Consider the following 113633-nt stretch of genomic DNA (forward strand, 5'->3'; position numbering starts at 1 on the left):
TTGCCCACCGCCACAAGTCAGTGGGTATGGTTCGACGATGACGCCGGGCCGCGCAGCGCGAAAGCCACGGCACGTGCCGGAGATCAGGGCTGACGACGCCACGCGTGGGCGCCCGCGCGACATGGCGCGCCGCGCGGCGGTCATCGCCGCCACCCGCGAACTGCTGATCGCCAACGGCTACGACGAAATCACTTTGTCCGGCGTCGCGCGCCATGCCGGGGTGTCGCGGCCTTTCGTCTACGAACACTGGGGCAGCAAGTTCGCGCTGGTTGAGGACGCCATCTTTGCTGCACCCGGCGAACTACCCGCGATCGACGAACTCCCCTTCGCCGAGGCGCTGACCAGCCTGATCACCGGCATGGTGCGCGTGCAGTCGGATCCGGCGTACCTGGCGGGCATGCCGGGTGTGGCGACCGTGCTCTACAGCCGGCCCGACTTGGTCGAACAGGTCGAAGCGCGCTACATGGCACCGATCCGGGCGCGGTGGGTCCGCCTGATCGAACGTGGAAAGGCCGAGGGTCTGGTGCGGCCCGAGGTCGACGGGAGCGCGCTGATGGACACCGTGCGCGGCGCCGTCACGCTGCACACTTCGGTGAACAAGGCGCTCGGCGAGTCCGAACTGATCGCGCATTTGAGGTCATTGATCGTCGATGGGATCGCGGCCAAGGATTAGTTTCTTTACATTGTGTAAGGTAATGGCGCTGTAGGCGGGTGCGGAGGAGGCTTCGGAGACCTTGACCAAGAATTCGCTGCACGCGCTCTTCGACCTCACGGGCCGCAGCGCCATCGTCACCGGCGGCACGCGCGGCATCGGACTGGCCATCGCCGAGGGGTTGGTCGAGTGCGGGGCCAACGTGGCCGTCGCCAGCCGAAAGGCCGATGCGTGCGTCGCGGCGGCCGACAAGCTGCAGGCATTGGGCGGCGGACGGGCCGTCGGCGTCCCCACGCATCTGGGTGACCTGGAGGCGATCGACCGTCTCGTCGACGCCACCGTCGCGGAGTTCGGCGGCATCGACATGGTGGTCAACAACGCCGCCAACGCACTGTCGCTGCCGCTCGGCGAGTTCACTGCCGAAGCGTGGTCGAAGTCGTTCTCGGTCAACCTGCGCGGTCCGGTGTTCCTGATCCAGTCGGCCCTGCCGCACCTTCGTAACAGTGAGCACGCTTCGGTCCTCAACGTCGTCTCCGCCGGCGCCTTCATCTACTCGCCGGCGGTGTCGATGTATTCGGCGGCCAAGGCCGCGATGGTGTCGTTCACGCGCTCCATGGCCGCAGAGTTCGCATCGCAGGGCATCCGCGTCAATGCCCTGGCGCCCGGATCCGTCGATACCGACATGGCCAGGGCCAACCCGCCGGAGTTCCTCGAGGTGATGAAGGCCGCCGCGCTGCTGAAGAGGATCGCGGAACCCGCCGAGATGGTGCCTCCCGCACTGCTGTTGCTCTCCGACGCCGGAAGTTTCATCACCGGGCAGACCATCATCGCCGACGGCGGAATGGTAGCCCGGTAGGAAGGCAGTGATGACCGACTCCGACAGCGCGACGCGCGAAGCCAATAAGCGAACACTTCGTCGGGCGATGGACGGCATCAGTGCGCTCGACCTCGACGCGGTCGTCGGCGAGCTCCACGACGATGTCCGCTTCGAATTGCCTTACGAGGACGCTGTTCCGGATTCCGGCCAGGGCGGCATCCGTGACCTGCTGGGGTCGATGTTCGCGATGTTCGGAAAATTCACCATCACTCTGACCGACGTCTACGACCTGCTTGACCCGAACATTTTGGTGGCGCGATATCGGGGCGACGCGCTGGGGCGGGACAAGCCCGTCGTCTACCAGAACGACTACATCGGTGTGTTCGAGTTTCGCGACGGCAGGATCACGTTGTGGCGCGAGTTCGACAACCCCCTGGTGTCCGCCGCGATGGTCGCGGGATTCGCCGGCGACGCCGGGGCGAGCTCGTGAGCAACGACACGGCGATCACCGTCGAGCGCCTCGACGACGGTGCCATCGCGATCTTGACCATCAACCGTCCGCAGCGCCGAAATGCCTTGGACTCGCAGACTCTTGTCGACATGCATCGCCTGGTGGACGCCCTCAACGGCGATCCCACGCTGCGAGCGATCGTGGTGACGGGCACCGGTGTCTCGTTCTGCGCCGGCGCCGACTTGAAGTCGCAGCCCGGCGATCTCTCCGATAGCGCGGGTGTTCCGTACGCCGAGCTGCGATCCGCGGCGACCTCGACCGTCGCGGTCACGATGGCCGCGCAGGAACTCATGGCCTCGGCTTTCGAGAAGATCCACCGGCTCCGCGTCCCGGTTATCGCTGCGGTCAACGGATTTGCCCTCGGCGGTGGCTTTGCGCTGGCCTTGGCCTGCGACATTCGGTATGCGGCTGAATCGGCGACGTTCGGTGCGGTTTTCATCCGGCACGGCGTATCGGCCTGCGACATGGGCACCAGCTACTTCCTGCCACGCCTGGTCGGAGCCTCGCGGGCCGCCGAATTGATGCTCACCGGAAGGGTTTTCGACGCGGCCGAAGCGCTCGCCATCGGATTGATCCTCGAAGTGGTCGACCCGGCGAGCTTGCTCGATAGCGCTGTCGCCAAAGCCCGCGAGATAGCCCAGAACTCGCCCTTGGCCGTCTGGATGACCAAGGAAACCATGTGGCAGACCATTGACTCGCCGGGCCTGCGTCACGCGCTCGACATCGAGAACCGGACACAGGTGATGTGCACGGGCAACGGGGATCTGGCTAATTCGTTCGCCGCGTTCCGCGAGGACGGGACCGCTCGATGGAACCCGCTGTAAGCGATAGGACATTGACCATGGTGAATTCCCTATGTGAGCGACTCGGCATCGAGTTCCCGCTGTTCGCGTTCTCGCACTGCCGAGACGTGGTCGCAGAGGTCAGCAAGGCCGGTGGATACGGGGTGCTGGGCGCCCTCGCCTATAACGCAGAGCGCCTCGAGGTGGAGCTTTCCTGGATCGACGAACACGTCGGTGGCCGACCGTACGGCGTGGACTTCGCGATGCCGGAGAAGTTCGTCGGCAAGGGCGAGCCTTTCAGTCTCGACGCGCTGCGCGCCCAGATTCCGGCCGGTCACACCGAACACATGGAGCGAGTGCTGACCAGCCACGGCGTACCGCCGCTGCCGGACGACACCGAGCGCCGGGTGATCGCGGCCGGCCTCGGGGTCGAAGCAGAAGGGCCGGGCCAGGTAGCGGTCGCGCTTCGTCATCCGGTATCGATGATCGTCAATGCACTTGGTCCGCCACCGGCATACGCGATCGAGGCCGCGCACGAGAAGGGCGTTCTGGTGGGCGCATTGAGTGGTTCGCCGAGGCACGCCCGGCGCAATGTCGACGCGGGAGTGGATGTGATCATCGCCCAGGGTGGCGAGGCCGGGGGTCACACCGGCGAGATCTCGACCATGGTGCTGGTGCCCGCGGTCGTGGATGAGGTCGGGCCCGACGTTCCCGTGCTGGCCGCCGGGGGCATCGGTAACGGTCGGCAGATGGCGGCGGCGATGGCCCTTGGCGCACAAGGGGCCTGGACCGGGTCGTTGTGGCTGACGGTCGCCGAGGCGGCCACGGAACCCTGGGTCGTCGACAACCTGCTGAAGGCCGGGTACAGCGACACGGTGCGCTCCCGCGCGATGACCGGCAAGCCGGCCCGTCAGATCCGCACCGACTGGACCGACGCCTGGGACGGCCCCGGAAATCCCGCCCCGCTGCCAATGCCCTTGCAAGGCATCGTGTATGCCGATGCCTCGGCACGGTTCATGCGAGCGCGGTCTGCCGCGCTGGCGGGCTCTCCGGCGGGACAGATCATCGGGTCGATCAACAAGGTGCGGCGATCGCGGGAGGTGGTCCTCGACATCGTCGAGGAGTGGCTGGCCACCGTGCGGCGACTGGCGGAAGACAGCTGAGGAGGAATCGCTGTGGTCACAACCAACAACGACGTCCGGGACATCGACACCGGCGTACCCATGACGCGCTTTGCCCGCGGCTGGCATTGCATAGGCTTGGCCGAAAACTTCCGTGACGGAAGTCCGCACGCGATCAACGCATTTGGTTCTCGCCTCGTGGTGTTCGCCGACTCGCAGGGCGAGCTGCACATCCTTGACGCGTATTGCCGCCACATGGGTGGTGACCTGTCCCAAGGGACCATCAAGGGCGATTCGCTGGCGTGCCCGTTCCACGACTGGCGCTGGCAGGGCTCGACCGGTCGTTGTTCACTGGTGCCCTACGCCAAGCGCACGCCCCGATCGGCACGTACGCGGCGTTGGCCGACCGGGGAGGTCAATGGCCAACTGCTGGTCTGGCACGACCCCGAGGGGTCGACGCCCCCGGCCGAGCTCCTTCCGCCGACGATCGACGGATACGCCGAAGGACAGTGGTCGCCGTGGTCGTGGAACTCGATTGTCATCGAGGGATCGCACTGCCGGGAGATCGTCGACAACAACGTCGACATGGCCCACTTCTTCTACATCCACCACGCCTACCCGACGTTCTTCAAGAACATCATCGAGGGCCACACGGCGACCCAGCTCATGGAGTCGAAGGCTCGTCCCGATACCACGAAGAACTACGACAATCTCTGGGAGGGGACGAAACTTCGTTCCGAGGCAACGTATTTCGGTCCCGCCTACATGATCAACTGGCTGCACAACGACGTGGCGCCGGACTTCACGATCGAAGTGGCGCTGATCAACTGCCACTACCCGGTCACCCACGACTCGTTCGTGCTGCAGTGGGGCGTGGCGGTCCAGGAACTCCCCGGCCTACCGGCGGCCAAGGCGACCAAGCTCGCCGCCGCCATGAGCCGATCGTTCGGCGAGGGTTTCCTCGAAGACGTCGAGATCTGGAAGCACAAGACGCGCATCGAGAACCCGCTGCTCACCGAGGAGGACGGCGCGGTCTATCAGCACCGGCGCTGGTACGAGCAGTTCTACGTCGACGCCGGCGACGTCACCGCGGAGATGACGGACCGCTTCGAAATCGAGGTAGACACCAACCACGCCAACAAGTTCTGGCAGCACGAGGTCGCGCAGAACCTGGCGGCGACGGTGAATTCGGGCTAACCCAGCCCGCCGGTAAGCCCTCGAGCCGCCTGGGCTTCGCCTTCCCGGTAGGGCCTGCCATCGGGCATCAGAAGGTCGTGGAACCAAACTTTCGGCGGCGCCGTGTACGGGTGATTCCATGAGTCCCAAGGAAAGTAGGTCTGGGTCTTCCCGGCCACCAGACCCCAGTTGATGGCACCAACGTTGTGGCGCTTGGCAATTGGCAGGATCCCCTCGATGGTGCTGCCCTGGGACCGAGCCATGTATTCGGTGCAGATGATCGGCCGCCCCATCGGCGCCAGTTCACTGATCTTCGACTCGAACTCGGCCGGTTTGCCGTAGTTGTGGAAGGTGATCACGTCCGCATTGTCGAGCTGAATGGCGCTGATTGGGCTGCGACTTCCCGGGTCTCCCCAGGATCCTTGCCACACACCGCTCGTCAATGGCTGAGCGGGATCAACTGAGCGTGCCCACCGGAACACCTGGGGAAGCAGGTCGGCGACGCGCTGCAGTTTGTCTGAGCGCTCGACCTTGCGATATTCCTTTGCGGGATTGTCGGGTTCGTTCCACAGGTCCCAACCCAAAACCCGGTCGTCGTTGCGGAACTGGCTCAAGACTCCGGTGACGTAATCCTGCATGACCGGGACGTAGCGGGGGTCGCCGAGGCGTTCGGCACCCGGACTCTGCACCCAGCCGGAGTTGTGCACCCCCGGTACCGGCGCGTGCTGCGGGCCGGACTTGGGGAACGGATCCCAACAGGAGTCGAACAATACGAACAGCGGCTTGATGCCATGGCGCGACGCGATGCCGACGAACTGGGCGAGACGGCTTTGGAAGCCCTGACGATCGGCGGCCCACAACTGGTCATGGAGGAAGACTCGCATGGTGTTGAAGCCGAGTAACCGGGCCGCACCCAACTCGCCGTCGATGCGTTGGGGGTCATAGGTTCCCGGCTGAAACATCTCCAGCTGATTGATGGCGGTCGACGGGATGTAGTTCGCGCCGACAAGCCAGCCCTGCGCGCGATACCAGGCGTTGGCACGGTCGGACGACCACCGGCCAGCCTCGGCAGAGGCGCGCGGCGCTTGAGCCAGAGCCGCGCCCGCTGCCAGCATCAGTGGCAGCTTCATGGCCGTTCGGCGGTTCACGAAGTGACACTAATTTTCCCTTGTCCTACAGGAGGTTCGACGCGCCGATTGCAATCATCTGAGGTTGGGAATTGTGACCTGATCGTGATCCGGCGCTAGCGAAGCTTGCGGCCGTAATTGTCTTTCACGCTGCCGCTGAACATCATGACGGCGTCGACGATGGCCCAGACGATGCTGCCGAGTAGGACCGGCAACCCGACTAGGCAGAACACGCTGAAGACGAGTCCGAACAGGCCTAGCAATAGCTGCGCAATCGCGATCTGGGTCGAGTCGATGTAGAAGCGACCGACGCCGAACACCCCGAGGAATATCTGCAACAGACCCGCCGTGGTGGCGGACTTTTCGGACAGGGGCACACCCGTGGCGGGATCGCGGCCGAACGGCGCTTGGGGGTCACCCGGGATTCCGGGATAGCCGGCGTAACCGGGATACGGCGGCGGCGTTGGATAGCCGGGTTGCAGTGGTGGTGGATAGCCGGGCTGCGGCGGGTACCCCGGGTACCCCGACGGCGGTGGCATCGGGGGGCGTTGGGGCGGGAAGTAGCCGGGCGGCTGCCAACCCTCAGGCGGCGGGAATCCGGGCGGGTTCGGCGTCGACATAGGCATGACTTAACTCCTCCGTCGCGGGGGAGTCCATCCGGTCGGGACGTCGCGTGTCCGTCGCCAGCGAAATCTTCGCATAGTGCAACCTTTATAGACACAAACAATTGCATACTGCTACTATCGCACTCAACACAGATTCGCTGACGTCAGGAGTACGCCGATGCAGTCGATGTCCTTCGACCCGGCCGTGGCCGGCGTCGGCGTCGACGTCGTCGGCGGCGCGATGCAGGCCGTTGCGGCCGGTGCGGCGGCAACGCCGTCGGTGACCGCGCCAATTCCCGCCGGCGCCGATGAGGTCTCGGGTCAGGCGGCAACGGCGTTTGCGGCAGAGGCCACCCAGTTGCTTGGTTTCCTCGATGCGGCGCATGCGGAACTGGTGCGTACGGGCACCGCGCTTGTCGACATTGCCCGGGTGTATTCGGAGACCGACGCCGCCGCGGCCGGCAGGTTGCAGGGGATCCGTCCGCCGGTCGCATACCGGCTCGCCGGGTAGGCGCACGGCGGGGTAATTCGCGCGGCGCAAACCGCGATATGTCTTCTAACTTCCCGCCCGACGGCGCGATACTAACGAGATGTCCGATCGCAACGTGCTCGGCGGCTCGCTGCAGCCGTGCGGCAACGAGCCTCTCACCGGTTACTACCGCGACGGCTGTTGCTCGAGTGGGCCCGAGGATGTCGGCCGCCACACGATCTGTGCCGTGATGACCGCCGAGTTTCTCGAGCACCAGCGTTCGATCGGCAACGATTTGTTGACGCCGGTTCCCGAGTACCGGTTTCCTGGCCTGCTACCCGGCGACCGCTGGTGCGTCACCGCCCTGAATTGGCTTCGGGCTCATCGCGACGGTCGTGCCGCCCCGGTGGTGTTGGCCTCCACCCACGAACGCACCCTCGAGGTCGTGCCGCTCGAAGCGCTGCTGGAACACCAAGTCGACGTTCCCGACGACCTGGCTAACTTGTAGGCCTCGCGATCTGCGGTTCGATCCTTCGTGCCGCGGCGCAGACCTGCTCGCTCATTCGCAGGACGTCGCACGCGGGGAGGTCGGTGAACGGCGCGACGCTGATCGACATCGCGACAACCCCGTCCTCGTCGAAGATCGGGGCGGAAATGGTGGCGATATTGAGCTTGCCGTCCGCGGCGAGTTCGGCGTCCAAGACGTCGATCACGGTCAGATCGGCGAACGCTCGGGCGAGCCGCGCGGTGATCGCGTCGGGCTCTCCGTCTCCGCGTAGCGCGCGCAGCGCCGTGTACACCTGGAGGTATTCGCGGCTGAGTCGTTCGACGGTGTATCCGCGTACTCGAATCTCGCTGAGCACCGCGGTGATTCGCCGGGATAGCGCGGTCGACGGCTTGCCGATGCCGTCCAGCCAGGCACGCTGCGCGGCAGCGGGGCTCCCGGCAATGTAGTCGCGGCCGAACGGTGCGACCAATGGCATGCGCAATCCACGGTCGATCCGCATCCCGGACGTGGATTCACCGGCACTGTCCACCACGACGATGGCATTGCCCTCGCGACACGCCAGAAACGCTTGTGCCGCTGTGGATTCGGCGAGCTGCTGCAGAATGCCGTGGAAGACCCGGTCGTCGGCGGGCTTCGCCAGTGCCGCGATGCCAGGTCCCCAGGAGTAGGCGGCGGTGGCGATGTCCCGCACCACCCAGTGGTGAGTGGCCAGCGTCGTCAGGATTGCGTGGCCGGTGGCCCGGCTGATGCCGAGCTCGCGGGTGATCTCGGCGAGGGAGAACGCCCGCGTGGGTTGGGATCCGAGCAGCTGCATGACCGCGACCACCCGCTCGGTCGGTGGGGAAGTGGGTTGACGAGGCGTCTGCACCGCGTCTACCGTCCGTACCATATTTCGAATGATACGTCGAATATTCGACACCTGGTCGAGGAGGCGGTCGCATGGGCGCTGCGGGCCCCGACATCGCTGACATCGATTTCGACGATCTCACCTCGCCGCAGCTGACCGATGTCCAGCGTCAAATACTGGAATTCACCGAGGCCAAACAGGTCGACTTCGACATCGACCGGATGCTCGCGGAGGCCGTCGAGCAAGCGTGTGCCGACGACCTGGACGACGCGGACGGCTTCGGGGACCGCCTCACCGCGCACGTCGCCGCGATCGAAGCCGACAACGGCCTGCGGCAGCTCAGCCGCTCGACGTTGCGGCAGCGAGTGGTTCGCCTGCTGCGAAACCGGTTGTCGCTGACCGAGCTCGTCAAGCGCTACCCCGAGATCGAGTCGATCCCGATCGAGAAGCCCATCGTCGTTGTCGGAATGCCGCGATCCGGCACCACCCATCTGGTGAATCTTATTGCGGCCGACCCACGCCGCCGTGCGCTGCCGTATTGGGAGAGTCAGGAGCCGATCCCAGCGCGCGGTGATGGCCCCGACATCTTCGGGGTTGACCCTCGCTATGCGCGCGCCAAGTCCGAATACGACGCGCTGATGGCCAGCGCGCCGGTAGTCGCCGCCATGCACGACCGGTTCCCCGAGGCGATCGAGGAAGAGGTCGAACTCCTTGATCTCGATCTGGCCGGCTACGTCCTGGAATGGCATGCCCGCGTGCCGGATTGGCGCGACTATTACCTCGCCCTCGACCAAACGCGGCACTACGCGTATCTGAAGAAGGTCTTGCGGGCGCTGACCTTTCTGCGCGGCCCGCAGACCTGGATCCTCAAGAGTCCCCAGCATTGTGAGCAACTCGGCCCTTTGATGGCGACCTTTCCCGACGCGACGGTGGCCTTCACCCATCGCGATCCCGTCGCGGTGGTGCAGTCGGCGATCACGATGATGGCCTACTCCGATCGGCTACGCCGGACGAGCATCGATCCGCAGTGGCTGTTGGACTACTGGACCGATCGGGTGCACCGGTTGCTCAGCGCATGTGTCCGCGATCGTGAGCTGGTGCCCGCCGAACGGAGCATTGACATCAACTTCCACCAGCTCAACGGCAACGAAATACCGCTGCTCGAACAGCTTTACCGGCGCGGCGGGGTCGAATTGACACCGAAGGTGCGTAAGCGGTTCCAGCAGTACCTGGACGGCAATCCGCGCGGCAAGCATGGCCGCATCCGCTACGACCTGCAAAGGCATTTCGGCGTCTCGGCCGATGAACTGCGCGGGCGGTTCGACTTCTACTTCGACCGGTTCGACGTTCGCCCCGAATGAGGAGCATCGATGGGTAGCCAAGACTTTGAGCCGGTCTATCGCAGCAGGCCGGGCGCCGATGGTCTGCGGCCGGCGGCTGCCGAGCGGGCCGAGCAGATCGCGCCTGGACTGTGGTGCTCGCCAGGCCTGTCGAATGCGTACCTGCTGACCACCGACGACGGCCGGGTGATCGTCAATACCGGGATGGGCTTCGAGGGCCCGGTGCATCGCGCCAACTTCGACGCCGTTGACCCCTCGCCGGTGCGCTACATCATCTTCACCCAGGGACACGTGGACCATGTCGGCGGCCTGGACAGCGTCCGCGACCCTGACACAACCGTTGTGGCCCAGGCGAACTGGACGCTTTGGCGAGACGACAACGAACGGCTGATCCCGTACCGCGCCAGCCGCAGCGCCTTCGCCTTCAAGGCCACCCTGGCGACGGGAATCCAGGCCATTCAAGACCGTCTCGGCACCACGCGGCTGCCCGCCCAGAGCGTCCCGACCGTCGACCTCGACTTCGAAGACACGCTCACCCTCGACGTCGGCGGCCGACGACTGGAACTGATCTCAGTCCCGGGCGGTGAGACAACCGACTCGTTGGTGATATGGCTGCCCGACGAACGAATCTGCCTGTGTGGAAATACTTTTGGCCCGATATTCGGGCACATTCCCAACCTTGTCACGATGCGCGGCGACCGCTACCGTGACGCCCTGACCGCGATCTCATCGGTCGAACGGGTGCGCGACCTGCAGCCGGAACTCTTGGTGACGGGTCATTTCGAACCGATCGCGGGGCAGAAGCGCATCCATGCCGAGCTCACCCGGCTGCGCAACGCCGTCGAGTACATTCACGACCAGACCGTGGCCGGGATGAACGCCGGAAAAGATGTTCAGACCCTGATGAGTGAGATCGTCTTGCCCGCGGAATACGAAGTGGGCGAGGGCTATGGGAAGGTCTCCTGGGATGTGCGGGCGGTGTGGGAGAACTACTCGGGCTGGTTTCACCACCGGTCGACCACCGAGCTCTATCCCATCGGCTTCGACGCCGTCGGCACGGACGTGGTGGAACTGGCTGGAGCCGATGCGCTCGAGGGCAGGGCAAGAGCGCACCTCGCCGAGAACCGTCCACTGCACGCCATCCACCTTGCCGAGCTCGTCGCCGCCGCGCAGCCGGACCATCCGGGGGCACGCGAAGTGCTCAGGGAAGCGCACAAAAGCCTGCTGGACGGTACCACCAACTTTTGGGAAAGAGCTTGGCTCTCAAGACAAATTGCGACTAACTCGTGACGGCGCGGTAAGGACATCACTATGGCATTCGCACTGCAACCCAAGGACTTTTATCACACCGGCATCGTGGTGCCCGACCTCGACGCCGCGATGGCCCGGCTCAGCGCATTGGCCGGCTACCGGTGGATCACCCCGCTGAGCTACACGTTGCCCTTCCGCACCACCGAAGGGGTTCGCGACCTGACCTCGACGATCGTCTATTCCGTGCAGAGCCCGTACATCGAACTGGTCCAAGAGGTGCCGGGCACGCCCTGGACACCCGCACCGGGCAACTCCGTCCACCATGTCGGCTACTTCACCGACAACCTCGTCGACACCGCACGTGCGTTGGAGAACCACGGTTTCAGCTTCGAAATGACCGGAGCAATACCGGACTCGGAGTTTGGGATGTTCGCCTACTACGTCGACGCGTTCGGCACCCGCATCGAGATTGTCGACCGCGCGCTGTTCCCCGACTTCGCCGCGTTCGTTGAGTCCATGGCCGCGCCGGGCCCCGACGGAGCCTGACATGGCACTGACGGTGCTGCGCTTCAACTTCGCCTCGCCGCATGGCGAACCCCGCACGCAGAGCAAACTCTTGTCCGCCGCCCTCGAATTGGCGCAATGGGGTGAGTCCCATGGCATCACGTCGGTCAGCGTCGACGAGCACCACGCCACCGGCCACGGCTGGAGCTGCAACCCGATCATGGCCGCGGCGATGTTCCTGGCACGCACCTCCACCATGATCGCCAGCGTGGACTGCGCGCTGGGGCCGCTATGGAATCCGGTCCGGCTCGCCGAAGACATTGCGCTGGTGGACAACATGAGTCGCGGACGGCTGCACACCACGGTGGGTCTGGGCTACCGAACCGTCGAATACGATTCGCTCGGCCTGGATTTCGGCCGGCGTGGCACGCTGATGGACAGCCTGGTGGAGCGGATGCTGTCGGTTTGGTCCGGCGCCGAGGCGGACGCGGGAATTTGTACCGGTACCTGGAGCCGGCCGCATCCGCCGCTGTACGTCGGTGGCGGTGCGCGCGCCACCGCTCGCCGCGCGGCCCGGTTCCGGCTGCCGCTCAGCCTGGCCGACCATCTGCCCGACATCGCCGCCTACTACCGCGAACTGTGTTCTGCTGCGGCCATCAAGCCCCTGATCCTGATGCCCGGGCCAGTCAATCGCGGAATGATCTATCTGCACGAGGATCCCGACCGGGCCTGGGCCGAACTCGGGGAGTACATCCTTTGGGAAGCAGTCACCTACGGTGAATGGTCAACCGACCAACGATCCCTGATGCACTTGCCCGGCGTTCAAACGCTGGACGAGGTCAGAGCATCGGGGCGCTACCGGTTCCTGACTCCCGATGAGCTCATCGCCGAAATCCGGGACAGCGACGATTTCGGGCCGCTGGTGCTGCACCCACTGGTCGGCGGCATGCCCGTCGACGAAGCGTGGAAATCGGTCCAGCTGCTGACCGACACCGTGCTGCCCGCGCTCAGCTGAACTCAGGGCACGGCCGTCGAGTACAGCCACGTGTCCCACAACGGGCGCAGCGACTCGTCCGAGTAGTTGGCCGCCAGGCCGGTGAAGTCGTCGGTGACGGCGGTGCCGTGACGATACCGCGATGTCCAATCCTTCAGCAGCGCAAAGAAATTGTCACCGCCCAGCCGTCCGCGCAGCGCGTGCAGGGTCAACGCGCCACGTTTGTAGACGCGGTCGTCGAACATGTCGCGCGCGCCGGGATCGACCAGTAGCAGGTCTTGCGGCTCAGTACGTAGCTGCGCGTGGTGCAGCCGGGCGAGTTCGTCGGCGCTCGGCCCGCCGCTTCGCTCGGACCACAACCACTCCGCGTAACACGCGAATCCTTCGTGTAGCCAGATATCGCGCCACTGGCCCGCCGTCACCGAGTTGCCGAACCACTGATGCGCCAGTTCATGGGCGATCAGCCGCTCGCTGGACCGCGTGCCGTCGCAATGGTTAGCGCCGAAGATCGAAATCCCCTGGGCTTCAAGGGGTATTTCCAGCGGGTCGTCAGTGACAACGACCGTGTACCCGGTGGCCAGTGGATACGGTCCGAACAGCTCGATGAACAACTGCATCATCTCGGGCTGGCGGGCGAAGTCGTGGTCGAATGCCGGACGCAGCCGCTCGGGCAGCGCGGCTTGTATCGGCACCGGTGTGCGGGCCAGCCGTCGCAATTCGTAGCTGCCGATCTGCAGGGTGATGAGGTAGGTCGACGTCGGCTCGCGCTGCTCATAGGTCCACACCGTGCGCGAGGCGCGGGCCCGGCGCGACACCAGTTGTCCGTTGGCAACCACCCGGTACCGGCTTTCGGTACTGACCTGGATATGAAACGCGGCTTTGGCGCTGGGGTGATCGTTGCAGGGGAACCACGACGCGGCGCCGTTGGGCTGCCCGGCGACCAGTACACCGTCGGTCAGCTCCTCGAAACCGACGTCGCCCCATAGTGAACGAATCGGCCTCGGCGAACCGCCGTATCGCACCACGATCGACAACCCGGCCCCGGTCGGCAGCTTCGATCCCAGGCGTATACGTAATTTGCTGCCGCGACAGGAGAATTGGTCCACCCGTTTGCCGTTCACCGACACCTTCGACACCGTCAACGCAGTCGACAGATCGAGCGTGAGTTGTTGCAACTCGTTCAGCGTGACGGCGGTGATCGTGGCTGTGCCGGACAGCCGGTTCAACGCGACCCTGTAGTCCAGGTCCAGCTCATACCGCGACACCTGGTATCCGGAGTTGCCGTTTTTCGGCAGGTACTGGTCGATCACTTCCGGCAGCGCTTTCTTAGGGGAGGGCTTCATGCGGCGGTGCCCTCGACGCCACGCCCGGAGGCAGCCTTACGCGCCTTCTTGCGACCGGGATTCCACGGCCTGATCGGATTACCTTGCCAGCGCGTCGATCCCGGCACCTCTTCACCGCGGACCACCAGGGACGCGGGGCCTACCGTCGCGCCGGCGCCCAGCCGGGCCGCGGGCAGTGCGACGCAATGCGGCCCGAGCGTCGCACCGGGTTCCAGCACAACGCTGTCCATTCGCATGATCCGGTCGTGGAACAGGTGGGTCTGCACCACGCACCCCCGGTTGACGGTGGATCCGTCGTCCAGCGTGACAAGGTCCGCCTCAGGCAGCCAATAGCTTTCACACCAGACGCCGCGCCCGATACGGGCGCCCAGCGCGCGCAGCCACAGATTCAACGCCGGCGTGCCGCTGGCCGCCCGGGCGAACCAGGGTGCGGCGACGGTTTCGACGAACGTGTCGGCCACCTCGTTGCGCCAGACGAACGACGACCACAGCGGGTATTCGCTGGCTCTGATCCGGCCGACCAGAAGCCATTTCGCGACGATCGAGATGACACCGGCGATCGCGCCCGCCGCCAGCAGCACCAACCCGCCGCCAAGCGCCGCCCACCAGATGCCGAATATCCTTGCCAGCGCCTGTAATCCGCCAAGTACGGCGAGCCCGATCGCGACCGACGCGATCACCGGCAGCAGCCGGAGTGTTTCCACCAACGCCCGCATCGTCTTCAACCTTTGCGGCGGGTCGTACGTGGTCGCAGCATCGGCCTCCTCGGGGCGACGGCGCAGCCGCATCGGCGGGCTGCCCAGCCAGGACGAGCCGCGCTTAGCCTTCGACGGCGCGGCCGACAGCACGGCCACCAGTCCGTCGTCGGGAACACGGCGGCCCGGCTGGGTAATACCGGAATTGCCGAGGAATGCGCGCCTGCCGACGGTCGTCTTGGCCGCATAGATCCAGCCGCCGCCGAGCTCGTAGGACGCGACCATCGTGTCGTCGGCCAGGAACGCGCCGTCCTCGATGACGGCGAACTTCGGCGTCATCAACACCGTCGAAATCTCGGTGCCGCGGCCGACTTTGGCGCCCAGCAGTCGCAGCCACATCGGCGTCAGCAGGCTGGCATACAGCGGGAACAGATAGTTGCGCGCGGCGTCCATCAGCCGCTCGGTGGCCCACAGCTGCCAGCCGGCCCGGCTGCGTACCGGGTGATAGCCCTCGCGCAATCCCAGCGATAACAGCCGCACCCCGAGCACGGTCAGCAGTGCATACGCTGCGAGCGCGGCCAGCGTCGCGGCCGGTGTCCACAACAGCGCGGGGATCACGGCCTGCGACAGCCGGTGCGTGTGGTGGACGGCGACCACGATGACTGCCAGGCCGGCTGCCACCGCGAGCAGCGGCAGCGCCCCCAGCAGAACCGACGTCAGTCCGTACATCACGACCCAGCGCGTCCTGCGCGGCGGCCGCTCGTCCGGCCACGGGTGGTTGACCCGGCCGGACTTCACCGCCGGCGAGCCTTTCCAGTACCGGCCGTTCTTGATCTTGTCCAGCACGCCCGCGCCCGGTGCCACGTCGGCGTTCTTGCCGACGGCCGCGCCGGGCAGCAGCGTCGACCGCGCGCCAATGGTGGCGTCATCGCCGATCGCGATCTCACCGACATGGAACGCGTCTCCGTCGATCCAGTGACCGCACAGGTCGACCTCGGGTTCGACGGCACAGCGGTGTCCGAGGGTGAGCAACCCGGTGACCGGGGGCAGTGAATGCAGATCGACACCCTTGCCGATGTTCGCGCCGAGCGCGCGGGCGTAGTACACCAGCCACGGCGCCCCCGACAGGTTGTGCGCGCCGCTGGCCTCGGCGACCCGCTCGGTGAACCAGATCCGCAGGTGCACCGAGCCGCCGCGCGGGTAGGTGCCCGGCCGCACGCGCGACAGCAACGTCCGTGCGCACAGCACCGCGATGCCCATCCGGCCCAACGGCGTGACGAACAAGACGAACGCCGCCGCGACCAGCCACCAGTTCACCGCGACGGTCCACGGCACCACGTGCAGGGCGCGGGCGACGTTGTTGCCCAGCGCCAGCCACGTCAACCACGGCAGCGCCGCCAGCGTCGCCAACGGCAGGGCAAGCACTGTCTGCGCGAACCTTGTCAGCCACGGCGTCGGCCGGACCGTGCGCTCGGCGACCTGTGGCGGCGGCTCGAGTTCGTCGAGAAACCCGGCGAGCGAGCCCAGCCGGGGATGGTCGTACAGGTCGGCGACGGTGACTTGCGGGTACTGCTGCCGCAGCCCGGACACGAGTTGCGCGGCGGCCAGCGAGCCACCGCCGAGCGCGAAGAAATCCGCCTCGACAGTGTCCACCGCTGCCCCCAGTAGGTCCCGCCACAGCCCGGCGAGCCGGCCGGCCGTGCCGCCCAGATCGGCCGACTCGTCCGACTCCCCGCCCGGTGGCGGCCACGGCAGCGCGTCGCGGTCGACCTTGCCCGACGTGCGGGTGGGCAGCTCGTCGACCCGGATCAGCCGCGGCACCAGCGAGGCCGGCAGTTGCGCAGCGAGCCGGGCGCGCGCCTCGTTGAGGTCGAACGCCGGATCGGTGCTGACGAGATAGCCGACCAGCACCGGTGTGCCGGTGGCGGTGTGACGGACCGCGGCCGCTCCGCCGCTGACCCCCGGCAGGTGCACCAGCGCCGAGTCGACTTCGCCCAATTCGACACGCCGGCCCCCGAGCTTGACCTGGTCGTCGCTGCGGCCGCAGAAATACAGCCCGTCGCGTTCCAGCCGGACTAGATCGCCGCTGCGATAGGCGCGCTGCCAGCCCAGCGACGGCATCGCGGCGTACTTCTCGGCGTCCTTGTCCTTGTCCAGGTAGCGGGCCAGCCCGACGCCGCCGATCACCAGCTCGCCGACGTCGCCGAAGGCGACCGGCAGGCAGTCGGCATCGACCACGGCCAGGTCCCAGCCCGGCAACGGCAGCCCGATGCTGATCGGTCCCGAGCTGTCGAGCTTCGCCGCACACGCGACGACGGTGGCCTCGGTCGGGCCGTAGGTGTTCCACACTTCCCGGCCTTCTTGCATGCTTGGGGCGAGCCGCTCGACCAGCTCCGGCGGGCAGGCCTCACCGCCAAAGATCAACAACCGCACCGCTTCCAGCGCCTCGCTAGGCCACAGCGCGGCCAGCGCCGGCACCGTCGACACCACCGTCACGTCGCGGGTGACCAGCCAGGGACCTAGGTCCATCCCGCTGCGCACCAGCGAGCGCGGCGCGGGAACCAGGCAGGCGCCGTGTCGCCAGGCCAGCCACATCTCCTCGCACGACGCATCGAAAGCCACCGACAGCCCGGCCAGTACCCGGTCGCCCGGGCCAATCGGGTTGTCCTGCAAGAACATCTGCGCCTCGGCGTCGACAAACGCGGCGGCGCTGCGGTGCGTGACGGCCACGCCCTTCGGCAGGCCGGTCGAGCCGGACGTGAAGATGATCCAGGCGTCGTCGCGACCCAGCGGCGCGGTGGCCCGCCAGCCCCGGGATAAGCCGATGCCGCGGAGCAAGCCCGCCTCGGTGATGACGCCCACGACGCCGGCCTCACCGAACACCAATTCGGCGCGCTCGTCGGGGTCGTCGGCGTCGACGGGGACGTACGCCGCGCCGGTGGCCAGCGTCGCCAGGATCGCCACGTATAGCGCGTAGCTGCCCGACGGCATCCGGATGCCGATCCGGTCGCCGCGGCCGATGCCGCGGGCGGCCAGCCACTCCACGCTGGCCTCGATGTCGCTGATCAGTTCGCTGTAGGTGAGCTGGACGGTGCCGTCGTCGATGGCCGTCGCGTCCGGGTAGCGCGCGGCGGTCTCATAAAGGATGTCGATCAGCGTGCGCGGGCGGGGTGCGGCAGGCGACAGCGTGTACTGCGCCGGGACTTGTGCCGGGACGGGGGCTATCGCCACCCCACGAAAATACTCAAGTCCTGGCGCCACGCCGGCAAGCGCTGCGGCGTGTGACGGCCGGTTGGGACTCAGGCGGTGCGGCGCTGCTCGAGCCAGTCGGCCAGCGAGCGCCCGGCGTCGAGGACATGGCGTTCGGCGATCCTGCGGGCCCGTTCGACGTCCTTGTCGCCGAGTGCATCGAGTAACTCCCGGTGCTCGTCGAGCGAATGTTTCTCGTGGTCGGGAAACAGGATGAGGAAGTTGCTCGGAACCACCCGAGCGGCCTGCTTGATCTGGGTCATCAGCCGCGGCGAGTGGGCGGCGCGGTGGATCTTTTGGTGGAAGTGCCAGTTGGCCTCGCCGATGCTGTCGTCACCGGAGCGCGCGACGACGTCGGCCGCCAGTTCGCGCAGCATGTCGAGCTCTTCTGATTCGATACGTTCGGCCGCCCACGCGGCGGCCTGTCCGGTGAGGACTCCGAGGATGGTGAAGCTGTCCATCACGTCGGTGGGGCTGATGCCGATCACGGTGACACCGCTGCGCGGCGCGACCTGCACCAATCCCTCGAAGGAGAGCTCCAACAGCGCCTCGCGGACCGGGGTCCGGCTGGTCGCGAACTCCTCGGTGATGGCGTCGAGGTCGATCCGGGCGCCCGCGGGCAGGGCACCGGTCAGGATGCGGTCCCGGAGTTCGCGGGCGGCCCGTTCGCGCACCGTGCCGGAGATGTCGATCCCCGAAATCGAAGCCATCCGGGAATGCTATCAAACAATAAATCTAACATTTGATATCTGAAATATCAGCTGTTAGGTTTCGACCATGGCTGATCGACGACAAGACAAGATGGCCCTCGTCGCTTTCATGCAGGCGGGCAGCACCTCGGTGTACGCCGGATCGTGGCGGCACCCGGCGACCGAACACGGCTACCTCGACGCTGCGTACTACGCCAAGATCGCCCGCCAGCTCGAAGAAGGCTGCTTCGATCTGGTGTTCTTCGACGACCGGCTCGCGATGCCCGGGGTGTACGGGGGATCGGTGGCCGAGGCGGTGTCCTACGGCGCCCGCCCGGTCAAGCTGGACCTCAGCATTGTGCTCGGCGTGCTGGCCCAGGCCACCTCGCGCATCGGACTGGGCGCGACCTACTCGACCACCTACTACCAGCCGTTCCACGTCGCCAGGACCTTCGCCACGCTTGATCACCTGTCCGGCGGCCGGGCCGCTTGGAACGTGGTCACTTCCGTCAACGACAGCGAGGCGCAGAACTTCGGTGTCAACGCCCACCTCGGCCATGACGAGCGCTACGACCGCGCCGATGAGTTCATGGACGTGGTCGCCGGGCTCTGGGACACCTGGGAGGACGGTGCGATCCTGCATGACCGGGCGGCCGGGCACTACGGCGACCCGGACAAGGTGCACGAACTCGGGCACGTCGGCCAGTACTTCTCGTCGCGCGGGCCGCTGACCGTGCCGCGTACCCCGCAGGGCCGACCGGTGATCATCCAGGCCGGCTCTTCGGGCCGCGGACGCGAATTCGCCTCCCGCTGGGCGGAATTGATCTTCACCGGGGATCCGGGTATCGAGGTCGCACGCAGCCACTACGCCGACCAGAAAGAACGAATCGCCGATGCCGGGCGTGATCCTGCTGCAGTACGGATCTGCCCGATGGCCTACCCTGTGGTGGGCGAGTCCGAGGCCCACGCCAAGGAGCGCGAAGCTCTGTTCCTCAACGAACTGGTTCATCCCATGGCATCACTGACACTGTTGTCGGAGTTGATGAATTACGACTTCGCGCAACACGATCTGGACGACCCTGTCACCGACGAGCTGATCGCGTCGGTTTCCGGAATACGCGGACTGGTACAGAACCTGCGCACCCACATTTCTTTCCAAGGCGGCGGACACCCTGTGACCGTGCGCGATCTAGCCGGCTACCGCGCGACGCTACTGCAGGGACCCCGCTTCGTCGGCACCGGCGAACAGGTTGCCGATCAGATGGCGGACTGGTTCGAAAGTGGAGCTTGCGACGGATTCGTTCTGGCGGCAACGCATCTGCCCGGCGCATTCGAAGACGTTGTGCGGATGGTGGTTCCGGCACTGCAGCGACGCGGCCTGTTCCGCACCGAGTACGAGTCCTCGACGTTGCGGGGACACCTTGGGCTGCAACGACCTTCGAACACCCGAGTGGGTGCCGGTGCGAATGCTTGACGGCGTGCGAGTGCTCGACCTCGCCACTTTGGCCGCGGCTCCACTGGTCGCGACCTACCTGGGCGAGTTCGGCGCCGACGTGATCAAGGTCGAAGACCCGCGACACGGCGATCCGATCCGCGGTTGGGGCAATCAGCGCGAGGATGTCGGGCTGATGTGGAAGTCCTTGTCGCGCAACAAGCGAGCGATCACGCTGGATCTGCGCTGCGCCGAAGGCCAGGCGCTGGTGCGCCGCCTGGTCGAGCATGCCGACGTCGTCATCTTCAACACAAGGCCGCAGACGTTACACAAATGGGGCCTGGACTACGAGAACCTACGTGCGGTCAACGACCGGATCGTAATGCTGCACATCACCGGATACGGGTTGACCGGACCGAAGAGCGAACGCCCGGGCTTCGGCACGCTCGGTGAGGCGATGAGCGGATTCGCGCACATCACCGGACCGGCCGGCGGGCCACCCACGCTGCCGCCGTTCATGCTGGCAGACGGCGTCGCCTCGCTGAACGCCACCTACGCGGTCATGATGGCGCTCTACCACCGCGACGTGCACGGTGCACCGGGGCAGCTGATCGATGTCAACCTGATCGACCCGCTGGCCCGGCTGCTTGAGCAGACCTTGCTGGGCTACGACCAATTGGGTTTGGTGCCCGAGCGTGCCGGCAATCGCTGGGACATCTCGGCTCCACGCAACACCTACCAAACCGCCGATGGACGATGGCTTGCCATGTCCGGCAGTTCACCGGCATTGGCGCTGCGGGTGTTTCGCGCTATCGGCCGAGAAGACCTGCTGTCCGACCCTGACTTCTCCGACCCGCAGCGGCGGCTGGCCCGGGCCGGCGAGGTCGATGCCGTGGTCGCGGATTGGGTTGCCACCAAGACTCTTTCGGAGGCGATGGAGACTTTCGAAGCTCACGAGGTCGCCGCGGCACCGGTCTACGACATCCGCGATCTGGTCGCCGACGAGCAGCTGACGCATCGCGAGGTGTTCGTCTCGGTCGAGGACGAACAGCTCGGGCAGATGACGGTGCAGGCCCCGGTACCCCGTTTCTCGTCGGCGTCCGGAACGGTCGGCCATCTCGGGCCCAATCTCGGGGAACACAACGCCGAAGTCTACGGCGAGCTACTTGGCTTGACTACCAACGAGATTGACGAACTGCACGCCCGCGGCGTGTTGTGACAGAAGGAAATTCGCCCAAAGTGACTGGTCTACTCCGTCGTTCCGAACTCGCCGTACCCGCGAGCAACGACAACATGTTCGAGAAGGGTGCTCAGTGCGGCGCCGACCTGGTGTTCCTCGACCTCGAGGACGCGGTACCCCCGGCGTTCAAAGAAGAGTCGCGCGTCAAGGCGATCGCCGCGCTCAACGACATCGACTGGGGACGCACCGCACGCGCCATCCGGATCAATGGCCTGGACACCCAGTGGTGCCACGACGACGTCATTGACGTCGTTACCAAGGCCGGCGAGAACCTCGACACCATCATCATCCCGAAGGCCCGCACGGCACGCGATGTCTGGTGGGTCGACGTGCTGCTTACCCAGCTGGAGTCGAAACTCGGCCTGAGCAACCGGATTCGTCTCGAAGTTCTGATCGAAGAAGTGGAAGGCCTAGCGAACGCGGAGGAGATCGCAGTGGCCAGCCCGCGGCTGGACGCACTGATCTTCGGTGTGGGTGACTTCTCGCTGTCGCAGGGTGCACGGGTCGACACCAACTTCGTCCCGCTCGGCGAATACCCCGGTGAATTCTGGGCTTACGCGCGGAACAAGGTGATTGTGGCGGCGCGCATCGCCGGCATCGACGCGATCGACGCGCCCTATCCCGACTACCGGGACCTGTCGGGCTATGAGCGTGACGCGCGACGTGCATCGCTGCTGGGCTACACCGGCAAGTGGGCCATCCACCCCGACCAGGTGCCCGTCGCCAACGGGGTCTACGCGCCGACCGCCGATGAGATCGCCCGCGCCGAAGCCAATGTCGCCGCCTACCGGGAGGCCGAGGCCAAGGGTCGCGGCGCGGTAGGGGTCAACGGCGTGCTGGTCGACGCCGCCCACGTGAAGCAGGCGGAGCAGACGCTGGCCCGCGCCGCGTTGATCAAGGGGAACTAGCGATACCTGATTGAGGGCGTCCAGACCGGGGTAACCCGATTATTGATCAATTCTACGGACGCCCAATAGAAGGGAACACGACGTGATTGTCTTAGGCATCATTCTTGTTGTCATCGGTTATTTTGCCGCCATCCCGATTCTGGAAACGATCGGTGGCATCCTAGTGCTCATCGGTGTGATCTTGTGGATCCTCGGGGCGGTCGGGCGTCCGGTAGCCGGCCGCAAAGTCTGGTTTTGAGCGCGTTGTAGCTTTATTGCCATCAAGGCGCACAGTGTGCGTTGACGGCGTCGAGTGTGCGGCCTGGGCGCCCAGGCTGCACAAATCCGGCCATGGATGCACACTCGAAGCCGGGTGCTGATCTGCGTAACACCCTCTCGATCAAGGGGAGTGATCATTCGATGGCCAAGATACTGTTCGTCGTCACCGCAACGAGCTACTGGACATTGAACGACGGCACCCGGCACCCCACCGGTTATTGGGCCGAAGAATTCGCGGCCCCCTACGACGCGCTCAGCCAGGCCGGCCACGAGATCGTGGTGGCCACGCCCGGCGGCACGGTCCCCTACGTGGACGTGATGAGCCTGCGCCCCTCGATGGCCGGCAGCGTCGAAATCGCCGAAAAACTGGAAGGAATACTGCGTTCCGCCGAAGAGCTGCGCAGCCCTATCCAACTCGCCAACGCCCGACTAGACGATTACGACGCCGTCTATTACCCGGGCGGCCACGGCCCGATGGAAGACCTCTGGCGCGACGCCGACTCCGGGCGGCTGCTTATCGCCGCCCTCGCGTCGGGCAAGCCGTTGGCGATCGTCTGCCACGCACCGGTCACCATCCTCGCCACCCGCCGCGACGGAAAATCTCCGTTCGCGGGCTACCGCGTCACCGCGTACACCAACGCCGAGGAGGACGCCGTCGGCCTCCGCGTGAAGGCGCCGTTCACGGTCGAGGACGAACTGGTCAAGTTGGGTATCGACTTCGTCCGGGGTGAAATGTGGAAGCCGTTCACGGTGGTGGACCGCAATCTCTACACCGGGCAGAATCCCGCCTCGGCGGCGCCGCTTGCGGAGCAGATCCTCGAAGCGCTGCCGCGCTGATCGACGGCCGTCTCGACCAATAGGCAACTTTCGAATCCGATATCACGGGCGATATCGCACTTACGAATCACGTGGTGGTTGTGATTGCAGATTGAGTCACCCGGCCCTGCGAGACGGTAGTATCAACTACTTGCGATTCGCGGTTCGAGGATATACCGTCGGCCCGACGGAGTCCTACGGACAGGAGCGGTCATGCCTCGATTCCCCAAGCCGTCGGAGGGAAGCTGGACGCAGCATTACCCCGAACTGGGCACCGAGCCGGTGTCCTACGAGGACTCCATCAACCCGCAGATCCACGAGCTGGAGCGGGATGCCATCTTCAAACGTGCCTGGCTGAATATCGGTCGGGTGGAACAGGTTCCGCGTAAAGGCAGCTACGTCACCAAAGAGCTCAAAGTCGTCAACACGTCAATTATCGTGGTGCGTACGGGATCTGGCGAGGTCAAGGCGTATCACAACATCTGCCGACACCGCGGCAACAAGTTGGTGTGGAACGACATGCCACTCGAGGAGACCAGCGGTGTGTGCCGCCAGTTCACCTGCAAGTACCACGCCTGGCGTTACGACCTGGACGGCAATCTGACGTTCGTCCAGCAGGAGGAGGAGTTCTTCGACCTCGACAAGAGCCGTTACGGACTGGTGTCGGTGCACTGCGAGGTCTGGGAAGGCTTCATCTTCGTCAACTTCTCGAAGACGCCCGAACAGTCTCTGCGCGAGTTCCTGGGGCCGATGGTGACAGCGCTCGAGGGCTACCCGTTCGACAAGCTCACGTCGCGGTGGTGTTACCGCTCGGAGGTGAAGGCGAACTGGAAGCTGTACATGGACGCTTTCCAGGAGTTCTATCACGCGCCGGTGCTGCACGCGAACCAGTCGCCGACCGCGTATTCAAAGGCGGCCGCCGAGGCGGGTTTTGAGGCCCCGCACTACCGACTGGATGGCCCGCACCGGCTGGTGAGCACATCCGGCATCCGGGCCTGGGAGATGCCGGACGAGATGCGCAAGCCGATGGACGACATCTGCCAGAGCGGACTGTTCGGGCCTTGGGAGAAGCCGGATTTGGGCGAGATGCCGGTGGGGCTGAACCCCGCGAAATGCGATCCGTGGGGACTCGACTCATTCCAGCTGTTTCCCAATTTCGTCATGCTGTTCTGGGCCCAGGGCTGGTACCTGACCTATCACTATTGGCCGACGTCCTACAACAGCCACATCTTTGAAGGCACGTTGTACTTCCCCCAGCCGCGCACTCCACGTGATCGGGTCGCGCAGGAACTCGCGGCGGTGACCTTCAAGGAATACGGCCTGCAGGACGCTAACACCCTGGAGGCGACTCAGAGCATGATCGAGTCGCGCGTGATCGATAAGTTCCTGCTCAACGACCAAGAGATCCTGCTGCGTCATCTACACAAGGAGACCGCGGCGTGGATCGACGAGTATCGCCGCAGCACCACGGCGGGCGTGTGATCGCGATGCCTCCCATGCTGCCAACCGAATTCGCCGACCTCGAGCCCTTCGCACAGTGGTGCCTGCCCACCGAGCCGCAGCGCTACGCCAAGCGGCTGGCCAGCTCGATGCCCGAAATGAAGGCCTTCTACGACGCGATCACGCCGCGCGCCGAGGAAGCGCTGACCTACTGCGACAAGTTCCGGATCGACGACCTGCCCGAGGATGTCCTCAACCTGATGCACTTGCTGTACTCGATGATCATGGTGTCATTCCCGGTGGAGTGCTGGAAGCAGCCGCGGGTACCCGACTCGGGAGCCTCCACCCTGGACTGCGTGTCTGAGCCCGTTCCGTGAGCACCGTCCTGCGGGCCGCTCGCTGGGCTGACGTCGACGCCGGCCAGGTCCGCTCACCGGCAGTCGTGGTGATCGACGGGAACCGCATCACTGCCATCAATCCCGAAGGGCCACTGCCGGATTCGGCCACCGTCGTCGACCTCGGGGACGTCACGCTGCTGCCGGGCCTGATGGACATGGAACTCAACCTGCTCATCGGCGGCCCCGGTGGACCCGAGGGCTTGCCCGCGCCGATGCACGGCGTTCAAGACGACCCCGCGTATCGGACCCTGCGGGGCGCCGTGAACGCGCGCACCACGCTGGATGCCGGGTTCACCACCGTGCGCAATCTCGGGCTGATGGTCAAGACCGGCGGCTATCTGCTCGACGTCGCGCTGCAGCGGGCCATCGACCAGGGCTGGCACGCCGGCCCGCGCATCTATCCGGCCGGTCACGCCGTGACACCCTACGGCGGGCATCTGGATCCCACGGTGTTCCAGCGACTGGCGCCGGGAATCATGCCGTTGTCGGTCGCCGAGGGTATTGCCAACGGCGTACCCGACGTAATCGCGTGTGTTCGCTACCAGATTCGCCACGGCGCCAAGCTGATCAAGGTGTCGGCATCGGGCGGGGTGATGTCGCACAGCACCGCCCCGGGCGCCCAGCAGTATTCCGACGCGGAATTCGCCGCCATCGCCGACGAGGCGCACCGCGCCGGGGTGCGAGTGGCCGCGCACGCCGTCGGCGACTCCGCGATCCGCGCGTGTATCCGTGCCGGGATCGATTGCATCGAACATGGATTCCTGGCCACCGACGACACAATTCAGATGATGGTCGATCATGGCACCTTCCTGGTCTCCACCACGTATCTGACCGAGGCGATGGCGATCGACCGGATCGCGCCCGAACTGCGCAAAAAGGCGGAGGAAGTGTTCCCGCGCGCAAAAGCCATGCTGCCCAAGGCGATTGCCGCCGGCGTGCGTATCGCATGCGGCTCCGACGCGCCGGCGATCCCGCACGGCCAGAACGCCAAAGAAATCGGGGCCCTGGTGACGCGCGGCATGACCCCCATGCAAGCAATCCGGGCCGCCACGGTGGTGGCCGCCGAACTCATCGAGGCCGATCACGAGTTGGGACGCCTGGCGCCCGGCTACCTTGCCGACATCATCGCCGTTCCGGGAGATCCCTCTGGCGACATCGCCACCACGCTGGAGGTTTCATTTGTGATGAAGGATGGCCAGATTTACAAGACGGCCGCGGCTTGACCACCCAAGGAGACAGGCATGGAACTCACGGAGAACATCCTGTGGCTGCTCAAGCAGGCATTCTACTTCTCGCTGACCACCGTTAACGACGCGATCAGTCCGCACGGGGTGAGCACGGCGCAGATCGGCGTGCTGCGCCAGCTCTCCAACGAACCCGGCCTGTCCGGTGCCGAACTGGCCCGGCGCCTGCTGATCAGTCCGCAAGGCGTGCAGCTGGCTCTCACGGCACTCGAACGGCGCGGCCTGGTGGAACGAAAGCAGGACCCCCGGCACAAGCGCATCCTGCGGGCTTTCCTGACCGATCAGGGGCGAGACGTCGTGGCCAAGGTCCTCAGTGACGCCATCGCCGCTCACGAGAAGGTGTTCGGCGTCCTCAGCGCCGACGAGCAGGAGACCCTGCGCGAATTGTTGGGTCGGGTGGTCGAAAAGGGCACCGGCCACGAGCTCACCCAGCGCGATATATCTAGTACTTGAGATGAATCGCAAGTAGTTGATACTCTGCGTTCATGCAGGACTTCCGCGCGACGCCGTATGCCGGACCTGCCGCCGACGGTGCTGTCACCGAAAAGGTGACCATCGAACTCGATCGGAGCACCACCACGGTGGCCTACTCGGCGGGGGACACCTTGCTGCAGACCGCGCGCATGGCGGGCCTGTCGCCGCCGTCGTCCTGCGAAGTCGGCTCCTGTGGAACATGTATGGCCCGGCTGACCGAGGGATACGCGCGGATGCTCAACAATGATGCGCTCGAAGACGACGAGGTGGCCGACGGCTGGGTGCTGACCTGTCAGGCCCTGCCGACCAGCCCGACGGTACGGGTGGTTTACGAATGAACAGGGTTGCCGTGGTGACCGGCGGAGCCTCGGGCATGGGCGAGGCAACCTGCCACGAGTTGGGCCGCCGGGGGCTGAATGTCGGCGTACTGGATGTCAACGAGCAAGCAGCGCAACGTGTTACCGAAGATCTGCGCGCGGCCGGGACCACGGCCATCGGCGTCGGTGTCGACGTCACCGACCGGGCTGGCGTCGAGCAGGCGTTCGCCAAAGTTCGCGGCGAGTTGGGGCCGGTTTCGGTGCTGGTGACCAGTGCGGGGATGTTCGGGTTCTCCCCGTTCGCCGAGATCACCGCGGAGTCGTGGTCGAAGATCATCGACGTCAACCTGACCGGCACCTTTCACTGCTGCCAGGTCGCGCTGCCCGACATGGTCGCCGCGAAATGGGGCAGGATCGTGATGATTTCGTCGTCCAGCGCCCAGCGCGGGTCACCCTTTGCCGCGCACTACGCGGCGTCCAAGGGCGCGGTCATCACCCTCACCAAGTCGCTGGCCCGCGAGTACGCCGCACATGGGATCACCGTGAACAACATTCCGCCCTCGGGCATCGAAACCCCGATGCAGCACCAGGCGCAGGCAGCGGGATACCTCAAGTCCAACGAAGAAATCGCGAGCAATATCCCGTTGGGACACTTGGGCACCGGAGCCGACATCGCCGCGGCGGTCGGGTTCCTGGCCTCTGAAGAGGCCGGCTTCATCACCGGCCAGGTGCTGGGTGTCAACGGCGGAGCGGTGATGTGACTGTGACACAAGGAGGTTCAGATGGCGCGAGTGGGTAGGCCCCCGGAGGGTTCCTGGACCCAGCACTATCCCGAGCTCGGCACCGGCGACATCTCCTTCGCCGACTCCACCTCCAAAGAGTTCTTCGAGGACGAACGCGAAGCGGTGTTCAAACGGGCATGGCTCAACGTTGCCCGAGTCGAAGAGCTGCCCCGCATCGGTAGTTACGTCACCAAGGAAATCGAGGTCGCGCGGGTCTCGGTCATCCTGGTCAAGGGGCGCGACGAACACATTCGCGCCTTCTACAACGTCTGTCGTCACCGCGGAAACAAGCTGGTATGGAACGACTTTCCCCAGGAGGCGACCCGCGGGACGTGCCGTCAATTCACCTGCAAGTACCACGGCTGGCGCTACGATCTCGACGGCGCGCTGAAATTCGTGCAGCAGGAATCGGAATTCTTCGACCTCGACGTCGCCGACTACGGCCTGAGTCCGGTGCACTGTGACATCTGGAACGGCTTCATTTTCATCAACCTTGACGCCGAGCCTCGGCAGAGCTTGCGCGATTTCCTGGGCCCGATGATCACCGGCCTGGACGGCTACCCCTTCGACAAACTGACCGAGCGCTACGAGTGGGTTGCACACAACAACAGCAACTGGAAGATCTTCGCCGACGCGTTCCAGGAGTACTATCACGTGCCGTCGCTGCACCCCCAACAGGTGCCCCCGGAGGTGCGTGACCCCAAAGCCGGATTCACTTGCGGCCATTTCCAACTCGACGGGCCGCACCGGTTGGTGTCGACTGCGGGGCGGCGCCGTTGGCTACTGCCGCAGGAGTTCATGTATCCGATCGAGCGGGTCACCAAGAGTGGGCTCGTCGGGCCCTGGCGCACTCCGGACATCGGTGAACTGCCGGCCGGGCTCAATCCCGGTGGCGTCGAGCCCTGGGGAATCAGCAACTTCCAGATCTTCCCCAACACCGAGGTGTTGATCTATGGCGGCTGGTATCTGGTGTACCGATACTGGCCCACCTCTCACAACACGCACCGGTTCGAGGCCTACACGTACTTCCACCCCGCGCGTAGCGTGCGCGAGCGCATCGAACATGAAGTCGCCGCAGTGGTTCTCAAGGAATTCGCGCTGCAAGACGCGGGCATGCTCGGCGGCACCCAGGCCGCGCTGGAGTACGGCATCGTCGACGGGTTTCCGCTCAACGACCAGGAGATCCTGGTGCGCCACCTGCACAAGGTCGTCGTCGACTGGGTCGAGGCCTACCGGCGCGAAAGCACCCCGACACCGGCGGGGGTATGACTATGCCAGATGCCTTGCTGCCCACCGCGTTCGCCGAGCTGGAGAGCTACGCCCGGGTTTGGTGCCTGGCAGGAGAAACCGAACGCTGGAACGCGCGGATGACCAGCACCATGGCCGAAATGCACAAGTTCTACGACGCATTCTTCCCGCGGCTGGAAGAGGCCATCGACTACTGCGACAAGTTCACGCTCGACGACCTGCCCGACGATGCGCTCAATCTGCTGTACATGATCTATTCGCTGATCATGGTCGCCATGGCCGTGGAGGTCATGCACCAGCCCGCCCCGACCGACTCCGCCGACGCGGTGATGATCCGTACCGACGAACCCGTGCCTTAGTGATCCACCAGGCCAACAGGAAGGCCAGACCATGAGTCTGCTCACCATCACCAAGCTCAGCGACTTCGTCGGCGCCGAAGTCGCCGGCCTGGATCCCGCGCACCTGGCCGCCGACGATCCGGTCGGTGAAACCATCCTGGATGCGTTGGAGGACAACGGTGTTCTGGTCTTTCGCGGGCTGCATCTCGACCCCGAGTCCCAGGTCGCGTTCTGCCACCGTCTCGGCGCCATCGATTACTCCTCGGACGGTCATCACCCGGTCGCCGGAATCTACCCGGTGACCTTGGACAAGTCGAAGAACTCGTCGGCGGCCTATCTGAAGGCGACGTTCGACTGGCATATCGACGGCTGCACGCCCACCGGCGACGACTACCCGCAAAAGGCCACCGTCCTGTCCGCCAAGCAGGTGGCCGAGCGGGGCGGCGAAACCGAATTCGCCTCCTCCTACGCGGCCTACGATGCGCTGACCGACGACGAAAGAGACCGGTACGGCGCGTTGCGCGTGGTGCACTCGCTGGAAGCCTCACAGCGGCGGATCACCCCGAACCCCACTCCGAAGCAGTTGGCGCAGTGGCGGTCCCGCCGCACTCACGAACACCCCCTGGTATGGACGCACCGCAATGGCCGGAAGTCGTTGGTGCTGGGTGCCTCTGCTGACTACGTGGTTGGCATGGACCTCGATGAGGGCCGCGCCCTCTTGGCGGAGCTGTTGGACCGCGCCACCGTGCCCGCCTTGGTGTATAGCCACAGCTGGTCGATCGGCGACACCGTCATCTGGGACAACCGCGGTGTGTTGCACCGGGCCGCGCCCTACGATCCCGGCTCGCAACGCGAAATGCTGCGCACGACCGTGCTGGGTGATGAGCCGATCCAGTAGATGACCGACAGACACCCGGTGCGGCTGACCCCGCTGCCGGCCGACGAATGGGACGACCGCACCCGCGGCGCGCTGTCCTCACTGATACCGGCCGGGCGTGCCAACCCCACGGGCGCCGGCAATGTCTTGTCGACCCTGGTCCGTCATCCCGAGCTGACGCGGGCGTATCTGCCGTTCAACGCCTACCTGCTCAACGGCTCCACGCTGTCGCCGCGGGTGCGCGAGGTGGCGCTGCTGCGCGCTGTGCACCGGCGAAACTGCGACTACCTGTGGTCTCATCACCTCCCGATCGCCCACCGGGCGGGGTTGAGCGCCGACGAAATCGACGCCGTTCGTGACGGGCAACTCGCCGACGACGCCGACCAATCGGTGCTCGCCGCGGTGGACGACCTGATCGACGACGGCACCATCTCCACGCCGACCTGGGCCGAGCTGGGCCGCCACTTCACTGACGACCAACGCATGGACCTGGTGTTCACCATCGGGGGTTACTGCCTATTGGCCATGGCGGTCAATGCCTTTGGCATTGGAGATGAGGAACTGTGACGCAAGGCCCGGTAGTTGCTTATGTCCAGTAGGGACTCTTGACTGCTTCCAGGGCCTCGGTGACATAGCGATCCAGTGGCCGTCGGTCGGACGACCGCCGCACCCACTGTTGAAAAGCGAAATCTGCCGCGCCGAAAGCGAGTTGGATCAGCAACCCGGGACGCATATCGGTATCGGGGTTGGTGCCCATGCGTTCGGCGATCAGCTTCATTGCCCGCTCCTTGTCGACAGGAGTGTGGATCGTCGCCTTATCCAGCAGGCCCGGCGCCACCAGCAGGGCGGCGCGCCACTCCTCGCAGTCGGCGCGATCGAATGACCGGGTGCGCGTGACGATGGCGTTGATGAGTGCGACATCCGGGGACTCGCTGGCGGGCCGCTTTTCCAGGAGGTTGACGATCGCGGCACCACCGTGGCGCACGGGCGCCAGCAGCAGCTCCTCCTTGGTTGGCACATACCGGAAGAAGGTGCGCGGCGAAACGCCTGCGGCAGTAGCGATCTCCTCTGTCGTGACTGCGTCGTACCCGCGCTCGACAAACAGCCGGAACGCCGCCCGCCGGATATCGGCGCGGATCTGTGCGCGCTGTCGATCCCGTAGCGAGCCGCCAGTCACCGGAAGCAACCGATCCCGCCGTCGACGTGAATGGTCTGCCCGGTGATGAACGTGGCGTCACTGCCGAGCAGGAACGCCACCAGCGCTCCGACGTCGGTATGGACGTCGCCGATGCGCTTCATCGGAACCCGCCCCACCGCCTTCTCGTACTCCTTGGGGGCGAACGATTTCCAGAATTTGACGCCGTCGGACTCGGCGAACGGGCAGATGACATTGACGCGGATGTTGTCGCGTCCCCACTCCAGCGCTGCGACCTTGGACAGGCCACGGATGCCTTCCTTGGCGGTGGCATAGCCGCCCCACTTGGGTTCACCACCGGTTCCCGTCCCCGAGCCGAGGTTGACGATCGACCCGCCGCCGGCCTTGACCATCAGCGGGTGCACGGCCTGCATGAGCAGGAAGGTTGCTCGGGGGCCGACGTCGTGGCCGAGCGCGAAGTCCTCAAGGGTGATGTCGACGAATGCCTTGGGCTCGTTGGTGGCGATGGCATTGTTGACCAGCCCGTGCACCGCGCCGAAGGCATCGACGGCGGCCGCGGCGATCCGTGGCGCGCTGTCGGTGTCGCGCAGATCGGCGACCAGGCTTTCGACCGGCCCTAATCCTTTGAGCTCGGTAGTTGTCGCTTCCAGGACGTCGGCCTGTATGTCGACCAGCAATACCGAAGCGCCGCGTTCGAGCAATGCCGTCGCGGTGCCCTTACCGACGCCCTGGGCGGCACCGGTGACGATCGCGACGTGCCCGCGCATCGAATCGGGGTGGCTGTAACTCATGTGACGGGTCCCATCCGCAGCTGCGCGCCCCGGTGCATTTCGTAGGTGCTACGTGCCCCGCCGGGCAGTTCGATGAACTCCACTGGCGTTCCGTCCGGGTCCTTCACGAAAAACATTCGGACTCCGCCTATTTCGAACGGTTCTTGGTCGGGCGTGTATCCGGCCTCGGTTATGCGGCGGTGGATGTCGCCGAGATCGGTCACCGAGAACGACACATTGTGGATGCCGGTGATGCGCCTGCGTGCCGGCTTCTGCTCCGGCGGATTTGCGCCGATCGACAGCAGCTCGATCATCAACCCACCCAACAAGCCGCCGACCACTCGGCCTTCCTGCTTCCGGGTCGCGTGCAGTACCGCGTCGAAAGGCTCACCGGAGATGAGGGATTCGAAGACGACTTCCATGCCGAGCAGGTCCCGGTAGAAGGTCAGCGCTCGGTCCATGTCGGTAACGCCCACGACAAGGTGGCAGAAGGACACATCGGGTAGGACGCTTACGCCGGTCACGATGGCTTCGCGAGAGCGAGAGCGAGAGCGGGAGCCGGGCGCCCGGCGAACATCGGCAGATCCAGGTAGGTCTTGATGCCCGGCTCGGCAGCGCAGACATCGGGAATGGCATTGATGCAATGGTTGGCGGTGGCCACGACGCCCGGATTCTTCACCAGCCCTTCCGCGATCGTCTCCGGTTGCAGACCCTTGAAGGTGAGGCTGACATTTGGGTCACCCGTAATCTCCACCTCGAAGCGCTCGCCGCGGCCTTCGAAATTCCAAGCCGGGTCGAGGTTTTCCTCGCCCATCAGCCAGTTGACCGCAGCCGTGATGACCGGCTCGCCGTCGACGAGGGCCTGCCAGCGGAACCGGCGCGCCGCGACGGTGCCGACGGTGATCGGGAATGGCGCGTAGTCGATCTCGGCGGTCGCCACCGCGACGTCCTGGATGGTCCGGATGTTCGGTTCGATACGAAATCCCATGTGGTCGGCAATCATTCGCACCGACTGCTTGAAGCCCGCCTCGAGCAGGCTTGCCATCGGCCCTCCCATGGCTTCCTCCGGGGTGCCGCCGAATCCCATGATGTGGCGCACCACGTCCGGCGCGTTGTAGGTGCGGATGTCGGAGAACTCCTCGGCACGGACGTGGGTGACCGCCGACGACAGCGAGGAAATCATGAGCGGGAACCGCTCGGTGATGCCCCCGGGGTGGATGCCCGAACCGTGCAGGGTCACACCGCTTTGCACCGCAGCGTCAGCGACGGCCTGATGACGTGCATTGCCCGGATCGGGGTAAACCCAGCCGACCGGGGTGACCACGTTCTTGCCGGACCGCAGGATCGCGATGACCTCGTCGTCGTTGGGCACCAGCGGGCTGTACATGACGCAGTCGGCGTCCAGCGCGAGTATCTCGTCGCTGCTCGAAGTAGCCGTGACGCCCAGGTCTGTAGCCCCGATGATCCGGCCGACATCGACACCATTCTTCTGGTCGCTGTGCACCCAACAGCCCACCAGCTCTAGCTGCGGGTGGTTGATTACACATTCGATGGCGGCCTTGCCGACGCCGCCGGTCGCCCATTGAATTACGCGAAGCTTGGACGAACTGCTCATCGCTGTCCTTTCGATTGCACGCCTTTACCCGCCGACGACCGAAATGGCACAGTATGACCCGCTGGCAGTGACTGTCAACAATCGCTTCGGGTAGGAAGGCCGGTTACCCCCGAGTCGTTGCGGCCGCTTGGATGCCGGTGAGCAGCATGTCGAGGGCACGGTCGAAGTCGTCGCCCATGGTCGAACGCTGGCTGGTCTCCGCCAGCGCGGCCAGGTGCGGGTGCTCGGTGCCGGCGAGGTCGCCAATCCGCTTGGCGATCACCGCACTGGACTGTTCGCGGTCGGCTGCCGAAAACGGGCCGGCCAATTCGACTTGGGCAGCGCCCATTACGAGACTGAGCACTCCGCGAAATGCGGCGAGCGCATCGATGTCGCTCAGTCCCGCGCGTCGCAGCGCTTCGACGAGGCGTTCGGCGGGAACGTAGCCGGCTGCCGATACGGTGCGGCGCGTCAACACCAGTGGCGCGGCATTGGGGTGCTGACGCACTCCCCGCCAGATGGCGGTGGCGATGGCTTTCACGTCGGCACGCCAATCGTCAGACCGGCGGGGCAGCCGGACGCTTGCGAGCACCGCTTCGGCAACGAGGCCTTCCAGCTCCTCGCGGTCTTTGACGTAGTTGTAGAGCGTCATCGGTCCAGTACCCAATGCGGCCGCGAGCGATCGCATGCTCAGGCCCGCGAGCCCGTCCTGGTCGACGATGTGGATCGCCTGCGCCCGCACCTCGGCGAGGGTGAATCGTGCCCGCATGTAAAGCCCGGCCTCCTCGTTCGGGTGAACCCTTGACACGTACACCGTACGTAAGTTAAAACGTACGGTGTACGTATTTATGGAAGGATCTCACATGGCCGGTGCCTACGACACCATCAGGGTGTCCTTCATGTCACGCGGTACCCGTTGCGCAGCCTGGCTCACCCTTCCCGACGGCCCCGGACCGCATCCGGGGCTGGTGTTGGCTCATGGCCTGGGCGCCACACATGGCATGTTGCTGTCCCAATACGAGCAGCACTTCGCCAAATCCGGCGTCGCGACTCTCGCGTTTGACTACCGCTACACGGGCGAGTCCGACGGTGAACCGCGTCAGCAATTCAACATGCGCGCGCACCGGCAGGACGTTGGGGCGGCGTCCGACTATCTGCGCCAACACGGCAGTATCGACGCTGCCCGGCTGGGCTTGTGGGGGACCAGCCTGGGCGCGCTGCACGTGCTGCAGGCGGCGGCGCACGGCATCGACGTCGCGGCGGTGGTGGTGCAATGTCCGATCGTGCACGGGCCGGGAACGCTACGGCGAAGCGGCATTCTGCATTCCGTGCGGCTCACGCCGGCGATCATCGCCGATGCCATCAGCCGGTTGCGCAGAGCCGGCCGAACGTATATCCCCATCGTGGGCAAGCCCGGCGGCCTGGCCGCGGTCACGGTCGCGGGGGCGTTGGACGGCTGGTATTCCACCGTCGAACCCGGGTGCACGTTCGATAACCGGATGGCGGCGATGGACGTGCTCGGCATCGCAACGAGCAGCGCTAAACGCGGGGCAGCGAAAATCAAAGCGCCGCTGCTCGTTTGCGTATCGCGTCGGGGAACCTTGATGGACCCGCGCCACGCCGAGGATGTTGCCGCTGCGGCACCGCGCGGAGTCGCGCGGAACTACGACGGCGATCACTTCCAGATCTATCACCCGCCGCTGCTGAGTGCGCTACTCGCCGATCAGACCGCCTTTTTACAGGAGCACTTGGGTGTCCGAGTCGGCTGACGCGTTGCGGGACAACGACACAAGGCTCGCCGAGTCAGCTCGGGATATCAGCGCGGCGCAGTGGGCAGAACCGAGCCTCTGCACCGAGTGGACCAATCACCAGGTGCTCGCCCATCTCGTCATCGGCTACGGTGTCGCGCTGTCCTCGGTTGCCGTGAGCATGCTGCGGCATCGCGGCTCGTTCGACGCCGCGAACACCAAACTGGCCCAGGACCTGGCGGCGCAGCGCAGCCCAGAACAGTTGCTCGGCGACTTCATGGCGCTGGCGCGCCGACCCAGAGGAATCGGCCGCCTTTTCCCGAGGCGGCTGCTGTTGGGCGACCACGTCATCCATGAACTCGACATCACGTACGCGTTGGGTAAAGAATCGGCGGTGCCCGTATCGACGGTCGCCGCAGTGCTGAACACCCAGGTTCAGGTGCCTAACCCGTTCGTCCCGGCGGCCGCGCGAGCCCGGGGCCTCAATCTGCTCGCCGGCGACGCCGACTGGTCTCATCGCGCCGATGGACCCACAGTCAGCGGACAGGCGGCCCACCTCGCATCCGTCCTCGCGGGAAGACCCTGGGCACTGCAGCACCTGCGCGGTGACGGCGTCGCGGTACTTTCGTCTCGGATGTGATGGCTCAACGGCACCAGGGCAGGAGATTCACATGAGCGGTTTGGGACCTACTTCCGAGCAGTTCGCGGCCCTGGCCGCGCGACCGGCCGATACACCGGTGGTGATGGTCAACCTGTTGACGTTCAAGCCCGAGGGTGGCCTTGAGCGCTATGCCCGATACGGGCGCGAGGTCGCGCCGCACCTCGAACGCGTCGGCGCCACTGTGCGCTACGCGGGAGGAGCACCTGCGGTCGTCATCGGCGACGGCGAACGGCCCTGGTGGGACGCGATTCTCATCGTCGAATACCCGTCGCCCCAGGCCTTCATCGACATGGTGACGAATCAGGACTACCGCACGGTGCACGAGCATCGCGCCGCGGCTTTGGAGCGCGGGGACCTGATCGCGACCTCGACGTGGTCCATCTCAGACGACTGACTGCCGGGAGTCCAATGGACTCTTGACCCTGGGACCTATGGCCACTAGAAGGCTGCGGTCGATGCGGTTAGCGTCGTGCCAGGACAAGCGAGAGCCAGGAGGTGGGTCTGATGGTCGCCCACGATGTTGCAGAGTCGCCAGCTCATGCGTGAATTCCACGTTCCCGCAACCTTCGCCGTCGGAGAGCGCGACAGCATCGTCAGCAGTGTGTACTCCCATGAGCGGGACGACCCCGATCATGTGATCTTTCAGCGTCTCGTCAACGGCGTCTGGACGAATGTCACCTGCGCCCAGGCCGCCCAGCAGATCCGGGAAGCCGCGCTCGGTCTGATCGCCGAGGGCGTGAACGCCGGCGACCGCGTGGCAATCTTGGCCGGCACCTGCTACGAGTGGGTCATTCTCGACTACGCGATCCTCTCAGTGGGAGCGGTCACGGTCCCCATCTACGACACCTCGTCGGCCGAGCAGGTCCGCTGGGTGCTGGAAGATTCGGGCGCTGTCCTGGTGATCACCCAAACCGACGCTCATGGCCAGTTGGTCAAGGAGCTGAGCACCGAGCTGCCCGCAATGCGTAAGGTTCTCCACCTCGAGACAAGCGGGCCGTCTGCTCTCGAGGAACTGTCCGCAGCCGGGAGATCGGTTGACACCGGCCAACTCGACGAGCGGCTGGCGGGGCTGCGAGCCGCCGATCCCGCGACGCTGATTTACACCTCGGGCACGACGGGCCGGCCGAAGGGCTGCCAGCTGACCCATTCCAACCTCCTCTACGAGACACGCGGCGCCGCGGCGTACTTCCCGACGCTGCTGCGCACGGGAGAACGGATGCTGGTGTTCCTGCCGCTGGCCCATGTGCTGGCCCGCGCGTTGTCGATGTCGGCGTTCGCAACGAAGGTCACCACCGGCTACACGGGTGACCTCAAGAACCTGGTTCCGACATTGGCTGCGTTCAAGCCGACTGTCGTGGTGTCGGTGCCCCGGGTCTTCGAAAAGGTATACAACACAGCCGAGTTGAAAGCGCATGACAGCGGTCGGCGCTCGATTTTCGATGCCGCCGTTCGCACCGCGATCGAGTGGAGCATGGCACTGGACACCGGCGGCCCGGGACGGCTGCTGCGGGCCAGGCACGCGCTGTTCGATCGGCTGGTGTACCGCAAGTTGCGCGCTGTGCTCGGCGGTGACTGCCATGCCGCGGCCTCCGGTGGAGCCCCGTTGGGCAAGCGGTTGTGCCACTTCTACCGCGGCGCCGGCCTGACGATCTACGAGGGTTATGGCCTCACCGAGACCAGCGCCGCGATCACCCTGAACCAGATCGGCGAAGAGCGGCTCGGCACGGTCGGAAAGTTGTTGCCCGGCAACAGCATGGCGATCGCCAACGACGGCGAGGTGCTGGTCCGCGGTGGCGTCGTGTTCAGCGGGTATTGGCACAACGAGAAGGCCACCGAAGAAGCGATCGTCAACGGGTGGTTCCATACGGGCGATCTGGGGTCGACGGACGACGACGGTTATCTCTCGATCGTCGGCCGCAAGAAGGAAATCATCGTCACCGCGGCCGGCAAGAACGTCGCCCCGGCCGTGCTCGAAGATCAGTTGCGGGCTCACCCGCTGATCAGCCAGGCGATGGTGGTCGGGGACAACAGGCCTTTCGTGGCCGCGCTGATCGCGATCGACCCGGAGGGTTTCGACGTGTGGAAGCAGCACCACGGCAAGGAAGCGACCGCCTCCGTCGGGGAGCTCAGCGACGACCCCGATCTGGTCAGCGAGATCGACCTGGCAGTCAAACAGGCCAATCAGACGGTGTCGCATGCGGAATCGATCCGTAAATTCCGTATCTTGCCCGTCGACTTCACGGTGCTCACCGGCGAGCTGACTCCGACCCTGAAGGTGAAACGAAACGTGGTGAGCGCACGGTTCGCCAACGAGGTCGACGCGATTTACGCGAAGCGGTGACCCGACGTCGCCGTTAGAGCTTGTAACCGATGGCACGCAACAAGGCGTGGCGCTCCGCGACGTCCCGGTCGGTCTCCACTCCTAGCGGGGTCTGTCCGTCGATGACTCCTGCGATGCCGCGACCACGCGGGGTCACCGCGACGATGACTTCGACCGGATTGGCTGTGGCACAGTAAATTCCGCAGACTTCGGGCACTGCCTTCACCGGGTTGAGCACGTTGACGGGAAAACCCTCGCGAAGGAATATCACGAAACTGTGTCCAGCCGCGATGGCCAGGGCGGTGTTGGTCGCCAGTTCGACCAACTCGTCGTCGTTGCCGGTGCGGCGAACCAGGCGGGGCCCGGATGCCTCACAAAAAGCCAGCCCGAACCGTAGCGATGGACTCACCCCGACGAGGGCTTCGTGCAGGTCTTCGACGGTCTTGATGAAGTGAGCTTGACCGATCACCACGTTGACGTCTTCGGGCTTGTCAACGCTCACCACATCAAAGGACACCGACGTCGTCGTCACAAGCCCATGCTCCCACGGCGGCTGTGGTTTGGCGATCGACCGGCCCGCTAGCAGCGATGTTCCAAGAGTGCCTTCGCTTCGCACCTCGAGCGCGGTCTAATTGGGGGATGGAACTGATGAGCCCCACCGACTCGGTATTTCTGCTGGGTGAATCCCGTGAGCACCCCATGCACGTCGGTGGGCTGTCGTTGTACGAACCCCCGGGAGGCGCCGGCCCGGACTTCGTGCGCGAGTTCTACGACAGCTTGGTTGCCCAGCAGGATTTCCAGCCGACCTTTCTCAAGCGGCCGGCGACGTTCTTGGGTGGGATTGCCAATCTCGGGTGGTCCTATGACAAGGACCTCGACATCGACTATCACGTCCGGCGCTCCGCGCTGCCCTCTCCGGGACGGGTCCGCGATCTGCTCGAGCTGACCTCGCTGCTGCACAGCAGCCTGCTCGATCGCCACCGCCCGCTGTGGGAGGCCTATGTGATCGAGGGACTCAAGGACGGCCGCTTCGCGATTTACACCAAGATGCACCACTCGCTCATCGACGGCGTCTCGGCACTGAAGCTGATGCAACGCGCGTTGTCCGCCGACCCCGATGACACCGAGATTCGGGCACCCTGGAGCCTGCGCAAACCCAAACGCAAGCCCGTGCCAACGTCGTCGCGGCTGAGTTCGCTGATGCATACGGCGGGATCCCTTGCGGCACTTGCACCGTCGACGGTGTCACTGGCCCGTGCGGCGCTGTTCGAACAGCAACTCACGCTGCCGTTCGGCGCCCCGCGCACCATGCTCAACGTCAAGATCGGCGGCGCCCGCCGCTGCGCCGCGCAGTCATGGTCGGTGGACCGCATCAAGAACGTCAAGAATGCGGCGGGGGTGACGCTCAACGACGTCGTCCTGGCGATGTGTTCGGGTGCCTTGCGCTACTACCTGCTAGAGCAGGACGCCCTGCCGGACACACCGTTGTTGGCGATGGTGCCGGTGAGCCTGCGCCGGGAGGACGAGGCCGACGCCGGCGGCAACCTGGTCGGAGCCATCCTGTGCAACCTGGCCACCGACATCGAGGATCCCGCCAAACGGCTGGAGACCGTCAGCGAGTCGATGTACAAAAACAAGACCGTTTTCTCTCAGCTGCCTCGAATCCAGGCGCTGGCGCTTTCCGCGCTGAACATGAGCGCGCTGGCGATGACGGCGGTTCCCGGATGGGTGACGTCGACATCACCGCCGTTCAACGTCATCATCTCGAACGTTCCGGGACCTCGTGAACAGCTGTACTACGGCGGTGCCCGGCTGGACGGCAGCTATCCGCTGTCTGCGATTCTCGACGGCCAAGCGCTGAACATCACCCTGGTAAGCAACGCCGACAAGCTCGATTTCGGTCTGGTCGGGTGCCGGCGCAGCGTTCCGCACTTGCAGCGCCTGCTCGCGCATTTGGAGGAGTCGCTGAAAGATCTGGAACGCGCCGTCGGGGTCTGAGCCCGGTGCCCAAACTCAGTGCGGGTGTGTTGTTGTACCGGATCTGCGACGGCGCCGTCGAAGCCTTGATCGCGCATCCGGGTGGCCCGTTCTGGTCCCGCAAGGACGATGGGGCGTGGTCGATTCCGAAAGGTGAGTACACCGACGGTGAAGATCCCTGGGCCGCGGCTCAGCGCGAGTTTTCCGAGGAGCTGGGGTTGCCGGTTCCCGACGGGCCGCGCATCGACCTCGGCGCGCTGAAACAACCCAGCGGAAAGGTGGTCAGGGCCTTCGCCGTGCTGGGCGACCTCGATGTCACCGACGCGCGCAGCAACACCTTCGAGCTGGAGTGGCCGAAGGGCTCGGGCACCATGCGGGAGTTCCCCGAAGTCGATCGGGTCGGGTGGTTCCCGGTGGCGCAGGCACGCAGCAAATTACTCAAGGGGCAGCGGGCCTACCTCGATTTGTTGATGGCGCATCCGGAGTTGGCGGGCTTCACCGAAGAGACTTGACCAGCGGGGGTATGTTCCAGACATGGAGACGCTGCGAACACCCGACGAGCGGTTCGATGACTTACCAGACTTCCCTTATGCCCCAAGGTATTCCGAGATCTCCGACAATGACGGCGGCACGCTCCGGATCGCGTGGGTGGAAGACGGGGCGGAGACCGCCGATCCCGTTCTGATGCTGCACGGCGAGCCGTCCTGGTCCTACCTGTACCGCAAGATGATCCCGATCCTGGTCGCTGCCGGGCACCGAGTCGTGTGCCCCGATTTGGTCGGCTTCGGTCGTTCGGACAAGCCGACCCGCCGCGAAGACCACCGCTACGCGCGCCACGTCGAATGGATACGGACGTTGGCCTTCGACGTGCTCGATCTGCGTAATGTGACCCTGGTCGGTCAGGACTGGGGTGGACTGATCGGATTGCGTTTGGCTGCAGAGCATCCCGAGCGGTTTGCCCGGCTGGTCGTCGCGAATACCGGGCTGCCCAATGGAGACCAGCCGATGGCCGACGTCTGGTGGCAATTCCGCGAGGCCATCACAACGGTGCCGAAGCTGAACGTCGGCTCGTTCGTCCAGTCGGGCTGTCGCCAGCAGATGAGCGACGAGGTGCGTGCGGGGTATGACGCGCCGTTCCCCGATGACGACTACTGCGCGGCGCCGCGCGCCATGCCTGGCCTGGTGCCGACCTCGCCGGACGACCCCGCCTCCTCTGCCAACAAGGCCGCCTGGGCGGCGCTGTCGCAGAGCCCGACGCCGATGCTGGTCGCGTTCAGCGACAGCGACCCCATCACCGGGCCGATGGCCGAGATCTTTGCGCGGGAAATGCGCGGCGCGCGGGGCATCGACCACCCACTGATTCGCGGCGCCGGGCACTTCTTACAGGAGGACGCCGGCGAAGAGCTGGCCAACCACATCGTGGAGTTTCTGCGCCGCTAAGTGCGCCGCCGGCTACGGACCACGAGAACGATCACCGTCGCCGCGATCACCGCGAGCACGAATCCGGCAAACAGGATCAGCTCGATGGGGATGACGACGTCGTGGTCGATGTAGATCACCTGCCGGTAGGCGTCATCGTTGGCGGCGTTACCGAACGTGAAATCCGAGGAGATCCGTTCCGGCTGGGCGATGTTCACCTGAAGCTTGGTCAGATAGCCACCGTGATTTGCCGTCAGTTCGCGCAACAGCGGGTTCTGTACAGCGGCAGAGATGTTGCCCGCGAACTGAACTTGGACGGCCTGGGCCGAGGCATCGGCGTCGGTGCGCTGCTGTCGATGATCGGACAGCGTGAAGATCGTGACTTGCTGTGGGCCCGCGGCGGCGGCCGAAAGTCGCATGGGATAGACCAATTGCGTCGACGGGAAGGTCATCCGCACCGGGTTGAGCCCGCCCACGATGGGGTCCGAACTGGTCAGCCTGATCGCGACGAACGACCAGCCCTCACGTACATAGGGGCCCAACGCTTCCGACACCGCGGGACGGATGGCATAACCATTGTCGTCCAACCATTTTTGCAATCCACTCAGGTCACCACCGGCCAACGTGGTGGCCTCCAGCGGCCCGAGGTGGACCTGGTTGACCACCGTGGGCCCGCTGGGGGCCCGCGGCCTCGAGGGGAGCGTGGGCGGCTGAACCCGGCTGCCCCAGCACCCAGTGCCGGCGCTGTTGGACGCGAGGTGCGGTGAGGGTGTCCAACTCGGTGAATGTCGCCTTGTCGCCCTCCGTCACGGTCGCCGGTGTGGGGGTGGGCACCACCAGAGCGACACTGCTCGTATCGGCATTCAGGGCGAGCTGCATGACGATGGTTTCGCTGGACCCGTCCCAATGTGCCAGGGCCACTTCACGGTTCATGGTGGCCTGGCCGCCGACGGGAGGGACCACCGCACCGCACGCGCAGGCATAGCCCGGAGTCGCGATGGCCACATCGGTCAGGGTAGCCAGGATAACGGCCGCCAGACCCAAGCCACACGTACGGGCCATCTTCATTGCGCACATGCTAGTTGCTGACGTGCGTGCGGTCACCCACTTCGAACCGTGCATCAAGGTGCGGCATGCACAATGTGAGCATGACGACTGCGCCGATTCAGCAGGTCCCCGAACCCGCCGACCAAGCCGAATCGCAAAAGTTGCTGTTTGGATTCCTCGACCCGGCCAATCGGGCCGACCCGTATCCGCTGTGCGCACAGTTTCGTGACCGCGGGCCGATCCTGTTGCCCGACGCGCACCTCGCCGTCTTCTCGACTTACCGCGACTGCGACGACGCCCTGCGGCACCCGTCGTCGAGCAGCGATCGGATGAAGTCGACGCGCGCTCGAGAGCAGGTTGAAGCGCAGATCCGGGAACTCACCGCAGCCGGTGCGCCACCGCCCGCGCAAGTGCCGCCCGGGTTTCTGTTCCTCGACCCTCCTGATCACACGCGGCTGCGCAGGCTGGTCAGCAAGGCGTTCGCGCCGAAAGTGGTCAATGCGCTGCGGCCCGACATCGGTGTTCTGGTGGCCGGAATGCTCGATGGGATCGCCGAGCAGGGGTGCTTCGATGTCGTCGAAGATTTCGCCTATCCGCTGCCGGTGGCGGTCATCTGCCGGCTACTCGGTGTGCCCCTCGACGACGAGCCGCAATTCAGCCAGGCGTCGGGACTACTCGCGCAATCGCTGGATCCGTTCGTCACATTCACCGGTTCGGCCTCCGATGGTCTGCAGGAGCGCCTCGATGCCGGATCGTGGTTGCGGGAGTACCTGCACGGCTTGATCGATCGGCGGCGCTCGCAGCCCGGCGACGACTTGATGTCGGGTCTGGTCGCGGTGGAGGAGTCCGGTGATCAGCTGACCGAGGAGGAGATCGTCTCGACCTGCCTGCTGTTGCTGGTCGCCGGTCACGAGACCACGGTCAACCTGATCGGCAACGCCATCCTGGCGATGCTGCGGCAGCCGTCGCACTGGGCTGCGCTCGGCGCCGACGCCAACCGCGTCTCGGGGGTGGTCGAGGAGACCCTGCGGTATGACCCGCCGGTGCAAATGGTTGGCCGAATTGCCCTCGACGACATGACGATTGGGGACGTCGAGGTGCCCGAGGGCGACGTGATGATGCTGCTGCTGGCCGCGGCGCATCGGGATCCCGCCGAATTCGATCGGGCCGACACCTTCAACCCGGATCGAGGAGCATTGCGGCACTTGGGGTTTGGGCGAGGGATTCACTACTGCCTGGGGGCGCCGCTGGCGCGAATGGAAGCCAGCATTGCCCTGTCGGAGGTAGCGGCGCGTTTTCCGCGGGCGCGGCTGGATAGCGAGCCGCAGTACAAGGCGAACGTCACACTGCGGGGGCTGGCGGAGCTGACGGTTGCGGTGTGATCTCGGGTGGCGAGTCGGACAGCGCTGCGCTTTTAGTGACCCGGGCCCAGCTTGGGGGCGAACTGCGGGCAGTAGTAGGTGACGGAGGCGGCGATGAAGAAGGCGGACTGATTGCGGTCTAGACCGGAGTGCTGATTGAGGTATTGGTACGCGCCCTCTTGATAGTCGAGCATGTCACATATCTCCCGGGCATCTTCGATCACCGAGGCATCCGGTGCGTTGACCCCGATCCCATTCGCACGCACCTGTCTGAGGAAGTCATCCGTTGGAGTTGCATGGGCAATAGGAATCGCTCCTCCCGACAGGAGCCCGACAGCCGCCAAGATTCCCAGGGGCTTCCGCACGGCCGCCGCAGCGTTCATTCGTTGACTTCCTTTCGGCCTATCTATCAAGGATCTGCTTCCGCCGCCGGTCAATACGGAGGGAGACCATAGGCGGCTTCAGTGCACGTGGACCAAACAAGCGGTAAAGAATTATGACCTACCACGATGGCATTTGCCTGCCTACCAATGAGGCAAGGCTCGGTCGTGGGTTATCGGCGTTTCGGATCTAGCCGCTTTTTATCCAAGGCCTGCCACGATGTCGCTCAGGCTGAACGTGACCCGCTGATCGGGGCCTATCCGGGTGTGAACTGCGGGCAGAAGTATTTGACCGAGACGGTGACGAACATGGCGGATTGCTTGTCGTTTAGACCGGAGTGCTGGTCAAGGTATTGGTAGGCCGACTCCTGGTAGTCGAGCATGTCGCACACTTCTTGAGCGTCCTGAACCAAGGCGGCATCCGATTTGTGGCGTCCGACCCCATTCGCACGCACCTGTCTAAGGAAGTCAGCCGTCGCAGTTGCATGTGCGACCGGCGTCGCGCCTCCCAATGAAAGCGCGATGGCCGCCAAGATGCCTATGGCAATTGGCCTCATGGCTGCCGCAGCGTTCATCTGTTCACTTCTTGTCGTTAACCATCTGTACATCAATGGTCCGCTTCCGCCGTTTGCGCCGCAACGGATTTTCGCTTCTAGGTCGCTGTGCAAACGCTGTATGGATATCGCCGAGTGGCCTCGCGCGTGGATGCCGAACGCGGAGTGAATCCCGCCCGAGTTGCGGTGCGCAGCCGCCTTTTAGCCCAGGCCCGGAACGATGTCGCCGAGGCTGAAGGTGACCGGCTGTTCAAGTTGCTCGTAAGTGCACGAGCGTGGGTCGCGGTCGGGGCGCCACCGGCTGAATTGGGCGGTGTGGCGGAATCGTCGACCTTCCATGTGGTCGTAGCGGACCTCGATGACCCGCTCGGGCCGCAGCGGGACGAAGGAGAGATCCTTGCCGGCGTTCCACCGGGAGGTTTCGTTCTTCCGCGGGGTGCGCTCACCGGCTTCGTGCGCGGCCCAGTTCCACGGGTGGTCATCGAAGCTGGTGACGAGCGGCTGCAGCTCGGTGAACAGCCGGCGCCGTTCGGCCATCGGAAATGCGCCGATCACGCCGACCGATGCGAGCTGGCCTGCGGAAGGGCCTGAGTCCTGGTACAGGCCGAGCAGTAGCGACCCGATGGTGTCGCCGCCCGACTTGTGCACCCGATAGCCCGCCACCACACAGTCGGCTGTCCGCTCATGCTTGATCTTGAACATGACGCGCTTGTCCGGTTGATAGGTGACGGTCAGCGGCTTGGCGATGACGCCGTCGAGACCGGCCCCCTCGAATTCCTCGAACCATTTCTGTGCGGTGTGCAGATCGGTGGTCGCCGGCGTGACATGAAATGCGGGCCCGGAATCGGCCAGCGCCCGGACAAGCACGGCGCGCCGCTCGCTGAACGGCTGCCGGGTGTAGTCGTCGTCGCCGAGGGCGAGCAAGTCGAACGCGATGAAGGAAGCTGGCGTCTTCTCGGCGAGCATCCGCACCCGCGAATCGGCCGGGTGAATGCGTTGTTGCAGCGCATCGAAGTCCAAGCCGTGATCGGTGGCGATCACGATCTCACCGTCGATCACGCAGCGCTGCGGCAACTCGGCCTGGGCCGCCGCGACCAACTCGGGGAAGTAGCGGGTCATCGGCCGCTCGTTGCGGCTCCCCAGTTCGACCCGATCGCCGTCGCGGAAGCAAATGGACCGGAATCCATCCCACTTGGGCTCATAGGAGGCGTCCGGGGGTATTGATCGCACCGACTTGGCCAGCATCGGCGAAACGGGCGGCATGACAGGCAAGTCCATTGGTTCATTCTGACGCGCGGCGTGCTGGAATCGATTCATGGCTGCGGCAGCTGAAGAGCTCGACGTCGACGGCGTCTCGGTGCGGCTCTCCAATCCGGACAAGGTGTATTTCCCGAAGCTCGGATCGAAGGGCACCAAGCGACGACTCGTCGAGTACTACCTCGCGGTGGCGGGCGGCCCGATGCTGGACGCACTGCGCAACCGGCCCACCCACCTGCAGCGCTTTCCGGACGGCATCGACGGCGAGGAGATTTACCAGAAGCGGATACCGCAGCATCATCCCGACTACCTGGAGACGTGTCGGGTCACCTTCCCGTCGGGACGGACCGCCGACGCGCTGATGGTGACTCACCCCGCGGCCATCGTCTGGGCGGCGCAGATGGGCACGGTCACGCTGCATCCGTGGCAGGTGCGCTGCCCCGACACCGAGCATCCCGACGAGCTGCGCATCGATCTGGATCCGCAACCCGGTGTCGGGTTCGAGCAGGCGCGCTCCGTTGCGGTCGACGTGCTGCGCCCGTTGCTCGACGAGCTCGGCCTCGTGGGCTACCCCAAGACTTCCGGGGGACGCGGGATTCACGTGTTCCTCCGGATCGCCACCGACTGGGATTTCATCGCCGTGCGCCGGGCGGGCATCGCGCTGGCGCGCGAGGTCGAACGTCGCGCGCCGAACGAGGTGACCACGTCGTGGTGGAAAGAGGAACGCGGCGAGCGCATCTTCATCGACTTCAACCAAAACGCCCGCGACCGCACCATGGCGTCGCCGTACTCGGTGCGACGCACTCCGATCGCGACCGTGTCGATGCCGTTGACGTGGGACGAGTTAGCCAGCGCCGAGCCCGACGATTACACGATGGCGACGGTGCCCGGCCTGGTGTCGGGCCGCGAAGACCCATGGGCCGGCATCGATGAGGTGACTCAGTCGATTGCGCCGCTGTTGCATATGGTCGAAGCCGACGAAGAGCGAGGGCTCGGCGATATGCCCTATCCGCCGAATTACCCCAAAATGCCCGGCGAACCGAAACGAGTGCAGCCGAGTCGGAATAGGGATCTGAACAGCAAGAATAATTCTGATTGACGCCGGGTCCTGCTTAGCACGGCAGGGACTCCCCTGATAACCTAGGCCATGATGTCCGCGCCTGAGTCCCTGGAATCCCTGGCCGAGAGCTTCCGCCGGGTCCTGTACATCGAAGGCAAGGCCGACCGCACCCTGGTGCTCTACGGGCAGTCGGTCCGCTACTTCAGTGCTTGGCTTACCGCGCAGGGCCAGCCCACCGACTTGACCTCACTAATCCGCGACAACGTGGTGGGCTGGCTGGAGTCGCTGCGAGGCCGCAAGCTCTCCGATGGCACCGTCCTAACCCGCTGGCGCGGCCTGCGCCGGTTCGTCAACTGGCTGCTCGCCGAAGGCATCATCCGCACCGACCCGCTGGCCGGACTCACCGTGGACAAACCAGAACCGCCACCGGTGCCTGTGCTGTCCGACCAGGAGCTGACCGCTCTGGTGGGGGCTTGCAAGGGCCGCACGTTCAAGGACCTGCGCGACACGGTGATGATCCGTCTGCTACTCGACGCCGGATTGCGCGTGTCGGAATTGACGGGTATCGATCTCAAGCACATTGATCTGGACACCGGAACTGTTCAGGTGACCGGGAAGGGACAGCGGGTCCGGGCAGCCTACTTCGGGGCCAGGACAGCGGTGGCGCTCGACCGGTATCTGCGGGCGCGCCGTGGCCACCGCTACGTCGAAGACCCGGCGCTGCTGCTGGGGGAGCGGGGCCGATTTACCACGGACGGCGTACGTGAACGGCTCAAGGTGCGCGCCGCCTTGGCCGGGCTCGATCCCGCGACCGTACATCCCCATAGATTCCGCCACACCCACGCGCATGACTTCCTCCTGGCCGGAGGTCAGGAGCGCGACCTCAAGCGGTTAATGGGATGGAAGTCAGATGCGATGCTCGAACGCTACGGGGCCTCGGCCGCTGATCACCGAGCCCAAGAGGCCGCCCGACGACTTCGCCGGGGAGACCGGATCTAAGGCGTAAGTTCCGGACGATGGGCTTGCGACTCAGATAGGATGGTCTTGCGGAAAGCCCGCAGGAGACACACACACGAGTAGAAAGTGTGTCTTCGACATGGGCAGACTCACCCCAGCGGAGCGCAGCGAACGCGCCCGCATTGCCGCTCATGCCCGCTGGGCCACCGAGCCCGACCGGCTCGCTGCCACGGCTCCGGGCCTGCGGGCCATCTGGGAAAAGTTTGAACGCGAGGCCGACCCAGCGGGTCTGCTCGCGTCCTCAGAGCGCACCAAACGCGCGGAGAACCTGCGCAAAGCGCACCTGGCTCGCATCCGGCTGAAAGCATCCCGGAAAGCTCAGCAGCGCCGGGAAGCGGCTGCCCAGTTACGGGCAGGGGGTGGTGGGAATGAGACTCCCTGAAGTCGGCCCCCGGGTCACCACTCCCAGGGGAACCGACGCAAACACCAGCAGCATCCAAACCACTGATAGGCCTCACCCTACCGAGGACTGGCGAGCGGATGTAGCGCTTCCCGACGCCGCGCAGGCACCGATTCCCGCCGTGATCGCAGGAATCTGCGACCCGTTTGCGGCTCTCCCCTATGGATGTACCTGCGGCGCCCGCTGGGCAGGTCTGAAAACCTGCCATTGCACCGCCTGCCACTACACGTTCAGCACGGTCACGGCATTCGACAAACACCGTGTGGGCTCCCACGCCGATGACTGCCGTCATTGCGTGGACCCGGCCAGGGACGGACTCGTCGACGCGGGCCGCCTCTATCAGTGCTGGGCGCAGGCCCGACGCGGCCACGGTGCGCAAGCGCGCGGGGGTGATGTCGATGACTGAGACGAAAGAGACGGGCGGCCCAGGACCGGCTGAATAACGGGGTGGGGCCGCAGAAGTACCCTTCGAGCAAGTCCAGCAATGACCACCGCGACGACGTCGGGCGTATCGGCGGACTGCGGCTACAGCCAGGGCATTAGCGCCGCGCGGCGACGAGAAGTGCTGCGCGAGTTCGGCGCCCGGCTGTCCGACCATCGGGGATTAAGAGGGTGTGGTCGCAAGATCAGGAAGGGCCGGGTCGGATCGCCCACCGAGATCTTGGAGGTGACCAAATCGTGTCGCTGCAAGTGGCTGTGCCCAACCTGTGGCTATACCGCCTGGCGCAAGGAAGCAGCCAAGCTGAAGCGTCGACTACGTCGTTGGACGGCCCATGGCGGGGCGGTGGCACTGCTTACGCTTACCCAATCCCACTGCCACAGCGATGGTCTGGCTCAGCTGTGGTCGCGGCTGGACGCCGGTTGGGCAGCGCTGGTCACAGGATCAGGCTGGACAGCCGACAAAAAAGTCCACGGTGTCCGTGGGTACGTTCGCATCACCGAGGTCGTACGTAGCCCAGTTACAGGCTGGCACGTCCACTTTCACGTCCTCCTGTTTTTGGAGCAGGAACTGGATCCGCCCCGGCTAAATGGGCTGAGAACTTCCACTGCCAAGAGGTTCGCCCATGGCGTTGCTCACCGCGGAGGCCATGCGGCGGTAGATCGTCAGGACCTTCAACCGATGAAGCCCGGCACCGAGGGTGCCCTGGCGGCCTACTGCTTCAAGGGAACCACGCTGAAGGCCTCGACCGACGGCTCCCGGACTCCCATGGACATCCTCGACCATCTAGAAACCACGGGCGAGGGCCTGACACTGTGGGATGACTTCACCACCGTCGTCTTAGCCAAAAGGCGCATGCAGGTCATCGCCTCCGCCCGCATCGATGACCTGTACCCACGACCGCCCCACAAATCTTGTTAGACAGGGAACTAATCCAACTAACCGCTGCTCAATGCTCGATTCCGCCTTGACGGGTAGCCTCCTCGATCCAGAGCATTATCGTGAGGGCTGTGGATCGTGATCACGCCGAGGGACTGCAGTATCACGCGCTGCCCGTCGATGATCCTCAACATGCGCTGAACATTCTGCGTGAAGCCGCTGGGCTGGAACCGCTTCGGAGAGACGCTGACCAATGATTGCTGATCTGCCCAGTCGGCCTATTCCTGGACCTGAACTCGATGCAGCTGTCGCCCACTATCTAGACAGGCTGCGAGCTGAGGGAAAGCTTGACCGTTTCGTGCGCCGGGAACCACGCTGCCGGACCTGCCAAGATGACAGTGTTTGTCTCTTGGTCAACAAGCTGCTGGCGTACAAGCCGATGGGTCTGAGCATCGCCGATATTGTGCGCATCCTGGAGCCGGTCAACGAGGGACGCAGCAAGAACAAGCGCGTCACCTACGACAGCGTGTGGGTACATTCTCGGCGCCACTACGACATCCAGACACCAGCAGCGGCAATCTGGACGGGGATCAAGTTTGATCGGGCCCTGAGGAATGCTCTGGGCGGTGTTAGGACTACTGCTTAACTTATAGGTCTGCTATTGAATAGCTACAAAAAAGATCTACTAAGTACGAAGGAATCGATCCGCGAGCTAATTTTTCCCAGACATCTTTCACCTCGCGCCGGATGCCCTGTTCGAGGTCATCTTGACCCAGGTTTGACCCGCGATTGCAGCACTGCGAGGATCGGCCCGCACCTAGATGATGCTGAGGGGGCGACGCGCACTGGCCGACCGGGTGCGCGCCACGGTGACTGCGTAAGGACATCCGCGAGCGGTACGTGACTCAGTGGGTGACTAGTTTGGCGCGCGCGTTGGAGTGGGGCTTTCGCTACCGACCGCACCCGGGGCGCTGAGCCCGGGCGTCCCAACACCGCTGGTATCTGATCAGATCGCGGCCAAGCGGTCGACACTCATCTTCATGGTGTGTCCCCCTTCCAAAACCGGCGCCCCTGAATTGGAACGCCGGGAACTAAAAACCTGCTAATTACCCGGTGAGTTACCGGGAGTGATGGTGAATCCGAACTGCGCCAAAGGCTCTAGCGAGGCTCCGGTCCTGTCAGTCGGATCAACAACGAGCACCGTGTCTCCGTTATCGGCCACTAGGGTCGCCCAAGCGAATGGGTGGTCCTTCGCCCCTGGGTCCTCCTTTATCCAGCCAACATTCGCCCGTGAGTACACCTCGATCCATATTGGACGGGGCAGCGACGAGGCATTTGAAAAGCAATACCCATCACGATCTGCGTGAGGAAACAAGGTCCCACGCCCAAACCGGAGAGTGCCTGGCTTGCACACGGCCGCGTACCACTGGTCCGAAGTCGAGGGCGCTGGCGCAGACGTGGTCACTCCACCAGTGATGTTAGTGCCCGATCCGTGTAGCCCGATGACCAGGACCGCCAACGTCACGACCGCCAGCAGTGCAATCGCCACGAGGGCGATCACCTTTGCCGGATTCCGGCGCCGAGATGGCGGCGGGGGAACCGGCGGCCGATAAACCGGCGCGCACATCGGGCGCTGAGGTGGGTAGTACGGGTCGTAGGTCATCGCGCGTCACTCCCTGGGCGACTTTGGACGTCGCCGGTCGAGGGGCAAGTGCTAGTTGCGTGCCCCCACCTTGCGCTGGCTCGCGATCGACCGACAGGGGACTTCGGCCTTGGCCGGGGAGCCTAAGTGCCTGAATGAGGCGGCCACATGGCCTGCACTCAGCTTGGGAAGGACTGCATCTCCCGTCGCGTGTGCGCTTCGGAAAGATGAAGACATGAGCCAATCGCCGCGTCCAAGAAGAACGGCGTCCCCGTGAGGTGCATATCGCTGAGATTCACTCCGAACAGGTGGAGCGCAACGCCGCTCTGCGGAAGATCAGCTAGGCCTACATCGCGCCGTTGCGGCTCGCTGCCCGGTATGCGGCTGGAATCACCCACAATCGCCAATCGGCCCTGGCGCGATCCTGGGGCGAGTGCCGAATGTACGTTGCGGCACCGGACTCTAGTCAGCTCAACCGCCCCGACGTCGACGACTTTGATGACGGCGATCAGCCGATTCAAGCTTCTTCAAGTCTTGCGAAGCAGGCCGGTCACTCCGGCGAGCAAGAGTGCCGCCAATGCCCATGACGCGAGCTTGAGTGCTGGCAAGCCCAACACAAGCACAAGGGTGGCATCCGGGTTGACAGCCCAATCGCGGACAGGCGAGGCTGCGGGTGCAAGGACAGTGTTCACTGCGAAGTTCAATGAGTTCATGCATGGGTACTGGGGGTGAATTTCACACGGTGTCTCGGCTGTCACTGGCCGCCAACGATGAGCTTGACCACAACCCGGATCCTTCGAATCACGACAACCGAAGAACTCGCTCACCGCCGCTTCAGCGGCGGCTGTGTCAGTCGGGACGATGTCTTCACGGTTTATCGACACCATTCCCAGTCCCACGGCAACAACGACGATCAGCCACGGGATTGTCCAGAGAGGGTAGTAACCGTTGCCAACCAGAACGCGATACATCCAACGAAGGAACTTTGTCGGCAACGGCGATTGGCGCGTGACCTCGTTGGCGGCTGAATAGCGCAGTCGCCGGGCACCGCCGGGGTCGCCAGTGGCTTCATATACATCGGCAAGAGCGTTCCAGGGTTGAGCAAGGTTTTGATCGGCCTTGTCACTCGTTTCGGCCAAGTCGGAGGAGCCATCGTATGCGGGCCCACTCCACCAGCCAATGCTTTGCGGACTGGTTTTCAGCCAGGCGCTGGCAGCGCGCCAGTCATCCCGGAGTGCTCCATTGACGTACCGGATCGCCCAACCTGTGGCGATTACCGGGCTCGGCGGATCACCAATTGTGATGAGATCGCCAATTTCCGCACGATGGAGAGACAGAAAGCCATCGAACTTGCGCAGCTCTAGAAAGTTGAGCCTGCCAACCTTCGCGGACGACAGAACTAAAGCGCCGCGCTTTGGGTTACGCAAGCTCGCCTCGTCAAAGCTAAGCGCTCCGCCGATCTCTACCCCTTGAGCGCTGACTCCGCCGAACGCAGTGAAACCCTTGTCGGCGACTACACTTCCGATGATCTTCGCCCCGTCGAGGCGCAGCGCTGTACGAGCCGTGTCGTCGTAGTAGTAGCCACGGTTGTCCAATACGGCAGAACTCAAGCTCAGCAGACCCCGTATCTCTGTGCCTTTTCCACGAATCTCACCTTCGGACCGGAAGCCGTTGTCCACATAAACATTTCCATTGATCTCGGCAGAGTCGAGGATCAATGCGAAACCATTTTTGTTCGTCAAGGTGGCTTTCCGAAGGATCAACTGTCCGCCGATCTTCGCGCCAAGCGCACGGACGACGCCCTCCGCGACGAAGTCATTGTCGGCGACTACGTTTCCGGATACTTCGGCGCGGTCCAAACTCAATGCCTCGCCGTCACAGTTACGCAGGATGGCCCCACGGAGATTCAGCGTTCCGTCGATCCGAGCGCCAATTGCGTGGACTTTGCCTTCAGCATGAAACCTGCGGACATTGCCTTCAGCATCCAACTCGTTGCTTGCGACCAGGTCGTCGCCGATCTCGGCACCGTCGAGGCTCAACGCATTGCCCTTGCGGTTGCGGAGGTTGGCCCCACTCAAATTCAGTTGAGCACCAAGCTTCGCCCCAAGCGCACGAACCTCGCCCTCCACACTGAAGCCCTCATCGGCGAAGACGCCTCCATCAACGACAGCGCCATCTAGATTCAGCGCCGTGCCAAACTCAGCCACCGCGCCGTCACCTGGGCTGCTTTCCGCAGGTAGCGGTGCATCATGGTCGGCCACCGGCGCGTCACCTCCGGTGCTATCGGGAGTTGTTGGCGACGCCGGTGCTTTGGTATTACGCAGGGTGGCTCCACTCAGGACCAGTTGTCCGCCCACATGGACGCCTAGCGCGCGAACCTCCCCGTCGACTGTAAAGCCTTCATCGCCGACCACATCGTCGGTAATTTTGGCACCTTCCAAGTTCAGCGCTGGTCCTTTCAAATTGCATAGCTTCGCGGCGCTCATCTTTAGTGACCCGTCGATCCTGGCGCGGACCGCACGAACCTCACCTTCGGCACTGAAGCACCGCAGTTCGAGGTCGCCAAACCGTGCCCCTTCGGCGTCCAGCGCTAGTTTCGATGCGCAGTCGACAAGACGAAGAGAGTGTGGAAAGTTCACAAAGGCGAGATCAATGCGTTCATCGAACCTCGCCGCCCTGATGTACAGTCCGCGCGCATCAACGCGACAGTTAGGATCGACGAGTACTTCACGCAGCGCTCGTGACGGAACAGCGCGCTCGACACCCCAATTCGCTGCCTCGGTCGGGTCGACTTCTTCACCCGGAGCTAAGTCGAGTGGCTCACCCGTTTCGGCTGCACCTCGCAACCGACCAACCCACTGGTCAAAGCTGATCAATGCCGCCTCTTCGCTAGTCATAGGCAAATAGTCGTGCATGAATGGCGAACTGCACTGTGGCCACGCCGAACTTCACGCATCGCCCGGAGCGTGCGGGTCCGGGCGGCCAGGTCCGAAACTGTCGACCCACCGCCGCTTCCCACTGTGTCCGCCTGTCTCGAAAACGATGGGTTGATGCGACACCGGCAACCCAGCAGCGACGGCCTCGCAACCTCTCGTAGCGGATCGTGCGGCGTCTTGAAAACATGTCTCAAAACCGAGTAGTATCAAAACCTGAACTACGGCGGGATTATGAGACAGGAGCAGGCTTGGCAGTCATCGGGTACGCACGGGTAAGCACCATCGACCAGAACCCTCAATTGCAACTCGATGCGTTGCAAGACGCCGGAGCGGTGCGCATCTTCAACGACCAAGGAGTCAGTGGGTCAACCGCGTCGCGGCCCGGACTCGAAGCCTGTCTCGATCACCTCCGGGAGGGCGACGTCCTCACCGTCTGGAAGTTGGACCGGCTTGGACGTAACACCCGCCATGTCCTTGCCGTCGTCGACGAACTCGTGACACGCGGCATTGGATTTCGAAGCATCACCGAAGGACTGCACACCGAGGGCGCGATGGGCAAGGCGATGCTCACCATCATGGCCGCCTTCGCGCAGTTGGAACGCGACACGATGATCGAGCGGACCCGCGCCGGACTTGCCGCCGCCGCCGCCAACGGACGCAAGGGTGGACGCCCGCGCAAGGTCGACGACGCCGCTGCCAGAAAAGCGCGCGGCTTGCGGGACAAGGGGATCACCGCCACCGACATCGCGAAGATGTTGGGCGTCTCCCGTGCCACCGTGTACCGCTACCTCGCCGCATAGACCAGCGAGTTGGAGTTGGCGACGCGCCTCGACTCCGACTCTGCGGTCGGTGTCAGTCACAGCCGCGTCGCCCCCACCGACTAGTAGAACCACTTTCCCTAGGTCACCGGGCGTCTAAACCGTTACGGCGAACAGCTCCGCTTGCTGGAGTACCAGCTCGATTGCTTTTTCTTCATGATCGGGCGGGTAGTCGTATTTGGCTAGGAGGCGACGCACTTTCGAGCGCATGGCGGCCTTGACACTGTCCTTGAGGTTCCAGTCGATGGTCGCGTTGGATCGCACCGCCTGCACCAGTTCGTGGGTCATCTTCTTCAGGGTGGCATCGCCCATCTCCAGCACGGCGGAGTCGTTCTGGACGATGGCGTCGTAGAAGGCGATCTCGTCTTCGCGTATCCCGAGTTCCTGAGGGCGCTTGTGGTCGTCGCGCATCTCCTTGGCCAGCTTGACCAACTCGGCGATGATCTCGGCGGTGGACAGCGACCGGTTGGTGTAGCGGTTGACCGCCTCCTCAAGCTGCTCGGAGAATCGGCGGGCCTGGACGATGTTCGTGCGCCGCACCGTCTTGATCTCGTCGTTGATGAGTCGGCGCAGCAAGCCCATCTGGAGGTTGGGTTTGTCCTTGTCGGCCAGGGAGTCCAGGAACTCGTCGGTCAGGACCGACAACTCAGGGGTCTCGACACCGGCCAGTTTGTAGATGTCGACCACCTCGTCGGCGGTGACGGCCTCGTTGACGAGTTGGCCGATAGCGGTGTCGATCTCCACCTGGCTGGAGCCGGGGGTGGTGGCCGGGTTCTGGATTTTCAAGATTGCCGAGCGCACCCCGATGAACAGCCGGATGTCGTCGCGGATGGCGTCGGCCTCATCCCGCGCCCCGCAGAGGGCGAAGGCTTTAGCCAGGGCGAGCACCTGGTCGACGAACCTCTCGGTGCGGTCGGGGTCGGACATCACGAAGTCCACAACGATCGCGTGCTGGGTCAGCCGCTCGGCGGCGGTCAGGTCCGGAGAACTGTCGTAGTCGCAGCCGCGCAGTAGCCCGGTGATGATGTCGTGCTTCTCCAGCATCGCCGCGACAATGTCCTCGATCGGCACACCGGCCTGGTCCCGGTCCGACGGCGAGTACTCGGCCAGGGCATTCTTGAGGTTGCCGAACACCCCGATGTAGTCGACGATCAGCCCGCCGGGCTTGTCCCGGAACCGGCGGTTGACTCGCGCGATGGCCTGCATCAGCCCAGCACCCTGCATCGTCTTGTCCAGGTACATGGTGTGCAGCGACGGGGCGTCGAACCCTGTCAGCCACATATCCCGGACGATCACCAACTCCAGCGGATCGTCGGGGTTCTTGGCGCGGGCCTTGAGGTCCTTGCGCACGTCCTTGGAGTAGACGTGGCGCTGGAACTCCGGGGGGTCGTCAGTGGACCCGGTCATGACGACCTTGATCTTGCCCACTGCCGGGTCGTCGGAGTCCCAGCCCGGGCGCAGCGCCACGATCTTCTCGTAGAGGCGCACGGCGATGCGCCGCGACATCACCACGATCATTCCCTTGCCGAATAACGCTTCCCGGCGTTTCTCCCAGTGCTGCACGATGTCGGCGGCGATGAGGTCCAGCCGCGCCTCGGCCCCGACGATTGCCTCCAGCCGCGACCACCGCGACTTGGCCTTGGCAGCCTCGGACTCCTCGACCCGCTCGGTGATCTGGTCGGCAGCAGCATCCAGCTCGGCGTAGTCCTCGGGGCTGAGTTCCACCTTCGCCAGCCGGGACTCGTAGAAAATCCTGACCGTCGCCCCATCCTCCACCGCGCGGGTCAGGTCGTAGACATCGACGTAGTCGCCGAACACCGCACGGGTGGACTTGTCTGCGGACTCGATCGGGGTGCCGGTGAAGCCCAGGAATGTGGCACCGGGCAGCGCGTCGCGCAGATGCTGCGCCAGACCGGCCTTCAGGCGGCCCTCGCTGTCGAGGGTCTCCCCGAATCCGTACTGGCTGCGGTGGGCCTCATCGGCTACCACCACGACGTTGCGCCGGTCGGTCAGCACCGGGTTGCGGTCGTTGTCCTCGCCGGGCCGGAACTTCTGCAAGGTGGTGAAAATGATCCCGCCCGAGACCCGGCGCAGCAGGGTGCGCAGTTCGGCGCGGTTGTCGGCTTGTTCGGGGTTCTCCGGGAGGATCGTGGCCGGGGCGAAGACCTCTCCGAACAACTGGTCGTCCAGGTCGTTGCGGTCGGTGATGAAAACCAGCGTCGGGTTGGTCATGCGGGGGTCGCGCATGACCTTGGCGGCGTAGAACACCATCTCCAAGCTCTTGCCCGACCCCTGGGTGTGCCACACCACCCCGCCGCGCCGGTCACCGTCCGGTGAAGCGGCCACAACGGTGGACTCCACGGCGGCGTTGACCGCCCAGTATTGGTGGTACTTGGCGACCCGCTTGATCAGCGCCCGCGACCGCTGCCCGTTGGAGTCGGTGACGGTCTCGTCGCTGAACACGATGAAGTTGCGGACGATGTCGAGGAATCTTTGCTGGTCGAACACTCCCTTGATGAGGACCTCCAGGGCCGGGCGGTCGGTCACCACCTCGCGGCCCTCGATGGTCTTCCAAGGCGCATAATGCTCGAATCCACCGGTGAAAGAACTCATCGCCGCGCTGGTGCCATCCGAGATCACGGTGACGGCGTTCGCGGTACACACCGACGGGATGTCGGAGCGGTAGTTCTGGATCTTGGTGTAGGCCTTCTTCAGCGTGGCGGCCTCGGCGGCGAGGTTCTTCAACTCAATCAAGCCGAGCGGCAGGCCGTTGACGAACACCAGCACATCGGGCCGCCGGTTCTTGCCGCCCTCGGTGATGGTGTATTGATTGACCGCCAACCAGTCATTGTTGGCCGGGTCCTCGAAGTCGACCAGCCACACACTGGTCGTGCGCACCGAGCCGTCGGTAGCCCGGTACTGCACCGGCACACCCTCGGTCAGCAGCTTGTGCACGCGGGCGTTTTCGTCGACGAGGCTCTGCGACTCCGCGCGCTCCAGCCGCTTGATCGCGGCGTCGATCAGGCCGGCATCAATGCCGGGATTGATTCGCCGGGCAGCTTCCCGCAGCCGTCCGTACAGGTAGACCTGCTCGAAAGAGACACGTTCCGAGTTCGGCTCTCCCGGAGCCAGATTGGGGCCATGCGCCCGCTCATACCCGAGCTGGGCGAACCACTCAAGAGCGGCGTCCTCGATCACCGACTCGTCAAGTGCAGTCACGCTCCGACCTCCACCAAAGCCTTCTCAGCGGCGGGCACAAGAATCCTTCCGGAGAGTAGCCCTGGGAGTAAGACATCTCGAAGGTCGGCCAGAACCTCTTCCTCTTTACGAAAACTCCAAGCTCTGTTCTCAAGAGCAATCAGTAAGTTTTCCAGCTCGTGCTCAATAGCCTTCGGGGGCAACTCGACAACAAGCTGGCCGAGCCGGGTCGGGCTGAGCTCAGTTTGTCCAGTACTTCCTGTCGACATGCCTTCGATGTCGGTCTCCCGCGTAAACAACAGGTACGCCAAGACCGCTGGGCTCAGCTTGGTCGGATCAGGCTTGACAATCGAGACGTGGCTGTCTGCGAAGACATTCCCCGAGTGCCACCGTCCGACTCGTCCGAGGGTCCCTGCCCCTGTGGAGTTCACCAGAACGTCGCCGCTGCAGACCTTCTTGACTGATGGTATTTCTCGCTCAAGCATTCGCCGGGCAGGTTCAATTGATACCCAGTTGTCGCGCACACACCTCTGATTGAGAACCAGCGGCGCTAATGCGTCACCATCGGCATATTTCGGCGTAACGCCGCGCGAGATGGACGCAGTTAGGTCGCCAAGCTCACTGCGGCGTCGTCCATCCTTCTCGAGAGCTTCAGCCAACCTGGACTTGCCAAGTTTACGAAGCAAATTCCTTGTACGTCGGTCTGATTCGATCTTGTCGTCCAGAGAGCCGAGGACCTGAGCGATAGCGCGCTGAGTTTGAAGGGGTGGGAGGGGAAGCCGAAATGACTCGATATGACCCTTGGTAACGGCGCGTCGCGATCCACCCGCGTTGAATGATTCGATATAAGGCTTGACGTCCGGATGCGTCAGAAAGGACAGGACGTAGCCAGGATCAGCTCTCGCAGGGTCGACTCGAATGATTGAGACGTGTTGATTGACGCAGGCTGGTCGTACGTTCTCTGGCACGATGCAGGCACGTCCGAAAGTGACTCCGTCACCGGTGATGTTAAGCAAAACATCACCGCGCTGAAGTTCCACGTTGCGAAGCTCTTCAGCCTGCTCGTTCGTAATGTATGCCAGACCGTCGCCGTCAAAGCGCCTATCGAACACGTTTTGGCTACGGACGAGCGCGTACTTGGAGCGCGTCGCGAGGTAGGTCTTAGATCCGCCGCGCGGGGTAGCGCCGGACCCGACCTTGGTGGTGATATCGGCGATCGTCGCCTCAGGCCAGCCTGCGACAGTCGTAATCGGACCCTTACGAGCCATATCCAAGCCCTGTCAGGTTTTTCCAAATCTCTTTCTCCAATTGCGCGCCTGCAGCGAACTCGTCTTGAAGTGCTGAAATGAGACGCTCAACTTTCTCGTCAAGGGGCTCCTCGTCGGCTTCGGCTTCCCGGGTGCCGACGTAGCGCCCTGGCGCGAGGGCGAAGTCGTGTTGCTTGACTTCGTCCAGCCTCGCCGACTTGGCGAAACCGGGTTTGTCTTCGTAGCCGCCCTCGTGGTTGCGCCAGGAGTGGTATGTCTCGGCGATCTTGGCGATGTCATCATCGGTCAGTTCGCGCAGCCGGCGGCTGACCATGCTCCCGAGTTTGCGGGCGTCGATGAACAGCACCTCGCCCGGGCGCTTGCGGTGACCGTTGCCATGCCGGTCTTTCGACACAAACCACAGGCTGACCGGGATGCCGGTGTTAAAGAACAGTTTGTCCGGCATCGCCACGATGCAGTCAACCAGATCAGCTTCGACCAGTCTGCGGCGAATCTCGCCCTCGCCGCCGGTCTTTGATGAGAGGGATCCGTTGGCGAGGACGAATCCCGCTGTTCCCCTAGGTGATAGGTGGTAGATGAAGTGCTGAACCCAAGCGAAATTGGCGTTGCCCTGTGGCGGTACCCCGTACTTCCAGCGGGGGTCGTCCGCGAGCTTGGGGTCCCACCAATCGGACACATTGAACGGGGGGTTGGCGAGCAAAAAGTCTGCGCGCAGGTCCGGGTGGAGGTCTTGGGTGAAGGAGTCCGCCGACCGCTCACCCAAGTCGGCTTCGATGCCGCGCAGGGCAGCATTCATCTTGGCCAGTTTCCACGTGGTGTCGGTGTACTCCTGGCCGTAGATCGAGATGTCGCTGCGCTTGCCGCCGTGGGCCTTCACAAACTCCGCCGACTGCACGAACATGCCGCCGGAGCCGCAGGCAGGGTCGAACACCCGGCCCTTGTACGGCTCCAGCATCTCGACAAGGGTCCGCACCACCGACCGTGGGGTGTAGAAGGCTCCGGCATCCTTGCCGGTCTCCTTGCCTGCAAACTGGCCCAGGAAGTACTCGTACACCCGGCCCAGGACGTCGTCGGAGCCGTGGTCGTCGGTCTCGGTGAACCCGATGCTGCCGATGAGATCGACTAGCTTGCCCAGCCGCCCCTTATCCAGCCCCTCGCGCCCATAGTTGCGGGGAAGTACGCCCCGGACGGAGCGGTTCTCCTTTTCGATTAGGTCCATGGCGGTGTCGATGTCCTGGCCGATACTGGGCAGCTTGGCCCGGCCCTGGACGTATTCCCACCGCGCGTCGCTTGGCACCCAGAAGACGTTGTGGCTGGCGTACTCGTCGCGATCCTCGATGAATTGCGCGCGGCGCGTCTCGTTGGGGATGAAGTCATCGGATTCTGGTTCAGACAGGGCGGCCTCGATCGCCTGGCGGCGTTCCTCGAACCGGTCGCTGATGTATTTCAAGAAGACCAAGCCGAGGACGATGTGCTTGTACTCGGACGGCTCCTGGTTGCCACGCAGGGTGTCGGCGGCCCCCCACAGCCGCTGCTCCAGCGTCTTAGTGTCAGCCTTCGGCTTCTTCTGCCTGGGCGTCTTACCGGCGTCCGAATCGCTCACAATGGGCGCTTTCCGGGGGCCGGGTGCCTTTGGGGTGACAGGTGGCTCGACACGAGGTGGACTCGACTCCTTCTTATCGTCTTCGACCCGGTCGGACGGTTCCACTTCGCCTACGGCGACGAGTTCTGCGCACACAATCTCCCTGAGCTTCTTGGAGTTATTCAGACCCCTTAGATACTCCATTTGGGCATCGCGGCCCGGCACCGACACCTTCTTGCCACGAGCTTCTCTGAGCGTGTCCACGACCCACTCACGGGAATCCTCCGAGGTCCTGAGCCAGGATTCCAACAGAGTGGGCCATGCCGCTCGGATGAACTCCTCCGTCGGACGGGCACCGTAGGCCGCTTGCAGCACGGTAGCGGGTTCCTCGTCGTGTTTGTGCACGCCTAGTAGGTCTCGGCAAAGCGCCTGCAAAAGCGATCCCGGCAGGTTGGCCCACTTGAACTTGTACTTCGGCACCGCATCCCCCCTTCGAACCGCGATTTGCGTCGGCGTCCTGGACGGCTCCACGAGCCAGTAGCGCACCCGTGTTCTCGCGAGCCTAGGTCCTCAGCAGCGAAGCGAGTGGCGATTGCCGTGTCTGTAGATCTGCGCGCGTCACTAGATTGTCCTGGCGCGAGAGCTAACGTCTGTGCATGTCCTCGGCGGACATCAAAGAAGGGGCGGTATGAGCGACAAGGGACCGTTATGAGCGCGAAGTTTGGGCACCACCCGTGGACCGTCGAAGAACTCGTCTCGGGAGTCGATAAGGGCACCATCCGGCTCCCCGACATCCAGCGACCTTTTGTATGGCCCAACGCGAAGGTGCGCGACCTGATCGACTCGATGTACCGGGGGTATCCCGTGGGCGAGTTGATGTTCTGGGCGAATAAGGACGGCGAACATACCACTGCGATTGGTGATGACCCAAAGACGCAGGAGGCGTCAATGCAGGTGGTGGACGGTCAGCAGCGTTTGACGAGCTTGTATGCCGTCCTCAAAGGGGTGGAGGTGTGGCGGGAAGACTACTCCCGCGAGGCCATCAAGTTGGCTTTCAATCCACTCACGAGTCGGTTCGAAGTACCCACGGCGGTCACCAAGAGGCAAGCCGAGTGGATCGCTGACATTGTGGGCGTATTCACGGATCCGATCGAGGCACGGCATGTATACCTTGACCGCTTGCGGGCTGACCCGAGGCACTCGGTGGACAGCACGCTGGCACGAGACGTTGAGGTGGCGATCCAGCGGCTCGCGAAGTTGCGTGATTGTTCATTCCAGGTCGTCCAGATTAAAGAAGAAGTCGCTCGCGAAACGGTCGCGGAGATCTTTGTGCGGATCAACTCCGAGGGCGTCAACCTGTCCTCAGCAGACTTCATCCTCACCTGGATGAGCGTCTTCTGGGAACAAGGTCGCAACGAACTAGAAAAGTGGGCACGTAACTCTCGTTTCACGCCTGCAGAAGTGGTTTCCATTTTGAATGAGAGGACGAGATGGACGCCGCACAACCCTTATATGTCGTTCGAGCCTGGCCAGATTCTCCGGATCGCGGTCGCTGTCGGGTTGCGACGCGCGAAGCTCCAGGACGCTTATAACGTCCTGCGTGGACGCGATCCCCGTACCCGCATCATCGACCCCGCTCGTCGTGAAGTTGAGCTGGCACGGTTGAAGGATGGGCAGGCCCATGCCACGAGAGAGCTGCACTGGGACGAGTTCTTGAAGGTCCTCGAACGGGCAGGGTTTCGCTCTAAAGACATGATCACGTCCGAAAACACCGTTCTCTACACGTATGCGTTGTGGATCATGGGGCGGATCGACTTCAAGGTCCCCATCGATGAGCTGCGTGAAGTAATGGCCTGCTGGTTCTTCATGTCTCAGATCACCGGTCGGTACACCTCCTCGCCGGAAACCCGTATGCAAGAAGACCTCAACCGGCTCGACGGAGTCGGCGCCCTAGCCGCCGAGTTCGTAAAGATCCTGAACGCGCAGATCGACGCGGCCGTACCCGACGACTGGTGGCGCATCACTCTGCCCAACAACCTAGTTACCTCGTCTACTGGTGCACCGGCCTACGTCGCATATATCGCCGCGCTGAACATCCTCGACGCCGACGTACTTCTCGCCACATCAAAGGTCAAAGACTGGATCAACCCGAACCGGCGACCGTTGAAGGGTATCGAAAAGCACCACTTGTTCCCGCGCGACTACCTGAAGAAAAAGCTCGGCCTGAAGGACAACAAGAAAATCAACCAAGTAGCAAATTTAGCGCTCGTCGAATGGTCAGACAACAACACGATCTCGGACCAGCCACCGACGGATTACTGGCCTCACGAGGTTGCCGACAAGAACATTGAAGAAGCTCGCCGTATTCGTCAGGAAGAATGGCACGCCCTTCCCGACGGGTGGACGATGCTGCCCTATGAAGAATTTCTCGACCAGCGCCGTCGCCTCATGGCGAAGGTCGTCCATGAAGGTTACAAGCGCCTGACAGATCCAAACTATGAAACCGACTTAACCCGCCCTGTAGGTCTGGCCACCTTCATCTCGCCGCTTGAGCTGCCAACATTCGAGAACCTAGTCACAACCGGCGTCATCCCACCCGGCACACTCCTAACCCCAGTAGACCCCGAGCGCAGCAACACAGTTGCCGAAGTCATGGAAGACGGGTTCATCCAAGTTGGCGAACACCTTTGCGAAACCGTGGACCGAGCCGCCCGCGAAGACCACGTCGAAGCCGGGTCGGGTTGGGAGTACTGGCAGGCACATCTAGATGGCGAGGACGAACCGGTCACTCTCGCAGAGCTACGCGAACGCGCACTCCCGACAGCGTGAGATGAATGGCCACTGGCTGTCCCACACGACGAGGCCTTAGGGCAGCGCCGTGGTGACCGCGATTGATGATTGATGTTGTGCTATCGAAGCTGTCGATCCTTGGTCGCGACCGGACCGACTGAACGGCACCTATTCCGCGATGACACATGTAGATATGAAGTGCGGTGGCAAGATTCACCACTATGGGCGATCTGACACTTCACGGCTCCGACGTGAACTCAGTGTTTGATCTACTTGGCCGAAACGAAAATGACCTGACCTCTGCGCTCGGCTTCGCCCTTGCCGCTTGTCCGCCCCTACTGAACGCCGTGCTCGGGCGGCTCGGTTCGCAACTTGGCACCCGAATGGCGGGCGACGCGAGCATCGCCTTGGAGGTACGTGACAAAAAGGGCCGTACCGACCTCGAAATACGACTCGCCGACGCCCTGGTGATCTGCGAAGCAAAACGCGGCTGGCTTCTGCCGTCGACGTCGCAACTTAGTCAGTACGCCGGTCGAGTCCGCCGTCGCGGCTCCGGAGCGTTGGTCACGCTGTCTCAAGCGTCGCACGCCTTGGCGGCCAAGCTGCCCAGCGAGGTCCTAGGCGTTCCGATCGTTCACCTTCCGTGGACAGACGTTCTCGCTGATATTTCCGACGTGCGGGCCAAGTGCCGAGGCCGAGAGCGGTTCTGGCTTGAGGAGCTGCGGAAGTACTTACTGGGGGTGGTGCGGGTGCGATCGATTGCAGACAGCTGGACCTACTGCGTGGTCCTCAATCACCAGAGGACCGGGGGCAAGCGGGACTTGACCTTCATCCAATGGGTGACTGATGCGTTGACCTATTACCATCCGTACGGCGTCAGCGGATGGCCAACGGAGCCACCGAATTTCATGGCCTTCCGGTGGGAGGGCCATGTCCGGCGAATCCACCGAGTCGAGGAAGCCGACGTAGTCCCTTCGCTGCTGGACCGCTACCCGGACCTACCCGCGAACGAACTCACGATGCGACCGCACGCCATTTACAAACTCAACAAGCGACGCCTACCTCCGCTGGAACCGATTGCCAACGGCGCGCAGTACCGGGCGATTAGGCTGTGGGTACTACTCGACCAGCTCCAGACGGCTGACACGCTCGCCGAAGCGCACAAGCGTACCCGCGAGCTGACGCAATCGGCCTAACCCGAAAAACCGATCAGTAGGGCGTCGGGATCTTGCGACTGGCGCTCGCAGCGCCACCTATGACCATGCGGCGCAATATGTCGCCCAAAAACGGTGTTGTGGCTCATGAAAGGGGGGGTCGACACGATGTCGACCCCCCCACGACCTGGGTGCGAACATAACGCTCGCAGGGACACCTCGTACCGACAGGGTTGCCGGTCCCAGGAGTTGCGTGATTTAGCCTGGGGCATCGCGGTTCTTGGTGTCAACATCGACAAGTGACATCAATTGTGGTTTGGTGCGGCGTCGACTCGCGTGCACCGGCATCCCCGTACATAGCGACTGACAGCCGCATCAGTTGGCAGAGTTCCTCGTCGACATGGGATCGTGGCCGGAAGACCTTCGCCTGCATGCGGGCACCCTTTATCTTCGGGTACTGGGGCGATGTGTTGTTTCCGGCATTGGCGCTGCCACTCGTCCAGGAGCGAGCTGATCTCGGCCTTTATTCAGATATCCCAGGGGCGGAGAGCCACAACGCGATTGCCAGCACCCTGATCCGGCAGTCATTGTCCTACCCTGCCAGACATCGAAGTGACGTCGGAATCGTGATCGGTAGCCGCGAAGGCGCTGGCATGAGAAGTGAGTTTCTGTTGTCGGTTCTCTCGTATTCTTCTTCGAGGAAAGACTGGAAACTTCGTAGCCTGTCGATGCCGGACATGTCATCAACCCTGAAAATCGCAGGAAGTGGCACAGAGGAAGTTCGTCGGTTGCTAGACCTGTGGAACAGCAGCCATGCGGCGAATACCAGCCGAGCGGTGTTTAGTGGCTTCTGTGAGGCCGTCATGGGGGGTGGAGACCAGGCATCCGGTGGGCCACCTCAGCTGGTGGGACTTCACCGTCAAGGTCCGGGCAGATCCTTTGGAATTGTGGTGGGCGATCGACGCTATCTGTCGGGGGCCGACGTGCCCACGGGGGAGTACGAACGTCTGGCCGGTGTCGACTGGTTTAACGGTCTATTCGAACGCGCGGACCCGGAGAGAAAAAAGCGGCGAATTGATGCGCAGGTTCACATTGGCCGAGGGCAGCGTAGCGGCAGGATAACTGAATAGAGTTAGGTCGGCATGGCGGACGGTCAGCATCTGGATCGTGGGTCAGGCTCGTTTACAGGCGTCGGTATATGAAGGGCCAAACAGCTGATGACGATTGGTGCGGCCTGGATACGCGCAGGGCACAGCGAGGAGCTGTGGTTCGCATCCGATAGTCGGCTATGTGGCGATGAAAACATTTGGGATGATTGCCCAAAGCTGCTGCCGCTTCCTCGCCGTGATGCCGTCGCCGGATTCTCGGGAAGCACCGCCCAGGCGTATCCCTTGCTGCTTCAGCTCGCCAACGCTATTGGTTGGTATCGCGCCGCAGCCGACGGAAGCTTGGAGTTCTTCCAGCTGCTTTCTCATCTGGAGCATGTTATTAATGCGATGATGAATAGGATTACGCCAGACCCAGCGATAACCGGTATAGTCGCGAATCGCCCGGAGTTTTCCACAAGCGGCGACACCTTGGTTATTGGTGGCTACTCTCGCGCGCAGGGACGCTTGGTGATTCGTTCATTGAGGTATCTGTCGACTCATCGAAGATGGGAATTTCATCATGTGCCATCACGCAGGAGCCTTGGCCGCGATCGAGTAATTGGAATCTACGGTGACAAGAAGTCCGTAAGCAGATTCCGTTACCTCTTCAGCCTGTTGCTTGAGGAGCGTGGGATACGTACAGGTACAACGCTGAATTTGGAGCCACTCGAAGTTCTGGCCTCAATGCTGCGGATGCCGACATCGGCTGCCCTCCGGCTACCGATGGACCGCAGGCCGATGACTATTGGTGGCGCTCCACAAGTTGTTAGGGTGCTTCCCGGGGGGCAAGCAACTGCGATGGCGGTTCAATGGGAGCAGGCTGGCAGCGTCGCAGTATATCTCCAGGGGCGGGAGACATTTCGCTATGAGAACCTCGATACTCCCCTAATTGCATTCGAGGGTCCAGGCATACATCACTACGCTCCACATCATTGGCCGGAAAGCGCAATTCGCAGCCAGGAAACCGCCGATGAGCCTACAGAATTTATTACCGAATTTGAGGAGCTCGCCGTGGAGCCGTGAGGTCTGTCGCAAGCATTCTGGGGTCGGATCACGCAGAGGCGGCGCTGCCATTATTATCGGCGGGCTGGCGGTCACCGTTTATTCACCGCCATGACCGGGGACCCGGCCGGAATTGCGGGTTACTCTCGGCGTTCGAGATAGTCAATCCGGTTGTTGCACAATGGGAAACAGGCAGTAACACGGATTGTCAGGAGTTAAGGGTCTGTAGTCCGTTGATCGCAGGCCGGAGCAGGCTGCTCCACTGACCCCACCGACATCGTCGCACCGGATCGCAAAAGCGCCGGTCGGACAACGGGGTAGGGTGCCGCGATGGACGATGCGACCGAGCGGCTGGCCGAAGCAATCCGGGACCTAATCCACGAGGCCGTACGGGCGGCTATCGAGCAGGAACGAGCGACACCACCGACCCAACGGGTGGTTGAACGTCCCAATCTGCCCGAGGAAGAATTTGATCCGTGCCCGCTGTGCAACAAGAAACATATGTGGCGGCACCTCATGCCGGTCAAGGAAGCTCGACTCCAGCTGGGCGGCATCAGCAACTCCACGTTCTACGCGCTGGTCAAAGAAGGCGAACTACCGCTCGTTAAGATCGGTAGTCGCTCGTTCGTCCAGGCGGAAGAGCTCGATGATTTCGTCAGGAGAAAGCGGTATGAGGCTTCCAGTCGAAAGTAGACTGCCCGCCGAATCCCGATATAGGCGGCGTCAGTCGTGAGCCGCCGTTACATCAGCATCCCTGAGGCCGCCGAATACCTAGGCATCAGTACGGTATTCGTGCGAAGGCTGATCACTGAAGGCGAGATCAAGGGCTACCGCATAGGTAGCTACGCACGCCACCGCACGATCAGGGTCGACCTCGACGAGATTGACGAAAGGCTAATGCAGCCGATCGGCCCGTATTGGAACGATCCGTCGGCGAAGCCCCGCAAGCGCGACGGGGCGCGCGCCCCAGACAGAGCAACCGCGGTTAAAAAGGTTGAGGAGTCCGTGACGGTCAAGAAGGCCGCTGAGCGGAAGCCGGGACGAGTGACGCTGTGGTGCAAATGCGGCCACGGAGATGGGGCTCACGGCATGCGAACAACCTATGGGCCTGGCATTGATCCGCCCAAGCCGAGGTACAGGTGCTGGAATTGCGAATGCAAACAGTTCGAAGAGGACACCGAACGGCCCAGCCGCCGTCGCGAAAGTCGCTGGAACGACGTCTACAAAAGCTCGAATCCGATGCCGCGCAGCTGCGCGACCAGCTGAAGAACCTTCCTATCGGAGATTGAGCCAGGAGTCTCCACGCCTTGCATCCCCACTCGCCCGATGTCGTCCGGTGCTGCCCCCAGGAGATAGACAGGTTGCCCAGGTTTTCGGTGGGTCGACGGGTGAGGTTTGGACCTCACAGAGCCGATTGCGGATGGAAAAGATAAACCCCCCCACGGCGGAACCGGTGTACGGGTGGCCTACTGGTGGGGGGGAGTTCGTTAGCTATGTTATCACAGGTGAGCCGCACGCCGAACCCTCAGAAGGATACGAGCGCACTCCTCAAAGCGCACATATCCGAGCAGCGTCTGTTGCCCTACATGGAGGCAACGTTCAACGACGAAGGCAAAGCTGTCGAGTTGTATATCTGGGATCGTCGGCTCGCGACCGCGTTCTTTCACGACCTCTCTGTGCTTGAGGTGGCACTGCGAAACGCTATGGACCGGGCATTGACCAAGCAGTACGGCGCCGAATGGTTCCGTCTTAGCTTGGCCCTGTTCGACAAACGGACCTACCAGCAGATTGCCGAAGCGTGGGAGCGTCTTCCCGCGAAGTTCCGCAACCCGGGACCAGAGGACGGGAAGATCCGGGGACGGCTTATCGCAAGCTGCATGTTCGGGACTTGGGTGAGCGCCCTTGACGCTGGGGGTGCAACTGGCAACGAGGGGCCGTGCGTGATGGCGAACCATGACAACGTGTGGACCAGAGAGCTACTCTTATCGGCCTTTCCAGGTGCACGCAAGATCGCGGGAAGTGAACGCGAACAGTTGACCCGTCACTGGGTACATCAACAGGTCCGGGAAGTTCAGATCTTGCGAAATCGAGTCGCTCACCATGAGTCCTTGATCAAGGGGTATCCGCTTCCAGGCACTGGTAGCGAAGAGTCGCAGCCAGTGCGACGGACACCTCGCGATGGAGCTGACGCGTGCGTTCAGCTCGCAAAAATGATCGATGAAGATCTGGCCCAGTTCATCGCTGACAACTCAGAGATCGAGACGGTGCTCGGTGTCGATCCCCGCCCCGGGTGGGGGTTTACAGTCGCGGGATGCGCACCAACCCAGCCTTCCTCCCACCAGCGGAGCTGATGTCGGTGTCATATGCCTCCACCTGCACAAAGCTAACTTTTCCGCTGCCGTGATCGATGTTCCCGAGCGAGATGAGAGCATCGCGCGCGGTTGCTGGTGATTTACCTAATCGAGCCCTGCCCGGCGCTGATATCGCTGGAGGTCATCCCCGACCTGTGCCGCCAGCTCGTTCTGGCCAGATTTGTCGAAATAGTCGATAGCTATTTCAAGGCTTCGGAAGCCTTGGGTATACCGCCCGAGGAGACATTGCGCCTGTCCGAGATTGTTCGCTACGTCTGCCTGACCTGATTGATTGCCGCGTGCTCCAAAGATGTTGAATGCCTCTTCGAGTAGGGCGCAAGTCTCCTCAAGGAGCGCAGGGCGCATTTGCCGATTTTGAAGAAGCGCTAGCCGCAAAAGGGCAGCGCCGAGATTGAGCGACGTGTCCGCGATGCCGGGCTGGTCGTCGAGTCTGCGCCGGATCGTCAGCGACTGACGAAGAGGCGTGACAGCCTCCTCGAACCGCTCGCGCTTCGCTAAGGCCGCACCGATGTTGTTGAGGGTGCCGGCCTCGTTCGAGGGATGAGGAGGCTCGGATTCCCGGGAGATTCGCACGTCCTGCCAATAGACTTCGAGCGCATCATCGACTCGCCCTTGGTCAAAGTAAACGTTGGCGATGTTGCATCGGGACAGGCTTACGGCAGTGACGTCTCCACGCGCCTGATTAATTTCGATTGCTTGTTCGTAGACGCGGACCGCGCCATCAAGGTCTCCGAGCATGCGTAATGCGCTGCCGTAGTTGTTCAGCGCGCACGACGCAATCCACGGGTTTTGTTCTCGCATCTTCGGAGCAAGTGAGGCAGTGAGCGCTGCGACATCGTGGAACTCTTGAAGCCAATGTTTCTGCTGCTTGAGCAATTCACCGAGCATGACTCCCATGCCGATCGCGTACGCGCGAAAATCTTCACGCTCAACGATGCTCGTCAGGATCGAAGTCGCCGTTGCACGTTCTGCCTGAAACCACGCGGCCGCATGCTGGGCGGATGGGAAGAGGATTTTCGACTTGTCTGAAACTACCGCGGTGAGCCATTCGGCCGAGACTGCCAGTGCTACGTAGTAACGGCCGACGAGTCGCTGGAACGCCGTTTCGGCGTCGCTGGCCTGGGATGCACACTCCTCGGTGGAATACAGCCGGACCAAGTCGTGCATGCTCCATCGGTTGGGAACATGCTGCTCAATAAGGTGGCTGCGGACTAGGGCCATGAGCTGCTGCCGCGCCGCCGGACCCGACGACGCTTGGATCAATATGGCTGCGGCGTCCAAGCCAACATCTCCGCCGGGAACGACCGACAACAGCCGAAATAGCCGTCGCAGTTGCTCAGGCAACCGGTTGTAGGACAGAGCCAAAGCTGCCCTGACGGACAGATCACCGCTGTAGTGCAGGCCGCTGAGGCGATCCTCCTCGCGCGCCAGTTCAACTACGAGCTCCTCGATCGGTCGGTCAGGCTCGTCGGCAAGCAGCGCTGCAACTATTTGGAGCGCGAGAGGCAGACGGTCGCACAGGACGGCCAATCGCTCGACCTGATCGACGCTGTCGAATCGGTGGTCGTCGGGATTGCGGTCCCGAGCAGACGTGGTGATCACCGTGACCGCCTCATCGAGGGGCATCCGTTCGACCTCGACAACTTGCCGCCTAGGTACGTGGCCAAACGTCTCTCTTGTGGTTATCGCCACCTTGTGCACAGGGTTGGCGGGCCGCAAGGGATCAAACTGATCTCGTTCACTGACGTTGTCCAGCCACAGCAATACGGACTTGCCTTCAGCGGCAAATTGATTCATCAGTTCCTGATACTTCCGTGCCTGGTCAGCTGGATCTTGTGGAATGTCATCGTCATCGAGGCCGAGGCTGCTAAGTAGGGGATAAAACACCGCATCGGGATGCACCCGGTTTGCAGGATCTTCGTCGTAGCCCCGCATATCAACAAAAAGAACGTGTTCGAAGTCGTCGGCTGTATGAGCGGCTGTCACCGCTTGTCTGAGCAGTGCCGACTTCCCGACACCAGGAGGTCCACTGGCGACAACGATGCTGTGCTGCGGATCGCCCACCCGGCTTAAAGCAACGGCCAGGTCGTCTAGTTGGGCTTCGCGGCCCACGAAAGGCGGACCCCCGGGCACCATCGCGTCGATAGGTAGGACCCGCGCGGACGAGCTGACTTCTCGTGGGGCCTGGTCGCTGGCCGTTGCTCTAGCCTCGTGGACTCGCTTCAGCTCCTGCAACCTGGGCACGGGCCATGTTTCGAGATCGTTGTCGATAATTGTGTGATCGGTCCCGCACATTAGAAGCAAGTTGTCGTAACCGCGACGCTGCTCATTCGTCATATTGGGGTTGAATCGGGCCGAGGTGGGAAGCGCTCCCTCAATATGCACGATCTCGCCGACCATCACACCGTCAGCGGTGATCATGGCTTGCTCGCACCCGGGGTACGCGCACCGATTCCCGGACGCCAGATGCAACCGGCGAGTCACAACCCGGACCGGGGCTAGTCGGCGGGGTGTCTCCACGCACTCACTCTCGCACGGTCGAGCAGGTGATAGCGCTAGGTACTTGACTTCACGATCTGGCGTCAACTTACTTCCGTTGGTGGAAAGTTGACCCGATCGCCCAGGGGCACGCGGCAGACTGAACCGCTCGCCTCGGCAGTCGGGACTTGCATTTATCGGTGCAGCTGGTGCCCACAAAATGCCCACAACTTCCTTGAAGTTACAGACATCTCCCGTACTCTCCGGTGATGAACTTCCGCTGATAGGACGGGGTTCACCTTCCCCCGCTGGCTCGTCAGGCGAGTTCAATCCTGACGGGGGTAGGGGATCCCTACGCACGGCGTGAGGTCACCGGCGAGCGGTCCGTGCCGATCCTGGTTCCCGACCGCGCCGGATCGCGGAGGCCGTAGGCTTAGATCACAATCGCTCGCATGGCTCTCAACGCTCCGCTGAATCGTCGTCAAGTTGAGGTCCTCACTTGGATCAGCGATGGCTGTCCCGCTGACCGGTGGGCCGACGTGGCTTTTAAGACTGTCGCTATCGCGCTCCAGAGCAGGCGCCTGGTGTCGATTTCCAAGCGTGGGGGAGTGTGGACCGCGACGGTGTTACCAGCTGGCGCGCACTACCTGACCCATGGCCAGTACCCGTCTGGGCATTGGAGGATCAGAAGGACCCGCAATTCTTTGGCGGAGCTTGATGCCGTAGCCGAAGCAGGGCCAACGGTGCGGTTGGAGCCGAAACCACCTCGGCCCCTTACGCCTCGTTTGTCGGATGGCTTGACGCCAACGCGACAGCTGTTGAAAGACATCATTGACGCTGGCGGCATTCTCGAACGTGACACTCGGGACGATAAGACCAGCTACCGCAGCCTGGTGGGAATCATCAACCGCAGGAAGATGGCGCCAGATGGCCAAGAGTTGATCATGCTGAGCGGCCCCACCTACAACCACATCGTTTTCCGACTGTCGTCGGTATCGGACTGGAAAACCGAAGCGCCGACGGAGATTGCCGCCGCCGAACGTGTCACGCGGTGGCACCCGGTGGTGGCGGCACTGCGCAAGAAGAAGTCGCTCAGTTGCATTGATAAGTCTTTGCGAGAGCGCGCTTTCAGGTTGCTGCATGCTCTCGCGCGAGAAGCAGAGAGTCGCGGCCACTCCGTGCGGCTGCCGAAGCGAAATGTCCACGGATGTGTAGACGACCCCAGCCGGTTGGTCGGCGACATGATCTTCCATGTGAACGAGGTCCACTGCTCGCTGAGGATTTGGCAGCCCAAAGATAGGGTGCCTCTTGCCGTTACACCCGACGAACTCGCGAGAGCAAAGCGTGACACGTGGTATCGGATCCCTACCCACGACTACGTCTTGGCCGACCGTCTCAGTATCGCGTTGGATACTGACAGCCGCTACTCGTCCAAGGTCACGTGGTCCGATACCAAGACGCTGCTGTTGGAATTGCGGCTTCCGGATGTGATGACGACCTTCGAGCGGTGGGCGGTCATCGACGCCGAACGCAAAGACGCTGAACGGCGTGCGGCAGTCGAAGCGCAGAGGCGACGAGAGCGAGAGGACGAACTCGCTAGGGAGGCTTATACGCAGCACGCGCTCGCTGATCGGCTGGCCGCCGATCTTGAAGCATGGGAGCTTGTTGGCGGACTGCGGCGATTCCTAGCCGATATGGCGACCCGAATTGAGCATCTCACTAACGACGACGAACATGCGGCCGCGATCGAGTGGCTGGAGTGGTGTCAGCGCTATACGACAGAAAAAGATCCATTCAGCAAACCGATCCAGAAGCCGAGGATCAAGCCACCCAGCTACAGCGACGTCGCCGAGTTCCGAAAGCGTCTCGGGTTCGGTTCGGGTTTCTGGTGACCTTGCCTCCCGGGCTCGGGGTGGTTGGGATAAACGGGCGAAAATTCGCCCGATAACCTGCCGCATGACTGATGCTCGCACGCTGGAAATACGCAGCTGAGCATGATCAGTAACAGGGCGGCACCCCCAAAATGCCCGGCGAACCGAAACGAGTCCAGCCGAGTCGGGACACCGATCTGACCAGGAAAAACAAGTCGAATTGAATGAAGGCGTTCGATGGGTGTGCACGCCGATGGTGATTAATTTCTGCGATTGCCATCCGTGTGGGTGCCATATTCTGGCATTCTGACCGCAAATACGTCGCGTATGTCCGTGGTAGGAATTACTTGGGCAAGGCGACGACGGCCGGGGCGGCCAGGAACGAATGGAGTGGTCATGTCTGGTCTGAAGAGCAAGCTCATCCTCGCGGCGATCCTTACCGCTGCGGCGACCGCGACCGCTGGGTGTACGGCACCTGTCACGATCGACTGTGGCACCCTTACCTGCTCGCTGTGATGATCAACTCCTGACGGGCGAGGAGCCTGTCGGCAGAATCATCATCGTCATCGGGAACTTCAGCATTGCGTTGCCGCCGGAGATCGTGCAGTAGACGACTTCCATTTCCAGGGGCGTTTGGCGTATGGGCCGGGTTTCCATGTCCAGGCGAGGTTCCAAGTAGTGCGGGGTCGCAAGCCAGTTGAGGCTGCGTTGGATCGACTCGACCAGGTTCATCTGTCCGAGTCTACGCCTGCCGTGAAAGTTGTTGCCGCGCAGGATATTTCGGAAAAGTTAAAGGCAAAATTAGTCGCCTGCGTGTGTCCGCTCATTTGGCCTACGATCGCGGGAGTCTGCGGGATCTTCATGATGTCACCGGCCCGTCGAGCGCCGACAAGCGGTCTAGCTCACCGGCTGCAGCCTGCAGGTCGGCGACAACCTGACGTGCACCAGCCGAGTCGAGGCCGTTGAAGTGATTTCCGACGGCGAGCCAGATATGCAGCCCGCGCAGGGTGCCGTCCATGAACTGTTTGCCGGAGATCTCGACGGCAACGTCGATACCGCGCTTCGAGACAGTGAAATAGCGTGCCCACTGTTCGGGACTCACCTCGAACCACTCCGACAGACCAGCTGTCGCGAAATGGGACACATGCGGTGGGGGAACAGTCGCGGCTAGGCGATTCCGCATTGCCAGCATCTGAGCGTGGGCGATCATGCTGCGGTTGTGACCCTCGGAGTCCTTCGGGTCGGTTGGATCGGCGTCGCAGCGCTCAAGGGTTTCGATCTGCGCGGGCGTGAGCTGGTAGGCCAGGTCGCGCCAGGTGCTTGGCGGGTTCGTCACTTGGTCGGTTTCCTATCGATTTGCGGGCCTAAACTCGCCCGATAACTGGTCGCACAATCGTCAGGACCGAACACGGGGCGAACCCAAACCGGGTGCAGCACAACGATTTGACCAGCAAGACAAACAGAACTGCCGTCAAGAGTTACTTGGTGGTCACTGCCGTCATCTGACCGGCTACGCCGGTTGGTCAGTGGTGCGGTGCTTGCGGTGGACGGCGAAGAGCTTGGACCAAGAGACCACCCCTGGGTGCTGCTTGAGCAACGCCCGCCGCTGGCGTGCGGTCTGGCCGCCCCAAACACCGAACTCCATCTGGTTGTCGAGCGCGTCGGCGAGGCACTCGGCGATGACCGGGCAGTGCCGGCAGATAACAGTCGCTTTCTTCTGCGCCGCTCCGCCAACAAAGAGTTCGTCGGGATTGATCGAGCGACACCGCGCCTTCGCTACCCACCCTGCCCGGCCTTCCGCTGCTGCGGTCGCGGGGACCAGGCTGCGTGTCTGCATCAGATCCTGCTCTCTGGTTCCGAGGTGTGCGCCTGCAATGATAGGAAATTAAATGTAACAATGTCAACTATTTGCGCGCGATACGTGCAATGAGAGGCAAATACTAGGCAATTACTTCCACGCGTTGCTTTCCGGGACGTGCGAGCCGGGTTTGTCGGACATGTCCATCAGGTGCTGGCACACTGAAGCCCACCGGCGGAGACGGGAGGCGCGATGACGACGGTGTACGTGGTCACGGCGGGCAGCGGCGACACCTACCGCATCGAACGGGTGTACCTCGACAGCGACCAGGCGTACGGGTTCGCCCAGGATTACAACGGGATTGCCCCGGTCGCACCGTTCCACGTGGAGGAATGGCAGATCGGCGCCCCTCCGAGCGCGTATGACGGCCCCTACTGGCGGGCGGAGTGGTGGGCGCGAGTCCCGGCGAGCAAGCGTCGCACTGCGTTACGCAACACCGACGAGGGCGAGCGGTTTGACGACTTCGCAATCCGCCAGGAATGGTGGACCGGAGACGTCCTGCCGGACGCCAAGGTGGTGCGCCGGGAACTGGCCGGTGTGCCGAGGGTAGAGGTGGTCGGGCTGTCCCGGGAGAAGGTGGAGGAGACCTTCTGGGACACGATTACCCAGGTCAGGGCCGATCTGGCGGGCATACAACGGAAATGACTTCCACAATTTTGTGCGCCGAACGGAATGAAACGTGCATGGCCGCTCGACATTGCCGCCCTGGCGCGCCATGATTCGTTGATGGACCGACGCACCCTGGAACGGCTCGGCCACTACATCGTCAGTCGGCGCGTCGCGCTCGGCTACCGCAACCGCACCGACCTGGCCGACAGCCTGCAGTTCACCCTGCGCACACTTGCCGACATCGAGCACGGTGTGCGTAAGGCCAGCCCGGGAACCTACGCCATGCTCGAGAACAAGCTTGCCTGGGCGCCTGGCAGCATCGACACCATTCTCACGGGCGGGGAGCCCAAAGAGCTAGTGGTCAACCTGCGCCGGACGACCCAGAACCCGCTGTCGCGTGCCTCCACCGACGCTCTCTCCCACGCCTCCACCGAGGAGCTGCTGCTTGAGTTACGACGCCGCATCATCGCCCCCCGCCCCAGACGTCACGAGAGCTGGAACGACTGGGACGGCCTTGACCCGCAAGGAGACTGGCCCGAACAGGGATAGCAACGCCAGCGACGGCGCCCCTCACACCCTGCCCGTTCTGCATAAAAGCCACAGCCTCACACGTTTCCGGAATACTTCGGAGCGCAACCTCGATTAATTGTTCTTCCCTCGGCGCGGCGGAGGCCGTGGGCAATACCGGACCGAATATTGCGGTCATAGTTCCTGCGGCCGCAAGCAATGCCCCGCCACCGAAATCTTGAACGCCGTAAATTCAGCTGCCCTTTACCTGTATCTAGGCCGCAGGCGATGCCATCCGGGCTTGGCGGGGCACCAAAAGCCCACGGGTTCAAGGGGGCTGATGCGGGGCCGCGGTGATTAGCCGGATTGACTACGACTGCGCCGGCTGCGGCATGAATCCCGGCTGATGCGTCATTGGTGCGCTTTCGCGTGACGGCAATATCCATGCGGCGACCAGCGCGATCAGCGCACCCGCCGCGCCGGCTACCGGAGCGGGCCCCGCTGGGCCGCACAGCACCATGTACCCGAAGGCAGAACCGACGACGAGCAACGCCGAGTGGAGCAGTGTCCAGTGCAAGATCGAGCGCAGCCGGAAGGACAACGCGATGCCGAGCAGCAGCGCAACCACGTGACCAACGGCGGTGAAGTCTGCGCTCATGGCCGCGGCGATGGCGTTGCCCAGCCACCAACCGATCCAGAGCGGCCGCCACCGTGACGGTATCGACGCGGTGAGCGCCCCCAGCACACACACCGCGCCGTAACTCATCCCCACGTCGGTGGCACGCGCCAGGGACATCGGCAACCACCCGACCGTGAGCGCGGTGGCCAGCCAGGCGGCGACGACCAGGGTGGCACCAATGTGGCCGAGTGCGAATGCGACGACCAAACCCCTACTGCGCCAAATCAGTTCGCCCAGGGCGAGCAAGCACACCAGGCCCGGAAGCCAAACCAGCACGTGGCCGCTGTCGCTGATAAATGCGCTGCCGACCAGCGTGACCACGTGGCCGTGCGCCAGGTTGTGCACGTTGGTGCTCATCTCGCTGACCGCGACGTCGTGAGTACGCGGACCGAGCGCCGTCAGGAGGAAAGACACCCCGAGCAGCATGACGGCGTACACGATGGTGGCAGGCAACCACACCGCCACGAACAGCACCCGCGATCTAACCGTCGTCCAACGATTTTCAACGGGAAGCACGGTGGTTACACCCTCGTCGGCGTTTCGGGTCGCGATAGGCGGCCAGTCGCCGCCGTGCGAGTCAACAGCCATGTCGGACATGCCTATTCCCCCTCGCCTTGTCGATAACCATTGTGACGGAGCCGCAGCGGTGCGGCGGGTGAGACCAATCACAGTCACGGGCCAGCAGGTCAGCGATGGTTTCTCGGCGCACCAGTGTGCGTAGCCGGCCATCGGCGACGGCGATAAGTGGCGGACGGCCCACCAAGTTGCAGGCGGCGCCCATCGAATAGTGATAGGCGCCGGTGCAGGCCACCGCCAGCAGATCGCCGGGGTGGATGTCGGTGGGCAGCTCGACGTCGCGTGCGATTTCTTCCCCGGCCTCGCAATGCCGGCCCACGATCGTGACGGGTGCGGTTGTGGTTCGAGCATGCCAGTTCGCCAGCGCCACTGTGTATTTCACGCCGCGGAGCCCCTCATGTGGGTTATCGACCATTTCGCCGTCCACGACGACGAAGGTGCGCCCGTCGGGCTGGTGTTTAACGGCGATCACCCGGTACAGCGTGATTCCCGCGCGCGCGGCGATAGCTCGGCCCGGCTCGATCACGATCTGCGGGCGCGGATAGCTGTAGTCGGCGCAGGCGGATGTGAGCGCGTCGTCGATTACTGCGGCGAGTGCGTGTGGGCTGAATTCGGGATCGCCGGAAACGTAGGGGACCCCGTATCCGCCGCCGAGGTTGAGCTCGCCGAGCGCGACGCCGTGGCGGTCGCGCACCTCAGCCATCAGGGCCACCAATTGCCGGATCGCCGCACCGTAGGGCCGGGCGTCGGTGAGCTGCGACCCGAGGTGGCAATGCAGTCCCAGCAGGTTCAGCGACGGCTGATTCAGGACGCGCTTGACGGCACCCGCGGCAAGGCCGTCCGCCACGGTAAAGCCGAAGCCGTCGCCGTGCTGGCCGCGGGCTTTGACGTCGGGAATCACCCGGATCAGCACGCCCTGGCGGCGACGCACCCGCGTGGCCAGCAGCGCGATCTCGTTCGGGGAATCGATGACGATGCGGCCCACCCCGGCGTCGAGCGCGCCGTCTAGCTCGTCGGCGGTCTTGGCATTGCCGTGGACGATGATCTGCGACGGCGCCACCCCGGCGGCCAATGCGGTCGCCAGTTCTCCGGACGACCAGACATCCAGGCCGGCACCTTCGGCGGCGGCCCACTCGGCTACGGCGGTGCTCAACAGTGCCTTGCCCGCGTAGACCAGCTTGACCCCGGGAAGCGCGGCCCGATAGCTGCGGAGACGGACCCGAAAGTCCTGTTCATCCAGCACGTAAGCGGGTGTTCCGACCTCGGCGGCGATCTCGGTGACGGCCACCTCGCCGACACAGAGCCGGCCCAGTTCGTCGATGGAGGCACTCAACGGCCACATTGCGCGATCGAGTTGCGGGTGCAGTCCGTGCCGTGGCGACGGACGCAGCTCGAACAGCGTCATGCTTCCAAATTGAGGGCTGCGGCGCCGTCGTGCCTCGCTCTTAACGAATTTTTCACACCTGGGTGATAAATCTTCACGATTTTCACCGACGGCGAACCGTGTGGCGACCTCCGCCTCCGCTGGCTGCAATCTGCGCGTTTCCGCTGATGTTTCCTGCTCGCGGCCGCCGCATGCTGGCTAGCATGAGCGAGATTGATCCACGTGCGGATGCGCCGCTGGTGGATTGGAGCGAACTTGGCGTGAGCGGGCTTTTGCCGACCGGCACGGTGACGTTGCTGTTGGCCGATGTGGAGGGCTCGACGCGGCTGTGGGAAACCCAGCCCGCGGAGATGACCGCGGCCATCGCCCGCCTGAATCAGGCAGTGTCGGACATCCTCGCCACACATGACGGTGTGCGGCCCGTCGAGCAGGGTGAAGGCGACAGCTTCGTGGCGGCGTTCGCCCGTGCTTCGGATGCGGTCGCGGCTGCATTGGAGTTGCAGCGGGCGCCGCTGGCCCCGATCCGGGTGCGCATTGGTCTGCACACCGGGGAGATACAGCTGCGCGATGAAGGCAACTACATCGGCCCGACGATCAACCGGACCGCACGGCTGCGCGACCTGGGGCATGGTGGCCAGACCCTGCTGTCCGGAGCAACGGAGCAGATGGTGATCGACCGGCTCCCGGTGGACGCATGGGCGATGGACCTGGGCACCCACCCGTTGCGTGATCTGCCCCGCCCGGAGCGGGTGGTGCAGCTTTGCCATCCCGATCTGGTCAACGATTTCCCGCCGCTGCGAGTAGCTAAAGCGATTGTCTCCCAGCGTATTCCGGTACAGCTGACGAGCTTCGTGGGTCGTGACGCCGATCTGGTCCAGCTGCGAGAATTACTGGCCGACAACAGGCTGGTGACTTTGACCGGCGCCGGCGGGGTGGGCAAAACGCGGCTGGCGATCCAGGTCGCGGGTCAAGTGGCCGGCGAGTTCGGTGGCGGGGCTTGGTATGTGGATCTGGCGCCGATCACCGATCCCGCTGTCGTCCCGATCGCGGTTGCCCGCGCATTCGGGTTGCCCGACCAGCCGGGTCGCTCGACGACGGACACGATCGCCCGTTTTGTCGCCGATCGCCAGATGCTAGTGGTGCTGGATAACTGCGAGCATCTGCTGGATGCCAGCACCGAGCTGGTCGTCGCTCTCCTGCGTGCTGCGCCGGGGCTGACCTTCCTCGCGACCAGCCGGGAGGCGATCGGAGTGGCCGGTGAGGTGGGTTGGCGGGTGCCGTCGCTGTCGCTGGCGGATGACGCCATCGAGTTGTTCGCCGACCGCGCGCGCCATGCCCGGCCCGATTTCGCCGTTAGCGACGACAACGTCGCGACGGTCACGGAGATCTGCCGGCGCCTTGACGGGGTGCCGCTGGCCATCGAGCTGGCTGCAGCCCGGGTGCGGGCTTTGTCGCTGGCCGAGATTCTCGACAGCCTGCATGACCGGTTCCGGCTGCTGACCGGCGGTGCGCGTACTGCTGTGCGCCGCCAGCAGACACTGCGCGCCTCGGTGGACTGGTCACACGCTCTGTTGACCGAGCCCGAACGGGTGTTGTTTCGCCGGCTGGCGGCGTTCATGGGTGGCTTCGACCTCGAGGCCGCCCAAGCGGTCGCCGGCGGTGGTGACGTGGAGCGCTACCAGGTGCTCGACCAGCTCACCCTGCTCGTCGACAAGTCGCTGGTGGTCGCCGAGGACAACCGGAGTCGAACCCGGTATCGGCTGCTGGAGACGGTGCGCCAATACGCCCAGGAGAAACTCGTCGAATCCGGCGAGGCCGACTGCGTGCGGACCCGCCATCGCGACCACTTCACCACGCTCGCCGCCCTCCTCGACAACCCGGTGCATACCGACCATGAGCAGCGTCTCGGGCAGGCCGAAATCGAGATCGACAATCTGCGGGCCGCGTTTGGGTGGAGTTGCGAGAACTCGGACGTCGAGCTGGCCCTGGCGCTGGCATCGTCGCTGCTGCCGCTTTGGCAAGCGCGAGGACGCGTCCGGGAAGGGCTGGCGTGGTTCGACACTGTCCTCACCGACGAGGTCGCGCAAGACGCCGAAGTGGCGGCCGCGGTACGTGCCCGGTCGCTGGCTGACATGGCAGTCCTTGACACGCTCTTGGCCGCTGCCGACGGCGTGAATCGGGCGCAGCAAGCCCTGGTGCTCGCGCGCGACATCGAGGACGCTGCCGTGCTCGCCAGGGCGCTGGCCGCCTGCGGCTTGACGGCGGCCTACAACGCCGAGCTGGCAGAGGAGTACTTCGCCGAGGCGGTCGAACTCGCCCGGGAGTTGGACGATAGGTGGAGGCTGAGCCAGATCCTGACCTGGCAGGCGAGCGCGGCGATCGCCGCCGGTAACCCGATCGCGGCCGGCATGGCCGCCGAAGAAGGACGCGAGCTCGCGGACGCGATCGGCGACGGGTCCAACTCGCGCCACTGCCGCTTGTGCCTGGGACTGATGCAGATCGCGGGGGGCGATCCGGCCGGAGCGGCCGCACTTCTCGCGGCGGTGGCCGCCGAGGCGGAGGCCGCTCACGATGGGATGCATGCGGCGGTGTGCCGCGCGCATCAGAGCACCGCGCTGGCCGTGCAAGGTGAGACAGACGCGGCCCGAGCCGCGGCCGACGCCAGCCTCGAGTCCGCATCCGAATTGGGCGCGCTCGCCGTGAGCTTGGGCTACTACGCGTTGGTAACCGCGGCCCTGGCCGCCGGCGATGTTCGGACGGCGCTGGACGCGAGCGCGGTGGCCTGGGAGCACGGGAGTGTTCTTCCGGGGTATGCCTCGCACCTGCGCCCCATCCTCGCGCAGGCCACGCAGGCGAACGGGGATCTGACCGCGGCTCGGCGCTGGGCTGACGAAGCGGTCGCGACAGCGCAGGGATTGGCCATGACGTCGGCGCTGACCGCCCGCGCCCGGGTGGCGACCGTACAGGGTGAGCCAGAGCAGGCCGAGCGCGACACCCACGAGGCGTTGACGATCGCCGCCGGCTCGTGCGCGTACCGGTACATTCCCGACAACCTGGACTGCCTTGCCACCCTGGCCGGCGCGGCCGACAGTCACCGAGAAGCGGCGCGGCTCTTCGGCGCGGCATACGGCATCCGGCAACGGACGGGCGCCGTCCGCTTCAAGGTGTGGGACGTCGACTACGATGCCTCAGCCGCTATGCTGCGAGAAGCGCTGGGCGAGCAGGACTTTGAGACGGCCTGGGCGGAGGGCGCGGCCCTGTCCACCGACGAGGCGATCGCCTACGCACAGCGCGGGCGCGGGGTACGCAAACGGCCCACCAGCGGCTGGGCGTCGCTCACCCCCAGCGAGCTCGACGTGGTGCGGCTGGTCAGCGACGGTCTTGGCAATAGCGACATCGCCACAAGGCTTTTCGTCTCACCGCGCACCGTGCAGTCCCATCTGACGCACGTCTACACCAAGCTGGGTTTGACCTCTCGCGTCCAGCTCGCCCAGGAAGCTGCGCGACGCGCCTAGCTAGCGGCGTTCGCAACGACACCGCGCCGGTCGTCGGCCGCCGCCATGCTGATCGACGCCTCGCTGAACTCTTGACGACCTCGTCCCGGGGCTGTTAGACATGGCCTGCGTCACCTATTTGGGCGATCGCTCAAAAAGGACGCGGTGGAGGTTGCCATGGGCCGGATGGACGGCAAGGTCGCATTTATCACCGGTGCGGCACGCGGGCAGGGCAGAAGCCACGCGGTTCGGCTCGCGCAGGAGGGAGCCGACATCATTGCCGTCGACATCTGCCGGGACTTCGAGAACTCCCCGGCAGCTGGTGCGACGCCCGAAGACCTGGACATGACCGCCGGGATGGTCAAGGACGCCGGGGGCCGCGCCGTAACCGCCGAAGTCGACGTGCGCGATTTCGACGCATTGAAGGCCGCCGTGGACAGTGGCGTCGAGCAGCTCGGCCGCCTCGACGTCATCGTGGCCAACGCTGGTATCGGGACCACCGCGGGCAGGCTGCACAAGGCCAAAGAGGCGCTGTGGCAAGAGATGATCGACGTCAACCTCAGCGGGGTCTGGAAAACCGTGAAAGCCGGCGTTCCGCACCTGCTGGCCGGAGACCGCGGCGGCGCGATCATCCTGACGTCCTCGGTCGCCGGGAACAAGGCCTATCCGCACGTCGGCCACTACGTCGCTGCCAAGCACGGTGTCATCGGCCTGATGCGGTCGTTCGCGGTCGAATTGGGACAGCACATGATCAGGGTCAATGCGGTCCTGCCGACGCACGTGGGTTCGCCGCTGCTGTTGAACGAGGCCACCTACCGGGCCTTTCGGCCGGAACTGGAAAACCCTGGGCCAGAAGATCTTGCGCCGGTATGCCAGAGCTTTCACTATCTGCCGATCCCGTGGGTGGAACCCGAAGACATCAGCAACGCAGTGTTGTTTCTGGCCTCCGACGAAGCGCGCTACATCACCGGGGTGGCGCTGCCGGTGGACGCCGGCAGCTGCCTGAAATAAGGGAAAGCATCGATGACTGTCACCAACGACACCGAGGTCTACTACGACCCGTACGACGTCGGCATCAATGCCGACCCGTATCCGACCTATGCGCGGCTACGTGAAGAAGCCCCGCTCTACTACAACAAGCAATATGATTTCTGGGCGGTGTCAAGGCATTCCGACGTCGAGCGGGGGCTGGCCAACTGGGAGACATTCTCGAACCGTCGCAGCGACATTCTCGAGTTGGTCCAGTCGAAATTCGATATGCCCCGTGGCGTCATGATGTTCCAGGATCCGCCCGAGCACACGATGCTGCGCGGGTTGATGTCGCGCGTGTTCACGCCGCGACGGATGGCCGAAATCGAGGACCAGATCCGGCGGTACTGCATTCGCTGCCTAGATCCACTCGTCGGGTCGTCGGGCTTCGACATCATTGCCGAGCTCGCGTCGATGATGCCGATGCGCGTGATCGGCATGCTGTTGGGAATACCGGAGTCCGAACAGGTCTCGGTTCGTGACGCCAATGACGCCAATCTGCGCACCAAACCGGGAGCGCCGCTCAAGGTCGCCAACGCCGACTCCATCGCGGACGGCCGGATCTATGCCGACTACGTCGAATGGCGATCGAAGAACCCGTCCGACGACCTGATGACGACCCTGCTCAACGTCGAGTTCGACGACGAGGACGGGGTGCATCGAAAGCTGACCCGCAAAGAGGTGCTGCACTACACCCAGGTGGTCGCCGGCGCGGGCAACGAGACCACCGGAAGGCTGATCGGCTGGCTGGCCAAGGTGCTTGCCGAAAACCCCGACCAGCGAAGGGAAATCCACCAGGATCGCTCGCTGCTGAACCGCACCGTTGACGAGACGTTGCGCTTCGAACCCACCGGCCCGCACGTAGCACGCTGGATGGCAAAGGATTTCGAGTGCTACGGCACCACCGTTCCGACGGGCAGCGCGATGCTGCTGCTGTTCGGCGCGGCCAACCGCGACCCCCGCCGGTACACCGATCCGGATACCTTCAACATTCGTCGCGACAACATCTCGCACATCACCTTCGGAAAAGGCGTGCACTACTGCCTCGGGGCAAATCTGGCCCGGCTGGAGGGGCGCGTCGCGCTGGACGAGATGCTCAACCGCTGGCCGGAGTGGGATATCGACTACGACACAGCACAACTCGCCTCGACCTCGACCGTACGTGGCTGGGAGAGACTGCGGGTCGTGCTGCCCTGATCCGCTTGGATCAGCCCTGCGCGCCGCGGTCTCGGCGGGCTTTCGGTTGCGGCATCTCGAACCGGTCCAGGAGTCGGTTGACCAGCGCGACGGCCGCGTCGTGGCCCCCGGAGGAACCCAGACCCTCTTCCAAGATCAGGGTGCGGCCTATCGAGGCGATGAAGACCGCGATGGCCGCGGGCGGGAACTCGTCGGTATCGATGTCATGTTCGCGGATGATGAAGTTCAGTGCCGTGATCTGCTGCTCGCGCCACCGATCGGACCACGCGGCGATTTCTGCTCGAATCTCCTTGCGGTGGTTGGCAAGTCCCATGAACTCCAGCAACAACCGGGTGTCCTTGGGCTCGATGAGGGTGTCCCAGAAGGCATGCAGCGGGCGGTCTGAAGACAATGCCGTCTGCTGGCGCTCCAGATAGACGGCAGCGCCGCGGCGAAAGACCGCCAGATACAGCTCATCCATCGTGGGGAAGTAGTAGTGCACCAAGGCCGGTTTGACACCGGCTTTTGCGGCGACCCGGCGCGACGTCGCCGCGGCGTAACCCTCCTCGACCATGATCTGACTCGTCGCGGCCACCAGCAGGTCGCGCGTCGTGGAGTCGCGCGCCTTCGGTCGTTCGGATGCGGTCACCGTCTGGTCATATCACACCGCCGGTTCGGCGACCATGTCGAAGAACGCGGCGCCGGAGTCCGGGATGCGGTTCTGCTTGAACACGTTGACGGCGTAGGAGACCAGAATCATCGAATACAGCAGGTGCAGCAGCCGTTCGGCGTCCTCGGCCAAGTCGTTGATGTCGAGGGCATTGAGGTGGGCGATCGCTTCCTCGGCTCTCGGGCCGATGGCGTCGTAGAAGGCGACGAGTTCGTCGTAGGGCTTCGACAGCCGCGCCTCGTAGCGTTGTGCCCGCGTCGGCAAAGCCCAGTCGGTGACAAACGGTTCGAGGTCGGCGAACCCGTCCGGCAGTAGCAGATCGGTCATGACGACTCCCCGGATTGGTAGGCGTCGACCGTGTCACGGATGACCGTGTGGAACTGGCGGATGAGCAATTCCTGGTCGGACAGGTGGAAGGTGTTCTGCGCCCGCGTCTTCAGCGCCGAGTGCGTCGCTTCGATGGTGTTCACATCCTGCATTGCGAACTCGATCGTGCTGTCTACCACGAGTTCCTGCGCCAGCCGGTCCCGCGCGTTGGCCGGTGGCACGAAGTACATGTCGATCTCGTAGATGTGCGAATCGACCGTCTCGGGCCAGTAGGTGTAGGTGATGTAGTAGTTGCGCGCCCAGAGCTGGATCGAGATGTTCGGGAAGACCCAGAACTGATCGTTGCCCCACGACGCGATGTTGCCGCGGTTCAAGAAGTCGGCGCCCCCGTTTTCGAGCCCGATATCCGGAACGTCGTCGGGCCCGAACAAGCCGGCGCGGAACAGCTTGTAGACCCAGCGCTGATCCTGGCGGGCGGGTCCCGCGGTGCCGGGTTCGCGATAGGGAAGCGGCGGGGGGCCCGGAACCGAGGTGAGCATGTGCGGCCGGAACAGTTCGTAGTGGTAGGAGTCGACGGGTGGCACCATCTTCTCGGCCTTGGAGACGTCGGGATCGATGAAGCGGCCATGCACGTATGGCGGGTGATACCACTCGCAGACCGAGTCGACGGCAAGCTTCCAGTTGCCTTTGATCCGGGTGGAGAAGCCGTAGCGCTGCGTCATCTTCTCGAACGGATACGCCTCGATGGCGAGCAGCCCGTCGCCGAGGAAACTCCGCAGCGGCAATGGAACTTGTCCCGGTTTGGAGGCGAAGTTGACGAAGATGAACCCCGCCCACACCTCGCAGTGCACCGCGGGCATCCGCAGTGAGCTCTTGTCGAGGTCGAAGAACTCGCCTTCATTCGTGATGTGATTGACCTTGCCGTCCAGGCCGTAGCGCCATCCGTGGTACTTGCAGGAGAACGCGCGGCAGGTGCCGGAGGACTCCTCGCCGGGGTGCTCCTGCCAGACGACCTTGTTGCCGCGGTGGGCGCACACGTTGTGGAAGGCATGCACGGTGTCATTGAGGTCGCGGGCGATCACGATCGAGGCAAGGCGGCCGGGCAGGTCGCGGGTGAAATAAGAGCCCTTACGCGGCAGGCGTTCGATGCGCCCGACGCACAACCAGTTTCGCTCGAAGACTGCCTTGCGTTCGGCGGCGAAGAACTCCTCGGAGATCGAGTCTTCGTAGTTGACCGGGCCGGTACCCAATTCGGGGTAGTCGGTGGTGAACTTGCCCCGGCCGGTCGACAGCCGTTGCTGGATGCTGGTCACGAGGGAACTCCTTCCTGCGCGGGTGCGCCGTTGGACCAGGGCTCCTGGTCCCAGGCCCGGTCCAGCGGGGCCATCTCGCCGCCGAACGGGAAGAAGGCCCGCTGTGCATAGGTTTCCCGCGCCAGACCGTGGCCGAGTTCATCGAGGAATGCCCGCTTGAGCGGGTTGGTGAACAGCTGGCGTGAGTAGCGCAGCGTCAGTGGTGGGCGCTTGACCAGTTCGCGTGCGAGTTCCCAGGCCCGGTCCAGCAGTTGGTCCTTGGGCAGCACCTCGTTGACCACGCCCCACTCCTTGGCCTCGGCCGCACCGAGCTTCATGCCGGTCAACAGGAAGTAGCGGGCGCGGGTATGGCCGGCCAGGTAGCTCCAGATGACGTGCTGGCCGTCACCGGGCACCTGGCCGCGCGGGAAATGTGACGCGTCCTGGAAGTAGGCATCCTCGGAGGCCAGCACGATGTCGCCAAGCAACGGTATTTCGGAGTGCATATTGCACGGGCCGTTGACAGCGCTGATCATCGGGACATCCACGTCGAGCACGTTGGTGATCATGTGTCTTGCGTACCAGGCTTTTTCATCAAGTTTGTTCAGCCCCCGGGTGCCGGGCATGATCAGATAGTCGGGCGTTTCGACGCGGTCGCCGTTGGGCATGCGTCCCCAATTGGCGTTGTAGTTCTCGCCGGTGCCGGTGTGGATGAGCACCTTGATCTCGCGGTCGCCGGCGATGTCGGCGAATGCGTCGGACATCTGGTCGTGGGCCCGCCAGTCCCACACCAGGCTGCCACCGTCGGTGTGGCACTGCATGAACAGGATTCCGTCGTCAGAGAGTTCAAACCGGTAGTTGGCGTACCGGTCGTGGTACTCGCTGTATCTGGTCCGCTTTGCCATTGAGTCGTCTCGTCTCCGCGGTGGTGAAAGTGGCCGGCTACCTATTTGAGCGATCGCCCAAATAGGTAGCTGCCATGCTTGCACCTCAGCCAGCAGTGGTCAAGGCTCAGCGGCCGCGGAGCAGGGCCACCACCGGAGCGAAGGATTCGATCTGCGACTGCTGCACGGTGACGTAGTTGACGCCGAGGCTGTCGCGGCGCGAACGCAGCAATTCCCCAACGCTTTCCGGCGTGCCGATCAGGACGTTGGGGTGGTTGCGCAGCAGGTCGGCCGGGATGCCTGTCGTCTTCGCGATGTCGGCCAAGGCCGTCTCGGGATCGTTGGTGATCTCGGTGAAGTACGGGGAACTCTCGACGTCGAGTTGGCGATAGCGGGCACCGGCTGCGGTCGCTACGAAGCCGATTCGACGCTCGGCGACCGCCTGGGGATCGAGGCCGTCTGAATCGCGTGCCACGAACGGCACGCTGGAGATGCTGACGATGTCAGCCTCGCGGCCGGCGAGTGAGAGCACGCGTTGCCCACCGCCGCCGATCATGATCGGCGGATGCGGACGTTGCACCGGCCGCGGCCGTCCCGCATACCCACGCACCTGAACGAACTCGCCCGAACAATCCAGTTCTTCGCCCTCCCAATGGGCCTTGATGAGCGCGACGACCTCGGCCAGCTTGGAGATTCGGCGGTCCGGACGGTCGAATTCCAGTCCCATCGCGGTGTATTCGACTTCGCTCCAGCCGGCCCCGATACCCAACTCCAGACGGCCGTCCGAGAGCAGATCAAGTGTCGCTGCTTCCTTGGCCAATACCGCCGGCACGTGATAGTCGATGCAGAACACCCGGCAACCGATGCGCAGCTTCTCGGTGTGGGCGGCCGCGGCCGCCATCGCCGCAATCGGAGCAAGGTCCTGGCGAGGGGTGCGCGCGGCTCGCTGCGCGGGTCCCGGGCCGAGATAGTGATCGGCGAGGAAAAGCGTTGAATAGCCGAGATCTTCGACTTTGCGTACGGTATCGCGCCACTCGCGCCCGCCGGAGGCGTTGGTCGCTTGCACCGCGAAGCGAAACGGAGGCCGGTCCATAGGCTTGACCGTAATCGATACCGGGTGATAGGCATGTGAAGCCAACCGTTTGAGCGATCGCTCAGGAAAGGTAGATGACGGCTTGAGCGCGAAGACAGCGGTCGTGACGGGCGGTGCCTCGGGGATCGGCCGAGCCGTCGTCGAGAGGTTGCGCAGCGACGGATTCCAGGTGGCCGTCCTCGATCTCACGCCCACCGACGACGGGTTCGGTTACATCGCCGACGTCACCGACCGCGCGCAGGTCGACGCGGCGATGTCCACGATCCGCGACGCATTGGGCCCGATCCTGGTGCTGGTCAACGCCGCCGGGGTGGAGGGCTTCAAGAAGTTCCTGAGCATGTCGTTTCAGGAATGGTCGAAGGTGATCGATGTGAACCTGAACGGTGTGTTCAATACCCTTCAGGCGGTACTGCCCGACATGGTCGAGGCGGGCTGGGGGCGCATCATCAACATCTCGTCGTCCAGCACGCATTCCGGCCAGCCGTTCATGGCCCACTACGTCGCGGCGAAGTCCGCGGTGAACGGGCTGACCAAGTCGCTCGCCCTGGAGTACGGCCCGAGCGGGATCACCGTCAACGCCGTGCCACCGGGCTTCATCGACACACCGATGCTGCGCAGCGCCGAGAGCCGGCATCTACTCGGCGGAACCGTGGAGGACCACATCGCTCGCACGCCGGTTCGCCGGGTGGGCAAGCCGGAGGATATCGCCGCCGCGTGTGCATTCTTCGCTTCCGAGGAAGCCAGCTACATCACCGGACAGATTCTCGGCGTGAACGGTGGTCGCAATACGTGACAGGCGAGATCCCAAGAGATTCAAGGAGTTTGATGTACGACAGGGACCAACTCTTCATCGACGGGAAGTGGGCAGCGCCGGGTTCGGGCCAGGAGGCCGCCATCTCGGTGCAATCCCCGCACAGTGAGGCCGTCATCGGCCACGCGGTGTGCGCGGGACCTACCGACGTCAACCGCGCGGTAGACGCCGCACGGGCGGCTTTCGACACCGGGCCGTGGCCACGCATGCAACCCGCGGAACGGATCGAGGCGATCACCCGCCTGGCCGGCATCTACCAGGAGCGGCGAGCCGATATGGCCACCCTGATCTCGGCCGAGATCGGAGCTCCCATCACCTTCGCCAAGAGGGCGCAGGTTCGGCTGCCGCTGACCATGATGTCGGCGTTCTGCAACTTCGCCGCAGGCTACGAATGGCAGCAAGAACGTCCCGGCGTCTATGGCAAGAACATCCGGATCCGCAAGCTTCCGGTGGGCGTCATCGCCGCGGTGGTGCCGTGGAACATGCCGCAGTTCCTCACCGTCACCAAAGTGGTGCCGGCGCTGCTGGCCGGTTGTTCGGTGCTGCTCAAGCCCGCGCCCGAGTCGGTGCTCGACGCCCAGCTGCTCGCCGATCTGGTTGCGGCAGCTGACCTTCCGCCCGGTGTGTTCAACGTGCTGCCCGGGGGCTGGGAAGTCGGCGAGCTGCTGGTGCGGCATCCCGGCGTCGACAAGGTCTCGTTCACCGGCTCCACGGCCGCGGGCCGGCAGGTCGCCCTTGCCTGCGCCGAAGGGCTCAAGCAGGTGAGCCTCGAACTCGGCGGCAAGTCGGCGGCCATCGTGCTCGACGACGCCGATCTCGCGGCCGCTGCCACCGGGATCCAGATGGCCAGCCTGGCCAACAGTGGCCAGGTCTGCAATGCGCTGAGCCGGATCCTGGTGCCCGAGAAGCGCAAAGACGAGTTCGTCGACGCGTTGGCCGCCGGGATGGCGTCGATGACCGTCGGCGACCCGGCCGATCCCAACACCCAGGTCGGCCCGCTGGTGGCGCAACGCCAGCAGGAGCGGGTCCGTGGATACATCGAATCGGGCAAAAGCGAAGGGGCACGGCTGGTTATCGGCGGCAGCGAGATGCCCGACGGCCTCGACACCGGATGGTACGTGCGCCCGACACTGTTCAGCGACGCAACCAACAACATGCGGATCGCGCGCGAAGAGATCTTCGGCCCGGTGTTGACGGTCATTTCCTACCGTGACGAGGATGAGGCGATCCGGGTGGCCAACGATTCGGAGTACGGGCTGGCGGGATCGGTGTTCACCGCCGACGTCGAGCGCGGGTACGGCGTCGCCGCCCGGGTCCGGTCCGGTACCTTCGGCGTCAACGAGGGCTACATCATGGACCCGGCCGCACCTTTCGGCGGCGTCAAAAATAGCGGATATGGCCGGGAGCTCGGAATCGAGGGAATCGACAGTTACACGGTGAGCCAATCGATTTCGGCGGCAGCAACCAATTAGCAGGCCGGAGGCGGCTGAGATTTTGCGGCGAGCGTGAAGCTGGCCGCACGCTCGATACCCAACGTGAAGCTGGCCGCACGCTCGGCCGGATGAACGGAGTTCGGCCGGGAACCTCGCCCTTGCCTTTCCCGCCGGCTCCGCCTAAGACTGGCGTGTGGGCGGTATTGAATGAGATCCGCTCGCAGTACGCGCAGCGAAAGCGACACCGGGAGCTGGAGTGAGCGATCTGGAAGGCATCGACCCCGCTGTCACGCCCAGCGGGGCCGGGTGCGTGGAGTGTGAGCAGCACCAGGGATGGTGGTTTCACCTACGCCGTTGCGCCCAATGCGGCCACATCGGCTGCTGCGACCAATCGCCGGGCCAGCACGCCACTGCCCACGCCGAAGCCGCCAAGCACCCGCTGATCGCCAGTTTCGAACCCGGCGAACAGTGGTTCTACGACTACCGGGACCAACAGTTCTACGACGGCCCGCCGCTTGCGCCGCCAGAACATCATCCGCTTGACCAGTCGGTGCCAGGACCTGCCGAGCGCCTCCCCGCCGACTGGCAACATCGGCTGCATTGACGCCGGTGGATCAACAATCCGATTAGGAACTTCCCGGCCGGGGAATTGTGCTGGGTACATCCACAGATAAGGAAAATGGCGTGGCTCCGAGTTTCCAGGACATCATCCAGTCCAAGTACCTGCTGTTGACCACATTCACCAAGGACGGCCGCCCCAAGCCCACGGCGATCTGGGGTGTGCCCGAGGGCGACAAGCTCCTCGTCATCACCGACGACGGCTCGTGGAAAACCAAGCGGATCAACAACACACCTCGCGTCACGATCGCGAAGAGCGGGGCCTTGGGCAAGCCCAAGAGCGAAGAGGTCGAGGGCGTCGCCCGCGTCCTGCCGAAGTCCGAGACGCGCCGGGTCTACAACGCCGTGTTGAAGCGGTACTGGTATCACGCCCCGTGGTTCTACGTGCACTCGATCGTGCGGGGCGGCATCGACAAGGTTCACGTCGGCCTCGAGATCAAACCCGCCGCTTAGCAACGCTTCCCGGCGCACGACGCCGCGGTTAGGGTTGACCCGTGGCACAGGAACCGACCCGGACATCATCGTCGATCTTGGCACTTGTCGCGGCGGCCCGCGTCGGCGTCGGGGCCGCGATGTTGCTGGCGCCGGATCGATTCTTCAAGCCCGACTCGGGTACCGAGACGCTGCTGATGCAAACGATCGGGATTCGGGACCTCGTCATCGGGTCGGGCGCCTGCGCCGCGTTGTTGCGCGGTGGCGACGGCGAATTCCGGCGCTGGGCTGCCGTGGGCTTGATCAGCGACAGCGCCGACCTGCTGCTCGGGCTGCGCAGCCGGCCCCTCGTCGGTGCCAAGGGCGCGTTGATCGCCACGCTGGCGCCCGTGCCGTTCGTCGGCGCCGGCGTGCGCGGCTTCGTCCGCGGCTTCGGAAAGAGCAGGCAGCCTTAGCGGCCGGCGCTGCGCAGGGCGTCGATCGTGTCGGTCACGGTGTCCCGCGGGTCCCGATAGGTGATGCCGAGCTCTGTCTCGCTGGGTGAATCGTCGGATGCCGGCATCTGGGTGTAGTACTGCATCCCCGCTGAGGTGAACGGCGTATCGAAGGGGAGAAATCGCCCAGCCCTATCCAGAACCGCCCCCGCGACGCGCAGCGCGGTGTCGGGAATCGGAACGGCGACCATCGGCGTCTCGGCGACCTGGCCGAGCAGGTTCGCAAGGCCGGCGGCGGGAACTCGATGACCGCCGGCGGTGTAGCGCCGCGGTCCGCGGCCGGGCTCCAGTAACGCCGCGTGCAACGCGGCCAAGTCGCGGACGTCGACGATCAGCCATGCCGCGCTCCGCCCCGGGATCGCGTGCATTTGCAGGGCCGCCCGGACACCTTCGCCGGCCTCGCCGTATTGGTTGCCGACCGGCGGCCCCAGGACCATGCCGGGGTAAGTGATGTCGACCGGCGCACCCGCGTCCTGCAGACCCCGCGCATAGATCTCGACCTGCGCCTTGGAGGTTCCGTATCCATCCGCCCCGCCGACCACGGGTAGGTCCGCGGTCAGCGTCTGTAGGTGCGGACGGAACAGCGCCGTGAAGCTCGACACGTGCACGATCGGGTCCAGGCCGAGTTCGACCGCTTGGCCGAGCACGTTTTGAGCGCCCTGCATATTCGTGGTCAGCATCTCGTTGGTCTGACGCGGATCGGTCGCCACCAGAGCGGCGCTGTGCACGACGGCGTCGCATCCCTGCAAGGCTTCCCGTACCGAGACGCGATCGGTGATGTCCCCGACGGCGTAATCCGACACGTCGACGCCCAGCTTGGCGACCGAGGTCTGCAGCCGATCGGGATTGCGCACCAGGAATCGGACCGAGTGCCCCGCGTCAGCGATGACCTTGGCAGTCCACCCACCGACAAATCCCGTACCGCCCGTTATCAGAATTCGCACGCAGCGATTCTGCAAGGCTTGTCGCCCGCGCGGCAACTGGGTGGGCGTTAACTACAGGTGACTGGCGACGAAGCTCGCGCCTTGGCCCGCCATCCCGTTGACGACATACGACGCGTGCGCCGCGCCGTCGTTGCCGCCGCCGCAGATCGGATCGCCGGGAGCGCACAGCTGCAGCGTCTTGGGCTGGTACTGCGGGCCGATGGCGATGTCCGGTGCGCCGTAATGCTCGAGGAATTGGTTCGACGGTGTGCCGAACAGAATGACGGCGGCGACGTGGTTGGCGACATCGGGTGGCATCGGCGCGGGCACCGAAGCAGCGGGAACGCCCTTCGGTACGGCCGGCGACGTGACGAAGCCGGCCACGGCCGCGCCCTGCGAGAAACCGCCCAGCACTTCCCGAGTCTTGGGGCAGCTCGCTGCCATCGACTCGATGTGCGAGCTGGCATCCCGAATCCCGTCGATGAACGTCGCCGGGAAGTCGGGGTTGCCGAAGTCACTGCTGGCCGGGTAGTTCACCGGGTACACCGCGAGGGTCCGACCGCCGATCTGCCCGCGCAGTGCGTCGACGAAGCCGCTACCGATGCCGCCGACACCGGGCGGCTCACTGGTGCCGCGGGCAAACACCAGATCGACGTCGGGACATGGGTCGGCACTTGCTGACGGCGCGTGGCTGCTGAACAGCACGGCAGCCGTCGCCAGCGCGGCTACCCCCGCCGCCGCCGCGAGCTTGCGCATCCGAGTATTGATCACGTTCAAGACGTTCACCTTCATCCCAAGTCGAGTCCGGGTCTCCCATTTATCTGTATTCGATACAGGTGGCGAGAAGGATTGCCCAAAGCTGGCATTCTCAACCGCTACCGGGGAACCAGGCGCAGGACCGGAATCTTGCGGCCGATCGCCACGGTCGCGGCACGGTAGTCGCCGTAGCCGGGGTACGAGCGTTCGGCGAGGCCGTAGAGCCGAGCCCACTCGGCGGGCTCGGTGACCTCGGTGGCCAGGAACCTGTCCCCACCCAACTCACACTCGGGGTGCGCTTTGAGGTTGTAGTACCAATTCGGGTGCGTGCTGCCGCCGAAGTTGGAGGCGATCGCAATCACGTCGCGACCGTCGTGGAAGTAAGAGATCTGGGACTGACGCGGCTCACCGGTCTTAGCGCCCCTCATGTGCAGCGTCGCCGACGGCACAGCAAACATTCCCCAGGACACTTTGTCGCGGGATACCCGCATCAGCCACGGATCGGTCTTCGCGGCAATGTGCTGTGCGAGGAACTTCCCGGGCCTACTGCGAGCAAACTTGGTCATAGTGCGGTTGAATGCCGAAACGTGGCGCTCCGGGTCGACATGGGGTAGCGGCATGAATCGACGATAATCCCGTCCTCGGGGCGCGCGGGCAGCTTCCGCGCAACCAGCGTGCTGACCGGCTTGGGTGTCAGTCCCCGTCCTGCTGTCCAGAAAGACGACCAGCAGGTTTACCGGCGTCTTCAGTAAACCTGCTGGTCGAGAGCGGGGCTATTTCTTGAAGGCGTCCTTCACCTTCTCGCCGGCGTCCTTCAGACTGGACTTGGCCTGGTCTCCACGGCCCTCGTTCTTGGTGTCGTCGTCACCGGTGGCCTTGCCGACGGCTTCCTTCGCCCGGCCGCCGAGGTCCTCGATTTTGTTCTTGATCTTGTCTTCGGTGCTCATGCGCTTTCGCTCCGTCCTCGTACATTGTTGTTATCGGTCCGGCTACCCGAACGGGTGAGTCCGAAACCCTCGAGACCGGGGTCCGCTCACGGCCCGGCCGAAGATTCCGCACCGGATACCGCGGTCAGGCCAGGCAAACAACGACCGCGCCCGGTCGACATGTGATGGATCACAATGGATCTATGGGGATCCCATGAGCACCGGAGCGGTGGTGGCAATAGTCGTCGGGTTGATGCTGCTGGGCCTTGGCATCGTGATCAATCAACTGCTTCGGCTGCGGAAGTATCTGAATGACTCGCCGCCCGAGCATTTGCCTGGTGCTGATGTCGGGGAGCCGCCCGAGCACGATCCGCCCAAGTGACTTTCAGGACTCTGCTCGACTGATAGCTTCGTTCTGGTAATCGCACCTCATCGGGGAGGGCCGCTCCGGCGGTAGCTGACCCGCGCGCACAACGTCCGGGGGCACCATGACACCGTCGACTCTGCTCGCAACCGACGATGGCCTGCCCTGCGGTGTGTCGGGCGCCGCCGATCCGCATTTCGCGAATGTCGTCAAGAAATTTGCCCAGCAGTTCCCGGGGCGGCGCCTCGGCGGCGGAGCCCTGAGTATCTACATCGACGGCATTTGCGTTGTCGACGTCTGGACCGGGTGGTCGGACCGGGCCGGCACCCAGCCCTGGACCGCCGACACCGGCGCGATGGTGTTCTCGGCGACCAAGGGCATCGCGTCGGCGGTGATTCACCGGCTGGCCGACCGCGGCCTGTTGTCCTACGACGATCCGGTCGCCGAGTACTGGCCGGAATTCGCGGCCAACGGCAAGGGCGACATCACGGTTCGCGACGTGCTTAGGCACCGATCCGGTTTGTCGCACCTGCGCGGCGTCACCAAGACGGAGTTGATGGATCACCTGGCCATGGAGGAGCGGCTTGCCGCCGCGCCCGTCGATCACCTGCGGGGCGTGCAGGCGTATCACGCGCTGACCTACGGCTGGCTGCTGTCCGGGCTGGCCCGAGCGGTAACCGGCAAAGGCATGCGAGAGCTGATCCGTCAGGAGGTCGCGCGTCCGCTCAACACCGACGGCCTGCATCTCGGCCGACCGCCCCAGGGCTCGCCCACCACGCCCGCGGAGATCCTGATGCCGCAGAAAAGAATCGTGCCGACCCCGGTGCTCAACTTCATCGCTCCGAGGGTGGCCAACATGCGGTACTCGGGGGCGCTGGGGGCGATGTATTTCCCCGGGATCATGTCCCTGATGCAGGGGGACACCCCGTTCCTGGACGGCGAGATCCCCGCGGCCAACGGCGTGGTCACCGGGCGCGGGCTGGCCAAGATGTATGCCGTGCTGGCCAACGGTGGCCGCATCGACGGCAAGAAGTACCTGTCCGAGGAGTTGGCCCGCGGGCTGGCCGGCCAAGCTCGAATCAAGTGGCCGGACGCAAACATGGTGGTGCCCATGCCTTTTCACCTCGGGTACCACGAATCGCCGGTGCCCGGTCTGTTGCACGGGTTCGGGCACGTGGGTCTGGGCGGGACGCTCGGCTGGGCCGACCCCGAGGTTGGCGGCTCGTTCGGTTACGTGCACAACCGGCTGTTGACGTCGCGGGTGTTCGACATGGGATCGTTCGCGGGTTTGGCCGGTCCGCTGCGCTCCGCGATGGAGGCCGCCCGTCATCAGGGCCCGCTCGAGGTGCCCCAGCTGGGTGCGGCCTACCCCAAACCCGGCCGGCGACGGACGACCGCACCGGCCAGGGTGGCGTCGGGGGACTAGATCTTCGCGAAGCCGCGGGGCAGCGTCAGCGGAAGGTCGGCATAGGTGGCGATTCCGGGCGCCGCGGCGACGACGGCGGGGATCGCGTTGATGGCGGGCACCGCCGTCATGATGTGGCCGAGGTCCATGAATTCCTCGAGCGTCGTGGCCTCGAAGTAGGGCGGCGGCAGGAAGCCGACCTTGGTTGTCACCGTCGGTTGCCCGTCGACCTGGATGACCCAGCCGTCCTGCTCGATCTTCCAGTCCGGCTCGAGCGTCTGGCCCTTTTTCCATCGGACGTTGAGGTCGATGAGGGTCTTGCCGTTGACGATGCCCTGCCAGCTGATGTAGGTGCCCGCGACGTGTCCCGCGGGGATGGTCCAGGACGCCATTTCGAGGTCGGCCGTGGTTTGGGCGAACTCGGCGACGCATTTGACCTCGTCGAGTTCGACGCCGAGCGCGTCAGCAACCAGCCGGACGGCTTCGCCGAAGATCGCGGTGCCCTTGGCGGCCATCGCCGGCAGGTCCGGGTGGTCGATCGGCTGACCGAAGCCCACCGGCTTCTCGGTCTCGGGCGAGTCGTAGAACGTGGTGTCGGCGGCTTCGTTGACCGTGACCTTGTCGACGCGGTTGCACACCATCGCCGAGACGATGGCCAGCAGCTCGGCGAAGCCCGGGCTCACGCCGGAGCCGAAGATCGTCGACCCGCCCTTCTCGCAGGCCTCGAGGATCCGGTCGCGGCCCTCGCCCAGGTTGTGCCCGGTGATGAACGACGCGGTGGTCACCACGTTGACACCCGCGGCCAGGATGCCGACCAGCTCGTCGACGTTGATCCACATCGGGTTGTAGACGACGCAGTCCGGTTTGAGCGCGAGCAGCGCCGCCACGTCGTTGGTCGCGGCGACCCCGAGCGGAGCGATGCCCACTAACTCGCCGGCGTCACGCCCGACCTTCTCCGGAGACCAGGCAAAGCACCCGACCAGTTCCAGCATGGGGTTGTCGGCGATCGACTTGAGCGAGCTCTTGCCCACGTTTCCGGTGTTCCACTGAACGACTCGATAGTTGTTTGGCACTCGCTCAGCATAGGGGTTCTTAGTGGGGCTTAGTAGGTGGATTCGGAAGCCAAAATCTCGGCCAGAAACGCGTCCGCCGGCGGCCGGTCCAGGCGGGCGTGCACCCAACGGCGAATCCGTTCCCGGGTTTCGCGGGGCTCGCTCGTGACGGCTCCGACGATCACCGCGGTCTGCGCCCAATCGTGATCCCAGGCCGCGGATTCGCTCATCGGCCGCGCCTCGGCGTCGAGCAAGGGAAGGTTCGCGTGGCCATCGCCATCCAGAACACCGGCCCCGCTGATGGCTCCGGACTGCAACCGCACCGGGATACCGGTGGCCGGGTCCGGCCCGACGGTCGCCGCCCGCACCACGGCCGCTACCCCCGCCTCGATGCTCCACTCGACGGTGTCCTCGCCCGCATCGAAGATGGCGGGGGGCACCGCGGTCCAGTTGACGGATGAGACGCCCCTGGCGATCGGAGTCGCGCTTCGGGGACCCGTGTCGGCGCCCGCGGCCAGCGCGTAGTCGTCGCGACGCCCACTCGGCGCAGCCGACATCGTATCCGAATCATCAAGAGCGGCAATCAGTTCGGCCCACGCGTCGTCGTCCACACCGATCTCGTCGGCAATCCCAGCGCCCGCGCGCACCAGGTCCGCGATCCGCGGATCATCGCTGCGGAGATGGGTGAACAACGCCGCGGCATGCGGCGCCAGCAGTTCGGCCACCTCCGAATCCAGCGTGTCGTCGGTGAAGAAGCCCTGCGCGCCGACGGTCAGCAGCGCGATCTCGACATCGAGCAGCGCACGATCCAGGCCGACGATGCCGTCCTGCCGGCTCGCCGGCCACCAGCGCCGCAGCCAATGCCCGATGGCCAGTCGGCGCAACGGGTCGACCGACCCGGGCACGATGTTGACGCCGGCGAGGTCGATGCTGGTCGCGCCGTCCACCGCGTCCGCGGCAGCAGCCAGCGCGACGTGTCCGGCTTCGCCGAACACCCGCCAAAGCCAGTCGGCGCGCGACAGATCGGTGAAGGTGATCTGGGCTCGCCCGTCGCCGGGTGGGTCGTCGACCGTCCAGGACAGCACGGCGCCGCTGACTTCCAGCACCGCGGCCAGCGGCGTCTCGGCGCTGACCGGCCCGACGCTCCAAAGGCCGGAATCGGCAACCAATTTCATCCGGCCACCTGCAATTCCAACATCGCCTTGATCCGCTGGCGGTGATCGAGGCTCACCGAGCGCGCGACCCCCTCCAACAGCGACCGCATCTCGTCGACGTCTTCGCAGGGCTCCTGCCAGACGTCGCGCCCGTGCAGCCGGGCCCACAGGCGGCTCAAGTAGGGCGGCGCATACGCGGCGAGGTCGTCGACGACCTGCCGCTGCCGAGGGTGGATCGGACCGCCCTCGGCGAGGTAGCGCCGGGCGTGCAGGACGTACGCTTCCTTGCGCAGTCGCGCCTGGATCTGTGCTGCCAGCGCGTAACGGCTTGCCACGGTTCGGTCCAGCGGCGCCAGCTCGACCGCGACCTCGATCCCGGCCACCAGCGTGGCTTGCTTGTCCTCCGACAGCAGCCCCCACGGCGCGCAGGCGCGGTCGACTTCCTCCTCGCAGAGCAACGGGATGTCGGGCAGGGCGTCACGGTCCAGGGCGCGGCGCAGCGTCGCCCGGACTCGGTCCACGACAGTGCGATCCAGCGGGCGATCGCTGTCTGCCTCACCGGCGATGGGCGGGGGACGTTGCGGCGCAACCGAGCTCAGTCCGAGGTCGACGATCGACCAGGGCAGCTCCGCCGATTCGACACGGGCCAGTGCGCCCAGATTGTACGGGGTGGTGTCGCTGATCATGGCCCACCAGACCCGCTGCCGGGCCGTCGCGGCGCGATGTCCGTGGGCGGGCCCGAGCACCGTGGCAAGCTCGGCCAGGAACGGCCCCGTCACCGTCTCGCCTGCCCGCACGTCAGCCCAACTGCGTTCGAGCTGATCGGTCAGGGTGGCCACCACATCCGCACTGGCGACGTACTGATGCAGCACTTCGATCGCGGTACGGTCGCGGCCCCGGTGAATCTCGTGGAGCACGGTGGCCGCGGTCTCGCGATCCTCCGGGGCCGGTGAGCCTCTGGTGACCGCGAGCTCAAAGCACACGGGGAAGTAGAGCTCCTGGGCGTTTCCGGAGCGGATCCGCTGCCGGCGGCGCTCGAGTTTGAGGACCGCGAACCATGCTGCGGCGGCACGTAATTCGGATGCGCTGCCGACGATCAGTTCGCGCATCGCCGCGGCGGTCTCAGGGGCGACCACCGGGGCCGAATACTGCGGGTTGGACCGCAACCGCAGCACCAACGGGTCGATGATGCGCTTGACGGTCCGGGTCAGCGGTCCGCCGTCGTCACCGCTGAGCACCTCGACGCCGGGGGCGATCGCCCGCCACGCCGCCTCGATCACCGACCGGCGTGGATGGCCTGCCGCCACGGTGGTGGCCAGCTGCGGATCCGCGCTCATCAGCACAGGATAGGGGCATTCCAGAGATACCGGCAGCCAAAAAGTTGGGTTCGGTAGCCGGTTGACACGCAGACCCTTTATGCATGAACAAGCTGAGGACATTGCTGGCGGGCGTCGGGCGTCTCGCGTTCTGGCGGCGGCCGAACACCGAAGGTCGTACCGTCGGCGTCGGCACCGTGCGCGATGTCGCCGGCCAGCGGCAGGTTTTCGTCGAAGTAGTGGCCGTATCGGGCGAGACATTCATCGGCAGATTGGCGCGGTGCGAGGACGATCCCGACGTGTCGGTGCTGCGGCCCGGCCTCGTCGTTCTGGTGGCCTTCGATCCCGCTGCCCGCGAGGAGCTTTCGCTGCCCGACGACGTGTTGGCGGTCCACGCTTCGTGGCTGGCCGCGGTCTGAGTGCTAGCGTGCGCCGTCGACAGCGAAACTGACCAGCGCGCCCCAATACAGCGGGCTGGCCGTGCGGTCTCCGTCCCGCCAGCGCCGCATCTGCTCGCGCTGCCATCGATTCACCGCGCAGCCCGCGTCGGCGTCCTCATGGGCGCGGTCGACGGCGGCGACGACGTCGGTCATCGGATCGGCATCCGTACCGGCGAATTGACGGTAGGCGGTCGTGGTGGGCAGCGACCACAGTGTGGCGGTGACCAACTGTGCGCCACCCAGAATCATCGCCGCCACCAGACCGGTCGCCTCGTCGAATCGATAGTCGCCGCCCGAACCGCAGGCCAGCAGGGCGACCCGGGGAGGCATCGGCAACCGCAACGCCATCAGGTCCGACGCGGTGAGCGGACGGTGGTCGCCGATGGTGTCGGCGTCGCCGGGAGTCGCCGCCGTGCAGGCCAGGTGCAGGGCCGCGCGGTCGGCCTGGGCGGCGTGATCTGGCTGCGCGTCAGCAGAACTCGCGTGTCCGACGTAGAGCAGCCGGCTAGGGTGCTGCGCCAGCAAGTCGGCCAGCCAGGTGCGGTCAGCATCCTGACGACGGAACAGTTCGACCGCCCCGCCGACTCCGGGCAGCACCGCCTGGCGTGTCATCAGCTCGGCAAAGTGTTGCGCCAACCGCGTTTCCGGTGACGGCCTGCCGAGCACCGAGCCGAGCGCGGAGTCGGGGCGCTGCCCGGGCACGCGAGGGTCGAGGACCAGGACTGGCGGACCGCCGCGGCGGTCCTCCCATCCGGTCGGTGTGCGCGGAGCGTGCACGATGTTCGCCGGCACCGCCATCAGCACGTCGGCCAACTCCATCAGCCGATGGCCGTCGGTGTGCTCGCTGATATTCGCGAGCTGCCAAGGGATCCGGGCCGCGACCCGACCGCTGGCCGTGATGGCGTCCTGGCGGGCGCGCACCAATTCCTCTTTGCTCGGGCCCGATGTCGGCACCGCCAGCAACCCCCAGGGGACGCGCGCCAGCCGAGCGCTTGGGGCCACGAACAGCGTTGCGCGGGGCGAGCTTACGCACTCCGTCAACAGCTGCCAGCCTTGCGTGCTGATCAGCAGCACACCCAGGATGTAGGCGACCGTAAGTTCGGTGTCCGGATTTGCGAAAGGGCCGGTGGCCAAGGCCCGTTCGATGGCGTCGCGCCGGCTCTCGCTGCCGTGCGGCTCCGGTATGGCGTCGGTCAGCTCCTCGATGGCCGCCAGCAGGATCGGTTCCTCCACCACCCAGGTGACGGTCCGCGACGGCTGCCCCACGATCCGCAAACTGGCGTAGGTGGCGATCCCAACGTCGGCGTACCGCAGGACAAGGGTGAGCCGGTCCGCCTCGCTCATGGCCAGGTCGACCAGGCGGGTTCGGCGGCGGTGACGTCACGCCCGTAGCGCTGCAGCGCCAGTGCGCGATAGTGACTCATGATCGGCGGACTGTCGGGCTGCATCTGCAACGGCGGCAACGGCCCGAGCCGGGTGAGCGAGCGGCCGGCACCCGCGGGCGGCCCGGCCGCGGCCAGCGCGATGGCTGGTTCCGCCTCCATGTCGACGACCACTGTGGCGGTCGCCGTCGACGCCCATTCGCCTATTTTCGGCCGTTGCACGTCCGTGTCGAAAGTGCCTCGCGCGCTGTGGTATTCGACGAGCTCACTGATCAGCTGGGTGTTTTCCCATTCGTATGCGACAGCGAAGGCGCCGGCCAGGATGGGTGCCGAAATGCTGGTCGCCCAGCGTGATCTCGCGTCGGCGTCGGTGATGGAAAAGCGCACCGAGTCGACCGCCAGCGCGGCCGGGAGCTTGAGCTCGGCGGCCTGTTCGAGCTTGGTCATCGCGCGCCAGTATTCGGGGGTGCCGACCTCGCCGTGCAGGATGCCGAGTCCCTCGGCCTGCCGGGCTTCCGTTTCCTGCAGCGTCTCGTCGGGATCGCCCGAGCTGTCGAAGCCGAGGTCCGCCAACGCATCCGCGCGCCACACGGTGCCGAGGTGACTGTCCAGTTGGGCGTACTGCAGCCAGCTGCTGCGCGGCGACGAGTCCAGGAGTTCGCGGGCCTGGGCGATCAGCTCGACCGCGTCAGCGAACCGGCTGCAAAAGATCGCTATCCAACTGCGCTGCAACAAGATACGTTGCAGGTACAACGGCTTGCCCACCTCGCGCCATCCCCGCTCGGCATGCTCCCAGCACTCGTCCGCGCCTTCCAGGGCGCCGGATCCCAGCCGGGTCAGACCCATGTACAGCCAGCACCGCGCGATATCGTGTGCCCGCTCGTGGCGCGCGATGACGGGGTAGGCCTCGGAGACCAGCTGCTCGGTCGTCGCGTGGTCACTGACCAACCAGCGCGCCGCCGCGCGCTCTAATTGTGTTCTGGCCTCTGCTAATTCCCAACCCCGCGCCTTGGCCCTGGCTCCGGCGCGACGCAGCCACGGTTCGGCTTCGCTGAGCCGCCCGGTCTCGACGCAGAACCTGCCGTACGCGGTGGCCGCGGCTATCCGCAGCTGGTCGTCGAATTCTGCGTCGCCGAGGCGGTCGACCGCCCCGAGCACCCGCTCCCACAACGGAATGGACCGCACGTGCAGGTCGTCGTCGCACAGCGCGCTCGCGCACAGCACCTGTGCGTGGATGACTAGGCGGGCGTGCTCGTCGGCCAGCTCGGGGAACACGTCGCCGGCCTGGCTCAGCTCGGCCAGCGCGTGTTCGGCGCCTTCGTGGTCGCCCTGCGCCGCGGCCACGCCGGTCTGCAGGAACTGGGCCCGCCGCGAGTAGCGAGCGATCATGTGCGCAACGTCGGAATTAGGCATCCTGACCTGGCCGGCCGCTTCCGGCATCGTGCCGGCCATGATCCCGGAGTAGATCGCCAGGCAGTCGCCGATGCGCCGGATGCACTCGTGCACTCCGTCATTCGCGCCCCGCGCGAGGTAGATCTCGCCCAGCTGAGCGAAGACCTCCAGGATCAGATCGTCGCGATCTTCCCGCTCGATCTGCGGCACCAGGGACAGCAACAGGTCCTGGGCGCCGGTCTCGTCGGCGACCAGTGCCAGTCGGCGGGCACGCTCTAGTTCGCCGGAGATCGACACGGCTGCATCATAAATCCATTTGCCGGGGGTCTGCCCCGGACAGCCCGGTGCGGCGGACATGTGAGTGAAGCATGTCCGCCGCCCGGGGTAAAGCCGATTAGCCGCACGTCACCTTGATGCTGTAGTCCTTGGTGATCATGCCGGCCATCGGGTTCTTCAGGTCGGCGCCCTGCGCCTGACCGGTGATGGTGTAGGTCTTGCCGTCCACCGCCACGTTGGCCGACCCGACCTTCGCACCCATGTTGTTGGCGACCGACAAGGCGTTGCCGTCCACCACGAGTGCCAACGATTCGACCTTCGGAGTTGCTTCGTCGGTCATCACGACGGCCAGCGCCTGCTGCGCACCGCCGGTGGATCCGCTACCGATGTCGATCTTGCCGCCCTGCTTCACGCAGGTCACCGAGGACGGGTTGACGCCCGCCAGGTCGGTGCCACCGACCTTGATCTGAGCACCGCTCCCGGAGGCGACGCTAGGGGCGGTGCTCGACGCCGGGCTGGCTGTGTGGCCGCCGCTTGAGCAGCCGACCACCGCCGAGGCGATGCCGAGAGTTCCGATCGCTCCCACGAGAAGACGCTTCACTGGTGATTCCTTCCTTCATGCGCCGCCCCGTTGGCGTCGTCATGGAAGCAAGTACAGAACGCCCGAATTGCTACCGATCCCAATTTTCTTGGGCGCAAGCGGTAGGCTCCGGCGACGGACTGAAGGGAGAACATCGGATGGCCAGCGTGAATTGGTTGGAAAAGACTGAGGCACATGACTTTCCGGCAGCCGCCGACTACCTGGACCTCATCGCGGATCCGGCCACTGTCAATAAGCTGACCAAACGGCTGCAGGGCGGAACCGTGACGCACAAGAAGGCCAAGGACATCCTGCGAGCCGCGCAGCTAAGCCTGTTACCCGTCGATAACCCACACGTCGCCGCCGATCTCAGCAAGATCGAAAAAGGTGTCGCGCTCTCGCCGATCCTGCTGGTGCGCGGCGACATCGTGACCGGTGTACCGCTGCAGATCGCCGACGGCTACCACCGTGTCTGCGCGAGTTATCACACCGACGAGAACACCCCCATACCTGTTGTGCTCGCGACACTGAGCCGCGGCAAGTAGGGCGGCGGCACCCGGGAAATCGCTGCGCCGGGCGCAGTGCTTGAGTGTCACTGTGATTGAGATCCAGACCGTCGGTGCGGTGCGGGTGTTGACCCTTTCGGCCGGGCGCGTCAACGCCCTCGATGTGGAAGTGCTTGAGGAGCTGACCCGCTCCTTCCGTGAACTGCAGGACTCGGGCAACGGACCGCTGGTCATCACCGGCGCGGGTCGGGTGTTCAGCGCGGGGGTCGACCTCAACCGCGTGGTCGACGGCGGTAGCAACTACACCGATCGGTTGGTTCCGGCGCTGTCTGATGCGTTCGACGCGTTGTTCAGCTTTCCGTGGCCGACGGTCGCCGCCATCAATGGTGCGGCTATCGCCGGGGGGTGCGTGCTGGCGTGTGCCTGCGATCGTCGCCTGATCGGTCCCGAGGCGGGGATCGGGGCAGCCGAGGTCCGCGTCGGCGTCTCGTTCCCGGTCGCCGCGCTGGAAGTCATGCGTTACGCCTGCGGAGATCGGGCCGAGGAAGTACTGCTCGGCGCTCGCACCTACCAGGGGGCCGACGCCATCACCCGCGGGCTTGCCCACCGCGTCGTCTCCGATGATCTGATCGAGGCGGCCGTCGCGGAGGCCGCAGACCTGGGCGGCATCCCGGTCGACGCCTACCGCGACACGAAAGCCCAGCTGCGGGCGCCGGCGGTGGCGCGGATCCGTCAGGGTGGCGCTACCGACGCCGACGTTCGCCAGCTGTGGGGTGCGGACGAGACGCAGCAGCGCATCGCCGCCTACGTGGAGAGTCTTCGGCGCCGCGACTGATCACTCGTCGAGGGCGATGCCGCCGCGGGTGCGCCTGCGCCGCATGCGGTGCGAGCCCTTGCCTTCCGGCCGGCGGTTACGCAGCCCGCTGCTGGGTTCCTCGGTGTCGTCGTCGGCCTCGGCGGACGGCTCCTCGGTCGAGGGTTCCGGCTCGGTCTCGGCGCTTTCCGTGGTCGCGTCGGGTTCTTCTGTGGGCTCTTCGGCCTGCTCCGGCTCTGCTTCCTTCGCCGTGACGGTCTCGGCCTCTTCGGCTTCGGCGGCCTCGGTGTCCGCTGCCTCGGCCTCGTCGGATTCTGCATCCTCAGCGGTGTCCGTGGCTTCCTCGGTGTCCGCCTCGTCGCCCTTCTTGCGGCGCAGACCACGCCGTTTGGGCTTCTTCGCCTTGATCGGTTTCGGCGGAGGCGGCGGCAACTCGGCGACGAACGACAGGTAGAACGCGAAAAAACCGATCACGCCGATCGCGGCGGCAGCGCCGTAAATGCCGAACAGATACTGTCCCGCGGAGTCCAGGCTGAGCCAGATCTCGCTGATCGCGGTGCCGATGATCAGCACCCCGGCCAGTACGTGGGCCACGATTGACCAGAGCCGGAGCGTCAGGGCCAGCTGCGGCACGCCCAGCTCCGGCTTACGGGTCCGTAGCAGGGTGAACACCACGGGCAGCGCGGCCAGGGCAAACAACGCTCCCGAGCCGATCCGGCCCGCCATCCCCAGTGCGCGTGGTGTGTCGCCCATCAACTCCGACCAGCGGGGTAACACGCAGAGGAAATAGAGGACGCCGGCACCGATCGAAAACAACAAGTGCCACGGTATGGCGACCTTGCGCCCCATACGCCTCCCTCATACTGGTGAGCCCACGTCAGCCTAGAGGCCGAGTGCACCCGATTTGCGGAGGATGCGGGATTTGAACCCGCGAGGGCTATTAACCCAACCCGCGTTCCAGGCGAGCGCCATAGGCCACTAGGCGAATCCTCCGTGGCAATGGTAGCGGCTGGGTCAACGCGGAATGTCCCGCGGCCGTCATCGGCGGATGCGAGCAGGTACTAGACTCTCGGTGGACCCCGCGCGGCGTCTATCCTGTGAATTCCCCCAGGGCCGGAAGGCAGCAAGGGTCAATGGGCTCTGTCGGGTGCGCGGGGTCCCCTATGTGTGGGGCCGTGCGATCAGTGCGTACGCCGGTAGCCGGCCCGTCACCCTCCGGCGTTCGACAGCGAAAGGGCCCCTGGTGGCGTTCGATTCCCTCAGCCCCGAAGAGCTCACCGCACTGCACACCCGCAACCAGCAGGACTACGCGGAGCTGCAGGCCAAGAAGCTGCACTTGGATCTGACCCGCGGCAAACCGGCCCCGGAGCAGCTGGATCTGTCCAATCAGCTACTGAGCCTGCCCGGCGACGACTTCCGCGACGCCGAGGGCACCGACACCCGTAACTACGGCGGCCTGCACGGCCTGCCCGGACTGCGGGCCGTCTTCGGGGAGCTGCTCGGCATTCCGGTGCCCAACCTGATCGCCGGGAACAACTCCAGCCTGGAGCTGATGCACGACCTGGTCGCCTTCTCGATGCTGTACGGCGGCGTGGACTCGCAACGGCCCTGGAAGGACGAGCCGAGCATCAAGTTCCTGTGCCCCGCGCCCGGGTATGACCGGCACTTCGCCATCACCGAGACCATGGGCATCGAGATGATCCGAGTCCCGATGCGCGACGACGGCCCCGACGTGGACATGATCGAGGAGCTCGTCGCCGTCGACCCCGCGATCAAGGGGATGTGGACGGTGCCGGTGTTCGGCAACCCCACCGGCGTCACGTACTCCTGGGAAACGGTTCGTCGGCTGGTGCAGATGCGGACGGCGGCGCCCGACTTCCGGCTGTTCTGGGACAACGCCTACGCGGTGCACACCCTGACGCACGACTTCCTGCGCCAGGTCGACATCCTCGGGCTGGCCGCCACGGCCGGCAACCCGCACCGGCCGTACGTCTTCGCCTCGACGTCGAAGATCACCTTCGCCGGCGCCGGAGTCAGCTTCCTGGGCGGGTCGCTGGGCAACATCGCCTGGTACCTGCAGTACGCGGGGAAGAAGTCGATCGGCCCGGACAAGATCAACCAGCTGCGGCACCTGCGTTTCTTCGGCGACGCCGACGGGGTCCGCCTGCAGATGCAGCGCCACCAGCAGATCCTGGCGCCGAAGTTCGCCCTGACGTTGGAGATCCTCGAGCAGCGGCTCGGCGACTCCAAGATCGCTTCCTGGACCGAGCCCAAGGGCGGCTACTTCATCAGTCTGGACGTCTGGCCCGGCACGGCCCGCCGCACCGTCGCGCTGGCCAAGGACGCCGGTATCGCGGTCACCGAGGCAGGTGCGACGTTCCCGTACCGCAAGGATCCGGAGGATAAGAACATCCGGATCGCGCCCACCTTCCCGTCGCTGCCGGACCTGCGCGACGCGGTCGACGGGCTGGCGACCTGCGCGCTGCTGGCGGCTTCCGAGGCCCGGCTGGGCGCCCCGGCACCGAGCGTGAACTGACGGCGTTGTGTGTGTGCCTTGGGGGCTCGCGTGCGCGCCAAGGACGCCGCGTGTGCGCCTAGGGCGGGAAATCCGGCAAAATCCCGCCCTGCACGCACACGCAAAGCCGCTGATGCACATCCGATGCTGCCCGGGCTCTAGTCACCGTGTAAACGGTGCGACTTCTCAGCGGGCCCTGCGGTGCCCGCATCGTCGTCGCACGGCGCCGGTAGCCTGCTGACCGTGGCTCTCTACCGCAAGTACCGACCGGCAACCTTCGCCGAAGTGGTGGGGCAGGAGCACGTCACCGAGCCGCTGTCCATCGCCCTGGAAGCCGGTCGGATCAACCACGCGTACCTGTTCTCCGGGCCGCGCGGCTGCGGAAAGACCTCGTCGGCACGCATCTTGGCCCGGTCGCTGAACTGCGCCCAGGGGCCGACGGCCAGCCCGTGCGGGGTTTGCGATTCGTGCCAGGCGCTGGCGCCCAACGCGCCCGGCAGCATCGACGTGGTGGAGCTCGACGCCGCCAGCCACGGCGGCGTGGACGACACCCGCGAGCTGCGTGACCGCGCCTTCTACGCGCCGGCGCAGTCGCGCTACCGGGTTTTCATCGTCGACGAGGCGCACATGGTGACCACGGCGGGGTTCAACGCACTGCTCAAGATCGTCGAGGAACCGCCCGAGCACCTGATCTTCATCTTCGCCACCACCGAGCCGGAGAAGGTGCTGCCGACGATCCGGTCGCGCACCCATCACTACCCGTTCCGGCTGTTGCCGCCCAAGACCATGCGTTCGCTGATCGGAAGGATCTGTGAACAGGAAAGTGTCGTCGTCGACGACGCGGTGTACCCGCTGGTGATCCGTGCCGGCGGTGGTTCGCCCCGCGACACGTTGTCGGTGCTCGACCAGTTGGTCGCCGGGGCTGACAACAACCACCTCACCTACCCCCGGGCGTTGGGGCTGCTGGGCGCCACCGACGTCGCCCTGATCGACGACGCCGTCGACGCGCTCGCCGCCGGGGATGCCGCGGCGATGTTCGGGGCCGTCGAATCGGTGATCGATGCCGGCCACGACCCACGGCGCTTCGCCACCGACCTACTGGAGCGGTTCCGCGATCTTATTGTGCTGCAAGCGGTTCCGGACGCGATAAGCCGCGGCGTGGTGGACGCGCCGGAGGATGTGTTGGACCGCATGCGCGAGCAAGCGGCCCGAATCGGCGCGGCGACGCTGACCCGGTACGCCGAAGTGGTGCAGGCCGGGCTGGGGGAGATGCGCGGTGCGACCGCGCCCCGGCTGCTGCTCGAAGTGGTCTGTGCGCGCCTGCTGCTGCCGTCGGCCAGCGACACCGAATCGGCACTGCTGCAACGCATCGAGCGCATCGAGACCCGGCTGGCCATGTCCATCCCCACCGCCGAAGTCGCCGCGGCGGCCCCGCCGCCGGCGGCCACACCACCGGTGGCCGCAACACCGCGTTCGCCATCGCGGCCATCGGCACCGGCCCAACCCCCGGCCGAACCCGTCCGGCCCCGTCGGCAGGCCGCGGCACCCGAGCCGGCGAGCGAACCGCCGCCGCCTCCACCACCTGCCCCGGAGCCGCTCTCCGAACCAGCTTCTGCCCCAGGCGAACTCAACGCAACCGCGGTGCGAACGATGTGGCCGACGGTGCGCGACAAGGTGCGCCAGCGCAGCCGCACCACCGAGGTGATGCTGGCCGGCGCCACCGTGCGCGCGGTAGACGACGACACGCTGGTCCTCAGTCACGCGTCGGCGCCGCTGGCCAAGCGGCTGTCCGAACAGCGCAACGCCGACGTCATCGCCGAGGCGCTCAAGGACGCGCTGGGCGTCAATTGGCGGGTGCGGTGTGAGGTCGGGGGACCTGCGCCCGCGGAAGCGGCGCCGCCGCCCGCCGAGGAGGAACCTCCGGTAAACGTCGCTGCCGCTGCGGAATCCGCGCAGCGCGACGAAGAGGAACACATGCTGGCCGAAGCCGGCCGCACCGATCCATCGGCGCCGCGCCGCGACCCCGAAGAAGCCGCACTCGAACTACTGCAGAACGAGTTGGGCGCGCGCCGGATCGACGGAAGCTAAGGCTGCCACCAGGGCCGCAGCGGCAGGTTGTCGACGCCCCGCCGCTCGACATTGGCGGCCAGCACGTGATGAAGCTGAAGGTTGTTCTGCTCGAACGCAACTCGTGAAGCAGCCATGTACAGACCCCACACCTTCGCGATCGGCAGGGAGACCTCGGCGACCGCGGCATCCCAGTGCTCGACGAGGTTGCAGCACCAGTCACGCAGCGTCATCGCATAGTGATGGCGGAAGTTCTCCGCGTGCAGCACTTCGAAGCCGCGCTCCTGGATCTCGGTCAGGATGCGGCCCGAGCCGGTCAGCTCGCCGTCCGGAAAGACGTAACGGTCGGTGAATCCGCCCGCGAACGAAGTCTGCTTGTTGTCATGGCGGGTGATGCAGTGATTGAGCAGCAGGCCGCCGGTGCGCAACTTCGACTTGAGCAACTCGAAGTAGGCCGGATAGTTCTTGACTCCGATGTGCTCGGTCAGCCCGATCGACGAGACGGCGTCGAACTCGGCTTCGGGCACATCGCGGTAGTCGCAGTGGCGCACCTCGGCCAGCGCGGAGAGCCCCTCGTTCTCGATCGCTTGCTGTGCCCACTTCGCCTGTTCGCCCGACAGGGTGGCGCCGATCGCCCGGACACCGTGCCGTGCGGCGTAACGCACCATGCCGCCCCAGCCGCAACCGACGTCGAGCAGCCGGTCGCCCGGTTGCAGCCGCAGCTTGTCGAAGACCAGCCGGTACTTGTTCTCCTGCGCCTCTTCCAGCGTCGCGTCGGCGTGCGGATAGACCGCGCACGTGTAGGTCATCGATGGCCCGAGCACCCATTCGTAGAACGCGTTGGAAACGTCGTAGTGATGGTGGATCGCCTCGGCATCACGAGTCTTGCTGTGCAGCAAGCCATCAGCGACCCGACGCCACCGAGGCGGCGTCTCCTGCGGCGGCGGCGGGATCGGCACCAAATGCTCGATGCCGATCGACAGCACCACCTGCGCCAGCGTCCGCGCCGACGGCCGTTTGAAATCCACCCGGTCGGCCAGCATTTTGATCAGCTCGTACGGGTCGCCCGGGTGAACGCCGTAGGTCTGCAGGTCGCCCGATATGTAGGCGCGGGCGATGCCGAGCTCGCCGGGCGCCGTTGCCAGATAGGTAGCACCGCGCGGCGAGCAAAGGTCCAGGCCCAGCGCGGCACCTTCGTTTCCGGCGCTGCTGCCGTCATACGCCGTGAACCTGAGCGGGCAGTCGACGGTTGCGGTGAAGATGGCCAGCACCTCGGCCATGGTCAGCTTGCCCGGAAGGGTGCGGTCGGGCACTCTGGTCGTGGTCATCGCCGTTGCACCGCCTTTGCGTAGAGATCGAGCAGACGAGAGTCGGGATCGTAGGAATTCTTGACCGTCGTGTAGGTCTCCCCGCCGTAGAGCTCGTTAAACTCCTCGCGGGTGTAGAAGGAGTCGGAGTACAAGGACTTGTGCCCGTCGAGCTCACTGACCTTCGCCTCGATCGCGCGGTTGGTGACCCCCACGCCGTCGCCGGCGGGCACCGAGGACCAGAACCCGATGTTGACGTAGCTGTGGTCCGGCGGTATCGGATACAGCGGCCAACTGCCTCGATCGCGAAGTCGCAACGGGCACAACCATATCGGTGTGATC

At 64.6% G+C, this 113633-nt stretch carries 109 protein-coding genes, 1 tRNA gene, 1 other RNA gene and 3 pseudogenes (1 of these 114 running past the window's edge); 69 read left to right on the top strand and 45 right to left on the bottom strand.

All coding sequences use genetic code 11. The features are described 5' to 3' along the window. The 6 genes from ACZY0B_RS00005 to ACZY0B_RS00030 all read left to right on the top strand — a co-directional run. Positions 1 to 673: TetR/AcrR family transcriptional regulator (locus ACZY0B_RS00005; protein WP_463761887.1), on the top strand; the 673-nt coding region annotated here is incomplete at its 5' end. Positions 674 to 734: 61 nt separating this feature from the next. After that, a complete protein-coding gene (locus ACZY0B_RS00010; RefSeq protein WP_463761888.1) occupies positions 735 to 1508 on the top strand; it encodes an SDR family NAD(P)-dependent oxidoreductase in 774 nt (257 codons plus the stop codon). Positions 1509 to 1518: 10 nt separating this feature from the next. Next, the gene (locus ACZY0B_RS00015) at positions 1519 to 1959 is read left to right on the top strand and encodes a nuclear transport factor 2 family protein (RefSeq protein ID WP_463761889.1); all 441 of its coding nucleotides are present in this window, start codon (positions 1519 to 1521) and stop codon (positions 1957 to 1959) included. After that, positions 1956 to 2804, top strand: a complete 849-nt coding sequence (locus ACZY0B_RS00020; protein ID WP_463761890.1) for an enoyl-CoA hydratase/isomerase family protein — start codon at positions 1956 to 1958, stop codon at positions 2802 to 2804. Before ACZY0B_RS00015 ends, ACZY0B_RS00020 begins: the two co-directional genes overlap by 4 nt. A gap of 17 nt (positions 2805 to 2821) precedes the next feature. Then, entirely contained in the window at positions 2822 to 3925 is a 1104-nt protein-coding gene (locus ACZY0B_RS00025) for a nitronate monooxygenase (RefSeq protein ID WP_463761891.1), read from the top strand. Between the two features lie 60 nt (positions 3926 to 3985). Beyond that, positions 3986 to 5080: a Rieske 2Fe-2S domain-containing protein gene (locus tag ACZY0B_RS00030; protein WP_463762352.1), complete on the top strand. Its 1095-nt coding sequence runs from the start codon at positions 3986 to 3988 to the stop codon at positions 5078 to 5080. Here ACZY0B_RS00030 and ACZY0B_RS00035 read toward each other — a convergent pair. Together ACZY0B_RS00035 and ACZY0B_RS00040 are read right to left on the bottom strand one after the other, a co-directional pair. Further along, positions 5077 to 6207: a cellulase family glycosylhydrolase gene (locus ACZY0B_RS00035; protein WP_463761892.1), complete on the bottom strand. Its 1131-nt coding sequence runs from the start codon at positions 6205 to 6207 to the stop codon at positions 5077 to 5079. The two genes, ACZY0B_RS00030 and ACZY0B_RS00035, sit on opposite strands and share 4 nt — an antisense overlap. A gap of 95 nt (positions 6208 to 6302) precedes the next feature. Beyond that, positions 6303 to 6806 carry a TM2 domain-containing protein gene (locus tag ACZY0B_RS00040; RefSeq protein ID WP_463762353.1) on the bottom strand — a complete coding sequence of 168 codons (504 nt, stop codon included), beginning with the start codon at positions 6804 to 6806 and terminating at the stop codon, positions 6303 to 6305. A gap of 163 nt (positions 6807 to 6969) precedes the next feature. Here ACZY0B_RS00040 and ACZY0B_RS00045 point away from each other — a divergent pair, with 163 nt between their 5' ends. Continuing rightward, on the top strand, positions 6970 to 7302 hold the full coding sequence (locus ACZY0B_RS00045) for a PE domain-containing protein (RefSeq protein WP_463761893.1): 333 nt from the start codon (positions 6970 to 6972) through the stop codon (positions 7300 to 7302). A 79-nt stretch (positions 7303 to 7381) separates the two neighbouring features. Further along, positions 7382 to 7768, top strand: a complete 387-nt coding sequence (locus ACZY0B_RS00050; RefSeq protein ID WP_463761894.1) for a DUF2237 family protein — start codon at positions 7382 to 7384, stop codon at positions 7766 to 7768. Here the strand turns inward: ACZY0B_RS00050 and ACZY0B_RS00055 are convergent. Then, positions 7758 to 8657, bottom strand: coding sequence for a helix-turn-helix domain-containing protein (locus tag ACZY0B_RS00055; protein ID WP_463761895.1), 900 nt, complete (start codon positions 8655 to 8657; stop codon positions 7758 to 7760). The two genes, ACZY0B_RS00050 and ACZY0B_RS00055, sit on opposite strands and share 11 nt — an antisense overlap. A gap of 50 nt (positions 8658 to 8707) precedes the next feature. Here ACZY0B_RS00055 and ACZY0B_RS00060 point away from each other — a divergent pair, with 50 nt between their 5' ends. From ACZY0B_RS00060 to ACZY0B_RS00075, 4 genes are read left to right on the top strand one after another with little or no spacing between them, the layout of a single operon-like run. Continuing rightward, complete coding sequence (locus ACZY0B_RS00060; RefSeq protein WP_463761896.1) at positions 8708 to 9976, top strand: sulfotransferase family protein; 1269 nt, start codon at positions 8708 to 8710, stop codon at positions 9974 to 9976. A gap of 9 nt (positions 9977 to 9985) precedes the next feature. After that, positions 9986 to 11245 carry an MBL fold metallo-hydrolase gene (locus ACZY0B_RS00065; protein ID WP_463761897.1) on the top strand — a complete coding sequence of 420 codons (1260 nt, stop codon included), beginning with the start codon at positions 9986 to 9988 and terminating at the stop codon, positions 11243 to 11245. A gap of 21 nt (positions 11246 to 11266) precedes the next feature. Continuing rightward, the gene (locus tag ACZY0B_RS00070) at positions 11267 to 11752 is read left to right on the top strand and encodes a VOC family protein (protein WP_463761898.1); all 486 of its coding nucleotides are present in this window, start codon (positions 11267 to 11269) and stop codon (positions 11750 to 11752) included. Between the two features lies 1 nt (position 11753). Further along, positions 11754 to 12725 (top strand): LLM class flavin-dependent oxidoreductase, encoded by a 972-nt coding sequence (locus ACZY0B_RS00075; protein WP_463761899.1) that lies wholly within the window; start codon positions 11754 to 11756, stop codon positions 12723 to 12725. Positions 12726 to 12727: 2 nt separating this feature from the next. On the opposite strand, the gene ACZY0B_RS00080 is transcribed toward ACZY0B_RS00075, so the two are convergent. From ACZY0B_RS00080 to ACZY0B_RS00090, 3 genes are all read right to left on the bottom strand, one after another. After that, the gene (locus tag ACZY0B_RS00080) at positions 12728 to 14047 is read right to left on the bottom strand and encodes a M1 family metallopeptidase (protein WP_463761900.1); all 1320 of its coding nucleotides are present in this window, start codon (positions 14045 to 14047) and stop codon (positions 12728 to 12730) included. Beyond that, positions 14044 to 17973, bottom strand: coding sequence for a Pls/PosA family non-ribosomal peptide synthetase (locus ACZY0B_RS00085; RefSeq protein WP_463761902.1), 3930 nt, complete (start codon positions 17971 to 17973; stop codon positions 14044 to 14046). Before ACZY0B_RS00085 ends, ACZY0B_RS00080 begins: the two co-directional genes overlap by 4 nt. Before the next feature lie 68 nt (positions 17974 to 18041). Further along, the gene (locus ACZY0B_RS00090) at positions 18042 to 18701 is read right to left on the bottom strand and encodes a GntR family transcriptional regulator (RefSeq protein ID WP_463761903.1); all 660 of its coding nucleotides are present in this window, start codon (positions 18699 to 18701) and stop codon (positions 18042 to 18044) included. Positions 18702 to 18768: 67 nt separating this feature from the next. On the opposite strand from ACZY0B_RS00090, the gene ACZY0B_RS00095 reads away from it, so the two are divergent. From ACZY0B_RS00095 to ACZY0B_RS00165, 15 genes and pseudogenes are all read left to right on the top strand, one after another. After that, a complete protein-coding gene (locus tag ACZY0B_RS00095; RefSeq protein ID WP_463761904.1) occupies positions 18769 to 20154 on the top strand; it encodes an LLM class flavin-dependent oxidoreductase in 1386 nt (461 codons plus the stop codon). Beyond that, on the top strand, positions 20147 to 21331 hold the full coding sequence (locus ACZY0B_RS00100; RefSeq protein ID WP_463762354.1) for a CaiB/BaiF CoA transferase family protein: 1185 nt from the start codon (positions 20147 to 20149) through the stop codon (positions 21329 to 21331). Before ACZY0B_RS00095 ends, ACZY0B_RS00100 begins: the two co-directional genes overlap by 8 nt. Before the next feature lie 20 nt (positions 21332 to 21351). Next, positions 21352 to 22260, top strand: a complete 909-nt coding sequence (locus ACZY0B_RS00105) for an HpcH/HpaI aldolase/citrate lyase family protein (protein ID WP_463761905.1) — start codon at positions 21352 to 21354, stop codon at positions 22258 to 22260. An 82-nt stretch (positions 22261 to 22342) separates the two neighbouring features. Further along, complete coding sequence (locus ACZY0B_RS00110; RefSeq protein WP_463761906.1) at positions 22343 to 22498, top strand: hypothetical protein; 156 nt, start codon at positions 22343 to 22345, stop codon at positions 22496 to 22498. Positions 22499 to 22659: 161 nt separating this feature from the next. Next, entirely contained in the window at positions 22660 to 23355 is a 696-nt protein-coding gene (locus tag ACZY0B_RS00115; RefSeq protein ID WP_463761907.1) for a type 1 glutamine amidotransferase domain-containing protein, read from the top strand. 192 nt (positions 23356 to 23547) lie between these two features. Next, the gene (locus ACZY0B_RS00120; RefSeq protein WP_463761908.1) at positions 23548 to 24816 is read left to right on the top strand and encodes an aromatic ring-hydroxylating oxygenase subunit alpha; all 1269 of its coding nucleotides are present in this window, start codon (positions 23548 to 23550) and stop codon (positions 24814 to 24816) included. A gap of 5 nt (positions 24817 to 24821) precedes the next feature. After that, the gene (locus ACZY0B_RS00125; protein ID WP_463762355.1) at positions 24822 to 25151 is read left to right on the top strand and encodes a hypothetical protein; all 330 of its coding nucleotides are present in this window, start codon (positions 24822 to 24824) and stop codon (positions 25149 to 25151) included. After that, on the top strand, positions 25148 to 26395 hold the full coding sequence (locus ACZY0B_RS00130) for a metal-dependent hydrolase family protein (RefSeq protein ID WP_463761909.1): 1248 nt from the start codon (positions 25148 to 25150) through the stop codon (positions 26393 to 26395). Before ACZY0B_RS00125 ends, ACZY0B_RS00130 begins: the two co-directional genes overlap by 4 nt. Before the next feature lie 18 nt (positions 26396 to 26413). Continuing rightward, on the top strand, positions 26414 to 26869 hold the full coding sequence (locus ACZY0B_RS00135; RefSeq protein WP_463761910.1) for a MarR family winged helix-turn-helix transcriptional regulator: 456 nt from the start codon (positions 26414 to 26416) through the stop codon (positions 26867 to 26869). 92 nt (positions 26870 to 26961) lie between these two features. Further along, positions 26962 to 27228 (top strand): annotated as a pseudogene (locus ACZY0B_RS00140) (2Fe-2S iron-sulfur cluster-binding protein); the annotation flags it as partial. Next, positions 27225 to 27968, top strand: coding sequence for an SDR family NAD(P)-dependent oxidoreductase (locus tag ACZY0B_RS00145; protein WP_463761911.1), 744 nt, complete (start codon positions 27225 to 27227; stop codon positions 27966 to 27968). The pseudogene ACZY0B_RS00140 and the gene ACZY0B_RS00145, both read left to right, overlap by 4 nt. A gap of 21 nt (positions 27969 to 27989) precedes the next feature. Beyond that, the gene (locus ACZY0B_RS00150) at positions 27990 to 29258 is read left to right on the top strand and encodes an aromatic ring-hydroxylating oxygenase subunit alpha (protein ID WP_463761912.1); all 1269 of its coding nucleotides are present in this window, start codon (positions 27990 to 27992) and stop codon (positions 29256 to 29258) included. Then, positions 29255 to 29596 carry a hypothetical protein gene (locus ACZY0B_RS00155; protein WP_463761913.1) on the top strand — a complete coding sequence of 114 codons (342 nt, stop codon included), beginning with the start codon at positions 29255 to 29257 and terminating at the stop codon, positions 29594 to 29596. The genes ACZY0B_RS00150 and ACZY0B_RS00155 overlap by 4 nt, the downstream gene beginning before the upstream one ends. A gap of 31 nt (positions 29597 to 29627) precedes the next feature. Continuing rightward, positions 29628 to 30473, top strand: a complete 846-nt coding sequence (locus tag ACZY0B_RS00160) for a TauD/TfdA dioxygenase family protein (protein ID WP_463761914.1) — start codon at positions 29628 to 29630, stop codon at positions 30471 to 30473. Next, complete coding sequence (locus tag ACZY0B_RS00165) at positions 30474 to 31019, top strand: carboxymuconolactone decarboxylase family protein (protein WP_463761915.1); 546 nt, start codon at positions 30474 to 30476, stop codon at positions 31017 to 31019. It begins immediately after the preceding gene. A 19-nt stretch (positions 31020 to 31038) separates the two neighbouring features. Here the strand turns inward: ACZY0B_RS00165 and ACZY0B_RS00170 are convergent, their stop codons facing one another. The 5 genes from ACZY0B_RS00170 to ACZY0B_RS00190 form a co-directional block, all read right to left on the bottom strand. Beyond that, positions 31039 to 31629, bottom strand: a complete 591-nt coding sequence (locus tag ACZY0B_RS00170; RefSeq protein ID WP_463761916.1) for a TetR family transcriptional regulator — start codon at positions 31627 to 31629, stop codon at positions 31039 to 31041. Beyond that, positions 31626 to 32399 carry an SDR family NAD(P)-dependent oxidoreductase gene (locus ACZY0B_RS00175; RefSeq protein ID WP_463761917.1) on the bottom strand — a complete coding sequence of 258 codons (774 nt, stop codon included), beginning with the start codon at positions 32397 to 32399 and terminating at the stop codon, positions 31626 to 31628. Before ACZY0B_RS00175 ends, ACZY0B_RS00170 begins: the two co-directional genes overlap by 4 nt. After that, entirely contained in the window at positions 32396 to 32902 is a 507-nt protein-coding gene (locus tag ACZY0B_RS00180; protein WP_463761918.1) for a VOC family protein, read from the bottom strand. The genes ACZY0B_RS00175 and ACZY0B_RS00180 overlap by 4 nt, the downstream gene beginning before the upstream one ends. Further along, positions 32899 to 33993, bottom strand: a complete 1095-nt coding sequence (locus ACZY0B_RS00185; protein ID WP_463761919.1) for an NAD(P)H-dependent amine dehydrogenase family protein — start codon at positions 33991 to 33993, stop codon at positions 32899 to 32901. The genes ACZY0B_RS00180 and ACZY0B_RS00185 overlap by 4 nt, the downstream gene beginning before the upstream one ends. 103 nt (positions 33994 to 34096) lie before the next feature. Then, on the bottom strand, positions 34097 to 34741 hold the full coding sequence (locus tag ACZY0B_RS00190; protein WP_463762356.1) for a TetR/AcrR family transcriptional regulator C-terminal domain-containing protein: 645 nt from the start codon (positions 34739 to 34741) through the stop codon (positions 34097 to 34099). Positions 34742 to 34835: 94 nt separating this feature from the next. Here ACZY0B_RS00190 and ACZY0B_RS00195 point away from each other — a divergent pair, with 94 nt between their 5' ends. The 4 genes from ACZY0B_RS00195 (at position 34836) to ACZY0B_RS00210 (ending at position 38722) form a co-directional block, all read left to right on the top strand. Next, complete coding sequence (locus ACZY0B_RS00195; RefSeq protein ID WP_463761920.1) at positions 34836 to 35741, top strand: alpha/beta hydrolase; 906 nt, start codon at positions 34836 to 34838, stop codon at positions 35739 to 35741. Then, complete coding sequence (locus ACZY0B_RS00200; RefSeq protein WP_463761921.1) at positions 35725 to 36360, top strand: maleylpyruvate isomerase family mycothiol-dependent enzyme; 636 nt, start codon at positions 35725 to 35727, stop codon at positions 36358 to 36360. Before ACZY0B_RS00195 ends, ACZY0B_RS00200 begins: the two co-directional genes overlap by 17 nt. A gap of 31 nt (positions 36361 to 36391) precedes the next feature. Continuing rightward, positions 36392 to 36775 carry a DUF1330 domain-containing protein gene (locus ACZY0B_RS00205; protein WP_463761922.1) on the top strand — a complete coding sequence of 128 codons (384 nt, stop codon included), beginning with the start codon at positions 36392 to 36394 and terminating at the stop codon, positions 36773 to 36775. Between the two features lie 144 nt (positions 36776 to 36919). Beyond that, positions 36920 to 38722 carry an AMP-dependent synthetase/ligase gene (locus ACZY0B_RS00210; RefSeq protein WP_463761923.1) on the top strand — a complete coding sequence of 601 codons (1803 nt, stop codon included), beginning with the start codon at positions 36920 to 36922 and terminating at the stop codon, positions 38720 to 38722. 13 nt (positions 38723 to 38735) lie between these two features. Here the strand turns inward: ACZY0B_RS00210 and ACZY0B_RS00215 are convergent, their stop codons facing one another. Next, positions 38736 to 39233: an adenosine-specific kinase gene (locus tag ACZY0B_RS00215; RefSeq protein ID WP_463761924.1), complete on the bottom strand. Its 498-nt coding sequence runs from the start codon at positions 39231 to 39233 to the stop codon at positions 38736 to 38738. Between the two features lie 107 nt (positions 39234 to 39340). On the opposite strand from ACZY0B_RS00215, the gene ACZY0B_RS00220 reads away from it, so the two are divergent. Genes ACZY0B_RS00220 through ACZY0B_RS00230 form a run of 3 tightly spaced genes read left to right on the top strand, consistent with a single transcriptional unit; the run spans position 39341 to position 42118 of the window. Further along, positions 39341 to 40699 (top strand): WS/DGAT/MGAT family O-acyltransferase, encoded by a 1359-nt coding sequence (locus tag ACZY0B_RS00220; RefSeq protein WP_463761925.1) that lies wholly within the window; start codon positions 39341 to 39343, stop codon positions 40697 to 40699. Between the two features lie 5 nt (positions 40700 to 40704). Further along, positions 40705 to 41190 (top strand): NUDIX hydrolase, encoded by a 486-nt coding sequence (locus tag ACZY0B_RS00225; protein ID WP_463761926.1) that lies wholly within the window; start codon positions 40705 to 40707, stop codon positions 41188 to 41190. 22 nt (positions 41191 to 41212) lie between these two features. Continuing rightward, on the top strand, positions 41213 to 42118 hold the full coding sequence (locus tag ACZY0B_RS00230; RefSeq protein ID WP_463761927.1) for a haloalkane dehalogenase: 906 nt from the start codon (positions 41213 to 41215) through the stop codon (positions 42116 to 42118). On the opposite strand, the pseudogene ACZY0B_RS00235 reads toward ACZY0B_RS00230, so the two are convergent. Continuing rightward, a pseudogene (locus ACZY0B_RS00235) lies at positions 42115 to 43165 on the bottom strand (DUF2330 domain-containing protein). The gene ACZY0B_RS00230 and the pseudogene ACZY0B_RS00235 overlap by 4 nt on opposite strands. Before the next feature lie 80 nt (positions 43166 to 43245). Here ACZY0B_RS00235 and ACZY0B_RS00240 point away from each other — a divergent pair. Then, on the top strand, positions 43246 to 44526 hold the full coding sequence (locus tag ACZY0B_RS00240) for a cytochrome P450 (RefSeq protein ID WP_463761928.1): 1281 nt from the start codon (positions 43246 to 43248) through the stop codon (positions 44524 to 44526). Positions 44527 to 44558: 32 nt separating this feature from the next. On the opposite strand, the gene ACZY0B_RS00245 is transcribed toward ACZY0B_RS00240, so the two are convergent. From ACZY0B_RS00245 to ACZY0B_RS00255, 3 genes are all read right to left on the bottom strand, one after another. After that, a complete protein-coding gene (locus tag ACZY0B_RS00245; RefSeq protein WP_463761929.1) occupies positions 44559 to 44888 on the bottom strand; it encodes a DUF732 domain-containing protein in 330 nt (109 codons plus the stop codon). Positions 44889 to 45142: 254 nt separating this feature from the next. Beyond that, entirely contained in the window at positions 45143 to 45460 is a 318-nt protein-coding gene (locus ACZY0B_RS00250; protein WP_463761930.1) for a DUF732 domain-containing protein, read from the bottom strand. A gap of 180 nt (positions 45461 to 45640) precedes the next feature. Further along, complete coding sequence (locus ACZY0B_RS00255; RefSeq protein WP_463761931.1) at positions 45641 to 46717, bottom strand: ATP-dependent DNA ligase; 1077 nt, start codon at positions 46715 to 46717, stop codon at positions 45641 to 45643. Between the two features lie 37 nt (positions 46718 to 46754). On the opposite strand from ACZY0B_RS00255, the gene ligD reads away from it, so the two are divergent. The 6 genes from ligD (at position 46755) to ACZY0B_RS00285 (ending at position 51137) form a co-directional block, all read left to right on the top strand. Further along, positions 46755 to 47795, top strand: coding sequence for a non-homologous end-joining DNA ligase (ligD, locus tag ACZY0B_RS00260; protein WP_463761933.1), 1041 nt, complete (start codon positions 46755 to 46757; stop codon positions 47793 to 47795). 51 nt (positions 47796 to 47846) lie between these two features. Next, entirely contained in the window at positions 47847 to 48755 is a 909-nt protein-coding gene (locus tag ACZY0B_RS00265) for a tyrosine-type recombinase/integrase (RefSeq protein WP_463761934.1), read from the top strand. 97 nt (positions 48756 to 48852) lie between these two features. After that, positions 48853 to 49155, top strand: a complete 303-nt coding sequence (locus tag ACZY0B_RS00270; protein WP_463761935.1) for a hypothetical protein — start codon at positions 48853 to 48855, stop codon at positions 49153 to 49155. After that, positions 49142 to 49579: an FDXHR family putative zinc-binding protein gene (locus ACZY0B_RS00275; protein ID WP_463761936.1), complete on the top strand. Its 438-nt coding sequence runs from the start codon at positions 49142 to 49144 to the stop codon at positions 49577 to 49579. Before ACZY0B_RS00270 ends, ACZY0B_RS00275 begins: the two co-directional genes overlap by 14 nt. Before the next feature lie 78 nt (positions 49580 to 49657). Next, positions 49658 to 50533, top strand: coding sequence for a protein rep (locus tag ACZY0B_RS00280; RefSeq protein ID WP_463761937.1), 876 nt, complete (start codon positions 49658 to 49660; stop codon positions 50531 to 50533). Positions 50534 to 50900: 367 nt separating this feature from the next. Next, on the top strand, positions 50901 to 51137 hold the full coding sequence (locus tag ACZY0B_RS00285) for a hypothetical protein (protein WP_463761938.1): 237 nt from the start codon (positions 50901 to 50903) through the stop codon (positions 51135 to 51137). Between the two features lie 1523 nt (positions 51138 to 52660). On the opposite strand, the gene ACZY0B_RS00290 is transcribed toward ACZY0B_RS00285, so the two are convergent. Beyond that, entirely contained in the window at positions 52661 to 55030 is a 2370-nt protein-coding gene (locus ACZY0B_RS00290) for a hypothetical protein (RefSeq protein WP_463761939.1), read from the bottom strand. Positions 55031 to 55317: 287 nt separating this feature from the next. Between ACZY0B_RS00290 and ACZY0B_RS00295 the strand changes: the two genes are divergently transcribed. Then, positions 55318 to 55869 carry a recombinase family protein gene (locus tag ACZY0B_RS00295; RefSeq protein ID WP_463761940.1) on the top strand — a complete coding sequence of 184 codons (552 nt, stop codon included), beginning with the start codon at positions 55318 to 55320 and terminating at the stop codon, positions 55867 to 55869. Between the two features lie 114 nt (positions 55870 to 55983). Here ACZY0B_RS00295 and ACZY0B_RS00300 read toward each other — a convergent pair whose 3' ends face one another. From ACZY0B_RS00300 to ACZY0B_RS00310, 3 genes are read right to left on the bottom strand one after another with little or no spacing between them, the layout of a single operon-like run. Beyond that, positions 55984 to 59106 carry a type I restriction endonuclease subunit R gene (locus tag ACZY0B_RS00300; protein WP_463761941.1) on the bottom strand — a complete coding sequence of 1041 codons (3123 nt, stop codon included), beginning with the start codon at positions 59104 to 59106 and terminating at the stop codon, positions 55984 to 55986. Continuing rightward, complete coding sequence (locus ACZY0B_RS00305; RefSeq protein ID WP_463761942.1) at positions 59103 to 60353, bottom strand: restriction endonuclease subunit S; 1251 nt, start codon at positions 60351 to 60353, stop codon at positions 59103 to 59105. The genes ACZY0B_RS00300 and ACZY0B_RS00305 overlap by 4 nt, the downstream gene beginning before the upstream one ends. Further along, the gene (locus ACZY0B_RS00310) at positions 60343 to 61956 is read right to left on the bottom strand and encodes a class I SAM-dependent DNA methyltransferase (RefSeq protein WP_463762357.1); all 1614 of its coding nucleotides are present in this window, start codon (positions 61954 to 61956) and stop codon (positions 60343 to 60345) included. Before ACZY0B_RS00310 ends, ACZY0B_RS00305 begins: the two co-directional genes overlap by 11 nt. 687 nt (positions 61957 to 62643) lie before the next feature. Between ACZY0B_RS00310 and ACZY0B_RS00315 the strand changes: the two genes are divergently transcribed. The 7 genes from ACZY0B_RS00315 to ACZY0B_RS00345 all read left to right on the top strand — a co-directional run bounded on the left by ACZY0B_RS00315 (position 62644) and on the right by ACZY0B_RS00345 (position 70380). Then, entirely contained in the window at positions 62644 to 64764 is a 2121-nt protein-coding gene (locus ACZY0B_RS00315) for a GmrSD restriction endonuclease domain-containing protein (RefSeq protein WP_463761943.1), read from the top strand. 221 nt (positions 64765 to 64985) lie between these two features. Then, positions 64986 to 65921 (top strand): hypothetical protein, encoded by a 936-nt coding sequence (locus ACZY0B_RS00320; RefSeq protein WP_463761944.1) that lies wholly within the window; start codon positions 64986 to 64988, stop codon positions 65919 to 65921. A gap of 389 nt (positions 65922 to 66310) precedes the next feature. Further along, positions 66311 to 67009, top strand: coding sequence for a hypothetical protein (locus tag ACZY0B_RS00325; RefSeq protein WP_463761945.1), 699 nt, complete (start codon positions 66311 to 66313; stop codon positions 67007 to 67009). Between the two features lie 87 nt (positions 67010 to 67096). Continuing rightward, positions 67097 to 68050 carry a hypothetical protein gene (locus ACZY0B_RS00330; protein ID WP_463761946.1) on the top strand — a complete coding sequence of 318 codons (954 nt, stop codon included), beginning with the start codon at positions 67097 to 67099 and terminating at the stop codon, positions 68048 to 68050. A 309-nt stretch (positions 68051 to 68359) separates the two neighbouring features. Next, positions 68360 to 68722, top strand: coding sequence for a helix-turn-helix transcriptional regulator (locus ACZY0B_RS00335; protein ID WP_463761947.1), 363 nt, complete (start codon positions 68360 to 68362; stop codon positions 68720 to 68722). Positions 68723 to 68758: 36 nt separating this feature from the next. Further along, complete coding sequence (locus tag ACZY0B_RS00340; protein ID WP_463761948.1) at positions 68759 to 69295, top strand: helix-turn-helix domain-containing protein; 537 nt, start codon at positions 68759 to 68761, stop codon at positions 69293 to 69295. A gap of 239 nt (positions 69296 to 69534) precedes the next feature. Then, entirely contained in the window at positions 69535 to 70380 is an 846-nt protein-coding gene (locus ACZY0B_RS00345; protein WP_463761949.1) for an Abi family protein, read from the top strand. Between the two features lie 105 nt (positions 70381 to 70485). Here the strand turns inward: ACZY0B_RS00345 and ACZY0B_RS00350 are convergent, their stop codons facing one another. Beyond that, complete coding sequence (locus ACZY0B_RS00350; RefSeq protein WP_463761950.1) at positions 70486 to 72822, bottom strand: tetratricopeptide repeat protein; 2337 nt, start codon at positions 72820 to 72822, stop codon at positions 70486 to 70488. 509 nt (positions 72823 to 73331) lie between these two features. Here ACZY0B_RS00350 and ACZY0B_RS00355 point away from each other — a divergent pair. Together ACZY0B_RS00355 and ACZY0B_RS00360 are read left to right on the top strand one after the other, a co-directional pair. Beyond that, entirely contained in the window at positions 73332 to 74771 is a 1440-nt protein-coding gene (locus tag ACZY0B_RS00355; protein ID WP_463761951.1) for a hypothetical protein, read from the top strand. Between the two features lie 125 nt (positions 74772 to 74896). Continuing rightward, a pseudogene (locus ACZY0B_RS00360) lies at positions 74897 to 74974 on the top strand (hypothetical protein); the annotation flags it as partial. Positions 74975 to 75269: 295 nt separating this feature from the next. Here ACZY0B_RS00360 and ACZY0B_RS00365 read toward each other — a convergent pair. The 3 genes from ACZY0B_RS00365 to ACZY0B_RS00375 all read right to left on the bottom strand — a co-directional run bounded on the left by ACZY0B_RS00365 (position 75270) and on the right by ACZY0B_RS00375 (position 76587). Next, a complete protein-coding gene (locus ACZY0B_RS00365) occupies positions 75270 to 75482 on the bottom strand; it encodes a hypothetical protein (protein WP_463761952.1) in 213 nt (70 codons plus the stop codon). Positions 75483 to 75609: 127 nt separating this feature from the next. After that, positions 75610 to 76086 (bottom strand): hypothetical protein, encoded by a 477-nt coding sequence (locus ACZY0B_RS00370; protein WP_463761953.1) that lies wholly within the window; start codon positions 76084 to 76086, stop codon positions 75610 to 75612. 174 nt (positions 76087 to 76260) lie between these two features. Further along, positions 76261 to 76587, bottom strand: a complete 327-nt coding sequence (locus tag ACZY0B_RS00375) for a WhiB family transcriptional regulator (protein WP_463761954.1) — start codon at positions 76585 to 76587, stop codon at positions 76261 to 76263. A gap of 213 nt (positions 76588 to 76800) precedes the next feature. Here ACZY0B_RS00375 and ACZY0B_RS00380 point away from each other — a divergent pair, with 213 nt between their 5' ends. Together ACZY0B_RS00380 and ACZY0B_RS00385 are read left to right on the top strand one after the other, a co-directional pair. Then, positions 76801 to 77253, top strand: a complete 453-nt coding sequence (locus ACZY0B_RS00380) for a hypothetical protein (protein WP_463761955.1) — start codon at positions 76801 to 76803, stop codon at positions 77251 to 77253. Between the two features lie 81 nt (positions 77254 to 77334). Then, entirely contained in the window at positions 77335 to 77766 is a 432-nt protein-coding gene (locus tag ACZY0B_RS00385) for a hypothetical protein (protein ID WP_463761956.1), read from the top strand. 328 nt (positions 77767 to 78094) lie between these two features. Here ACZY0B_RS00385 and ACZY0B_RS00390 read toward each other — a convergent pair whose 3' ends face one another. Both ACZY0B_RS00390 and lysA read right to left on the bottom strand, forming a co-directional pair. Then, complete coding sequence (locus ACZY0B_RS00390) at positions 78095 to 79000, bottom strand: rhomboid-like protein (protein WP_463761957.1); 906 nt, start codon at positions 78998 to 79000, stop codon at positions 78095 to 78097. Next, on the bottom strand, positions 78981 to 80384 hold the full coding sequence (gene lysA / locus ACZY0B_RS00395) for a diaminopimelate decarboxylase (RefSeq protein ID WP_463761959.1): 1404 nt from the start codon (positions 80382 to 80384) through the stop codon (positions 78981 to 78983). The genes ACZY0B_RS00390 and lysA overlap by 20 nt, the downstream gene beginning before the upstream one ends. A 239-nt stretch (positions 80385 to 80623) precedes the next feature. Here lysA and ACZY0B_RS00400 point away from each other — a divergent pair, with 239 nt between their 5' ends. The 3 genes from ACZY0B_RS00400 to ACZY0B_RS00410 all read left to right on the top strand — a co-directional run bounded on the left by ACZY0B_RS00400 (position 80624) and on the right by ACZY0B_RS00410 (position 86083). Continuing rightward, complete coding sequence (locus tag ACZY0B_RS00400) at positions 80624 to 83878, top strand: LuxR C-terminal-related transcriptional regulator (RefSeq protein WP_463762358.1); 3255 nt, start codon at positions 80624 to 80626, stop codon at positions 83876 to 83878. A 156-nt stretch (positions 83879 to 84034) separates the two neighbouring features. Further along, positions 84035 to 84868: a mycofactocin-coupled SDR family oxidoreductase gene (locus ACZY0B_RS00405; RefSeq protein ID WP_463762359.1), complete on the top strand. Its 834-nt coding sequence runs from the start codon at positions 84035 to 84037 to the stop codon at positions 84866 to 84868. Between the two features lie 12 nt (positions 84869 to 84880). Then, positions 84881 to 86083: a cytochrome P450 gene (locus ACZY0B_RS00410; RefSeq protein WP_463761960.1), complete on the top strand. Its 1203-nt coding sequence runs from the start codon at positions 84881 to 84883 to the stop codon at positions 86081 to 86083. 10 nt (positions 86084 to 86093) lie between these two features. Here the strand turns inward: ACZY0B_RS00410 and ACZY0B_RS00415 are convergent, their stop codons facing one another. The 5 genes from ACZY0B_RS00415 to ACZY0B_RS00435 form a co-directional block, all read right to left on the bottom strand. After that, positions 86094 to 86711, bottom strand: coding sequence for a TetR/AcrR family transcriptional regulator (locus ACZY0B_RS00415; RefSeq protein ID WP_463761961.1), 618 nt, complete (start codon positions 86709 to 86711; stop codon positions 86094 to 86096). Positions 86712 to 86723: 12 nt separating this feature from the next. After that, the gene (locus ACZY0B_RS00420) at positions 86724 to 87059 is read right to left on the bottom strand and encodes a hypothetical protein (protein ID WP_463761962.1); all 336 of its coding nucleotides are present in this window, start codon (positions 87057 to 87059) and stop codon (positions 86724 to 86726) included. Next, positions 87056 to 88372 carry an aromatic ring-hydroxylating oxygenase subunit alpha gene (locus tag ACZY0B_RS00425; protein ID WP_463761963.1) on the bottom strand — a complete coding sequence of 439 codons (1317 nt, stop codon included), beginning with the start codon at positions 88370 to 88372 and terminating at the stop codon, positions 87056 to 87058. The genes ACZY0B_RS00420 and ACZY0B_RS00425 overlap by 4 nt, the downstream gene beginning before the upstream one ends. After that, the gene (locus tag ACZY0B_RS00430) at positions 88369 to 89256 is read right to left on the bottom strand and encodes an enoyl-CoA hydratase/isomerase family protein (RefSeq protein ID WP_463761964.1); all 888 of its coding nucleotides are present in this window, start codon (positions 89254 to 89256) and stop codon (positions 88369 to 88371) included. Before ACZY0B_RS00430 ends, ACZY0B_RS00425 begins: the two co-directional genes overlap by 4 nt. A 106-nt stretch (positions 89257 to 89362) precedes the next feature. Beyond that, positions 89363 to 90328 (bottom strand): TIGR03621 family F420-dependent LLM class oxidoreductase, encoded by a 966-nt coding sequence (locus ACZY0B_RS00435; protein ID WP_463761965.1) that lies wholly within the window; start codon positions 90326 to 90328, stop codon positions 89363 to 89365. Between the two features lie 82 nt (positions 90329 to 90410). Between ACZY0B_RS00435 and ACZY0B_RS00440 the strand changes: the two genes are divergently transcribed. The 5 genes from ACZY0B_RS00440 to ACZY0B_RS00460 all read left to right on the top strand — a co-directional run bounded on the left by ACZY0B_RS00440 (position 90411) and on the right by ACZY0B_RS00460 (position 94077). Continuing rightward, entirely contained in the window at positions 90411 to 91121 is a 711-nt protein-coding gene (locus ACZY0B_RS00440; protein ID WP_463761966.1) for an SDR family NAD(P)-dependent oxidoreductase, read from the top strand. A 32-nt stretch (positions 91122 to 91153) separates the two neighbouring features. Further along, the gene (locus ACZY0B_RS00445) at positions 91154 to 92611 is read left to right on the top strand and encodes an aldehyde dehydrogenase (RefSeq protein WP_463761967.1); all 1458 of its coding nucleotides are present in this window, start codon (positions 91154 to 91156) and stop codon (positions 92609 to 92611) included. 217 nt (positions 92612 to 92828) lie between these two features. After that, a complete protein-coding gene (locus tag ACZY0B_RS00450; RefSeq protein WP_463761968.1) occupies positions 92829 to 93176 on the top strand; it encodes a UBP-type zinc finger domain-containing protein in 348 nt (115 codons plus the stop codon). A gap of 80 nt (positions 93177 to 93256) precedes the next feature. Further along, entirely contained in the window at positions 93257 to 93643 is a 387-nt protein-coding gene (locus ACZY0B_RS00455) for a PPOX class F420-dependent oxidoreductase (protein WP_463761969.1), read from the top strand. A gap of 41 nt (positions 93644 to 93684) precedes the next feature. Continuing rightward, on the top strand, positions 93685 to 94077 hold the full coding sequence (locus ACZY0B_RS00460) for a hypothetical protein (RefSeq protein WP_463761970.1): 393 nt from the start codon (positions 93685 to 93687) through the stop codon (positions 94075 to 94077). On the opposite strand, the gene ACZY0B_RS00465 is transcribed toward ACZY0B_RS00460, so the two are convergent. The 4 genes from ACZY0B_RS00465 to ACZY0B_RS00480 form a co-directional block, all read right to left on the bottom strand. Further along, positions 94074 to 95060: an SDR family NAD(P)-dependent oxidoreductase gene (locus tag ACZY0B_RS00465; RefSeq protein ID WP_463761971.1), complete on the bottom strand. Its 987-nt coding sequence runs from the start codon at positions 95058 to 95060 to the stop codon at positions 94074 to 94076. The two genes, ACZY0B_RS00460 and ACZY0B_RS00465, sit on opposite strands and share 4 nt — an antisense overlap. 51 nt (positions 95061 to 95111) lie before the next feature. Continuing rightward, positions 95112 to 95795 carry a cutinase family protein gene (locus ACZY0B_RS00470; protein WP_463762360.1) on the bottom strand — a complete coding sequence of 228 codons (684 nt, stop codon included), beginning with the start codon at positions 95793 to 95795 and terminating at the stop codon, positions 95112 to 95114. A 119-nt stretch (positions 95796 to 95914) separates the two neighbouring features. Next, a complete protein-coding gene (locus ACZY0B_RS00475) occupies positions 95915 to 96415 on the bottom strand; it encodes a nitroreductase family deazaflavin-dependent oxidoreductase (protein WP_463761972.1) in 501 nt (166 codons plus the stop codon). A 153-nt stretch (positions 96416 to 96568) separates the two neighbouring features. Next, on the bottom strand, positions 96569 to 96742 hold the full coding sequence (locus tag ACZY0B_RS00480) for a CsbD family protein (protein ID WP_463761973.1): 174 nt from the start codon (positions 96740 to 96742) through the stop codon (positions 96569 to 96571). 193 nt (positions 96743 to 96935) lie between these two features. Between ACZY0B_RS00480 and ACZY0B_RS00485 the strand changes: the two genes are divergently transcribed. Both ACZY0B_RS00485 and lipL read left to right on the top strand, forming a co-directional pair. Next, positions 96936 to 97103 carry a hypothetical protein gene (locus ACZY0B_RS00485; RefSeq protein WP_463761974.1) on the top strand — a complete coding sequence of 56 codons (168 nt, stop codon included), beginning with the start codon at positions 96936 to 96938 and terminating at the stop codon, positions 97101 to 97103. A gap of 106 nt (positions 97104 to 97209) precedes the next feature. After that, positions 97210 to 98511, top strand: coding sequence for an esterase/beta-lactamase LipL (gene lipL / locus ACZY0B_RS00490; RefSeq protein WP_463761975.1), 1302 nt, complete (start codon positions 97210 to 97212; stop codon positions 98509 to 98511). On the opposite strand, the gene ACZY0B_RS00495 is transcribed toward lipL, so the two are convergent. The 3 genes from ACZY0B_RS00495 to ACZY0B_RS00505 are packed head-to-tail and all read right to left on the bottom strand — an operon-like array spanning position 98508 to position 102033. After that, the gene (locus tag ACZY0B_RS00495; protein ID WP_463761976.1) at positions 98508 to 99563 is read right to left on the bottom strand and encodes an NAD(P)H-dependent amine dehydrogenase family protein; all 1056 of its coding nucleotides are present in this window, start codon (positions 99561 to 99563) and stop codon (positions 98508 to 98510) included. The two genes, lipL and ACZY0B_RS00495, sit on opposite strands and share 4 nt — an antisense overlap. A 29-nt stretch (positions 99564 to 99592) precedes the next feature. Then, positions 99593 to 100717 (bottom strand): hypothetical protein, encoded by a 1125-nt coding sequence (locus ACZY0B_RS00500; RefSeq protein WP_463761977.1) that lies wholly within the window; start codon positions 100715 to 100717, stop codon positions 99593 to 99595. Then, entirely contained in the window at positions 100714 to 102033 is a 1320-nt protein-coding gene (locus tag ACZY0B_RS00505) for a hypothetical protein (protein ID WP_463761978.1), read from the bottom strand. Before ACZY0B_RS00505 ends, ACZY0B_RS00500 begins: the two co-directional genes overlap by 4 nt. An 83-nt stretch (positions 102034 to 102116) precedes the next feature. Here ACZY0B_RS00505 and ACZY0B_RS00510 point away from each other — a divergent pair, with 83 nt between their 5' ends. After that, positions 102117 to 102431, top strand: a complete 315-nt coding sequence (locus tag ACZY0B_RS00510; protein ID WP_463761979.1) for a hypothetical protein — start codon at positions 102117 to 102119, stop codon at positions 102429 to 102431. A 3-nt stretch (positions 102432 to 102434) separates the two neighbouring features. Here the strand turns inward: ACZY0B_RS00510 and ACZY0B_RS00515 are convergent, their stop codons facing one another. The 3 genes from ACZY0B_RS00515 to ACZY0B_RS00525 all read right to left on the bottom strand — a co-directional run bounded on the left by ACZY0B_RS00515 (position 102435) and on the right by ACZY0B_RS00525 (position 106103). Next, positions 102435 to 103796 (bottom strand): CHAT domain-containing protein, encoded by a 1362-nt coding sequence (locus tag ACZY0B_RS00515; RefSeq protein WP_463761980.1) that lies wholly within the window; start codon positions 103794 to 103796, stop codon positions 102435 to 102437. Beyond that, the gene (locus ACZY0B_RS00520) at positions 103793 to 105523 is read right to left on the bottom strand and encodes a hypothetical protein (RefSeq protein ID WP_463761981.1); all 1731 of its coding nucleotides are present in this window, start codon (positions 105521 to 105523) and stop codon (positions 103793 to 103795) included. The genes ACZY0B_RS00515 and ACZY0B_RS00520 overlap by 4 nt, the downstream gene beginning before the upstream one ends. A 97-nt stretch (positions 105524 to 105620) precedes the next feature. Then, positions 105621 to 106103: a lipoprotein LpqH gene (locus ACZY0B_RS00525; RefSeq protein WP_463761982.1), complete on the bottom strand. Its 483-nt coding sequence runs from the start codon at positions 106101 to 106103 to the stop codon at positions 105621 to 105623. Positions 106104 to 106240: 137 nt separating this feature from the next. Here ACZY0B_RS00525 and ACZY0B_RS00530 point away from each other — a divergent pair, with 137 nt between their 5' ends. Both ACZY0B_RS00530 and ACZY0B_RS00535 read left to right on the top strand, forming a co-directional pair. Next, positions 106241 to 106627 carry a hypothetical protein gene (locus ACZY0B_RS00530; RefSeq protein WP_463762361.1) on the top strand — a complete coding sequence of 129 codons (387 nt, stop codon included), beginning with the start codon at positions 106241 to 106243 and terminating at the stop codon, positions 106625 to 106627. Positions 106628 to 106679: 52 nt separating this feature from the next. Then, complete coding sequence (locus ACZY0B_RS00535) at positions 106680 to 107423, top strand: enoyl-CoA hydratase/isomerase family protein (RefSeq protein ID WP_463761983.1); 744 nt, start codon at positions 106680 to 106682, stop codon at positions 107421 to 107423. On the opposite strand, the gene ACZY0B_RS00540 is transcribed toward ACZY0B_RS00535, so the two are convergent. Then, positions 107424 to 108251, bottom strand: a complete 828-nt coding sequence (locus tag ACZY0B_RS00540) for a hypothetical protein (protein ID WP_463761984.1) — start codon at positions 108249 to 108251, stop codon at positions 107424 to 107426. 58 nt (positions 108252 to 108309) lie between these two features. After that, a tRNA-Ser gene (locus ACZY0B_RS00545) sits at positions 108310 to 108395 on the bottom strand. A gap of 77 nt (positions 108396 to 108472) precedes the next feature. Here ACZY0B_RS00545 and ffs point away from each other — a divergent pair. From ffs to ACZY0B_RS00560, 3 genes are all read left to right on the top strand, one after another. Then, an RNA gene (gene ffs, locus ACZY0B_RS00550) (signal recognition particle sRNA small type) lies at positions 108473 to 108569 on the top strand. Positions 108570 to 108645: 76 nt separating this feature from the next. Continuing rightward, entirely contained in the window at positions 108646 to 109938 is a 1293-nt protein-coding gene (locus ACZY0B_RS00555) for an aspartate aminotransferase type Ic (RefSeq protein WP_463761985.1), read from the top strand. Positions 109939 to 110160: 222 nt separating this feature from the next. Then, the gene (locus tag ACZY0B_RS00560; RefSeq protein WP_463761986.1) at positions 110161 to 112005 is read left to right on the top strand and encodes a DNA polymerase III subunits gamma/tau; all 1845 of its coding nucleotides are present in this window, start codon (positions 110161 to 110163) and stop codon (positions 112003 to 112005) included. Here the strand turns inward: ACZY0B_RS00560 and ACZY0B_RS00565 are convergent. After that, on the bottom strand, positions 112002 to 113312 hold the full coding sequence (locus ACZY0B_RS00565) for a class I SAM-dependent methyltransferase (RefSeq protein ID WP_463761987.1): 1311 nt from the start codon (positions 113310 to 113312) through the stop codon (positions 112002 to 112004). The genes ACZY0B_RS00560 and ACZY0B_RS00565 overlap by 4 nt on opposite strands. Then, positions 113309 to 113633 carry the 3' end of an FAD-binding protein gene (locus tag ACZY0B_RS00570; RefSeq protein WP_463761988.1) on the bottom strand. The gene runs 1100 nt beyond the window's last position, so only the last 325 of its 1425 coding nucleotides appear in the window; its start codon lies off the right edge, out of view; the stop codon is at positions 113309 to 113311. The genes ACZY0B_RS00565 and ACZY0B_RS00570 overlap by 4 nt, the downstream gene beginning before the upstream one ends.

This window comes from Mycobacterium sp. IDUB_19, from assembly GCF_055419445.1.

Coding starts and splice junctions, on each gene's coding strand:
- ACZY0B_RS00530 (WP_463762361.1), top strand. CDS start 106,241: ATGGCCAGCGTGAATTGGTTGGAAAAGACTGAGGCACATGACTTTCCG.
- ACZY0B_RS00055 (WP_463761895.1), bottom strand. CDS start 8,657: ATGGTACGGACGGTAGACGCGGTGCAGACGCCTCGTCAACCCACTTCC.
- ACZY0B_RS00125 (WP_463762355.1), top strand. CDS start 24,822: ATGCCTCCCATGCTGCCAACCGAATTCGCCGACCTCGAGCCCTTCGCA.
- ACZY0B_RS00480 (WP_463761973.1), bottom strand. CDS start 96,742: ATGAGCACCGAAGACAAGATCAAGAACAAAATCGAGGACCTCGGCGGC.
- ACZY0B_RS00115 (WP_463761907.1), top strand. CDS start 22,660: ATGGCCAAGATACTGTTCGTCGTCACCGCAACGAGCTACTGGACATTG.
- ACZY0B_RS00475 (WP_463761972.1), bottom strand. CDS start 96,415: ATGCCGCTACCCCATGTCGACCCGGAGCGCCACGTTTCGGCATTCAAC.
- ACZY0B_RS00230 (WP_463761927.1), top strand. CDS start 41,213: ATGGAGACGCTGCGAACACCCGACGAGCGGTTCGATGACTTACCAGAC.
- ACZY0B_RS00515 (WP_463761980.1), bottom strand. CDS start 103,796: ATGAGCGAGGCGGACCGGCTCACCCTTGTCCTGCGGTACGCCGACGTT.
- ACZY0B_RS00045 (WP_463761893.1), top strand. CDS start 6,970: ATGCAGTCGATGTCCTTCGACCCGGCCGTGGCCGGCGTCGGCGTCGAC.
- ACZY0B_RS00510 (WP_463761979.1), top strand. CDS start 102,117: ATGAACAAGCTGAGGACATTGCTGGCGGGCGTCGGGCGTCTCGCGTTC.
- ACZY0B_RS00405 (WP_463762359.1), top strand. CDS start 84,035: ATGGGCCGGATGGACGGCAAGGTCGCATTTATCACCGGTGCGGCACGC.
- ACZY0B_RS00365 (WP_463761952.1), bottom strand. CDS start 75,482: ATGAACCTGGTCGAGTCGATCCAACGCAGCCTCAACTGGCTTGCGACC.
- ACZY0B_RS00410 (WP_463761960.1), top strand. CDS start 84,881: ATGACTGTCACCAACGACACCGAGGTCTACTACGACCCGTACGACGTC.
- ACZY0B_RS00185 (WP_463761919.1), bottom strand. CDS start 33,993: ATGAGCAGTTCGTCCAAGCTTCGCGTAATTCAATGGGCGACCGGCGGC.
- ACZY0B_RS00350 (WP_463761950.1), bottom strand. CDS start 72,822: ATGATCACCGCTGACGGTGTGATGGTCGGCGAGATCGTGCATATTGAG.
- ACZY0B_RS00100 (WP_463762354.1), top strand. CDS start 20,147: ATGCTTGACGGCGTGCGAGTGCTCGACCTCGCCACTTTGGCCGCGGCT.
- ACZY0B_RS00470 (WP_463762360.1), bottom strand. CDS start 95,795: ATGCGCAAGCTCGCGGCGGCGGCGGGGGTAGCCGCGCTGGCGACGGCT.
- ACZY0B_RS00040 (WP_463762353.1), bottom strand. CDS start 6,806: ATGTCGACGCCGAACCCGCCCGGATTCCCGCCGCCTGAGGGTTGGCAG.
- ACZY0B_RS00175 (WP_463761917.1), bottom strand. CDS start 32,399: ATGAGTTACAGCCACCCCGATTCGATGCGCGGGCACGTCGCGATCGTC.
- ACZY0B_RS00565 (WP_463761987.1), bottom strand. CDS start 113,312: ATGACCACGACCAGAGTGCCCGACCGCACCCTTCCGGGCAAGCTGACC.
- ACZY0B_RS00305 (WP_463761942.1), bottom strand. CDS start 60,353: ATGGCTCGTAAGGGTCCGATTACGACTGTCGCAGGCTGGCCTGAGGCG.
- ACZY0B_RS00290 (WP_463761939.1), bottom strand. CDS start 55,030: ATGACTAGCGAAGAGGCGGCATTGATCAGCTTTGACCAGTGGGTTGGT.
- ACZY0B_RS00065 (WP_463761897.1), top strand. CDS start 9,986: ATGGGTAGCCAAGACTTTGAGCCGGTCTATCGCAGCAGGCCGGGCGCC.
- ACZY0B_RS00090 (WP_463761903.1), bottom strand. CDS start 18,701: ATGGCTTCGATTTCGGGGATCGACATCTCCGGCACGGTGCGCGAACGG.
- ACZY0B_RS00330 (WP_463761946.1), top strand. CDS start 67,097: ATGACGATTGGTGCGGCCTGGATACGCGCAGGGCACAGCGAGGAGCTG.
- ACZY0B_RS00255 (WP_463761931.1), bottom strand. CDS start 46,717: ATGGACTTGCCTGTCATGCCGCCCGTTTCGCCGATGCTGGCCAAGTCG.
- ACZY0B_RS00135 (WP_463761910.1), top strand. CDS start 26,414: ATGGAACTCACGGAGAACATCCTGTGGCTGCTCAAGCAGGCATTCTAC.
- ACZY0B_RS00325 (WP_463761945.1), top strand. CDS start 66,311: ATGCGGGCACCCTTTATCTTCGGGTACTGGGGCGATGTGTTGTTTCCG.
- ACZY0B_RS00390 (WP_463761957.1), bottom strand. CDS start 79,000: ATGTCCGACATGGCTGTTGACTCGCACGGCGGCGACTGGCCGCCTATC.
- ACZY0B_RS00025 (WP_463761891.1), top strand. CDS start 2,822: ATGGTGAATTCCCTATGTGAGCGACTCGGCATCGAGTTCCCGCTGTTC.
- ACZY0B_RS00155 (WP_463761913.1), top strand. CDS start 29,255: ATGACTATGCCAGATGCCTTGCTGCCCACCGCGTTCGCCGAGCTGGAG.
- ACZY0B_RS00280 (WP_463761937.1), top strand. CDS start 49,658: ATGACCACCGCGACGACGTCGGGCGTATCGGCGGACTGCGGCTACAGC.
- ACZY0B_RS00315 (WP_463761943.1), top strand. CDS start 62,644: ATGAGCGCGAAGTTTGGGCACCACCCGTGGACCGTCGAAGAACTCGTC.
- ACZY0B_RS00335 (WP_463761947.1), top strand. CDS start 68,360: ATGGACGATGCGACCGAGCGGCTGGCCGAAGCAATCCGGGACCTAATC.
- ACZY0B_RS00245 (WP_463761929.1), bottom strand. CDS start 44,888: ATGAACGCTGCGGCGGCCGTGCGGAAGCCCCTGGGAATCTTGGCGGCT.
- lipL (WP_463761975.1), top strand. CDS start 97,210: ATGACACCGTCGACTCTGCTCGCAACCGACGATGGCCTGCCCTGCGGT.
- ACZY0B_RS00355 (WP_463761951.1), top strand. CDS start 73,332: ATGGCTCTCAACGCTCCGCTGAATCGTCGTCAAGTTGAGGTCCTCACT.
- ACZY0B_RS00165 (WP_463761915.1), top strand. CDS start 30,474: ATGACCGACAGACACCCGGTGCGGCTGACCCCGCTGCCGGCCGACGAA.
- ACZY0B_RS00250 (WP_463761930.1), bottom strand. CDS start 45,460: ATGAACGCTGCGGCAGCCATGAGGCCAATTGCCATAGGCATCTTGGCG.
- ACZY0B_RS00210 (WP_463761923.1), top strand. CDS start 36,920: ATGCGTGAATTCCACGTTCCCGCAACCTTCGCCGTCGGAGAGCGCGAC.
- lysA (WP_463761959.1), bottom strand. CDS start 80,384: ATGACGCTGTTCGAGCTGCGTCCGTCGCCACGGCACGGACTGCACCCG.
- ACZY0B_RS00050 (WP_463761894.1), top strand. CDS start 7,382: ATGTCCGATCGCAACGTGCTCGGCGGCTCGCTGCAGCCGTGCGGCAAC.
- ACZY0B_RS00190 (WP_463762356.1), bottom strand. CDS start 34,741: ATGCGGGCACGATTCACCCTCGCCGAGGTGCGGGCGCAGGCGATCCAC.
- ACZY0B_RS00505 (WP_463761978.1), bottom strand. CDS start 102,033: ATGAGCGCGGATCCGCAGCTGGCCACCACCGTGGCGGCAGGCCATCCA.
- ACZY0B_RS00380 (WP_463761955.1), top strand. CDS start 76,801: ATGACGACGGTGTACGTGGTCACGGCGGGCAGCGGCGACACCTACCGC.
- ACZY0B_RS00205 (WP_463761922.1), top strand. CDS start 36,392: ATGAGCGGTTTGGGACCTACTTCCGAGCAGTTCGCGGCCCTGGCCGCG.
- ACZY0B_RS00430 (WP_463761964.1), bottom strand. CDS start 89,256: ATGGCAAAGCGGACCAGATACAGCGAGTACCACGACCGGTACGCCAAC.
- ACZY0B_RS00240 (WP_463761928.1), top strand. CDS start 43,246: ATGACGACTGCGCCGATTCAGCAGGTCCCCGAACCCGCCGACCAAGCC.
- ACZY0B_RS00145 (WP_463761911.1), top strand. CDS start 27,225: ATGAACAGGGTTGCCGTGGTGACCGGCGGAGCCTCGGGCATGGGCGAG.
- ACZY0B_RS00060 (WP_463761896.1), top strand. CDS start 8,708: ATGGGCGCTGCGGGCCCCGACATCGCTGACATCGATTTCGACGATCTC.
- ACZY0B_RS00385 (WP_463761956.1), top strand. CDS start 77,335: ATGGACCGACGCACCCTGGAACGGCTCGGCCACTACATCGTCAGTCGG.
- ACZY0B_RS00265 (WP_463761934.1), top strand. CDS start 47,847: ATGTCCGCGCCTGAGTCCCTGGAATCCCTGGCCGAGAGCTTCCGCCGG.
- ACZY0B_RS00070 (WP_463761898.1), top strand. CDS start 11,267: ATGGCATTCGCACTGCAACCCAAGGACTTTTATCACACCGGCATCGTG.
- ACZY0B_RS00420 (WP_463761962.1), bottom strand. CDS start 87,059: ATGACCGATCTGCTACTGCCGGACGGGTTCGCCGACCTCGAACCGTTT.
- ACZY0B_RS00220 (WP_463761925.1), top strand. CDS start 39,341: ATGGAACTGATGAGCCCCACCGACTCGGTATTTCTGCTGGGTGAATCC.
- ACZY0B_RS00120 (WP_463761908.1), top strand. CDS start 23,548: ATGCCTCGATTCCCCAAGCCGTCGGAGGGAAGCTGGACGCAGCATTAC.
- ACZY0B_RS00095 (WP_463761904.1), top strand. CDS start 18,769: ATGGCTGATCGACGACAAGACAAGATGGCCCTCGTCGCTTTCATGCAG.
- ACZY0B_RS00275 (WP_463761936.1), top strand. CDS start 49,142: ATGAGACTCCCTGAAGTCGGCCCCCGGGTCACCACTCCCAGGGGAACC.
- ACZY0B_RS00445 (WP_463761967.1), top strand. CDS start 91,154: ATGTACGACAGGGACCAACTCTTCATCGACGGGAAGTGGGCAGCGCCG.
- ACZY0B_RS00015 (WP_463761889.1), top strand. CDS start 1,519: ATGACCGACTCCGACAGCGCGACGCGCGAAGCCAATAAGCGAACACTT.
- ACZY0B_RS00160 (WP_463761914.1), top strand. CDS start 29,628: ATGAGTCTGCTCACCATCACCAAGCTCAGCGACTTCGTCGGCGCCGAA.
- ACZY0B_RS00540 (WP_463761984.1), bottom strand. CDS start 108,251: ATGGGGCGCAAGGTCGCCATACCGTGGCACTTGTTGTTTTCGATCGGT.
- ACZY0B_RS00030 (WP_463762352.1), top strand. CDS start 3,986: ATGACGCGCTTTGCCCGCGGCTGGCATTGCATAGGCTTGGCCGAAAAC.
- ACZY0B_RS00195 (WP_463761920.1), top strand. CDS start 34,836: ATGGCCGGTGCCTACGACACCATCAGGGTGTCCTTCATGTCACGCGGT.
- ligD (WP_463761933.1), top strand. CDS start 46,755: ATGGCTGCGGCAGCTGAAGAGCTCGACGTCGACGGCGTCTCGGTGCGG.
- ACZY0B_RS00485 (WP_463761974.1), top strand. CDS start 96,936: ATGAGCACCGGAGCGGTGGTGGCAATAGTCGTCGGGTTGATGCTGCTG.
- ACZY0B_RS00150 (WP_463761912.1), top strand. CDS start 27,990: ATGGCGCGAGTGGGTAGGCCCCCGGAGGGTTCCTGGACCCAGCACTAT.
- ACZY0B_RS00500 (WP_463761977.1), bottom strand. CDS start 100,717: ATGAAATTGGTTGCCGATTCCGGCCTTTGGAGCGTCGGGCCGGTCAGC.
- ACZY0B_RS00375 (WP_463761954.1), bottom strand. CDS start 76,587: ATGCAGACACGCAGCCTGGTCCCCGCGACCGCAGCAGCGGAAGGCCGG.
- ACZY0B_RS00080 (WP_463761900.1), bottom strand. CDS start 14,047: ATGAAGCCCTCCCCTAAGAAAGCGCTGCCGGAAGTGATCGACCAGTAC.
- ACZY0B_RS00270 (WP_463761935.1), top strand. CDS start 48,853: ATGGGCAGACTCACCCCAGCGGAGCGCAGCGAACGCGCCCGCATTGCC.
- ACZY0B_RS00435 (WP_463761965.1), bottom strand. CDS start 90,328: ATGGACCGGCCTCCGTTTCGCTTCGCGGTGCAAGCGACCAACGCCTCC.
- ACZY0B_RS00075 (WP_463761899.1), top strand. CDS start 11,754: ATGGCACTGACGGTGCTGCGCTTCAACTTCGCCTCGCCGCATGGCGAA.